This window comes from Enterococcus sp. DJ147D b (assembly GCF_058216655.1).
The window spans coordinates 1903159-2018501 of record NZ_CM177104.1; the positions used below are offsets into that span (position 1 = coordinate 1903159).

Here is a 115343-nt window from a genome sequence, read left to right on the forward strand (position 1 = left end):
AACACCCAAGTCATAAATTCGCACAGCTGTATCTGAACCTTGTGTAGGTTTGTCCACACTTACTTTTACATATCGTGCTTGTTCGACAGCAAAGGTATTGATACTATTTTTTTTCGTATTATTGATCGTTCGTGATACTTTCTTATACTCTTTTCCATCTTGACTTACTTCGATTGTATAAGCTTTTGTATTCATATCTGCACTCTCGCCACCCGCTTCGGCATGTGCGAATCGAACTTCACTAACTGTTTGGCTAGCACCAAGGTCGACAATGATTTCATGGGGAGGTGTTCCTGTTGCACACCATTTTGTTTTCAAGTTTCCATCAACTGCAAATTCAGGTGCTTCCGAATCATTGGTAAAGGAGGAAGCATCTGTTTTCGCATTTAACGATAACAACGCCAATTCGGCAGGGACCTTTTGACTAATCGTAATCAAGCCCTCTATCTCAACCGGTGTTTTTCCTTCTTCATTTTCTGCAGTCAGTTTTACTTTATATACACCTTCTTTTTCATAAGTAACCACTGGTGCATCATCCGTACTCGTTTCAATATCGCCACCTTCAAACACCCAAGTTACTTTGTCCGTATTAGAAGAAGATGTATTTGTAAACCTAATTTGTTCCCCAGGAGCCGCTAATGTTTTAGAAGCAGTAAAACTCGCTTTTGGTAATGTATTATCTGGCCATTCAAACGAAATCGGATCTGATGCCTTTCCTTGATTTCCAAGAGCATCAACGGGGACGATTTCCAAGTTTGTTTGCTGCGTGTTCTTTTGTCTTTCTAATCCGTTGATGTAATGGGTCGTTGCAGGCGTAGCACCTAAGAAAGAGCGAGTATCGTCTTTATTTATTCGATAAATTTCATAATGATCCGCTTGACTTTCTTTGCTATCCCACACTAAACGAATTCCCGCATAATTACTTTCTTCTTCATCAAACACGACGTCTTCTACTTCAGCATTTGCAACAATCAATTTTTCTGTGGAAGGTGAGTCAGTCATTGCAAGCTGCCCTAAATGTAATTCATAAGTATCATTTGTTTTTTCTGAAGTTATTTTATAGGAAAGGGAAGTGATGGTTTTTCCTGCAAATTTTTCTAATGAATAGTTCAAAGTAGTCCACTCATTTCCTACTTTTTCACTTGGTTCAATCGTTTCTGTACTTCCGTCTTCAAATGCCAAAACAACAGCTAGGTTGGTCGTATCTGATGCTTTCGCAGTTGTAGTTATTTCTGAATCTTTCGTGACTGTTGTTTCCATTCGATAAAGTTTCACTTGACTAGTAGCATTTTTAGTCATATTTCCTCTAAATAGTAAGGAATTTCCTCCATTGAAAGCCTCAGCATAATCCATCCTAATTGATAAATCATTGTTCTTGTCATGTTCCATTATCCAACGATACGTCGGCATAATATCTTGCATGCTTCGATTATTCCAATCTAAACTTGATACCTTTTGGCCTTTAATGAAATAATTATACCCATTCCCTGTATTGAAATTCGTTACAAAAGGCAAAGAAGTGATAGCTGTTTGCTCCAACGCATACGTTGAAATTCCCGGCCAATCTTGCCCTTCTAACGCGCTAGTTTGAGTGGGATCTCCTTTGTCATTGACCCAAAAACGTTCTTCCCGATTTTGAAAATCATCTGGATCACTCGCAGAACTGTATGTCCAACTAGGAACATATAATCCTAAAGAAGTATATGGAACACCCTTATCATCCACAAATAAATCCCAATCAACTGGCGTAGCGTACCCTTTTTCTTGAACATCAATTCCTGCAAATAAATCATAAGGGTCGATCCCTAATTCATTTGCTTTTTCCTTAGATGCTTTCAAAAGTTCCTTACTTGCCAATTGCTCCGTATTCCACCAGAAATTCAGAAACATGCTATCCGCTACTGGATTCATGTTTGCATCTACTAAATAAGCTTGGTTTTGATCAGTCAAAGCATTTTGCCAATCCATTTTTCCTTCAGACGTCATCGAATCATACCACATGATAGCTAAATCAGCTTGTTTCTTCTTAAATTCTTTGATAAATTCTTGCATCAAATCGGCGTGTTCTTTGGTTAATCCGCCCGCATTATCTGCTGTTTGCTCCTTTTTATTTTCTTTAGCCTCATCAAAGCTAGTTACAACTGTATCTGTTTCTTGGTTAATGAACCAGCCATCAAACCCATAACTTTGAGCAACTTCAATCAGCTTGTCAACTAAAGGAAATGTACCATCGGCATCTTTTTTCAAGAAAGTATCTAGCCATTCGATTTTCCCACCATGCGCAGTTTGTGGAAAGAACACAGTTCCCAACACTGGCACACCATTTTTATGCGCTGCGTCAGTCACATCTGGGCTAGGAGGAACGATGATTCCTTCACCAGATGAACCACCCCAGTAAACAAGTTGGTCGATATATTGCCAGTTAGAAAAAACATTCGCGTCAAATGTGTTGATTCCTCGTGGTGCATTGCCGCTGGTACTACTGTTCATAATGGACAAAGCCACTACTTTCATCTCTGAATTTTGTGTGTTGTTTGAAGGAATCAATTTTGTTTTATCTACTCGTGTTGCCAATGGTACAGTACTAACATTGTATTTTGCATCCTCGTCTTTTGAAAAATCCCATTGCAATAATTCTTCTGGAAACCAATAAGAAGATTCTGGTTGATTCGTCATACCTCGATCAACTTTTGCTTCTTCCGTTTCCTGATAGTCAATCGAATTTGACTCTGCATTATTTTCGACACCGCACCCTGAGACACCAACTATCCCGAATACCAACAACAATCCTACTCCACTTTTAACCCAACAATTCACCCATGATTCCTCCTATCATTTTTTTATCCTTCTAAAATGATAGCGCTTACTTAAAAAGAAGTACATGAACAAACTATAGAAATATGAATACAAAATATAGATTCAACTCATTTTATCATTACAGTTTTTTATTTGTTTGCAACGAATCCATCCGACTATGTCAAACCAAGAATAAAAAATCTGTAAAAAAACAGACCCCACCCGAAGATGAGATCTGCCAAATATTGCGTAAACAATAATTTGATTATTCTGCAGCGTTTGCGTCTTTGAGACCGTATTTTTTGTTGAAACGGTCCACACGTCCGTCTGCTTGTGTGAATTTTTGACGTCCAGTGTAGAATGGATGTGAGTCAGAAGTTACTTCGACACGGATGACTGGGTATGTATTACCGTCTTCCCATTCAACTGTTTCTTGTGAAGTTTTTGTTGAACCTGACAAGAATTTAAAACCAGTTGTTGAATCCATGAATACTACTGGATGGTAATCTGGATGAATGTTTGCTTTCATAGTTTTTTCGCTCCTTTGCCCTGCTTCATTTGCTGAACCAGAGTTAATTTGTCGATTTACAACAGTAACATCTTATCATGTTTCATTCAAGGTTGCAATTATCTTTTTTGATTTCTTATTTGATTTTTCTTGCCAAAGGAAACATCTTGAAACTCCGCAAAAAACTGCTGGTTGTTTTTTGTTTTCCGCAAGAAACGAATCAATTGCTCCGTGTATTCTAAAGAATCACCAATCATATTTTTACGTAATTTCCAAATTTCTTCTAATTGTGTACTTGGAATTAGCAATTCTTCTTTACGCGTTCCTGATTTTTTGATGTCGATTGCTGGGAAGATTCTTCTTTCTGCTAATTCACGTGACAATTGAAGTTCAAGATTTCCCGTTCCTTTGAACTCTTCGTAGATGACATCATCCATTCGACTGCCCGTATCTACCAGAGCAGTTGCTAGGATTGTTAAGCTCCCACCTTCTTCGATATTACGTGCTGCCCCAAAAAATTTCTTTGGTTTATACAACGCAGCTGGGTCAATTCCTCCACTTAAGGTTCTACCACTTGGCGGAACCACTAAGTTATAGGCTCTAGCAAGTCGTGTGATACTGTCCATTAAAATAACAACGTCTCGTTTATCTTCAACCAACCGCATTGCACGTTCTAAGACTAATTCTGCGACACGTGTATGATTTTGTGGTTGCAAATCAAATGTTGAAGATACCACATCTCCTTTTACGCTACGTTCTAAGTCAGTCACTTCTTCCGGTCGTTCATCAATTAATAAAACAATCAATTCAACATCAGGATAGTTCTCCGTGATGCCATTAGCAATTTCTTTTAAGACCGTTGTTTTTCCTGCTTTTGGTGGCGCAACGATTAGCCCACGTTGGCCAAAACCGACAGGAGAAAAAATATCAATCATTCGTGTGGATAATCGATTAGTGGTTGTTTCTAATGTTAACTGTTCTTGTGGGTAAAGAGGTGTTAATGCCGGAAAATGAGGTCGTTCTTTTGCTTCTTCTGGATCTTTTCCATTGACACTTTCGACATGCATCAATCCATAATAACGTTCTGATTCTTTTGGTGGGCGGGCTTTTCCAGCAACTTTATCCCCATTTCGCAAACCGAAACGGCGTATCTGTGAAGCGGAAATATAGATGTCTTCTACACTTGGACCATAATTGATTGGACGTAAAAATCCATACCCATCTTGTCCTACGATATCTAAAATTCCTTCCATATAATAGAACCCTTGCTTTTCTGCTTGCGCACGAATCACAGAGAGAGAGAGTTCCTTTTTATTCATTTTACTGTAATAAGGAATTTTAAAATCCTTGGCATAGCTATAAATTTCTTTTAATGTTTTATTTTCTAGCTCCGCCATTGTCAAATAGTCGCTCATTCAGCCTCCACTTCCTCAATCATTTCAATTGATGCACCTAACGCGGTTAGTTTTTCGATAATGTGATCATATCCACGTAGAATATATTCGATATTATAGATTGTTGTCGTTCCTTCTGCTAGCAATCCAGCAATAACTAAACAAGCCCCTGCACGAAGATCCGATGCTACGACTTCTGCACCATGTAACTTACTTGGACCATTGACAATGATCATGTTTCCTTCAACTGAAATATCTGCACCCATTCGCGCTAACTCTGGTACGTGATTGACGCGTTTCGCATAAATCGTGTCGATAATTTCTGCAGTGCCAGATGTCATTAATAACAATGGAGTCAAAGGTTGTTGCAAGTCTGTCGCAAAACCTGGATATGGATAAGTCATCACATTCACTGCTTTCAAATCAGTCGATGGATAAACTTCGATTTCATCTTCGCTGATTTTCATTTTGACACCAATTTCTTGTAACTTAGCAATGAAGCTTTCGAGATGTTCAAAAATAACGTTTTTTACTTTTATTCCATTCCCAGCAGCTGCTGCAAGAGCTAAGTATGTTCCCGCTTCGATTCGGTCAGGAATCATGAAATGACGACAACCATGTAATTCTTCGACACCATCAATACGGATAATGTCCGTACCCGCGCCGCGTACTTTTGCTCCCATGTTGTTCAATAACGTCGCAACATCAATAATTTCTGGTTCACGAGCCGCATTTTCAATGATTGTTTGCCCTTTTGCTTTTACTGCCGCAAGCATGATATTGATTGTTGCGCCTACGGAGACTACATCCATGAAAATTCGATTTCCTTGCATTTGGTCATTTTTAGTTCGCAAATACATCGCGCCATGCTCATTCGTAACTTGTACACCGAGCGCCTCGAATCCTTTAACATGTAAATCAATTGGTCGTGGGCCTAAATAACAGCCACCAGGTAAACCAACTACAGCTTCACCAAATTTTCCTAATAATGTTCCCATAAAATAGTACGATGCACGTAAACTATTGATTTTTCCATTTGGCATTGGCACAGATACGATTTCTGTTGGATCAATTTCTAATACGTTATTTGAAAAAGTAATCTTTGCACCCATAATTTCTAAAATTTCAATTAACGAATGAACATCCTGAATATCAGGGACACCTTCTAAAATCACTGGGGAATTTGCTAAAATAGCTGCTGGAATCAATGCCACTGCACTATTTTTTGCCCCACTAATCGTTACTTCACCTGTTAGTGAACGGCCACCATTGATAACGATTTTCTTCATAAAATCCACCTATTCTTAATTTATTCATACTCGTTAATTTTACCATAGACTGTCATTTTTCAAAAGCTTGGGACTGTACCAGTACATAAACAACTTTTTTTGTCCTTTTCAACCGCTTTTTTCACAAAAAAAAAGACTGAAAAATAAGTTTTCAGTCTGCTTTCTATTTGGCAATTTAAACTACTATTCTCGAACATTCTTTAAATAGCCAAAGACTTGATTCATTTTGTCACTTGACGATGGATTTGATAAACAGCCCCGATCATGCCTGCATCATTTTTTAATTTGGCTGGGCGAACAGCAGCAATCGTTTTATCTTTAAGGTAATGAATTGATTGATGTCGATCCATCAGTTCTTCCAAACGTTTTTGAAAGCGCTGATTAAATTGCTCATTTGAACTGATTCCTCCACCGAATAAAATCAGTTCTGGATCAAAGCAGCTAATTAGATTCAACATTCCCACAGCCAAATCTGTTAAAAATTGTTCTACTGTGTTGATTGCTAATGCTTCACCTTCTGCCTCTCTTTGGAAAATTTCTCGAGCATCTAAAAGCATCGGTGCAGCTACATCTGATTTTTTTTGGCTCAAATTATATTGATAGCAAAGTCCGCCAACAGTTGCTGCTCGCTTGTTCCATGAAACTTCTTCAATATCGCCTTCTGCTGGTAATTGATCAATGATACTCCAGCCAAATTCACCGGCCATGCCGTGAGCGCCTCGAAAAACTTCCCCATTGAGTACGATTCCGCCACCAATACCGGTTCCCAAAACAATACATAAATAATTTTCCAAGCCTTGTGCATTCCCAATCCAATGTTCGGCAATCGCTGCAGCATTAGCATCATTTTCGACAGAAACGGGTAAACCAGTCAGTCGTTCTAGTTCCAGTTTGATATTAGCCCCATAAAAAGGTCTAATTGCACCAGCTGTAAGCATGAATCCATCTTTTTGGATAATTCCTGGTGCACTAATGCCAATTCCCTCAATTTTTTCATATCGTTTCTGAGCATCTTTCACGATTCCATCTAGCTCAACCAAAAAATCTGCCAACTGATAATTTGTCGGAATGACTGATTTTTCTAAAATAGTTCCAGTTTCATCTAGAACACCATATTTCACAGTTGTTCCACCAATATCAAATCCTACATACATATGATCAACTTCCCTCTTCTAAATTCTCGTACGAATGAAAAACGTTCAATAATAACTTTGCTTTGATAAAAATGACTGTACCGATTCCCAAAAAGAGCCATACAAATAATAAACTTGGCAAATAAAGAGGAACCAGTATCCCTCCACCAATTGTTATAAAAAATAATAGGATACTAACCGGTAAATGTTTTAGTGATAAGACGAACGCATTGATCGCTGTTCCTGATAAATTATTTTCAAAACGAGCGATTAACGGAAACAAATATAGTCCCATCAGAACAAGCAATGTGATCAATGACATTACTAAATAATAGGCGATTTTATTTCCAAGCAATAAAGGTTGGATAAAAGGTAGCAGGAAAAAACTCCCCCCACTTACGCCCAGAATCAGCATCCACATTTTCGTTGCCAAAACAAAATTTTGTTTAAACTGATGACCATATTCTTTATACAAAACGCCTTCTTTATGATCAACCATTTTGTAAGCAGTTCCATAAGCGCTAGCTATTGCCGCACCAATTGTGATTACCGGTAAACAGGAAAGTAAAAAAATAATCGTTAGTAATAGCACTTGATAAATTCGTTGCATTCCTTCGTAAATTTTACCTTCCGTACTAAAAATCTTTTGCATTTTTTTACCTCCTAAATGATCCTGTTCACACAAATGAAAAAGGTTGTCTCAACTAGAAACCTTTTTCATTGCTCCAATTTTAGCTTTTCGCCACAAGCTAATTCAGTCATTTTGCTTCCACTAAAAATCATTACACTCATTTTGATTTTTTGAACGTTTTTAGCCGTCATTCACCTAGCTTACCTCAAACTATTTGAACAATCTCTGCTAGTTTCGTAGGTGTTCGCAGATACATTTTTTCAAAAAGAAGTTGAACTTCTCGAAAATTTGATGAATCTATTTTTGAGAAGTTCTTTTTTACTTAAGTCTTCTTTTTTGGTTTAGAGATTACATAGCTAATTTTTCTTTATTCTCTTGAATTTTCTCATTACGAACTTTATTCACATCATCGATTTTATTTTCTTCCTGGAATGTTTTGTACTTAGCTAATAAATCATCTAATTCTTTTTCATCTTTGGCACGTAGCATACCAACTAGTGTTGTACTCCAGTTCGTTTGGATAGCACTTAAGGCACGTGCTTCTTGACTACCTGCATCTGGTCCAATGTTTTCCGTTAAGAATTGAGAAGTTAATTTGCCTTCTCCCCATTGCTGCATTTGTTTTACAGCATCAACGTAAGAATCATCGTTCATAGCTTTAAAACGGTCATGACCAAATTGAATGAATTCACCCATTCGATAGTCCAATTGCCATTTTTCTGGATCTTCTTGTTGAATTTTTCGTGCTTCATCTGTCCATTGCACTTTATCGCCATCTTTTGTATACGTTTCGCCCTCGACCCCAAAGTTCGTTAACATTTGTCCTTCATCACTTAGCAAATAAGTAAATAATTGAATTGCTTTTGCAGGATCTTGGCAATTTTTACCAATATAGTTGATCATCCAACCAGAGATACCCGCTTGTGTTAACGTTGGATCATTCCCTTTGGTGCTTTGAATTCCGTCAACTGCAATGTACTCCGAATCAGGATTAGCCGCTTTGAAGGTTTGGAGCGGGATACCTTGATTAACAAATGAACCGATCATCACAGCACCATATTTGCCAGTTTGTAACTTTTCTTTGAATTTATCACCATCATCTGTAAACGTATCATCTGAAATATTTCCATCTTCATGAACTTGACGAAATGCTTTGACCCATTTGATGTAATCTTCATCTAAATTACGATCATAGTAATCATCCCCATCCGTATAAGGAACACCTAACATATCTTGAACCACACTATCCATTGAACCATTTGACGAACCATCTTTGGCAAAGTCATTGAACCCAAATGGGATCAGTTCAGGAAACTGTTCTTTGATTTTCTTCATTCCAGCAACAAAACCATCTGGTGTAGTGAAATCTGGTTTGCCAATTGCTTCATAGACATCTTTTCGAATAATGAATGCATCCCGGGCAAAGATGTCGCCATTGTCAAAATCTTTTTGAACATTTGAATAGTCTGGATAACCATAGGATTTTCCATCTGAAAGTTTATACCAGTTTAATGTTTCTTGACGTGCCACCTGATTGAAATACGGATCATACGTTTCTGCTAAGTCTTGTAATGGAAGCGCCCAAGAATTGGCTTTTCTAGCTACTTGTGAATTTGAATCAAAGACAGTCACGATATCTGGCATGTCTCCACCAGCAAAATAAGTATTTAATTTTGTATCATCACCTGTGATGAATTTAATATCAATATTCAAGTCTTCTTTTACTTTTTTCGTTACCATATCTTTTCCAAATTCAGTGTTCCACCAATCGGCATTAACATACCAAGTTAATTTTGTTGTTTCTTCTTTTTTATCTAATTTCCAAGCAGGTGTATCTTTCTCTGGTGTATAACGATCTTCAATTGATGGAAGCTCCACTTTTTTATTTGCTGATGCTTCTTCTTTGCTATTGCCACAAGCACCTAAAGCTAGTAACACCGTACTCGTTAATACCAACATACCAACAACTTTTTTCTTTGAGACTCCAAACATTAATTATTCCTCCTATTCTTTGACTGCCCCAAGCATCATGCCTGAGATAAAATGTTTTTGTAGCAATGGATAGATGATTAAAATTGGAACGGTCGTAACAACGATCGTTGCCAACTGTACTCCTTTAGATGTGGTACTGATTTCAACAGCAGCATTTAAGCCTTGTTGCGAAGCTGCCTGAGATTGCGTAATGATTTCATAAAGCTTCATTTGTAGTGGATACAGTGCTTTGTCCGTCACATACAGTTTTGCTGTCATGAAATCATTCCATTGCCAGACACCGTGAAAGAGTGCAATTGTTGCAAGTGCTGGCTTTGATAATGGCACAAATATTTTTAAGAAAACACCCCAATCACTTGCACCATCAATTTTTGCTGACTCTTCTAGTGAAGTTGGCACATCACGGAAAAAATTCATTAGAATAATAACATCGTAGTAAGATAACAATGCTGGGATAATATAAACCCAAAAAGTATTCAACAAGCCTAAAGATTTAATCAATAAATAGGTTGGGATCATCCCCCCAGAGAAAAACATCGTAATAATTCCCATTGTCGAATAAAGATTACGACCTTTTAAATTACGTTTAGACAAAGCATAGGCCATAATTGCACAAAAAGCCGTATGTGCTAATACACCAAGAACCGTCTTTCCAATTGAGATAATCAATGCCTGCCACATGGAAGAATCACCAAGGACTTTGCGATAGTTATCCATCGAGATCTCCGAAGGCCAAAAGACAAAATCTCCTTTTGCCAAAGCATCACTTGAAGCAAAAGAGGAAGCAACAATGTTCCAAACGGGGACGATAATCATGATTGTGAAAACTAGTAAAAGTAACACATTAACAAAATTAAAGATTTTACTGTCTTTGTCTTGTACGACATTACTCTTGGGTTTTGATAAGGATAATTTTCTTTTTTCCAACATTTTTACTCCTTTCTTATAAAACTGACTGATTATCGTTTAATTTCTTAGTAACGATATTCGTTGCAACTAGCAAAATAACTGAAATGATTGAAATCCCTAATCCAACAGCCGTTGCGTAAGAAAAATCCCCCTGCATCAAACCAACGCGATAAACATACGAATTGATTACTTCTGCTTTAGGTTGGTTTTGTGAGTTCATTAAAACCAATGTCTGGTCTAAATTCGAATTAAATAAACCGCTTACACTAAGGATCAAGTTTAACGAAATAATATTTCGGATCATTGGAATCGTAATACTCCATATTTGACGCATTCGAGTGGCGCCATCCATTTTTGCTGCTTCATAATATGTGGGATCAATTCGTGACATCGTCGCAAGGTACAAAATCGTTCCCCACCCGGCTTCTTTCCAAACATCAGATAAAGAAGCGATCCACCAGTATTTTCCCGCATCTAACATATGGTTTTGTTTCGCTTGGATACCAATAAAATTCAAAAGCTCATTGATCATTCCGTTGGAAGAAAACCAAGTAATCAACATTCCTCCGAGTATGATCCAAGAAAGAAAGTGTGGTAAGTAAGAAATCGTTTGGATCGTCCGTTTAAAGACGCTATCTCTTAATTCATAAATCATCACTGCTATAATAATCGGTAAGACAAAACCAAAAGCTAGTTTTAAGCCACTGATTCCTAACGTATTGACTACTGATTGCCAGAAATATTTATCTGCCATAATAATTTTAAAGTTTTCAAGACCCACCCATTGTGCACTTTCAATCGTATCAATCACTGTATAATTTTTAAAAGCAATCACTAATCCGTAGATGGGAATAAAGCTGAATATAATCATGTAGACAATACCTGGAATCGCCATCGATTGTAGTTGCCACTGACGGCCAAAATTTCGAAACCATTTCTTAATACGAACGCCCAGTGCTGGTTTTATTTTTGCTTCCAACTGATTTTCCTCCTCATTGTTTTTCCTTTTCAATTTATTACGCTAACTTTTGCATTTTTTACGCAACTCCTTCGCTGTTTCTCTGGGAATCAACTGGCAGTCTAGGCTTTTATTCTCACCAGTTTTTTGGTTATCAATCAAATGTAGTAGTTCAATAACTGCTTGACGTCCCTGCTCACGAATGGGATTTTGAATCGTCGATATCTTTGGGTTGAAATAGCGGAGTAATTCGATATCATCGAACCCAATCACACTAAAATCTTCTGGAACTGACATCGCTAAACTTTCAATTGCTTTGATCACGCCGATTGCACTCAAATCATTCCCAGCAATCCATGCTGTGGGCCAGCTATTTTTTTCTTGCGTGTTTAAGTACTGTGTCATATTGTTAAAGCTAGCTTTTTCTTCAAATAAACCCGGGATGATCCATTGTTCGTTAATCACCAAGCCAGCTTCATTCATTGTCTCTTCAAAGCCTAAATAACGTTCGTCACTATCATAGACACCTGGATGTCCAGGTAAAAAACCAATTTTTTGATGTCCTTTTTCAATTAAATGCTGTGTCGCTAATTTCCCAGCCTTTCGAGAAGAAAAGACCACACTACTGATACTTTGGTCCTCAATTTCTCGATCCATAAAAACTGCTTTGATCCCTTCTGACTGAATCGTACCTAGTGCTTCATCATCAATCAGGTCTTCAAATCCGATAAACCCATCAACCATATTTCCTAACAGATGCGAACTGAGCACTTTTTTGTCAGAAGAAATGATCACATTCACACCATACTGATATTTTTCTGCTTCCTTCACGATTGCTTCAATCAATGTACTAAAGTAAGGACCGATAATCGTATGCGTATAAAAACCGATCATATTCGTGTGCTTCGCTTTTAGATTTTTGCCAAATAAGTTCGGTGTATAATGCAGTTTTTTAGCCGCAGTCAGGACTTTTTCTTTTGTTTTTGGCGTTACCACGTCCACATTATTCAATGCTTTTGAAACAGTCGCAATCGAGACATTTGCTTCTTGAGCAACTTCACGAATAGTTATTCGTTCTTTCATAACTCCCTCCAAATAAAAACGTTTTTATTTTTCTTAAATAAGTAAAGAAGTCTTTTTTACATTCACATCATAAATAAAAACGTTTTCAAAAACAATAACTTGTCCAATTGATGGTTTTCGTTTCTCTCTTTTGAAAAAAAAGTCATAGTGGTACAAGCTGTACCACTATGAAAATTAGGTTAAGAAAAATCGACTTTCTGCCACAATATTTGCTACACTTTCCCCTAAAAATAAACGAAATCCTCCTGATTCAATCGTTCTCTTTAAATCTACATGGCTATAGGCCAATTCAACTGGTGAAACTACAAACTCAACTTTCTTTGTTTCACCTGCAGCTAGTTCGATTTTTTTCCACTTCAAAAGTTCGATTTTTGGTCGAATAACTTCGGTAACCTCATCTTGAAAGTAAAGTTGTGGTAATGCCCACCCTTTGATCTGAGAAATGTTCATAACTTCAAAACTTACTGTCAGTTCTTCCTCTTTCGCCAACGTGTCATTTGAAAGGATAAAATTCTTATATTGAAACTCACTATAAGACAGCCCATGACCGAAACAGTACAGTGGCTGATTCTCTTCATCCACGTAGCGTGAAATATATTTTTCCTGATAATTTTCCTTTGTTTGAGGTCGTCCAGTCGACATTTCTTGATAAGAATAAGGTAGTTGCCCGACACTACGAGGAAAACTCATTGGTAGATGTGCTGTAAAATTTTCTGCTCCACTGAGAAGCATCGCCAATGCCTCTCCTGTTTGGTTACCTAAAAACCAAGCAGAAACAACTGCATCTACTTTTTCAACAACGTCCGTCAAAACCAATGGTCGTCCACTAAAAGTCACTAAAATCTTATCAATCTCATATGTCGCTAATAAATCGATCAGTTCGAGTTCTATCGCTTTTAATTTTAAATCGGCACGACTTGCAGCCTCACCTGATTCTTCGCTCTTCTCCCCAACTGCGATGATCACTTTATCAGTCGTTCGAATTGCTTGCTCGATTGCTTTTTTGTCAAGCTGGTCAGTCACTGAAATATGCTGGAGTTCCGAAAATTGCTGTTTGACCCCATCAGCAAACGAAAGGGCATTTTTTGAATCACCAATCCATGACCATGCACCAAGCACATCTTGTGTTGTTGCTTTCGTGCCGATCAATAAAATTTTTTCTGTTTTTTCTAAAGGTAGGACGCCATTATTTTTCAAAAGAACAGCAGAATTAATAGCTGCTTGATAACTTAATTTTTTTAATTCAGATAAATTAATGGTAACATCCAACCCGCGGTATGGATTTTCAAATAAGCCTAACTCGTTCTTCAATGTCAAGATACGCCAAACTGCTTCATCTAAATTTTTTAATTGCTCGTTTGTTTCAATCATTTCCGCAAGCTCATTTAAATAACAACCCGTCATCATATCTATATCGACGGTTGCCTCAAAGGCTTTCTTTGCTGCTTCATGTAGATTTTCAGCTACACGATGATTCTTCAACTCAGCAATTGCTGCCCAATCTGAAATTACGACACCATCAAACCCCAATTCATCTCGCAAAACTCCTTTGATCAGTTCTCGATTTCCCGTTACAGGTACCCCATGTAAGCTATTGAATGATGTCATAACCATTTTTACACCATTCGTAATGGCTCCTTCAAAAGCAGGCAGATAGTTTTGATGCAACTCAACATCAGAAAAATCTACAGTGTTATAATCCCGACCACCTTCAGCAGCGCCGTAGCCGATGAAATGCTTCACACAAGCCGCTATATGATATGGTTCTGTTGCCAAATCTGTTCCTTGGTACCCTTTGACATAAGCTTTTGTTAACGTGCGAGAAAGTCTCGGATCTTCACCATTACTTTCTAACACGCGTCCCCAACGGGGATCTTTGACATAATCTGCCATTGGAGAAAAAGTGACGTGAATGCCTTCACTGGCTGCTTCTGCGGCGGATGCTTTTGCTACTTTTTCAATTAATTCAGGATCAAAACTACTAGCTAATGCTAACGGAATCGGAAAAATCGTTTCATAACCATGAATAACATCTGCCATAAACAATAAAGGAATCTGATGTGGACTATGTGCTAAATAATCTTCTTGAATTTTTCTAACTTCTGTTCCTCGATGGGTACCTAAAATAGACCCTACTTGATAAAGCTGGTCTGTCCCCATTGACCACTCCACCATTGGACCAGTAATTTCTCCTTGATTCCCAAAGAAATTAGGTGTTATTTGAACCAACTGACCAATTTTTTCAGCTAAACTTAACTTGTCCATTACTTTTCTTAGTTCGTTAGTGTCCATGACATACTCCTTCTATTGATGTTCTTGAATCAATTTTTGATACCAAGCAAAAGAATCTTTTTTCAAACGAGTTAAACGCCCATTGCCTTCATTGTCTTTGTCCACATAAATCATACCGTAGCGTTTTTCCATTTCACCAGAACCAAAGCTGACTAAGTCAATGATTCCCCAAGGTGTATACCCAAGTAAATCCACCCCATCGACATGTACAGCCAGATTCATTTGGTCAATGTGTTTTTGCAAATAGTCAATCCGATACGTATCATGGACTTGCCCATCCTCTAATTGGTCGTAGGCCCCGAAACCATTTTCAACAATGAAAAGAGGTAAATTATAACGTTCGTATACAACATTCAAAATATAACGCAACCCAACTGGATCAATTTGCCAACCCCAATCACTTGCCTGAACATAAGGATTTCGAACTATTTTTGCTTCTGGAAAATCAGTAATGTTTTCTCCATCAATTTCTGGTAAAGTCGTTACTGCACCAGACATATAATAGCTAAAGCCAATATAATCAACTGTTCCTTCTTTCAACGCTTGTAATTCCTCATCGGTAATTTCGATTTGATACCCTTTTTCTTCCCAATATTTTTTGGCATAAGTAGGAATAATACCACGAGCATGAATATCAGAATAAAAGAAGCGACGCTCCATTACTTTGACGGACGCCATTAAATCTTCTGGATTGCAAGAGTATGGATAAACAGGAACGTAAGCCATCATACAGCCAATTTGAAACTCTGGATTAATTTTATGTCCTAATTGAACCACTTTGGCACTGGCAATCAATTCATTTAAACCAGCTTGAAAAGTTAATTCTTCTTTATTTTCATCCACTTGAAAAAGCATGGCAGAATTGGTCCAAGTGTGTAGCTCATGTTGCCCGTCTGCCTGATTATTGATTTCGTTAAAGGTCATCCAATACTTCACTTTTTTCTGGTAACGCGTCATGACTGTTTCCGCATAATGAACAAAAAAATCAATTAACTTTTTGTTTTTGAATCCACCATATACTTCATGTAAATGATAAGGAATTTCAAAATGTGATAAAGTAATCACCGGTTCAATCCCATTTCTCAATAATTCATCAAACAAATCATCATAAAATTGTAACCCTGCTTCATTAGGTTCTTCCTCATCTCCATTCGGAAAAATTCTTGTCCAATTGATCGATGTCCGAAACACGTTTAATCCTAATTCTTTAAACAAAGAAATATCTTCTTTGTAACGATGATAAAAGTCAATTGCTTCATGATTGGGATAATTCTTACCAAGTTTCACACCCTTCGTAATTTCTCGTGCAATACCATTGGCGCCAGCTGTCATCACATCAGCAATACTGATCCCTTTACCGTCAACGTTCCAAGCACCTTCGATTTGATGAGCTGCTACTGCGCCACCCCATAAAAAATCTTTTGGAAATTTATTTGTCATTATTGGTCACCTCAATTATTTAATGCCCTCAGTATAATTAGGAAGTCAGCCTTACTCAATGCTTATACGGAATTCCGGCATAAAATCCAATAAATAGAAAAAAACACCATCATGGTACGCTATGTACCAAAACAGTGTTTCCTAAAACGCCATGTACCTAAAAATAGTGAAATTTTTTAGTCAAATTGTTGAAGACGATCTGCAAGTTGTTCAATCAAAAAAATACAAGGTATCTGACTGGTCAAATCTTCATGTTTTTTTACTCGACGAACATCCACGTGATAATCCAGCACATAATCAGACATTCGACTCAAGGTCGAATTGATATCTGAAGTAATCGCAATCGTCAAACAATCATCTTGATTCCGGAAGCCATTCACTACTTCCACTACTTCATTTGTCATTCCTGAAACAGATAAGGTCACTAGCACATTGTCACTCGTATTTTGCAGTTTTGATTTAATTGGATAAGTTGGGTCAATCAATGGGTAACTGTTGTACCCCATCAAAGCAAAACGGCGGGCTGCGTATTCACAAATCGAACCCGATGCGCCCATACCAAAAAAAATAATATTCTCACAATATTGGATTTTCTCCACAACTTGATTTAATTTACTTTCAATATCTTTGCGAAAACTATCACGGCTCAAAATTGTCAAAGCTGCATTAAAGTCCTCTCCTTCTATCACACTTGTGCTAAACTGACTGCGGAATTCAGTATAACTTTCATACCCCAGCTTACGAATCAAACGCATTACCGAAGATGCTGAAGTATGCGATTCTTGCGCAATATCTCGTACGCGCATATACGGAACTTTATCCACATTGCTACTCATATAATGATAAATTGCTTGATCAGTATCAGACAAAGCATTAAAATCAATATTCCCAAAAAAACTCATTTGTTCTCCCCCTAGTTGCAGCTCAATTCAAATTTGCCCACTTATTTCTATTTTTATCAAAAAAGCGGTTACAAAACTTATTCTAGAACAAAATAACTCATAATAGCTAGCAAATCAAGTAAGGGATTTTTTCAAATGATCGACAACAAAACTCTCCAGTTCTTTTGCTAAGCAAGTCAAAAAAAGCTGAGACCTTTTAGATGAATCTAGCTTTAGCTTTTAATCAATTGAAAAACTTTCTCTGACATCAGCTCTTCATTGTCAAATCTGGAGAAACAAACATTTTTAGCAGACAAAAAAAGGGTGAGACAAAACAAATCTGTTTTGTCTCACCCTTTTCATCAGTCAACAAAGGAAGTAATTAAGCTTTGTTTGCTGAACCGAACCAGTCAATATGAGATTCTGCATCTTTAACGATTGCAGCTTTACCTGGTGCTAATAATTTACGAGGGTCAAATCCTTTACCTTCGCGGTCTTTACCAGCTTCGATATATTCACGAGTAGCAGCAGCAAATGATAATTGGAATTCAGTATTAACATTCACTTTTGAGATACCCATTGAGATAGCTTTTTCGATTTGGTCTTGAGGAATACCTGATCCGCCGTGTAATACTAAAGGCATATCTGGACCTACAGCATCAGCGATTGCTTGTAAGTGATCAAATGCTAATCCGTTCCAGTTTTCTGGGTATTGACCGTGGATGTTACCGATACCACATGCTAAGTAGTCGATACCTGTAGCAACCATTTGTTTACATTCTTCAATGTCAGCTAATTCGCCGTTACCGATGATTCCGTCTTCTTCTCCGCCGATTGAACCAACTTCACATTCTACAGAGATTCCTTTAGCGTGAGCTCTTTCAACAACGTCTTTAGCTAATTTCAAGTTTTCTTCGAATGGTAAATGAGAACCATCGAACATAACTGAAGTATAGCCGATTTCGATACATTCTAAAGCTGCATCGTAGTCACCATGGTCTAAATGGATAGCAACTGGAACAGTGATGTTCATTGCTTCAACTAAATCAGTGATTAAATCTTTACATACTTTGTAACCACCCATGTATTTAGCTGCACCCATTGAAGTTTGGATAAGTACTGGTGCTTGTTTAGCTTCAGCTGCTTCAAGAATAGCTTGAGTCCATTCTAAGTTGTTTGTGTTGAATCCGCCGACAGCGTAACCGCCTTTACGAGCAGCTTTTAAAAATTCAGCTCCTGATACTACTGGCATAATAAAATTCCTCCTAAGTTTTGTAAAAACTAAATTTGTTAAGACAATTCTTAACCAACGACCTTATTTTACCAAACATTGTGGTACTTTTCTACTAAAATCACCGAAAATGAAAATTTTCAACAAGTTTTTTGTAAAAAAGAAACACAATCACAGATCATAACTAGACAAAAATACCGTTTTATTATGTTTTTCTTCCCCATTTAATAACAAAAGAACAAATAGAAAAAATCATTCTTTTTTCATAAATCCTCATTTGCTTCACTTAATCCCTACTTCCGACTCTTTCCGCAAAAAAACAGAGTAGTTTATAAAAGCTACTCTGTTTGATCTGTTTTTTATTTTGATTCGCGATCAGTTAACGCAGCACCAACAAATGCTTTAATAAGTTTTTGTGGACGATTTGGTCGTGAAATCAACTCTGGATGGAATTGGCAACCAACAAAGAATTTCTTCTCAGGAATTTCAACGATTTCAACCAAGCGATTGTCTGGTGAAACACCAGAGAAGACCAATCCTTGTTCTTCAAACATTTCACGGTATTGGTTGTTGAATTCATAACGGTGACGGTGACGTTCTTGAACGACATCTGCCTCTTCATACGCTGTTGCTGTTTTCGTTCCTTTTTTGATTTTACATGGATATAAGCCCAAACGAAGTGTTCCACCAAGGTTCTCAACGTTTTCTTGATCAGCCATCAAATCAATGATGTTGTTTTGTGCATCAGGATTTGTTTCAGCTGAAGCCGCGTCAGGAAGACCGACGACGTTACGTGCAAATTCAACGCAAGCCATTTGCATCCCCAAGCAAATACCTAAAAATGGAATATCATTTTCTCTGGCAAAACGGATTGCTTCAATTTTCCCTTCAACACCGCGGTCACCAAATCCACCAGGAACTAAGATTCCGTCAGCATCTTTCAAGCGTTCTGCAACATTTTCTTCTGTTAATTCTTGTGCCTTGATCCAATCCAATTCAATATCCGCATCATAAGCAAATCCTGAATGTTTCAATGCTTCTACCACTGAGATATAAGCATCAGGTAGCTCAACATATTTACCAACTAAAGCAATACGCACTTTTTTCTTCAAGTTCAAGACACGTTCTTCTAGTTCTTTCCATTCCGTCATGTTTGCTTCTGGTGTTTCAAGTTTCAAGTGTTCGCAAACAATTCGATCCATTCCTTGTTTTTGTAACAATAATGGAATGGAATATAAAGTGTCTACATCAGGTGATTCAATCACTGCTTCTGGTTCAACGTCACAAAATTGTGCTAATTTATTTTTTACGCTTTGTGAAACAGGTTGCTCCGTACGAACAACTAAAATATTTGGTTGGATTCCCAAACCACGTAATTCTTTCACACTGTGCTGTGTTGGTTTTGTTTTCATTTCACCGGCAGCTTTTAAATAAGGAATCAATGTTGTATGCACATACATTACGTTGTCTGCACCAACATCTGCTTTCATTTGGCGCAAAGCTTCCAAAAATGGTAATGATTCGATATCGCCCACTGTTCCGCCAACTTCAGTGATGATCACATCAGAGTCCGTTAATTTTGCGGCACGCATGATTTTTTCTTTGATTTCGTTTGTGATATGTGGAATCACTTGGACAGTTGCCCCTAGGTACTCCCCTTTACGTTCTTTACGCAATACTTCAGAATAGATTTTTCCTGTGGTAACGTTGGAGTATTTGTTCAAATTGATATCGATAAAACGTTCATAGTGACCTAAGTCTAAGTCTGTTTCCGCACCATCATCTGTTACAAATACTTCTCCATGTTGATAAGGACTCATTGTTCCTGGATCAACATTGATGTACGGGTCAAATTTTTGGATAGTTACCTTTAGGCCACGATTTTTCAACAAGCGACCCAATGAAGCTGCTACGATTCCTTTACCAATCGAAGATACAACGCCGCCAGTTACAAAAATGTATTTTGTCATAAATTCAAAAACTCCTTCTTGTTTTATCTGCAGGAAAAGTCCCAGAAAAAAATAAAGAAAGCTCCCTATTCTTCTAACAAGAATAGGGAGCTGAAATTTCTGTAAACTTCTGACCCTTTAAAAGGGTGCCCAAGGAGTATAATACAAGCTCCAGAATCGAAAGTCAAGACATCAATTTGATGATTGCGATTTCAAAAAAATTGTTGGTGCTGGATGCATTCTAGACAATATAGCAAAACTTCAGTTAGAATATTTCAACAATTTTTTTCTTAATTTGTCCTAGAAAAATAAACTTGCGGGAAGCAAAAAACAAGGAGTAAAGAAAAAACACAGAAGACAAAAGAATGTCTTCTGTGTTTGCTGCTTTTTCGAATTAATAAAGTTCTAAATATTGTTCTCTTTCCCACTCAGAAACTGTTTGACGGAAAGCTGCCCATTCCAAGCGTTTCGCTTCAACAAAGTTTGAGAAGATGTGTTGACCTAGTGCATCAATCATTACTTCGTCTTTACGTAATTCTTTAATTGCATTGTGGATTGTTGAAGGTAAATCTTGGATTTGTGCGGCTTCACGTTCTTCTTCATTCATCACATAGATATTACGGTCAACTGCGTCTGGTGGTGTCAATTCATGACGGATACCGTCTAATCCAGCCTGTAATAATACAGCCATTGCCAAGTAAGGATTTGCAGATGGATCAACTGAACGTAATTCTAAACGAGTGGATACACCACGCGATTCAGGAACTCGAACTAATGGTGAACGATTATGTCCACTCCATGCAACGTAAACAGGTGCTTCATATCCAGGAACTAGGCGTTTGTATGAGTTCACTGTTGGGTTACAAACAGCTGTGTAAGCACGCGCATGATGCAACAATCCACCTAAAAAGTGATAAGCTGTTTGGCTTAATTCTAATTCACCATCTTTATCATAAAAAGCGTTGCCGTCCTCATTGAACAAGGACATATTACAATGCATCCCTGAACCATTGATTCCATATAATGGTTTTGGCATGAAGGTTGCGTGTAGGCCATGTTTTCTAGCAATTGTTTTGACAACTAGTTTGAATGTTTGAATATTGTCACAAGCATCTACGACATCTGCATATTTAAAGTCAATCTCATGTTGTCCTGGCGCAACTTCATGGTGAGAAGCTTCGACTTCAAACCCTAAACTTTCCAGTTCCAAAACGATATCACGACGACAATTTTCACCTAAATCCGTTGGGGCAAAATCAAAGTAACCACCTTTATCATTTAATGTCGTAGTAATTCCGCCATCTTCATCAAGTTTGAATAAGAAAAATTCAGGTTCTGGACCTAAATTGAAAGAGGTAAAACCAAGTTCTTTCATATCTGACAACGCACGTTTTAAGTTTCCACGAGGGTCGCCAGCAAATGGTGTTCCATCTGGATTGTAAATATCACAAATTAAACGTGCAACTTTTCCATGCGCACTTTCCCATGGGAAAATCATCCAAGTTGAAAGATCTGGATACAAATACATATCGCTTTCTTCAATTCGAACAAATCCTTCAATCGAAGAACCATCAAACATCATTTTATTTTCTAAGACCTTGTCGATTTGACTTACTGGAACTTCAACATTTTTGATTGTTCCTAAAATATCTGTGAACATTAGACGTAAAAAGCGTACGTTTTCTTCCTCAATAATTCGTTTGATTTCTTCGCCAGTGATTTGTTTCTTTACCATGGTATCCCTCTTTCTCTTTCATTTTTGTTTTTTATTTTATTCAGTCATAGAATTGATGTTGCATTCCTTGCGACTGATAGTGCCCCGTTTTACTTAGTCCACCTTGTGACAGCATTTCATCACGAAAGATTTGACGGACATCATGATCGGTCAATGGTCGTTTTTTCTTGGCTTCTTTTTTCTTCGCCTGCGCCATTTCATATACCCGCTTGATTCCTGCCATATTCAGACCATCCGAAAGATAATCTTTGATTTCCAACAATGTATCAATATCATTTAACGAATACATACGACGATTTCCTTCGCTACGTTCAGGATGAACAAGTTCTTGCTCTTCGTAATAACGAATCTGTCTCGCAGTTAAATCAGTCAATTTCATAACTGTACCAATTGGAAAAACTGACATTGAGCGCCGTAATTCCTTTTCTCCCATCAGACGTCTCCTTTCGTTTTCTAAGTTGAGAAAAGTGTACCAATTTATTTTTTACTTGTCAACGATTCATGTAAGGTTTTCTAACATGAAAGATAAAATTTTTTTCTGTACAAAAAAAATGAGCTCTTTCTTTGCTAGAAAAAGCGCATCATTTGATTATTTATTGATGATAAACAGCATTCACCGCGTGAGAAACTGCAATTTTTACGTGTTCAAAGGTCAATCCACCTTGAATATACAGAGCATAAGGTTCTCTCAAAGGACCATCAGCACTTAATTCGATACTCGCACCTTGGACAAAAGTACCTGCTGCCATAATAATATCATCTTCATATCCAGCCATGTATGAGGGGATCGGTGCAACAAATGAATCGATTGGTGAAAATTTTTGGATTGCTTGGCAAAAGGTGACCATGGCTTTTGCATTTTCCATTTCAACTAATTGGATCAAATCCGTTCGTGGCTCGTCCCAACGTGGTGTCGAACGCAGTTGATAACTTTCCAATAAAGCGGCTGTAAAGACTGCACCTTGAATCGCTTGACTAACTACGTGTGGTGCTAGGAAAAAACCTTGTAACATATCGTAAACATTTCCCAACATTGCGCCACCTTCTGCACCAACACCTGGTGTAGTCAAACGATAAGCTGCACGTTCAACAAACTCTTTTTTTCCAGCAATATAACCACCTGTTTTTGCAATTCCACCACCAGGATTCTTGATCAATGACCCAGCAATGAGATCCGCACCAATTTGAGTTGGCTCCATTAATTCAGCAAATTCTCCATAACAATTATCGACAAAAATAACCACATTTGGATCAATTTCATGTACAAAAGTGCACATCTCTTTGATCTTTTCAATCGTAAAAGATGGACGCGTAGCATATCCTCGCGAACGTTGAATCGCAACCACTTTTGTTTTGCTTGTCATTTTTTTTCGCACTTGTTCAAAGTCTACTTCTCCATTTGCTTGCAAGTCAACATGGTCATATCCAATTCCGTATTCTTTAAACGAACCAATCCCGTTGCCGGCAACACCGATGACTTCCAACAAAGTATCATAAGGAGTTCCTGTAATATAAAGTAAATCATCACCTGGACGTAGCACCCCAAAAAGCGCTGTCGCAATTGCGTGTGTGCCTGAAACGATTTGGGGACGAACAAGCGCTGCTTCTGCTCCAAACACTTGAGCATACACAGCTTCCAGAACATCGCGACCTAAATCATCATTTCCATAACCAGTTGATGGCAAGAAATGTGTCTCTGATACTTGTTGGTCTCGAAATGCTGCTAACACTTTTGCCTGATTCGTTAATGCTACTTCTCGAACCTCAGCTAATCGCTTAGCAACCTTTTGATCCACTTCATCTATTTTTTCAACTAATTCAGGCGCTAACTCAGCTGTCCAACTCATCTGTCATTCTCCTTATCCATTTCGAAGTACTCTTTGCAAATCCTCTGACTTCATAGCTATTCTTTTCTTCAATAAATTCTTCACTTAACACCAAGGTTTGTCGCTTGATTTCACTTAGCTGTTGTCCTGCATCACTTGGCAACAAAAGTGTATAGGGAGTCAATAGTTCCATGATTTCTCGTTTGATTGCTTCTGTCAATTCTTGTTTTCCCGACTGACTTTTGGCTGATATCAAACGATTGGGGAACAATGTGGGTGTAAAGGTCCCACGATTAACTTGGTCTGCTTTATTATAAATGGTCAAGATTGGTATGTCTTTCATCTTAAGTTCATCCATTAATTTCAGAACCGTTTGTTCCTGTAAAATTCGTTCAGGTGCACTAGCATCCACGACATGTAGAAGTAAATCCATATTTTGACTTTCTTCTAAAGTTGAATGAAATGCATCAATCAGCTGGGTTGGCAAATCTTGAATAAAACCAACAGTATCTGTCATTGTCACTTCAAATCCTTCAGGAAAATGCCATTTTTTCGTCAATGGATCAAGTGTTGCAAATAACTGATCCTTTGAATACGTATCTGCTTGGGTCAATAGATTTAAAATCGTTGATTTTCCAGCATTCGTGTAACCAATCAGACCAATTTGAAAAATCTCATTATTTTTTCGCTGTTGCCGATTACGCTCGCGATGTGCTTCAACTTCTTTCAGTTCACGTTTGACTGCATAGATTTTGTTGCGAATATGGCGACGATCCGTTTCCAGTTTTGTTTCACCAGGCCCTCTTGTTCCAATTCCCCCGCCTAAACGAGACAAAGTCTTCCCTTGCCCCACCAATCGTGGCAACAAATATTCAAGCTGTGCCAGCTCTACTTGCAGTTTGCCTTCTCTTGAACGTGCGCGCATCGCAAAAATATCTAAAATCAATTGTACTCGGTCGATAACCGGTAATCCTACGGTATCCGAAATGATTTGACTTTGTCGTGGCGTTAGCTCATGGTTAAAAATGATTAAATCTGCTTCATAAGCAGTTGCTTGCTGGACTAATTCTTCTAATTTTCCTTTACCAATCAATGTTTGGCGATCAACTTGCGGTCTTTTTTGTGTAAGCGAAAAAACCACTTCTCCTGCTGCAGTTTTCGTCAGTTGAATCAATTCTTTCATTGATTCTGCAAAATAATGTTGATTTTTTTCCGTTTCAACCCCGACAACCACCACTTTTTCTTTCTCTTCAATCATTGTGATTCCTCCAGCCATTTTTGAATTTCCGTTTCAATTACTTGTTGTTCCTCAGGCTGCTCTATTAAATCAAACCACTGAGCAGTTAGTCGATTTCTAAACCAAGTAAGTTGTCGTTTTGCATAACGTCTGGAATTTTGTTTAATTTGTTCTACGACTTCTGCTAAAGAACCCTGTCCGTTAAAATAAGGAAAAAATTCTTTGTACCCAATTCCTTGACTTGCTTGTGTATCACCTAATTGATAAACAAAATGTGCCTCATCCTCCAAACCAGCTTTTAGCATCAGATCCACTCGTAAATTGATTCGTTCATAAAGCTTCTCCCGGTTGGTATCCAAGCCAATCATGTAATAATCGTATAATTGTTTTGGTTGTTCTTTTGGGGCAGTAATGCTGAATCCAGTTGTTTCTAAAACTTCCAGCGCCCGGACAACTTTTCGCTGATTGTTCCAATGAATTTTTTCTGCAGCTTCTGGATCTTTTTCTTTAAGCATCCTCCACAAAGCCTCTTTTCCATATTCATCAGCAAATGTTTCGTATTTTTGGCGAACTAGTTTGGTTTCATCTTGTTGCTTATCTGCAGCACCCAATTGATAATCATAAAGTAAAGACTGAATATACAATCCTGTGCCCCCTGCAATAATTGGCAAATGACCTCTAGCCGTGATTTCAGTAATCAATTGTCTAGCAGACTGCTGAAAATCAGCAACTGAGTAACGTTGCGTCGGCTCGATCACATCAATCAAATGATGTGGTACGCCAGCCATTTCTTTTTTGGTGACCTTCGCTGTTCCAATGTCTAGTTTTTGGTACACTTGCAAGGAATCACCACTAATGATTTCCCCATTAAATTTTTTTGCTAATTCAATGCTCAAAGCTGTTTTACCAACAGCCGTTGGGCCAACAATTACTAATACTTTTTTCATAAGCATCCTACTTTTTCATAAATTGTTTCAGGCGAATGGCTCTCTCAGGATAATCAGTAATGATTCCTGTCACTCCAAGTCCATAGCACCAATTGATTTCTTCTTCTGTATTGATTGTCCATGGTCGAATAGGTTTATCAAACATTCCTACTTGTCCAGATTGTTCTTGCAACCAAGTCTTTTTGGGATGAACACCTTCGATAAATTCGTTTTCCTTTGCGTACATGATTTTATTTTTTGAAGTCCCTGTTAAAACATCTAATTGAACACCGGGTTCTAGTTTCGCCATGCGCTCTAGAGAAGCAAGGTTGAAACTGCAATACCCATGTTCAAACGGCCAAGACTGTTGCAACAAGGCAGAAACTTTATCCTCAATTTGAGGATATTCATACTTATCTGTCTTTAATTCGATCATTAATACACCGCGGTAGTTTTTTTGGAGCAAAAGGTTCAGTACCTCTTTTAAAGTTGGCACTTTTGCCGCAGAAAAATCTTTGCTAAACCAACTACCGGCGTTCAACTTTTTGATTTCTTCCAACGTTTTTTCGCGAAGTAATCCTTTACCATTTGTTGTTCGATCCACTTCTTCATCATGCATCACAACTATTTGGCCATCTGCACTAAGATGAACGTCTAACTCGATTCCATCTGAACCAACACGAACTGCTTCGGCAAATGCTGGCAATGTATTTTCAGGATGTGTTCCGCTACTCCCGCGATGTGCGTAAATCTGTACCATATTCATTCACTCCAATCGAGTACTATTGTAACATATGGAAGAAGTTCTAGCTCAAGCACTGACCCTAGCTGAACAAGGAACAAGTACTTCAAAGAACTCTCGCTGTTTATATATAGCTACGCATTTTTTCGATTTTTTACTTTAAAAAGCTCATAAATAAATTTGTTGCTAAACGCATCCATCATACCAAGCTGAACCAATCTTTTAAGAAAGATTTTCTATCTGCAACAAAAAAGAACCCTGACTCTCGTCAAGGTTCTGCTGCTCATTGATTTTCTAGTTAGCTCCACACGTCATCTTTTGAAAAAAAACCGATTGGTTGTTTCGTCAGATTTTTTAATTGTAGTTTTTTCTCGTTGATCATCTCAGTCAAATTATCACTAAAGTTTTCTAAAATGACACGACCACCTTTATACGCATATCCACCTACTTTCATTGTTTCATCAGGTGAAAGAATTACTTTTCGATGGGCAATTGTTTTGAACAATTCATCTAAAATATAGTTAGGTAAATAAAAATTATTTTGTGTCGCATATGATTGCAAATAAGCAAAATCGTCAATCGTGATGTAGCAGTCATCAAATGCGTCAAAGCTGACATACTCTTCCATTAGAGTGGAACGTTTTTGCAAAATCTCATTGATTTTCTTATTCAATTGATTCAACGTTTCAATTTCTTTGACCTTTAGTTCTAATTCACGTCGACGTGTTTCTTTATTTTCTAAATGGCGCATCTGGATTGCCATGCCAAGATAGACAACCACTGCACCCAAAAGAACGCCGATAAAACCTATGATTCCCACTTCCAAATCTATTGCTCCTCCTTGTTTCTGTTCTCTTTTTATCATAACATAAAGAAGTCTTTCTTCGACCAATTTGTCGAAGTTTTTTCATTTGACCTTTGTTGACCAAAAAGGTATACTTCTTCTTAGGTATTTAAGAACACTTTGTGTTACACTAACTTTGAAAGAATTTTAAGGAGGAAATTTAGAATGAATTTAATTCCTACAGTTATCGAACAATCATCTCGTGGTGAAAGAGCCTACGATATTTATTCTCGTCTATTAAAAGACCGTATCATCATGTTGAGTGGACAAGTAACAGATGATCTTGCAAATTCGATCATTGCACAATTGCTTTTCCTTGATGCTCAAGACTCTGAAAAAGATATTTATCTTTATATCAACTCTCCAGGTGGATCTGTGACAGCAGGTATGGCCATTTATGACACAATGAACTTTGTCAAAGCAGATGTCCAAACAATCGTTATGGGGATGGCTGCTTCAATGGGTAGCTTCTTACTAACCGCTGGTACAAAAGGCAAACGTTTTGCTTTGCCAAATGCAGAAATCATGATTCACCAACCACTTGGTGGCGCACAAGGTCAAGCAACTGAAATTGAAATTGCTGCACGCCACATTTTACAAACTCGTGAACGCTTAAACAAAATCTTAGCTGAACGTACAGGTCAACCACTTGAAGTCATCGAAAAAGATACTGATCGTGACAATTATATGACTGCTCAGCAAGCAAAAGATTATGGCTTGATCGATGAAGTAATGGAAAACAACTCTGCTTTGAAATAAACGGCTAATAGACCAGCACGATTTAACTTTGATCAGTGATAGAATTTCTTATAATTGAAAAGACACAAAAAGAACCAGCCTTATCGTTAATAAGGCTGGTTCTTTTTTAGATAAATTTTTTCCTAAACACTTGATCTGAAGTGATATTTCTCTTGCTCCGTATTTTTCGGGCTACTTTTCTTTATATAAGAGCGTTTCGGTGACATTCGTTATTAACAGTCTGGCAAGAAAATGATTCACTCACACATTGCATGCTCACTCAAAAAGCTGCCATGGCATTTGCTACGATCGTTTTCGCCATTTCTTCACTTTGAACAGACGCATTTAATGTTCGCAAGCCATAATAACTCGTTAGAAACATCGTTGTTAATTCTGTTGCAGTTTTAGCTGTGTTTAATTCCTTCTCATCTATACTACGTTGAATTTCCAGCTGGATTTTTTGCCCTAATACATCCACATGTTTTTTGGTCCAGTGAACAACGGCTTCATCCGTTTTTCCCCGTTCTATAGCTGCATTGATCAGGTAGCATCCTTGTCTTTGATCACCAAAATCCACTGCTACTGCCCAATTCAATAAATTTTCTAACCGTTGCTTGAGCGCGATTGGCTGCGACAAGAGCGCAATTTGTTCTTCCAACCAAAGTTCATGGTAATATTTCAGCGTTTCAACATATAGTGCATGTTTAGTTTCAAACGCGTTGTAAAAACTACCTTTACCGACTCCGATCTTCCGACACAAATGATCAGTGGAACATGCCTCATACCCACGTGCCCAAAATTCATTCATCGCCTTTTCAATTAATTCTTCTTTGCTACATTTTCTTGGTCTTCCTGTCATAAAAAGAGTCACCTACCATTTCTGATCAAAATTTATTTTTTAGCCATGCCTTGTTGATTTAGGAAAGGTTTCGTTTCCGTTCTTGGTAATCTTTTTAGACTACTTAAGACACTTTCAGCCCAAGAATGTTTCTTAGCACCACTTGTTCGATGGGCATAATAATTTTTTGTTTGTTCTTCATATTCATCCACGACTCGGTCTGTCTCATTATTGTATTTATTGACATGATAAATACCTGTAATCGGCATTCTAGGCTTCAAGTCATTTCGTACTTTAGGATAACCGATAACTAATCCAAAGATCGGGAAAACATATTCTGGTAATTCCAGCATTTCAGAAATTTCTACGATGGCGTCACGGATTCCCCCAATGTAACATACGCCCATCCCCATTGATTCTGCTGCTATTGTCATGTTTTGGGCAGCTAAGCTCGCATCTACCGTCCCTACTAAAGTAGCATCTATTCCTTCGAGTGTCAGTTGAATATCAACATTCCTTTTTTTAGCTAATTTATTTAGTCTTTGCATATCTGCGCAAAAGATAAAAAAGTGACTGCCTTCAGCAATAAATGGTTGGTTGCCCGCTAATCGAGCAATTTTTCTTTTGAGCTCTTCCTCTTCGATTCCGATAATCGAATATGCTTGCAAAAAACTGGATGAGGAAGCTGCTTGAGCAGAAAGAATCAATTCTTTCACTTGCGCCTCTGACATTTTTTTATCTGAAAATTGTCGAACAGAAACATGCTTTTGTAATAAATCAATGGTTTCATTCATACTAATTCGTTCCTTTCATTCCGTACTATTTTTTTAGTTTATCATTTTTGTACCAATCAGTCAAAAATCATTTTTTCAAAAGTTAGTAAATAAATTTAGGAACTCTAAATCGATACGCCGTTTTCTTTTTGCTATCCAGGCTATTCTTATGGCTTTATTCATTACAAAAAACAGTCAGAACTAAGTCCTGACTGTTTTGTTTTAACTTACTCATGATGCTTTTTTGTTTTGGGCTTCAATAACTTTCTTTTGCTCTAAATCAGCTTTTATTTGCGGATAAATTGTATCTAAATGATAAAATAGCATGGTTACTATCGAACAAATAATCAAGAATATTGGGACATAAAGATACATTGCTTGGATGGCAAAAATTGTTCGTTCAGTTTGCACAGCTGCTCCGGGCTGATACATTCCCCAAGCTAACAAGCCACTTGCTAGTCCACCAGAAATTGCCTGTGCTACTTTTCCTAAAAAGCCATTGATCGCTGAAAGAGAACCAGAGACATTGATCCCTGTCTTCCATTCCCCAAAATCAACTGAATCTGCTTGCATAGAAAAATAAATACTTTCTTTCACGCCATAACCAATTGCTGAAATAAAAGCCCCTACTAGAATGCCTGGTATACGACTAGCTGCAAACATGATCACGATTAAACCAACTAACTGGATACCCGAAGACAAAAGATACAAGTTTCGCTTGCCAAATAATTTAGCAAGCAGCGGGACGAAAAAGTTCGCAAACATTGGGACAATCGACATAATCGTTGCTACCGTAACTGACAGTGATTTGCTGCCGACGACAACAGAAAAATAATAAACTAACGCACTTGATTGAATAAAGAAACTAGTCCACATAAAAAGAATATTGACGGCAAAGACCAACCAAGGTTTATTCTGTTTTAACGAAGTCAAAACTGTCTTAAGTGAGGGATTTTTCACCCCATGGACTGGTAATTCTCGAACATTGAAGAACGTAAAAAAGAATAAAAGACAACTAATAATTCCGAAGATCCCCATGACAATTTTGAAGCCAATTTGTTCATTTCCATGTCCAAAAAAGGCCACCAAAGCGAATGCGCAAGAGCTGACGATCGTTGCACCAAGAAAGGCAAAAAATTTTCGTGAAGTTGATAACGCTGTTCTTTCTTCTGTATCACTTGTTAAACTAGGTAAAATTGAAGCCATTGGTACGTTGACCAAAGTGTATGCTAGCGATAACCCAAAGTAGGTGATATACGCATACACTAATTTCCCTGAGGCAGAAAAATCAGGGACACTGAAACATAAAAAAGCAAAGAGCGCAAAAGGAATCGTTCCGAAAAGAAAATAAGGCCGTGATTTTCCCCAACGCGTATTGGTATGATCGATCAAATAGCCCACCAATAAATCGGTGATCCCGTCTACAAAGCGCGTAACAACAAACATCAAACTGATTGCTGCGGCATTTAAATGCATGACATCTGTATAAAAGTACAGAAGATAAAGTGAAATCATTTGCCAAATAAGGTTACAGGCTAAATCAGAAACACCGTAGCCAATCCGTTGTCGCCAAATGTTGAATTGGTTTCTTTTCAATTGATTCATTTGTGTCGTTTCCATAATAAAACTCCTTTAAAATGATCTACCAGCAATTACAACCGCTTTCACCACATGATTAATCTATGGATCATCCTGTAGAAATATACAGAATGATCCATGATTTTTAGCAAGACTAATTTTCCACTAGATATTTTCCAATCAAATACGCCGGTGTGCAACTCCACGCGTGACAATAGCTATTTAATATTGGGCTGCCGTAAGGAGAAAAGTCTAAATCTTCTGGTTTAAAGGCTTCCCAAAAAGTATCCGCACCTAAGTCCATCATTTTTCCCCAATAGTCTTTCATCAATTGAATCGCTTCTTCGCGGCAATTCGCCAGAAATAATGCTTCCACCACATGATGGTACATATAAGGCGTAGCAATTCCTCTTATCGGAAAATGATTTTTCACCGTTGTCTGCATAATTGCTTGATTTGTTGGCGTGTCGAATACTTCAGCCAACACCATCCACACTTGACTTGCAATGTTTACTTCGTTTGTCCTTTCAATTATGAATTGCTTTTGCTTTGGGTCAAATAAATGTTGTGTTGAGAATTGGATCATTTTTTCCAAAACTTCTTCGTAATGTGGCTTTTCTCTTTCATTTGAACGTTCAGCTAATTTCAAGAATCGTTTCAATACGTAGATCATGATTGCTTGTCCAGCAGTTGCTTTATCGAAATCATTCGACCAGTCAACAAAGACAGGACAGTCTTCCGTTAATACTAAACGACCAGCATCGTCAACTTGTGTCAGTGCCAAATCAACAGCATTTTTGGCCACGAAATAAAGATCTTCTAAAACGCTCTTATCATTCGTGTGTTCAACATAATCATATAGTGAAGCAATAAAGAAAAGACTGTAATCAAATAAAAACGTATCATCTGGTGTCAAACGAGGTTCCGTAAAGACATTTGCGGGAATCTTTCCTTCCACTGTTCGCATGCCACCAAAAAGATACAAGCAACGTTTTACTAACGACAAATCATCAAACGTATAGTAGTTAGCTAACGCTTGTAAGCGCAAATCCCCTAACCATAATCTTCGATCTCGTTTAGGACCATCTTCAAAAACTGTCTGCATACAGTCAAAAAGGGTCTTAACTGAAATATTGTACATTTCCTTTAATGTATCATCTTCAATTGTTCTTGCTGGCAATTGTTCCATTGATACCGAACTTTTTGCAAGAAATCGCGGATGACGAAAACTTGCCTGCCATTTTGGTGACGTGTCGATTACAGTTAATTCGACATAACGACAGCTATAACGTCGTGGTAATTTTAGAGTAGCAGGCAATACATCAAGATGGACGAACTCTTCTTGAATCCATGAGCGTGATAACCAACCATCATAGTCTTCTGAATTGGCATACAATTCAGAAGGTACTTCCGCAAATTTCAAACGCAAATACAAAGGTGCATCCATCGGCGAACCAACTGAGTCGATATCAATACGAAATTGTCCGACATAATGATCGCCTAAATCCAAGATGATCGACTCCTCTCTTCCCAATGTGTACTTTTCTAATGCTAAGATATCTTTTTGACTTTCTAGTAGTGAAAAGTCATTTGAACGCTGGTTTGCAGGAATTTTTTCAACGATCCTAACCGGCTTAATTTCTGTCTCCATTAATTCTGGGATATTTTCTTCTGCTTTTGTCAAAAGTTTTTGATCGTATTCCCAAACGACATCGTTGTTTATTTGAAAAGTAAAAGCCATGTTCATTCTCCTCACTTATTTTTTATCAAACAGTAACATTTGTATCTTGAAGAGTAGTTTCGTGATTTTCTGATGTTCCATATTTTTTTTGCAATCGCATCATAATAATCCCAGCAATTGTCGCCAATAAGACGATTCCAGCAAAACCAATCATTGAAGACTGAATCCGTTCTGGCATCACTAGGTAAGGTGTAACGAAGGCGAAAAGCCCACAACATAAACGGGAGAAGCCGTTAATGAATCCTTGCAAAGAAGCTCTGGTTTCTGCCGGAAACGATTCTTGTGTCCATACCTTGTAGATTGCTTCGCCTGCTAAAGGATTTCCAAAATTATAAAAGGCGATCGTAATAGCCAAAGCGATGAAGCCCGCACCACCACCAAGCAAAGCCATACCGACCATTGCTGCAAATTGAACGAAGGCACCAACAAAGAAAGCTTTGTTACGATATTTTCCACCAGCAATTGAAGTGAAAACAATCGTTGTTGCTAAAGAAACAACGTTCAAGACAATTCCTAGACCAGTAGCTTGTGTTTGACTCGCACCAGCATTTGTTAACGCATATGTTTGAAATTGTCCCCACGTATTGGCTAATAAATTCCAACAGATATAAAAAGTAAGAATAGTGAAAAAGAAGCCGAGATATTTGCGTTTGTTTTCACCAAAAAGAACCGTTTTGAATGAGACTTCTTGTCCTTCTTGTGTGATGGCTTTATTGACTGCTTGTCGAGCATTTCCTTCTTCATGGAAACGTTTGAATTTAGCTGAAAATGTACGCCATAGCCATGTGATAATTGCAAAACCAAACAAAATAGCAAACACGATCCGTGCACCCAATACACCCTCGATGCCAGAAAGCAAGAAAGAACAAATATAAGAAATAAATACACCAATTTGCCAAAAAATCTGAGTAGAAGAAACTAATTGCGCAGACGTTGTTTCATCAGGCGCATCATGTGAGACAACCGTCAAACTAATTGGTAAATCGGCACCAGATGACAGGCCCATGACAATCACACCAGCTAACAACATCAAAAAATTCGTCGAAAACAAGCAGATGGCTGCACCAATCGCATAAAAAAGATTAAGCCAGTTAAAGGAACGAATTAATCCAAATCCTTTTGTAATATTTCCGGCAAACATTGAGCCAAAAGCAATCGCAAACGTTAATCCTCCAGAAAGAATCCCTACTTGACCAGTTGTTAGTTCTAATCCTTTTTGCCAAACTGGAATCGTTGCGGACAATCCAACGATACAGCCGGATCCAAGCATGGATCCAATTCCTGCAGCCGTAGCTAAAGGAGAATATTCTTTGACGACTGAATTACTTTTTTTATTCAACACAAACACTCCATTTCTTTTTTTAGCTGATCAGCTTACGAGGTAATTGTAAGCGCATCACGGCTTTTCAACCATGGTCTAATTCCAGATATTTTTAGCCAAACTACAGAAAAGACTTTCCTGCAAAAGCAGGAAAGTCTTTTCACTTCTTCAACTGATTTCGTATTTGTTTTGGTGTTTTATCTGTGAATCTAGCAAATAATTTATAAAGAGAAGGCAACGAATGAAAACCAACCTCATAAGCGATTTCTTCCATACTTTGATCTGTTTCTTTCATCAGTTCTAATGCCGTTTGATACTTAGCAGAATTGATCAACTCCTGAAATGTACGTCCAGTGTCTTTTTTTAATTTATTGCCCATATAATTTGCATTGTAACCAAATTTATTTGCTAACTCTTTCAAGCTGAGGTACCTAAAATTGGTTTCAATATATCGCATGATCTGAATGATTTCTTCATCCTTTTGCTGGTAATGATCTAAACGTTCTTCTTCAATCACACGAGTTAACTCGATCAACAAAAGGGAAAGCAACAGATTAGCTTCTCGCATATAGTATCTTTTCTTTTGCACATATTCGCCAATTAATTTGTGGAGAATGTTTTGAACTTCTTCATTTTTTCCACAATGAAAATGGATGAAAGCATCATGTTTCCCTGCTTTATTTGAAGCATTCATCAAAAACTCGTTCACCAATCCTGTTGATTTGACCATATTAATGATGATATCGGTAGTAATCGACTCATCTTTTAATAAAATATTGATCAATAAATCGTGTGTGGTTAAAGGGTCGATTCGTTGCACGATCTCTTTATCTAACAAAATAATTTCGCCTTCATTCAACACTACTTTTTTTTCATTCACATACTGGGTACAGCTACCAGAAAGCATGTAATTAAATTCGACAAATTCATGTGTATGATTCGGCATAGCAGAATAACGATGATGCTTATTGATAAAAATATTCCCTTCTTTAAAAAAATTAGTGCTCGGCATTTTAGGAATGTCCACCTTTTCAAACGGAAGATTTTGATCGTTCACATTATAGCCTTTTGTGCGCTGAATAATTTCAATTTCATTTTCTTGCAGAAACAATTCTTTCAATGCTTCATCTTTCATTTGAGTTCCTCCTGCTAAATTAAAGTAATGATTAGATGTGGTAAAGAAATTTTTCATTAGTAGAATAACATAACAAATAGTTTTCGCCCATCACACTTTCTCAGCGGTTTTATCTAGCGCAGATTCTTTATCGGTACCTTGACATACGCAAAAAAAACAGCGCTACGGTATTCGTGATGAATTCCTTGCGCTAGTTTTTTCTTTAGGCTTTGCTTCATGGATTATACCATTATGCTTTGATTGAAATGTTTCCTGCTAAATAGTCTTTGCCTAACTCAATATAGTGCTGAATATTTGCCTGATTTTTTTGGATTTCTTCCTCCGTTAACGGACGGATCACTTTGGCTGGTCGCCCAAATGCCAACACATTTGGCGGGATCACTTTGCCTTCCGTTACCAAAGATCCTGCGCCAATCAGACTATTTTCGCCGATCTGCGCATGATTCAAAATCGTTGAGCCCATCCCAATCAGTGCACCTTTTTCAATTTTACATCCGTGAAGCAAGCATTGATGACCGACCGTTACATTTTCTGCAATCTCTGTTGGTGCATCGTGATCTACATGGATAATCGTTCCATCTTGAATATTGCTTCCTTTTCCTATCTTGATCCAATTACTATCTCCTCGCAAAACAGCTTGGTACCAAATCGTAACATCTTTGGCTAAAGTAACATCACCAACTACTGTTGCATTTGGCGCAATAAATATTTTCTCCATTTGCCTCCCACTTTCACTCATTCTTTGTTCAAAGTATAGCAATACTTTTCTGTGAATACTAGAAAAGAATCAATGAAAAAAGGTTGCAACAAAAGTCTACAGACTTCCTGTTACAACCTTACACTTGAGTTGAATCCTATAGTTGTTCTAAGACAACTTCATAAGCTTCAACTTGTGCGAGTAAACGCTCGATTTGCACTTCGTTTTCGATAAAATTGATTGAATTACCTAATTCTTCTTGTCGGCGTGTTGTTAAACGGTCGATTTCTTTTTTAGCTTCAGCGATTTGTTTATTTAGAAATTGTTCCATGTTTTCCATCTCCGTTTCTTCTTGATACTTTAACTGTATCACCAAGTTTTTGGAAAAACAAAAATTTCGCATTGAAGAATAATTTCCCGATTAACCAGTTAACTGTTACTCGACTTCTTCAGCAAATTGGCTGTTGTAAAGTTTCTCATAAAAACCACCTTGTGCAAGTAAACTTTCATGCGTTCCTTTTTCAATAATCGATCCTTGATCCATTACTAAAATCAAATCTGCCTCACGAATCGTCGATAATCGGTGCGCGATCACAAAACTTGTGCGCCCTTCCATGACACGATCCATTGCCTTTTGAATCAGAGCTTCAAGACGTGTATCAACTGAACTTGTTGCCTCATCCAAAATCAAAATTTTAGGATCAGAAATCACTGCGCGGGCAATCGTTAATAACTGCTTTTGACCAAGAGAAACATTGTCACCTTCAGCATTGATTTCCATATCGTATCCGTCTGGCATCGTGCGAATAAAGTGATCGACGTTCGCTGTCTTTGCCGCGTCGACGACTTCATAATCAGTGGCATCTAACTTCCCAAAACGAATGTTGTCTGCAATAGTTCCTTCGTACAACCAAGCATCTTGTAATACCATGCCAAATAGCGAACGAACATCGCTTCGACTTAAGGATTTGGTGTCAATGCCATCAATTTTGATTGCACCACTATTGACATCATAAAAACGCATCAATAAATTGATCAAAGTCGTTTTCCCTGCACCAGTTGGCCCAACTACAGCCACCATTTGTCCTGCTTGGACTTCAAAATTCAAGTCTTGGATCAACGGTTTACTTGGATCGTAAGCAAAGTCAACATGTTCAAACGTGACCGCACCTTCAACAATTTCAGGTAAAGTCGCATCGACTTCATTCAATGGTTCTTCTGGCTCATCAAGAATTTCAAATACTCGTTTTGTTGCTGCAGAAGCACTCTGTAGCACAGAAGAAAGTTGTGTGATATTTCCCATCGGCTGACTGATTTGCCAAATGTATTGAATAAACGCTTGAAGTTGCCCTACAACGATCACACCAGTGATAACATAAAAACTTCCCATGACAGCCATGCCAATATACGTTGCATAAGCAGTCAATTGAACTAATGGCATCATTAAACCAGAAATAAATGCCGCTTTAAAACCAAAGTACTTTAATTGATGGTTAACAGCTTTAAAACCGTCTAGCGTTTGTTGTTCACGTCCATAAACTTTTAAAACAGTAAATCCTGTCATATTTTCTTGGACATATCCATTCAAATCACCAAGTGAATTTTGCATATTTTGGAAATCTTTTTGCGATACATTCACAATTTTTTTAGAAATCCAAATAGAAGCTGGAATCATGATCATCGAGATGAGTGCCATGATTGGTTGAATGTAAAACATCATTACTGCAGCCATTGCAATTGCAAGTATGGCATTAACAATGCCAATAAACGCTTGTTGTAATGCGCCACTCACAGCATCCACATCATTTGTTACCCGAGATAAAATATTTCCTTGTTGATTTTTATCAAAATAAGATACTGGCAAACGATTGATCTTTTCTTCAATATCACGACGCAAATCTTGCATTGCACTTTGCACCACATTCGTCATCAGCACCCCTGACAACAATTGTGAAACACAGTAACCGATTCCGACAATCGTGATCCAAATCAAGCATTGGATAATATAAGAAAAGTTGATTGGTTCATTATTTGCTAAATTTCGACTGATTTCCGTTGTTGGCAACCCTGTCACGTAAGGAAGGGCTGCATTGAAAGCAACCGTTAAGACAGTAAATAAAAGGACCAAAATAAAAGTTGTTTTATACGGATTAATATAATGTGCCAGTCTTTTTAAAGAAGAAAATGTCTGTTTCATGCTAATTCCTCCTTCGATAGTTGAGAGGCGGCAATATCGTAATAGATTGGGCAAGTTTCCAGTAATTCACGGTGCGTACCCATTCCCACAACTTCCCCTTCGTTCAGCACAACGATTTTGTCTGCGTGCATAATCGTTCCAACACGTTGTGCCACAATCAAAACAGTTGATTCCGTTGTTTCTTTCTTCAAGCGAGCACGAAGTTTTGCATCTGTTTGGTAATCCAAAGCAGAGAAACTATCGTCAAAAATATAAATTTCTGGTCGGCGGATAATTGCGCGGGCAATGGCTAACCGTTGCTTTTGACCACCAGAAAAGTTTGAACCCCCTTCTGAAAGATGTTCATTAAATCCATCTGGTTTACGAGAAATAAAGTCAGTCGCTTGTGCAATATCTGCTGCTGCTTTCATTTCTTCATCTGTCGCATCTTCTTTTCCGTAACGAAGATTTTCTGCAATAGTTCCAGTGAATAGTAATGCTTTTTGCGGAATAAAACCGATTTTGTCACGTAAAGCACTTAAACGATAGTCGCGTACATCTACACCATCAATCAAAATTTCCCCTTCACTCACGTCATAAAAACGCGGGATCAATTGGATCAAAGTTGACTTACCACTCCCCGTACTTCCGATAAATGCAACCGTCTCACCGGGTGATGCGGTAAAACTTACATTGCGAATGACTGGTTCTTGTGCATGACCAGGATAAGCAAATGTTACATCCTTAAACTCAACAAATCCTTTTGTTTTTGTTTCTGAAACCCCGTCAGGATTTTCTGAGATCTCAGGCTGTGCATCTAAGGCTTCTTGGATACGTGAAGCCGAAACAGCTGCTCTTGGATACATCATAAAGACACTTGCAAAAAGCATAAATGAGAAGAGTGCATGAAAAATATATTCGATAAATGCAATCAAGTCCCCGACTTTTAATGCTCCGGCATCAATTTGTAGTGTCCCACTCCAAATAATCAAAACCATGACAATATTAAATAAGAAATAAAAACCTGGTTGCGCGACTGCCATCAAACGAAATAAACTTTTTGAGCTTGAAGCATAATTTTCATTAACTTCGCCAAAGCGTTTTTCTTCAAATTTTTCATTCACAAAAGCGCGAATGACACGCAGGCCAGATAAATTTTCTCTTAATATGCTGTTGATTTTATCTAAGTTTTTTTGTTGCTTTTTGGATAATGGTTCAGAAACTTTTGCAATTGCTATCACAGCAAGTAGTAAGAAAGGGAGCGCACCAACTACATAAAGCCCTAATCTTGCACTTGTCCGAACAACCATATATAAACTAACTGCAAACATCATCGGTGTCATAAAACCAATTCGTAAAATATTTTGTAAAAACAGCATGATTTGATACGCATCATTCGTTGTACGCGTAATCAAAGAAGAAACACCTAAATTTTCATACTCTTGATGCGAATAACTTTGAATTTTTTCAAATAAGTCATCGCGAATATCCGCAACGATATTTGTCGTGATTCTTGAGCCAAAATAGCCTAAAAGAATATTTAAAATAATTCCGATGACGGTAATCACGATCATGACGATTCCTTGTTGTTTAACGTAATCAAAATCATCTTGTAATATCCCAAAGTCGATCATTCGTGCCAAAATTGTTGGTAAACCTAATTCAATGAGGATAAATCCAAATACACAAATAAAATTGAAAAGTAAAAATTTCTTATACCTCATTGTGTAGTGCCACATTAACTTCACTTTCTCATCTCCCTTTTAAAAATTTCATTTTTTTGCCATTAAAACCCATGATAGCACACTAAAATCCTTATTAGAACACTTCTCGTTCAAAAAAATATTGGAAATAAATCCCCAACATTTTTTTAAGACTCTGTTGTTGATTTCTATACTTATTCCCCAATTTGTGCTAGAATAACAAGTAATTATTGTATAATTTTTTATACAAAGGTACGGTTGAAAAAAATTCCGAACAGAACAAGCAAAGCGAGGCTTGTCTCTTTGATCCAAATAATTAATTTGAGTCAAAGCATATCAAAATTCAGGTGGCTTGCCCACTCGTTTTGTGTTGTCTAAAAAATCAACTAGCTAAATTCCTGCATATGCAGATAAAGGAGACAAAATAAATGATTTACAAAGTTTACTATCAAGAATCAAAAATCCGTAACCCAAAACGGGAAGAAACACAAGTTCTTTACATTGATGCGAAAGATGATGTCGAAGCACGTCAACGCGTCGAAGAAAATACCCCATACAATATTGAGTTCGTTCAACTTCTAGAAGGAAATCACCTAGAATACGAAAAAGAGAACGTTCAATTTACTTTAGTGGAGTTTTAAGATGAAACTTTCCATCAAAAATAATGAGACAGGCGTCTTTGCAATTGGTGGATTAGGTGAAATCGGGAAAAACACGTATGGGGTACAATTTCAAGATGAAATCATCCTTATTGATGCTGGAATTAAATTCCCAGAAGATGATTTACTTGGAATTGACTATGTGATTCCTGACTACAGCTACATCGTTCAAAACATACACAAAGTAAAGGCCCTTGTGATCACTCACGGACATGAAGATCATATCGGTGGTATTCCTTATCTTTTGAAGCAAGTAAATATTCCTATTTACGCTGGGCCTCTTGCATTAGCTTTGATCACAAATAAATTGGATGAACATGGCTTGCTTCGTGATGCTGAGCTTCACGAAATCAATGAAGATACGGTTATCCGTTTTAGAAAAACATCCGTTAGCTTTTTCCGTACAACCCATAGTATTCCAGATGCTTTAGGTGTTGTGGTTAAAACACCATCAGGAAATATCGTTGCAACAGGTGACTTCAAATTTGATTTTACCCCCGTTGGCGAACCAGCTAACTTGCACAAGATGGCACGTATTGGTGAAGAAGGCGTTCTATGTTTACTATCTGATAGTACAAATGCTGAAATACCAACTTTTACGAAGTCAGAAAAAACGATTGGCATGTCAATTTTAAAAATCTTTGAGAAAATTGAAGGACGTATTATTTTTGCCAGCTTTGCTTCAAATATCTTTCGTTTACAACAAGCCGCAGATGCCGCAGTTGCAACTGGACGAAAAATTGCGGTCTTTGGTCGTAGTATGGAAAATGCAATCGTTAATGGCCAACGTCTAGGCTACATCAACGTTCCTGAGGGTACATTTGTCGATGCGCATGAGATCAATCGTTTACCTGCAAACGAAACAATGATTTTATGTACTGGTTCTCAAGGTGAACCAATGGCTGCTCTTAGTCGTATCGCGAATGGAACTCACCGTCAGATTCAAATCCAACCAGATGATACCGTGATTTTTTCAAGCTCACCAATTCCAGGAAATACAACAAGTGTCAATCACTTGATCAATTTACTGTCCGAAGCTGGTGCTGAAGTTATTCACGGAAAAATCAACAACATCCACACTTCTGGTCATGGTGGCCAAGAAGAACAAAAATTGATGTTGCGTTTAATCAAGCCAAAATATTTCATTCCCGTTCATGGTGAATTTCGAATGTTAAAAATCCATGCTTCCTTAGCACAAGATGTAGGTGTTCCTGCTGAAAACTGTTTTATTATGGAAAATGGTGATGTCTTAGCATTGACTGCAGACTCTGCTCGACCAGCTGGACACTTTATTTCTGGCGATGTCTATATTGACGGTAGCGGAATCGGTGATATCGGTAATGTTGTCTTGCGTGATCGCCACACCTTATCTCAAGAAGGACTTGTATTAGCTGTTGCTACAGTTGATATCAAGAAAAAAGAAATTTTGGCTGGTCCAGATATCTTATCACGTGGCTTCGTTTATATGCGGGAATCTGGTGAGATGATCAACGAAGCACAACGAATTTTATTCCACGCCTTAAGAGAATGCTTGAACGCACCTGATTGCTCAGAGCATAAACTAAAAGAAGCAATGACTAGTGCATTACAACCTTTCTTGTTTGATCGTACAGAAAGACATCCAATGATTTTACCGATGATTATGACTCCTGATGTGGATGAATAATCTTTGGACTATTCCCACAAAATAAATAAGAACAAAACACCGCTGTTGCTGCATTTGATAATGAGGTAACACGGTGTTTTTTTGTTTTCAAAATGACTCAACTATCAGAAAGATCAGAAATTAGTTTGTGACTTTCAAATTGTTTAGCTATTTCTGAATATATCTATTTATAATTATTCTTTTGTTTCATTAGGAGTTTTTCTCTTAATAAAAGACGCTCTTGTCTTCCGTAGTGATTCCCTATTAAGTATAGATAAAAAAGACAGTAACCACATCAAGTGCAGTTACTGCCTTTTGGATATTGAGTAAATTAAGCTTTCTCAACGTTTGTAGCTTGAGGTCCGCGATCTGAATCTTCTACATCAAAAGTGACAGCTTGACCTTCTTCTAATGTTTTGAATCCGTCGCCTTGGATTGCTGAGAAGTGAACAAATACGTCGCTTCCGTCTTCACGTGAAATGAAGCCAAATCCTTTTTCAGCATTAAACCATTTAACTGTTCCATGTTCCATTATATAATAGCCTCCTCGTGCATAAGAGCACTTATTATTTTGTAACATTGCTCGTGTACGATAGAGGTGAACAAATGTCTAACTTCTATTCCCAAACAAAATTACACTATAATTGTACACTTGCTCTGTTTTTTTTGCAAGAATGTCACTTACTCTTCTTCAAGTAAGCCTTCTTCTCTCAAACTCAAATATTGTTTCGTACCAATAATCAAATGATCTAATACTTCGATCCCCATCAACTCTCCGCACTCTCTCATTCGTTTAGTAAAATGTAAATCTTGCTTAGATGGGATAACATTGCCAGATGGGTGATTATGCGCCAAGATAATTTTTGCTGCCGAAACTCTTACGGCAAAATGAAAAATTTCTCGTGGATGAGCAATTGACTGATTCAAAGAACCAATAAACAACGTTTTCTTCAAAATAATTTGATTCTGGGTATCCAAGTAAATACAGACTAAATGTTCTTGTTGAAAATCACGCATTTCCATAATCAACTGTTGCGCAAGTTCATAACTTGAGCGTACGAGTGTACTTGCTGGACGGGCCTCTGCTTGGATTCGTTGACCCAACTCGATCAATGCACAAATTTCTAATGCTTTCACTCGACCGATTCCTCGAATCTCCCGCAACTCAGTTAAAGAAGCTTGACGTAAAGCAGTTAAATTAGCAAACTTCTTCAAAACCTCACCTGCAATATCCATTACATTATAAGGATGTTGTCCTGTGCGCAACAAAATCGCTAGTAATTCTTGATCCGATAATGCCTCTACACCGTAAGACTCCATTCGTTCTCTTGGAAGTGATGTTGTTGGTACTTCTTTCATCAACCGTTTCCCCATAAAAAAACCTCCTATTCCGTTCACTATAAGCTACGAAAAAAGAGGCATTTTCTATTAAATAAATGTTGGAATTTCATGTAACGAAGAGACTACAGCAACTGTTTTGTCTGCAAGTTCAGCAGATGGCTCCAGTAAATCAGGTACCATAATGACAGGTATTTCTGCTGCTTCTGCTGCTAAAATCCCATTTTGTGAATCTTCTAAAATCAACGTATTTTCTTTAGCGGTTCCTAACTTTTGTTGTGCTAATAAAAAGATTTCTGGATCTGGCTTTGCGCGTTTCACATTTTCAGCAGAAACGATCGTATCAAAGCGAGTCAATAAATTATTTTTTTCTAACAAGAGTTCGATCACTTTTCGCTGATTGCTAGAAGCAACTACTTTAGGAATTTCCTGTTCATCCAAGAAATCCAGTAGCTCCATTACACCCGGTTTTAGTTGAACGTTGCCTGAGGCAAAACGAGTGAGTGTTTCTTGGAAAGACTCGTCAATAAATCGCTGAACTGTTTCTCGTCCATACTCAGCAAAAATCTCATGATAATTTGCCCAGACTTCTTCATCTGAAACACCCAAAAACCGTAAATAAAACTCTTTATCATACGGGAACCCCATTTGATCGGCTACCATTTGAGTTGCCTCATAATAAACCATTTCTGTATCAAACAACAAGCCATCCATGTCAAAAATCACTGCATTAACCTTCATCATTTCCTCCTAATTCAACTAATAGTTTACGAACTTCTGAAATAAAGTAAAGAGAACCTGTTACTAACAATACATCTTCGTCTGTCATTTTTTCTAAAATTTCAGCTAATCCAAATTGCCAAAGTGAAACGATCGATACTTTTTGATTGGCTAAATCTGCTACTTGATCTAATTCGATTGCTTTCGGATACTCAAATGTAGTGAGATAAATATGGGCGTTAGGGATTTCCTGTAATTGCTGTAACATACTATTTACATTTTTCGTAGTCAATGCCGAAAACAAAATGTTGATTCGATAGCCAGAAAACTCTTTTTTCATATTTTGAACTAATCGTTTCATTGCATGCGTATTATGTGCGCCATCTAAAATAACTAATGGTTCTTTGCTTAATCGTTCCATTCTGCCAGGCCAGTACGCTTGTTTCAATCCATTTTTGACTTCTTTTTCGCGAAATGGTAACTTTTCCATTTGGCAATAAAGAGCATACAATTCAATAGCAACACCTGCGTTTTCTACTTGATGCTGCCCCAACATACTTGTGCTTAGACCGACCATTTTCCCAGTTTCATTATAAAAGTCAAAAATCTCACCCCAATTTTTAGCTGGATGTTGATAAGACACTTGATAGTCTTCATCAAATAAATAATGTTTTGCATTTTTATTTTTGGCTATCTTATTAATTACTTCCAGTGCATTTGATTCGATTTTTCCTGTTACAACAGGCACACCTTGCTTAATGATTCCTGCTTTTTGTGCTGCAATTTCTTCTAGTGTTTTGCCAAGAATCTCGGTGTGATCCAGTCCAATCGTCGTGATTGCTGTCAATATTGGCTCAACAACATTGGTTGAATCCAGTAAGCCGCCCAAGCCGACTTCAATAATTGCAATATCCACTTGTTTTTCTAAAAAATAATCAAATGCCATTGCCGTCAAAGTCTCAAATTCCGTAATGCCAGCAACTACTTCAAATTTATCAAGATGTTCAACCAAGGGCTGATATTTTTCCACTAATTGGATCAATTCTTCATCAGGAATTTCTTTGCCATTGATCGAAATTCGTTCATTAAATGTTTCAATATAAGGCGAGGTAAAGGTTCCTACTGTTAATCCCGCTTCTTCTAACAAACAACGCAAGTACGTTACAGTTGAACCCTTGCCATTGGTCCCAGCAATATGAATTGTTTTGATTTTTTTTTCTGGGTGATCAACGACTTCCAATAATGCGTTTACGCGATCTAAACCTGGACGTGAGCCAAAAGGTAATCGACTATGGATCCAAGCAATTGCTTCTTCAATTGTCATCAACAATGCCCCCATTTCTCTTTCATTATAGCAAAAAGAAAGAATGAAAGAAGAGTTCCACTTAAAGAAAACTGAAAAATCATTCAAAATCATTTTCTTCCTTCTATTATAGGAGCTTCTGATAAAAAGTTAAAAAATTTCTTGGTTATCCTTCAAAAAAAGAAGACCAAAAATTTCTGGTCTTCTCTCTTCTTGAATCTTCATTTTTAACATCATTCTTTTTCACCGTTTAGCCAATCGTACGCAAACTTTCAATACGATCCTTCACAGCTGCTTGTTTTTCTAAATAATCTTTTTCTTTGGCACGTTCTGCCTCAACAACATCATCTGGTGCATTAGATACAAAACGTTCATTGCTAAGTTTTCCTTGAACTCGTTTTACCTCACCTGTCCATTTAGCTAATTCTTTTTCAAGACGTTTGATTTCTTCTTCAATATTGATCAATCCAGCCAATGGTAAGAAAATTTCAGCCCCTGTTAAGACGGCCGACATTGCTAAATCTGGTGCAGTAATCTCACTGGAAATAACTAATTCTTCCGGATTACAGAAACGTTCAATATAATTGGTATTTTCAACCAAGAATTGATCAATTTTTGGATCAGTCGTCTTAATCAATAAAGTGATTGGTTTTGATAACGGTGTATTCACTTCTGAACGAATATTACGTACTGCACGAATCAACTCTTTTAGGACTTCCATTCCTTTTGAAGCTGTTTCATCATCAAATTCTGGACGAACAACAGGATATTCCGCCACAACTAATGAAGTCCCTTCATGTGGGATATGTTGCCAAATTTCTTCCGTTACAAATGGCATGATTGGATGTAACAGACGTAAAATTTGATCTAGTGTGTGGATTAAGATACTACGAGTCGTTTGTTTTGAATCCACATCATCGCCGTAAAGAACTTCTTTACTCATTTCAATATACCAATCACAAAAATCATCCCAAATGAAGTTATACAATTGGCGACCTGCTTCACCAAACTCAAAGTGGTCAAATAAATCTGTTACTTTAGCAACTGTTTCATTTAGACGTGTCAAGATCCAACGATCAGCAACTGATTTTTCACCAGTTAGATCAATGTCTTTAACTGTCATGCCTTCCACATTCATGATAACAAAACGTGAAGCATTCCAAATTTTATTGATAAAGTTCCAAGCTGCGTCCATTTTTTCATAACTGAAACGCATATCTTGTCCTGGTGCAGAACCATTTGATAAGAACCAGCGAAGTGCGTCAGCACCATATTTTTCAATTACTTCCATTGGATCAATTCCGTTACCCAACGATTTACTCATCTTACGACCATCTTCTGCACGGATCAATCCATGAATCAAGACGTTATCAAATGGTCGTTCCCCAGTGAATTCGAGACTTTGGAAAATCATTCGACTAACCCAGAAGAAAATAATATCGTAGCCAGTCACCAATGTGCTTGTTGGAAAATAACGTTTATAATCTTCGCTGTCTGTATCCGGCCAGCCCATTGTTGAAAACGGCCATAATGCAGAACTGAACCATGTATCTAAAACATCTGGATCTTGCACCCAGTTTTCGCTATCTGCAGGAGCTTCCATTCCAACATACATTTCGCCAGTTTCTTTATGATACCAAGCAGGAATTTGATGTCCCCACCATAATTGACGAGAGATAACCCAGTCGTGCACATTGTCCATCCAACGCAAGAAAGTTTGGTCAAAACGTGGTGGGAAAAATTCCACCGCGTTATCTGTTTCTTGATTTTCTATTGCTTTTTGAGCAAGTGGTTGCATTTTAACAAACCATTGGGTGGATAAGCGAGGTTCAACAACAACTCCTGTACGTTCAGAATGACCGACACTATGCGTCATAGTATCGATTTTGATTAAACGACCGATTTCTTTTAAGTCATCGACAACTGCTTTTCTTGCTTCAAAACGGTCCATACCAGCATATTTTCCAGCTAATTCATTCATTGTTCCGTCTTCATTCATTACATTGACGCGAGGTAAGTCATGACGATTACCAACCTCGAAGTCATTTGGGTCATGTGCTGGCGTAATTTTAACAACACCTGTTCCAAATTCCATATCAACATACGTATCTGCAACAACTGGAATTTCTTTGTTGACTAATGGTAAGATAACTTTTTTGCCAATCAAATCTTGATAACGTTCGTCATCTGGGTGAACAGCCACTGCGGTATCCCCAAGCATTGTTTCTGGACGTGTCGTTGCAATCTCAACGATGCCAGAACCATCTGCTAGTTCATAGCTCATATGGTAAAATGCACCTTCGATGTCCTTGTGGATTACTTCAATATCGGATAATGCTGTTCGAGCTTGTGGATCCCAGTTGATGATGTACTCACCACGATAAATCAGATTTTTTTCATATAAAGTCACAAAAACTTTACGGACAGCTTCTGATAACCCATCATCTAAAGTAAAACGTTCACGGCTATAGTCTAAAGACAAGCCCATTGTTGCCCATTGTTCACGAATATGGCTAGCATATTCTTCTTTCCAATCCCAAACTTGGTCGATAAATTTTTCACGACCTAAATCATAACGAGAAATTCCTTGTTCACGAAGTTTTTCTTCTACTTTTGCTTGAGTGGCAATACCTGCATGGTCCATTCCTGGTAACCATAATGTATCGAAACCTTGCATTCTCTTTTGGCGAATCAACATATCTTGTAATGTTGTGTCCCAAGCATGACCTAAATGTAATTTACCAGTTACATTTGGTGGTGGGATAACAATTGAGTAGGGTTTCGCTTTCTTGTCGCCACTTGGTTTGAATAAATCTTGATCCAACCAGTTTTGATAGCGGCCAGCTTCAACTTCTTGCGGATTATATTTTGTTGATAAATTTTTTTCTTCCGTCATCCTGTTTCCTCCTTTAAAATAAAAAAAGTCCTAAAATACTTTCGTATTTTAGGACGTATAATTTACGCGGTACCACCTAATTTGTACTAGCAAGTTTTGCTACTACCTCTCAAGTGAGTTAACGATCACGACTCGTTTATCCCTACTCCTTCATTGACTAACACAATGAGCTTCAAGACAAAGACTTCCAAGCTACCTTCACCAGCTATTATTAAGAACGTTTCAGCTACTCGCTCTCTCTCTAAAAATAAATCACTAGTTACTCCTCTTGTTCAACGTCATGATTCATTCTACATTCCTTTTTTTTATGTGTCAACTACACTTTATTTTTAGTCAACGTTTAAGAGAAAACAGTCGAATAATTTTCGTCAAAATAAATCAGTGTTTGCAGTTCTGTCGTTAAATCAATGTACTGAACATTGACATGCTCTGGCACAATCACTCGGTCAGGTGCAAAGTTTAAGATAGCTGTAACTTCACTTTTGACAATTTCATCAACAGCTGACTGTGAATACTTGCTAGGTACGGTAGAGATCGCTACGCTGACTTGCATTTCTTTTGAGATTTCAGCAAAACGTTCAATTGGATAGATCGTCAAGCCATCTATTTCTCTGCCAATCAGTTCAGGATCATTATCAAACACACAAACAATATTTAAATTATCATTTCGGCGAAAATTGTTATGTCGTAAAGCTTTACCTAAATTTCCATAACCCACTAACGCGATTCTTTTTTCTTCCCGGGTATTTAAAATACTATTAAAAACTTCGATCAGGAAAGGAACATCATACCCATAACCACTTCTTCCCAACTCACCAAGATGTGAAAAATCTCTTCGAATCGTTGCAGGCGGTACTTGCGTAATCTCACTAAATTCTTTTGATTTGATGCGAACAATTCCTGAATCATCCAACATCTTTAAGTAACGTAAGTATAACGGTAAACGTTTTGCTGTTGCTTTTGGTAACGTTTCAGATTTTTTCAACTCTCGCATGTTCAAAGCTCCTTGTTCATATTTTCACATATTTAGTGTATCATGTTTGAAACGTTGGAACAAGCATTCATGTCAATGAAAAAAGCAAAGAACAATAAAAATTATCCTTTGCTTTTCTAGCTAATTCAATTAATTATTTGGTACTTTGGCATTTCTCAAACAGCTTCTTCGGCAATAAGTTCTCTTTTCATAAAACTATGAGAAGCCTATTTTTAGAAAAGCATTCTTATTGCTTGAAGCTAACCGCTTAGAGCCACAACCTTGTCTACAGTGTTCTCAAAACAACTCCTCCATATAGCTTTCAGTCATCTCAAAATATGAAAAGTTATTTCGAATACCTACCCGCTATTTTATCAGAGCTGAACACTTCTTTCACAACCTTTTACAACAAATCAGCAAATTCCTCTTCTTGTTCCTGAATAGCATCTACACGAATTGCTTCGATTTTCAGCCCTACCAACGCACGCTCAATCATTTCATCAATCGCTAAGCGTTCTTCATACTGATGAACTTTATCCAAGTTTGGTCGCGTTTTTGGCTGTGGTGGTGCAAATATAGTACAGCAGTCTTCAAATGGTTGAATAGATAACTCAAATGTATCGATTTTTTCAGCAACTTCAATAATTTCTAGTTTGTCCATTGTTGCCACAGGACGAATAATCGGTGTATTCGTCACTTCATTGATTGCAACCATACTTTGCAATGTTTGAGAAGCCACTTGGCCTAATGATTCACCATTTAAAATAACCAATCCATGACGAATACGACGAATTTCATCTGTTAATCGTAACATCATCCGGCGGGTAATTGTCATCCAGTATCCTTGTGGGACTGATTTTTTAATTTCTTCTTGTATTTCTGTAAATGGTACTTCAATAAACTGAATCGTTCCCACATATGGTGCTAACTTGGCAGTTAAATCTTTGGCTTTTTGTAATGCTTGCTCGCTTGTATAAGGCGGACTAGCAAAATGGACAGCTTCAATTTCAACACCACGTTTCATCGCATAATAGCCTGCAACAGGTGAATCAATCCCACCAGATAACATCAACATCCCTTTTCCACTCGTGCCAACAGGTAAGCCACCCGCACCTTTGATTGTCTCATAAGAAAGGTAGGCACCATCGCGACGAATTTCCACACGTAATGGAATATCTGGCTTTTTCATTTGAACGTTGATTTCTGGAAAAATATCAAATACAGCATTCCCCAGTGTTTGGTTCAATTCATTACTAGTTAATTCAAAATCATGATCACTACGTTTGGCAATAATTTTAAATGTTTGCTCCCCCGTATAAACTTCTTTCATGATTGCTTGAACACTATCTTTTAAGACTTGAACATCTTTTTCTACACGAATACTTGGTGAAAAATTTTGAATACCAAAAATTTTTGCCAATTTTGGTATAACCAAATGCCCATCTGCACCATTTAACAATAAATGCATACGATCACGGTCTGCATGAATTTTGATTTCTGGGAACTCTTTTAACGTTTGACGTACATTTTGTGCTAATTGCATAATAAACGTTTTGCGATTTTTTCCTTTCGTCGATAGCTCGCCGTAGCGAACCATAATTTCACTATATTTCACCGAAACACTCCTTCATTTAATTAATAGCTGAGAACTTTTGATACAGTTGTTTAAAAATAATCATAAACTGTTCTACTTCAGCCATTGAATTACTTTCATCTAAACTAATCCGAACAGCAGATGTCGCTAAGTCATGAGGCACATGCATCGCATGTAACGTACTGCTAGCCATGTGTTTACGAGAAGAACAAGCACTCGTTGTTGAAATAAAGATTTGTTTTTCTTCCAACGCATGTACGAGCACTTCACCACGAATTCCTTTTAATGAAAAACATAAAATATGCGGTGCATAATTTTCTCCTTCAGAAAAAATCGTCACCTTATCGTATGTTTTCAACGCGCCGATCAATGCCGTTTTAAGATTTTTTGTATGCTCAGGTTTTCTTGCTTTTGTATCTAAAGAAAGGCGTAATGCTTTTGCCATTGCGACAATTGCAGGAACATTCTCCGTTCCACTTCGTTGATTGTTTTCTTGCCCTCCACCAGTTAGTAAAGGTGCTAAACGACGACCTTTTTTCCAGTAGATGAAACCAATTCCACGAGGTCCATGAAATTTATGCGCAGAAAATGTTGCAAAATCAACACGTTCGGTCAGCCATTGGTCAGTTGGAACCTTTCCAATTGCTTGCACGGCATCAACATGAAAATGGATTTTTGGATAGTCTGCTAAAAATTCACTGATTTCTTGAATTGGTTGAATAGAACCAACTTCATTATTAACACCCATAATTGAAATCAAAATGGTTTCTTTGCGAACTAATTTCTTCAGCTCTTCTACAATCACGAAACCATTTTTATCCACAGGTGCAATACTGACTTCCATCCCTAGTTCTTTTAGTTGTTCGGCGGTTTCGCTCACTGCAGGATGTTCGATTCCAGAAATAATCAAATGATTACCGTATTCACGTTTCTCAATCACTGTACCTTTCAAGATCCAATTATCGCCTTCTGTCCCACCAGAGGTAAAATAAATTTCTTCTGCAGTTGCGCCAATAAGCTCAGCAATCTGCTTTCTTGCCTGTTGTAATAAACGATTGGCTTGGTTGCCCAAGTCATGTAAACTTGATGGATTCCCAATAATCCGCTGACTTGTCTTTACATAGGCATCTAAACTTTGCGGAAAAATTGGGGTTGTCGCGCTATTGTCAAAATATATCATAAGAAACCCCTCTTTTTTGAAATTCTTTTCTATTATAACGGTTGTCCTATATGCTTTCAACAATTCTTTTTTGTAAGTTGATGTGGCTCTAAACGGTTAGCTTCAAGCAATAAAAATGCTTTTCTAAAAATAGCTGCTCATATTTTTAGAAAAAGAGAACTTATTGCCGAAAAAGCTGCTTAGGGAACACCGTAGACAAGGTTGTGACCCTAAGCGGTCAACTCCGAAAAATAATGAAAAAATCGACTAAATGTAGTTGTTTCGCAGAAAAATTTCAAAGATCCTGTTCTTCCACAAAATAGACAAAAAAAGAAAGTGGGATCACTTTCCCACTTTCTTTTCTTTATTCATTGTTGATTCTGCAAATCAAGCATCAACTGACTAAACTAAGTCAGGATTATTGAAGTAAAAATCTTCAATTCGCTTAAATGCTCCTGGTTCCACGCGTTCGAGTGCTGTGCCGATTTCATCCAAAGCTTCTTGATATTGATTTTCTTTATTGAATAAATAAAGACTCTTATCAATCGCTTCTTTGATTTCTGCATGAGTATGACGGTAACGATTTGCATATTGCAACATTTGTTCAGTCAATGCAGCAGCATCTACTAAGTCATGGGTTTTCTTATCTAGTAATTCCAAATCTTCTTCACAAAGATCAACTAAACGATTGACTTCTTCCATGTTGATTCTGATTTTATTCAACACAACACTTAATTCTTCAATTCGGTCAGTTGCTACATAGAAAAACTCTAGATAATCTTTTGGTAAGCCTGGCAAACGTTGTTTTTCAACGAAACGTTTCAAACTACGCAATTTAAATTCAAAGACATCAATTTTTTCTTGCGCAATCTTTTCACCTTTTCGTAATTCATGTAATGAGTCATCGATTTCAATTTGTTGACTTTCGATATCTTCCAATACTTTGAAAACATTCTTATAAAAAGTCCGTACTTCAGAATATGGAATCTCATGGTTCTCAATTTGTGGTGTCATCTGCGCATTTTGACGCTCGATTTCTTCCACTTCAGATTGGAAACCACGTACTCGACCAATTTCGTTATGATTTAGTGCATAGCTTTGAGAAGTATGATCCAATTCAATCAATAATTGACGATTGTTTTTTGTCGCATGTGTGATATATTCATCAATTGTTGCTTGGTTTTTCATCACATATGCTTTTGCTTCCATTTCTCTTTCTAATACATCATATAACGAATCGATCAAATCAGCTGTTTCACGATTTTCGATTTCAACCGTTTCAACCTCTGTTTTTTCGAGATTCGCAAGTGAACTTTCAATTCGTTTGTTCACACGCGCAATATCGTTCGCAAAATCTTCTTCTGGGAAAACATACTCTTCCTTCAAAAGCTTTGTATAAGTGTCGTTGATCTCTTCGATTTGTTCTGGGAAAGTTGTGTTCAAGTCTTCGAATAAAGGTGGCACTTTTTTCATCCAAGCTTCAACTTCATACGTTCGCTTCTCAGCGTTATCCAAAACTTCACGGGCTTCGACAGGATCACCAGATGTATTTAACGTTACAAATTTAGTGAATTCATCTTCAATTGTCTTAATTTGTTTACGCAACTCAGCGATTGCCGGGCCGTACTCGGTTTCGTCCTCATTGACTTTTTTCTTCAATTCTTCATAGACATCTAAAGCTTGTTGTACAGCTAGAGAGTTCCGTTCTTCCGTTTCACGTAATTCTTTTAGACCATCACGGATTTCAGTAACTTCTTTTTCCATTTTATCCATAGTAGTTTCAGCAACTAGGACAGCTTTCTTGCCTTTTAAAAATCGGAAACTTTCATTGAGGTTCTCAACTTCAAAAATTTGGCTTTCTAACTCAGCAAATGAAGAGGTAGATATGTCGTTCCATTTTTGACTCCATTCACGAAAAGTATTTTGGCTTTGCCCAACCAGATGCATCTTCTTTACATCATCAACTTCTTCTATCACAGGCAAGTCGAATAATTCTTCCTTGCGTTTTTCCAAAGCATTCAACCGGTCTTGATTTTTTTTCTTTAGCAAATAACCAACCAGAAAAACGACGATGGCTACAATAATAATTGCAGTGACGATTCCGATGATAACATTACTTCCCATTTAAGGTTCCTCCGTTTTCAATGTGCATCTCTTTACGCACGAAATAACATTCTTTCACGCATAAAAACCAATAGTAATTTTTCGTGTAAAAAGACATCTATCTTAGATTATAGCACACTCTTTTCGAGCATTCACTAACTTAGAAAAAAATCTTTCATTTTTGTCTAAGGAAAACATAACACAATTTTGGTTATTTAATTTCCGTTCTGAATTGAATTTAATCAGAAACAAGTTCCTTTTTCTCGATGTTTTTTTGTTGTGCTTGCGCAATTTGCTTTGTGATTTCTTGTTTGATTCGCGGCTCAGGCGCAAAATCTTTCGCCCAATTTTCAGGTTTCAGTACTTTATTGGTCACTGGATGGTAATGCGGTTTGTGGTCTGGAAAAAGTTTCCCCATATTTGCTTGATGCACGATATCGAAGATGTTCGTTGGATCAACACCCAAAAGTGAAAATGACCCGTAAGTAAAGTACAAGATATCTGTTAGTGCGTCGACCTGTTCAATTAGTGGTTGCTGACCCCAGTGTTCTTTTTTCAACATTTTTTGTTCTGCTTGGTCGATCGCTTCATGGAGCTTTTGGACAGCCTGATGGAGCTGTTCCTTTTGCCCGTTGGATGTTGCAGCAATCAGTTCAACTAATTCTTCTGCTTTGAATCCTGCACGATAAATCGCTTCTTGTTCTGAAAATGGTGTAGGTTGCTTTGGTTTTCTTGGATCAAATATTGCATGAAATTCTTCGACTTGTTCAAAAGGCGTTTTTTTTGACATATTGGTTCTCTCCTTACACGAATCATAAACTGGTTATTTTGACGTTTCGATTCCAAAGTATTGAAGTGCTGTGAAGATGCCATCTTGATCGTTTGTTTGCGTGACATAATCTGCGACTGCTTTTACACTTGGTTGCCCATTTCCCATTGCGACACCAATACCAACACCTTTTAACATCTCCACATCGTTAAAATGATCACCAAAAGCCATGATTTCTGACATTTCGATGCCTTTTGCTTTGGCAAATGCTCGAATACCTAACAATTTGGAACCGCCCTTAGGAATCATATCAACTGTGTAAGTATTGGAACGTTGAAACGTACACTCTGGGAAAACTTTACTTAATTTTTGTTGTTCCGACTCTGCACTCAATAAAATACATTGATAAACTGGTTCCTTCAGAATTGGCAAAGCCTCGTAACGTTCTTTTTGCCGATGAGGGCTAAAAAGTTGTAATAATTTTTTTAATAAACGGACTGGAAATTTTTTTGGTAATAAAGCAACTAACCGTTTGATATTCATTGATTGAGCAAGAAGCATCGTTGATGATCCTTCTAATCGACTTCTTCCTCCAAATAAAATTTGTCGATGGTTTTCATCTGAAAAAGTAACGATTTTTTGCAAAACAGCTGGCGTAAACGGTTGACTGACAATCGTTTCTCTTGCTGTAAAAACGAGTTGTCCATTGTAGACCACATACATATCAAGGTCCAATCCATCCAACATTTCTTCTAATCGTACTGGGCTTCGTCCCGTAGCTACTCCACATAAAATTCCTTGCTTTTGAGCCTCTTGGATTGCCTTTTTTGTTGACGCAAGCACTTTTGAATGACTATTGACAAGTGTCCCATCGATATCAAAAAAGATTGCTTTAATCATTTGTCTTAGACTCCTTCTTAGAATAAGTCAATCTGGGTTGGGTTTAGACCCTCTGGTTCAAGTCCCAAAATATGTTGTAACATCAACGCATTTTCAGCCGCATCTCCGCCAGAATTATTATTGAAAATAATCCCAATTTCCTGCGTCTCATCCTTTAAACTAATGATTTCTTGCGCTAATTCTTCTAGCTCTTTATCAGAATAACGATAAAGTGTTCTCTTTTTTCGCCAATCTGCGTCGTTTGCTTGCCACCCTTGCACATTCCGACCGTGAAAACGAAACAAAGTAAATGTCTCGTTCGTGACAAACAAATCTCTAGGAACCGTTGCATTCAATAGTTGTGGTTCATCAATGATTGCTAATGAAAATTGTGCACGTCGCATAAATTCATGGGTTCGTTCTAAATAGTTTTCGCTATACCAAGAATAGTCACGCAATTCGATTGCGACAGGCAAATCTTTGAACCAAGCATGCAGCTTACGTAAATACGCCACACTTTCTTTTGAACATTTAAATGAAGCAGGAAATTGGATCAAAAAGCAAAATAATTTACCAGCATCAACCATCGGCTTCATTACATCTAAAAATTTATCAATCATTTCTTCTTCAGACTGATAATAATCTTGCCAGTTTCCTTGACCACTAATGCCTTGATAAGCTTTTACAACAAAACGAAAAGAATCAGGCACTTCTTGAATCCATTTTTCAACAGATGTTTTTCTTGGAATTCCATAATAAGCAGTGTCTAATTCAACAAGAGGTAAGAAAGCTGCATACTCAAACAAGGTATTATTTTTTTTACCAGTTAATTTGTCATGTTCTTTAAACGAGGTCAGACCTATACGGATCATCTACTTCCCTCCTAATTTGTTTTAACAAAAAAGTTTTCTAAAAATGAAAAACTCAACTGCATTTTCCTGCTAAAATAGCAGAAAATAAGTTGAGTTATCTAACACTACCGTAAGCACAGTCTTTTATTTGTCTTTTTATCAACAGAATCAACCAAATCTCACTTGTTTTCATAGATAGCAAAACTCTTTTATATAGTATACAATAAGCTTGAAACTCTATGCAAAATTATTGGTAAGGAAGTCGTCGAATGAAAAAAATTCTTGTACTACACACTGGCGGAACAATCGCCATGAAAGAAAATGTTTTAACCGGTGGCGTCAGTCCCGATGTTGCCAATCCATTAATGGATGCGGAAATCGAAATCCCTGAAAATGTGGAGTTATTAGTTGAAGATATCTTTAATCTTCCCTCTCCACACATCATGCCAAATCATATGCTGATGTTGAAAAATCGGATTCAAGAAGCAATCAAAACTGGAGTAACAGGTGTTGTCATCACTCATGGAACAGATACATTAGAAGAAACAGCTTTCTTTTTAGATACAACGATTGGTGAACAACTTCCAATTGTCTTAACAGGTGCGATGCGCTCTAGTAATGAACTTGGTAGTGACGGCTTATATAATTTTGAAAGTGCGATACGAGTGGCTAGTTGTGCTGAAGCAAAAGATAAAGGCGTCCTGATTGTGATGAATGATGAGATTCATTCCGCACGCTACGTCACTAAAACACATACCACGAACGTAGCCACTTTTCGAACACCAACCTTAGGCCCAATTGGTTTAGTTACTAAGAATCGAATTCTTTTTATGCAAGAACTCTTACCTACTCATCACTTAGATATTGACTCAGTTGATGGTGTGATCCCTATTGTAAAGGCCTATGCAGGAATGCATGGAGAATTGATTGAAGCATTGGCTCACACCAAAGTCGATGGCTTGGTCATTGAAGCTCTTGGTGCAGGAAATCTTCCACCACAAACACTTGCTGCATTAAAAAAGCTACTTATTCAAAAAATTCCAGTAGTTCTTGTTTCAAGATGTTTTAATGGAATTGCTGAACCAGTCTATGATTACTCTGGTGGTGGCAAGGAACTGGAAGAGATGGGCGTGATTTTCTGTGATAGCATCAATAGTCAAAAAGCACGATTAAAATTATTAATTGCACTTAACTATGGTCTTTCCGGAAAAGAACTAGTTACATTTATTCATAATTAAAGAAATCAAACTAAAAAGAGGTTGGGAAGTACAAAACATACAGATACCCCAGCCTCTTTTTCATTATTTATTTTCCCATATGATATTCGCTTCGCAGTAAATTTGATCCTGCATTCGAATCTCATGTCTCGTTTTAACCCCATTTTCCACAGAAACTTGTTCAAAATGACTTTCGATTTCGTGACCATACTCAACCTCTTTATCAAAACGAACCACAACACTTTTTGGTACATGTGTTGTTAAGAAATCACGTCCCAAAACATCAATCATCCAGTTAAAATACATTGCATTATTCACATGCTGATTGCTATCAATGTCATAAAATCGAACGCGATAAGGCAACATGAAACCTGCCTCAATTTTTTCGATTTTAGGTTGTCTTTTGATTTTTTTGATTTTTTCACTTTCAAAAGGTGCGATGATTTCTTCATTAACACTACTCATCTTTCGGTTCACAAAGTCCATCAAAACAAACACAGAATCAATCTTTACTAATTCATTTCCTGCCTCATCATGGATCCAGAAATTTCGATAACAAAAATATTTATTATACTCCATTGCTTGAGTTGTCACATTGACAATTTCACCTACTCGTGGAAGTCGTGTAATTTCCATCGAATAATTAGTGATTACCCATGTCAACCCAAATTTTTTGATAAAGTCACTACTTCTCCCCAATGAATCACTTTGATCCTCTGATGTTTTGATAACGATCCCTAGCATAGCAGGAAAAGTCATCGTTTGATTAATATCACATTCGTAATATGCTACTTCATGTTTTCTGGAATATTTCTTTGCCAAAAAATTATCCTCCTCTTACTTCCAAACTAATAATTGATCAACTTGCGCGCCATAACTTTCGCCAAACATATTCAAGTGAGCAAGTAAATAATATAACTGATAGACGGGTAAACGTTTCTTCCAGCCTTTATCCAGGGGATTTAGTTCTTGATAGCCTGCTAAAAATTCAGGGCGGAGCCCTCCAAATAACTGACTCATTGCTATATCCTGCTCGCGATTACCATATGAAACAGCTGGGTCAATCAACACCGGATGTCCTTGTTGGTCAAAGAAAACATTACCACTCCATAGGTCGCCATGCAAGAGGCTTGGGATAATCTTTTGCTCCCCAACATCACGTAAAAAAGATTCTTTGAATCGGAAAAATTTTTCTTGTCGCCAGTGATTCCAATGATTATTCGTTTCTGCAATCGTGAGTTGTTTTTCTAGGCGATTCTTAAAGAAAAAAGTCCACCAATTTTCTTCAAAAGTATTCGTTTGTTCCAAAATACCTAAATAATTATCTTCATAAAAACCAAATTGTGGTGCCGTTGCTTGATGAATTGTTGCCAAGGCACGTCCTAAATCTGCCTGATTCCCACTTCCAGGCTCGATCCATTCCATTAGTAAGTAAGCTCCATCGAATGTTTCCCCTAATAAATAAGTTTCAGGAACTCGGACATAAGGTGCCAATTCTTTCAGTCCATTCACTTCTACTTCAAAAAAACGACGTTTGACTTTTGGATGAATCTTCAGAAAATAAGTTCTCGTTTGTTCTTCAATTCGATATGCCTGATTGACATCACCACCAGCAATTGGTACAACTTTCCCAGTCAAATTTAATTCTTTTAGCACGGATTGAATTTCCATCTTATTTTCCCCCTAAATAACTCAGCCCTTTCACTTCCCAGTTGCCAACAGCACTCGTTTAATCTTTCTGTTATTAAAAATTATAGCATAGCTGATTAAAAAAACGTTGTTCATCGATTGAAAAGCAAATCAAAACAACCCCGTTCAGAGCAAATCAAATAAATGATTTATCTAAACGGGATTATTTGAGTCCTTGATAACTGAGTATTCAGGTTGTATATTTATTGGATTAAGCTAAAGCGCCCATTGGATCCCAAGGTGCTAAAACAATTGGTTCTGCATTGAATGCTTCAAGTTGTTCTTTCGTTAATAAATCTTTTCGAACAACGATTTGATAAGTATACTCATCCATCCATTCATCACTCATTACAAAGAAACCTTTTGTTCCAACTTTTTCTCCCCAACTATTCTCAACTTTCCATTTAGTTGATTTGTCGTCTACTAGATCAACGCCAGTTAAGACCATTGCATGGGTCATCAAACTCTCACCAAAATCTAAACGTTCTGCTTTAGTCATTGTAAAATCAACATCGAATAAATCATTCATATCATACGCATCTAACGCCATGATCCCACTATCTCTAGTTGAAGATTGACCTACATCGCAGCCAAACCAAACAGATTCTCCTTGTTCTAATTGTGCAATCGCTAATTTTTTAAATGTCGGCATATCCACATTTAGATATTTAACTTCTTTTCCACCAACGACATTACCTAACATTTCAACTGTATATGAACGATCAAAAGGCTTGTCTTCAGTTGGTGCATTAATGATACTGACATAGTCATCCAAATTCACGCCCACATATTTATCATAAAAAGTTTTCGGTGTTAGGTTTTGGTCGATATGGTAATTTTTTTCTTCATCACGGTATTCAAAATCAAAAGATTCTGGTGGTGTACCTAATGAAATCGCCAAAAATTGATAGACTTCTTTAAGCATTGCTTCTTTCTTAGCTTGTATTTCTGCTTCAGGTGATCCTTTAGCAACTAATTCACGCAAAGTAACTGCATCTTTACGCAGCATTTTATTCAAATAATTATTTAAGTCGCGAGAATTAGAACTATTTGCGCTTTCTGGCATAACAGACTTAGGTACTACTCCATATTTTTGGAATAAAGAAACAATCATATCCCATTGCCCGCCATCTTGTTGTGGTGTTGCTAACAAGAAAGCCACTTTACGACTTGTTAAGTCTTCTTTACCAGTTGCAATAACATTTTCATAGAAATAATTTGCTTTTTCATATTTATCCCAGAAAAAAGTATAATTCTGTGATAATTCAAAATCCTTTAGTTGAAATTGTGTAAGCATTTTATGACGGAACGTATTCAATGCTGCAAACATCCAGCAGCGTCCAGATTGCTTTTGATTCGCAACATTCCCTGTTGCTAGATCAATTGAAAATACGGGTGTATTCGCAACGTGAGCAGAAATATTCTCTGCAGATGCAGAAATTCCATTTTTCACAACCGTACGTTGTAACGCCTGTTGTTTATTATTTTCTAGAAACTGTTCCTCAAACTTTTTTGTCATCTCAGGTGTAATAGCTGACATCCAATCATCCTTTCCAAATCCATGATATAATCACCATTCTACTCTTCTGCTCTAATAATTACAATCTGCCAAACAGACTTTCCTAGCAATCCTCTATTCAAAGGAAAATAAAAAAACACAACTCCAAAAAGTTGTGTTTTTTTATTCTTACTCCGGCAGTAGGACTCGAACCTACGACATCATGATTAACAGTCATGCGCTACTACCAACTGAGCTATGCCGGAATTAAGTACAAGAATATAATAGCAATTTATTCTACCACGTGCAATACTTTTTTTGTTTTTTTTTTATTTTTAGCTAAAAAAATTATCGCTCTTTCCATTATTTTTAAATAAACCAATCTCTTTTATTCTTCATAAAGCACTACTGAAAATACAACTCTCACTGACGTATTTTAATTTATTACGTCCACTTTTCACCATAAATAGGATTGACAAATTTCATTATTTTCGCTATTCTATTAGTTGTGAAAATATTCATGCCGCTTTAGCTCAGCTGGTAGAGCACCACCATGGTAAGGTGGGGGTCGACGGTTCAAGCCCGTCAAGTGGCTTCCTTAAATAGCACAATACGTTGTTAAAACAGCGTATCTGTGCTGTTTTTTTATTAAGAAAGAAAGAAACTTCAGTTGTCAATACAGATTTCAAAGATGAAAAACTATTAACAGGTAGCTTATGACCACATTTTTTAACTGTTATTCTTTTGGCTAATGACAATCCATTAATATCGGAATTTATATTCCATTATCTAGTTGATATTCTTTCATTGATTTAATAAGAACTATTCTTATATTTATGATTGCTACTTGGTGTTATCTAATTTTAAATTAGCCAATCTTTCTTTTATAAAAGAGGAACTCCAGTGACATCAAGTATTTCTCATGCCAGTCCTCCTTTTTGGACTAGGAACCTACATTCTTATCAGTAGTGGCGCTGAACTAAAAAACTCTCTTGTGTATACAATTTTTATACACAAGAGAGTTTTTCTTATTTAATTAACGAGTTACACAATTTTATTAGGACGAAGATCTACTAATTGAACATGGCTATCTAGCATACCACTGGGCCCCGATAACTTGAATACACCTAGTCGTGTATCAAGCGACAACGTCATCGCCTCTTCCATATACATCTTGGAGTAGTCTTTCACATAAAGCTCGCCAACATCACTATCCAAAACTAATTGATAGTCTTCTTTTTTTTGTGCTTTATCTAAAACTAATAGACGAAAACTAGTGTCTAATGAACAAACACCCATTTTAGAATACGCACCTACACCATCATCGAGATCAAGAATCACGACTGCCTCTTCATCTAAATATTTTTGTAATCGTTCTTGTGCTTCAGTAGAAATTTTTAAATACATTATTTAAAACCTCCTTATTCTTCCAAAAAAATGCTAACACATATCAATAAATATAGCGAGTCACTTGCTTCATCAGCTAATACAACAAAAAAGAAGGAAGAAATCGTAATGATTTCTTCCTTCTTTTTAATACTCCGGCAGTAGGACTCGAACCTACGACATCATGATTAACAGTCATGCGCTACTACCAACTGAGCTATGCCGGAATAACACCAGCGTGGCGACGTCCTACTCTCACAAGGGGCAACCCCTCACTACAATCGGCGCTAAGAAGCTTAACTTCTGTGTTCGGCATGGTTACAGGTGTATCCTTCTCGCTATCGCCACCACACTGTGGTGTTATCTTATTGAGTTTGCTTTTGCTCACTCAAAACTGGATTTGAAGTAATCTCAAACTCTTCCGAGTTTTTTCTTTTACCATTCTTGGTTAAGTCCTCGATCGATTAGTATCAGTCCGCTCCATACATCACTGTACTTCCACTTCTGACCTATCTACCTGATCATCTCTCAGGGATCTTACTTTCTTAAAGAAATGGGAAATCTCATCTTGAGGTGGGCTTCACACTTAGATGCTTTCAGCGTTTATCCCTTCCCTACATAGCTACCCAGCAATGCCCTTGGCAGAACAACTGGTACACCAGCGGTAAGTCCATCCCGGTCCTCTCGTACTAAGGACAGCTCCTCTCAAATTTCCAACGCCCGCGACGGATAGGGACCGAACTGTCTCACGACGTTCTGAACCCAGCTCGCGTGCCGCTTTAATGGGCGAACAGCCCAACCCTTGGGACCGACTACAGCCCCAGGATGCGACGAGCCGACATCGAGGTGCCAAACCTCCCCGTCGATGTGGACTCTTGGGGGAGATAAGCCTGTTATCCCCAGGGTAGCTTTTATCCGTTGAGCGATGGCCCTTCCATGCGGAACCACCGGATCACTAAGCCCGACTTTCGTCCCTGCTCGACTTGTTGGTCTCGCAGTCAAGCTCCCTTCTGCCTTTACACTCTTCGAATGATTTCCAACCATTCTGAGGGAACCTTTGGGCGCCTCCGTTACCTTTTAGGAGGCGACCGCCCCAGTCAAACTGCCCATCTGACACTGTCTCCCACCACGATTAGTGGTGCGGGTTAGAGTGGCCATAACGCAGGGGTAGTATCCCACCAGCGCCTCCATCGAAACTAGCGTTCCGATTTCTACGGCTCCTACCTATCCTGTACATGCGGTACAGACACTCAATATCAAACTACAGTAAAGCTCCATGGGGTCTTTCCGTCCTGTCGCGGGTAACCTGCATCTTCACAGGTACTAAAATTTCACCGAGTCTCTCGTTGAGACAGTGCCCAAATCGTTACGCCTTTCGTGCGGGTCGGAACTTACCCGACAAGGAATTTCGCTACCTTAGGACCGTTATAGTTACGGCCGCCGTTTACTGGGGCTTCAATTCGTACCTTCGCTTACGCTAAGCACTCCTCTTAACCTTCCAGCACCGGGCAGGCGTCAGCCCCTATACTTCATCTTACGATTTTGCAGAGACCTGTGTTTTTGATAAACAGTCGCTTGGGCCTATTCACTGCGGCTGATCTGACGATCAGCACCCCTTCTCCCGAAGTTACGGGGTCATTTTGCCGAGTTCCTTAACGAGAGTTCTCTCGCTCACCTTAGGATTCTCTCCTCGACTACCTGTGTCGGTTTGCGGTACGGGCCATTGTTTTCTCACTAGAAGCTTTTCTTGGCAGTGTGACATCAGGAACTTCGGTACTATTATTTCCCTCCCCATCACAGCTTGTCCTTAAAAGATTAAGCATTTGACTCAACCTAAGACTTACTGCTTGGACAGACATTTCCAATCGTCTGCTTTCCTTAGCCTCCTGCGTCCCTCCATTGCTCAAACAAAAACAACGGGTACAGGAATATCAACCTGTTATCCATCGCCTACGCCTTTCGGCCTCGGCTTAGGTCCCGACTAACCCTGGGCGGACGAGCCTTCCCCAGGAAACCTTAGTCATTCGGTGGACAGGATTCTCACCTGTCTTTCGCTACTCATACCGGCATTCTCACTTCTAAGCGCTCCAGTAGTCCTCACGATCTACCTTCAACGCCCTTAGAACGCTCTCCTACCATAACACCATAGGTGTTATCCACAGCTTCGGTAATATGTTTAGCCCCGGTACATTTTCGGCGCAGGGTCACTCGACTAGTGAGCTATTACGCACTCTTTAAATGGTGGCTGCTTCTGAGCCAACATCCTAGTTGTCTGTGCAACCCCACATCCTTTTCCACTTAACATATATTTTGGGACCTTAGCTGGTGGTCTGGGCTGTTTCCCTTTCGACTATGGATCTTATCACTCACAGTCTGACTCCCGGATATGAATGAATGGCATTCGGAGTTTATCTGAATTCGGTAACCCGAGATGGGCCCCTAGTCCAAACAGTGCTCTACCTCCATCATTCTCAATTCCGAGGCTAGCCCTAAAGCTATTTCGGAGAGAACCAGCTATCTCCAAGTTCGTTTGGAATTTCTCCGCTACCCACACCTCATCCCCGCACTTTTCAACGTACGTGGGTTCGGTCCTCCAGTGCGTTTTACCGCACCTTCAACCTGGACATGGGTAGATCACATGGTTTCGGGTCTACGACTACATACTCAAACGCCCTATTCAGACTCGCTTTCGCTACGGCTCCGTCTCTTCGACTTAACCTCGCATGCAATCGTAACTCGCCGGTTCATTCTACAAAAGGCACGCCATCACCCATTAACGGGCTTTGACTTGTTGTAGGCACACGGTTTCAGGTTCTATTTCACTCCCCTTCCGGGGTGCTTTTCACCTTTCCCTCACGGTACTGGTTCACTATCGGTCACTAGGGAGTATTTAGCCTTGGGAGATGGTCCTCCCGGATTCCGACGGAATTCCTCGTGTTCCGCCGTACTCAGGATCCTCCTAGGTGCTTTCCAAATTTCATCTACGGGGTTTTTACCCTCTTTGACTGACTTTTCCAAGTCATTCGATTATCTGAAAAAACTACCATATCGGAGTCCTACAACCCCAACAAGCAAGCTTGTTGGTTTGGGCTTTTCCCGTTTCGCTCGCCGCTACTCAGGGAATCGAATTTTCTTTCTCTTCCTGCAGGTACTTAGATGTTTCAGTTCTCTGCGTCTACCTCAAATATGCTATGTATTCACATATTTGTAACATCCTATAAAAGATGCTGGGTTCCCCCATTCGGAAATCTCTGGATCATAGCTTACGTACAGCTCCCCAAAGCATATCGGTGTTAGTCCCGTCCTTCATCGGCTCCTAGTGCCAAGGCATCCACCGTGCGCCCTTATTCACTTAACCTTATCAACCTTACGGTTGGGTTTTGACTTCATTTCTAGCGATAGAAACGTGTCAAGAAAAATAAGCAATTGAACTTATTAAAAAACTCATTCAACGCGGTGTTCTCGGTTTGTTTTGATCTTACTTCAAATATCCAGTTTTCAATGAACAAAATGTTTTGAGAGTAAACCTCTCAAAACTGAACAAAGTAATAATGACAAACCTGTGTAGTCTCCGTAATATTCCTTAGAAAGGAGGTGATCCAGCCGCACCTTCCGATACGGCTACCTTGTTACGACTTCACCCCAATCATCTATCCCACCTTAGGCGGCTGGCTCCAAAAGGTTACCTCACCGACTTCGGGTGTTACAAACTTTCGTGGTGTGACGGGCGGTGTGTACAAGGCCCGGGAACGTATTCACCGCGGCGTGCTGATCCGCGATTACTAGCGATTCCGGCTTCATGTAGGCGAGTTGCAGCCTACAATCCGAACTGAGAGAAGCTTTAAGAGATTAGCTTAGCCTCGCGACTTCGCGACTCGTTGTACTTCCCATTGTAGCACGTGTGTAGCCCAGGTCATAAGGGGCATGATGATTTGACGTCATCCCCACCTTCCTCCGGTTTGTCACCGGCAGTCTTGCTAGAGTGCCCAACTTAATGATGGCAACTAACAATAAGGGTTGCGCTCGTTGCGGGACTTAACCCAACATCTCACGACACGAGCTGACGACAACCATGCACCACCTGTCACTTTGCCCCCGAAGGGGAAGCTCTATCTCTAGAGTGGTCAAAGGATGTCAAGACCTGGTAAGGTTCTTCGCGTTGCTTCGAATTAAACCACATGCTCCACCGCTTGTGCGGGCCCCCGTCAATTCCTTTGAGTTTCAACCTTGCGGTCGTACTCCCCAGGCGGAGTGCTTAATGCGTTAGCTGCAGCACTGAAGGGCGGAAACCCTCCAACACTTAGCACTCATCGTTTACGGCGTGGACTACCAGGGTATCTAATCCTGTTTGCTCCCCACGCTTTCGAGCCTCAGCGTCAGTTACAGACCAGAGAGTCGCCTTCGCCACTGGTGTTCCTCCATATATCTACGCATTTCACCGCTACACATGGAATTCCACTCTCCTCTTCTGCACTCAAGTCTCCCAGTTTCCAATGACCCTCCCCGGTTGAGCCGGGGGCTTTCACATCAGACTTAAGAAACCGCCTGCGCTCGCTTTACGCCCAATAAATCCGGACAACGCTTGCCACCTACGTATTACCGCGGCTGCTGGCACGTAGTTAGCCGTGGCTTTCTGGTTAGATACCGTCAAGGGATGAACAGTTACTCTCATCCTTGTTCTTCTCTAACAACAGAGTTTTACGATCCGAAAACCTTCTTCACTCACGCGGCGTTGCTCGGTCAGACTTTCGTCCATTGCCGAAGATTCCCTACTGCTGCCTCCCGTAGGAGTTTGGGCCGTGTCTCAGTCCCAATGTGGCCGATCACCCTCTCAGGTCGGCTATGCATCGTGGCCTTGGTGAGCCGTTACCTCACCAACTAGCTAATGCACCGCGGGTCCATCCATCAGCGACACCCGAAAGCGCCTTTCAAATCAAAACCATGCGGTTTCGATTGTTATACGGTATTAGCACCTGTTTCCAAGTGTTATCCCCTTCTGATGGGCAGGTTACCCACGTGTTACTCACCCGTTCGCCACTCCTTTTCTTTCGGTGGAGCAAGCTCCGGTGAAAGAAAAAGCGTACGACTTGCATGTATTAGGCACGCCGCCAGCGTTCGTCCTGAGCCAGGATCAAACTCTCATAATAAAAGTTAGAACAATCTTTCGATTGTTAAGCTCAATTTGTTTGCTAGCATATTGCTTGCTGTTTAAAAATGTTTGTTGTCTTGAATTGAATCAAGACGCCCTACACATTTGGTTTGTCTTACTTTGTTCAGTTTTCAAAGGTCTACTTGAATTGCCGTAGCAACTTTTATATCATATCAGAGCGACGTTTGAATGTCAACTCTTTTTTGAAAAAGTTTTTTTCGATTTCGTTTAAGAAATCTTTCAGCAACTCGTTTATCATATCGCATCATTTGTTATTTGTCAAGAACTTTTTTGAAGTTTTTCTTGATGAAATCAAGCTTCATAAGAGGTTCTTTTTAAACGACTCAGTTATCTTATCATGTGATAACTCACAAGTCAACAACTATTTTTCATGTTATTTACGAAAGTTTCATGAATGTTACTTTCGCTTCAACGTTGTCTAATTTATCATTCTTTTTTTGATTGGTCAACTGCAATTTTGATCATTTTTAAACTATCTATTATTTGTTTTTCTCCTAATTTTCGTGTTTTTCTTATCAAGTATTGGATTAAACAGCAAAAAATGTGTATAAAACTCATAAAACGGAACATTTCACTTGTTTGTTGGGTCAAAACAGCAAAAAAAGAAGATTGAAAAAAATTCAATCTTCTTTTTATTTTGTAGTTTCTAATTAGAAAAGAGGGACACCCTCTACTTCGTAAGTCCCAAGAACAGCTCGCATCTGCCCTGATTCTTCCCAAAGATAGCCTTCTGCTAGTTCACCATCCTGATTCTTCTGCTCTGTTTCAAAAACAAACAAGGGAACATTTTCATGTCCAATATGAGTGTTAGTCAACTCCATCAAGTTTATTTGACTCACATCGATATGAACGATCTCCTTTAAAAAATTAAGCATATTGGCTAGACCAGTCTTCCCTTCAGAAAGATCTGCTAACGCAAATTCTAGCGTATCATCAATTGAATGAACCAGAAACCTCTTTGATCCATCCTCCAAATGCAACATAATTGTACCAGCGACTCTTTTGCTTGCCAAAATCTCCACCTCGATCAACTCGTTCTTGTTCTATGGCTTACAAAAAAATTTTAGCATATTTTCAGAAAAAATACACTTTTTATTTCTTGTTTTCTTTTTTCTCCAATTCAATCAATGCTTCTTTGATCCAAATGGGCAGTTGTTCTTCGATCGTTTTAAAACCAATTTTTCTATTTTTATTTGTAAAGTACCTTTTTCTGCGGTGTGCAACTACTGGACTTTTGTTCTCTAACGTCCTTAGAGATAAACTGATTTTTTGAGAGTACTCATCAATATCAATAATTTGTACTCTGATTGGTTGCCCAATTGTCAACAACGTATGAATATTTTTTGTATAACCTGATTGTACTTCTGAAACATGGATCAATCCTTGCGTTTCTTCGTCAAGAGAAACAAACGCACCATAGGGTTGTATCCCAGTTACTTTTCCTTCAATTATTTGTCCAATTTTATAAGTCATTTACTTCCCTCTCTTCGCATCTTTCATTATACTGTATATGATTTAAAAAAAGAAGTTTTGAAAATAAACAAGTTAAATCGGGGGCCTTGAAATGGTAGAATTTGATCAGCAAATAACGAGAAAAAATACGCATAGCGTAAAGTGGGATGGTATCACTGAAACATATCACGCATCTGATTTATTACCTCTTTGGGTAGCAGACATGGATTTTCTTTCTCCTAAAAGCGTTACTCAAGCTTTAAGTAGCTACGTACAAAAGGGTTTATTTGGTTATTCAACGATCCCTAATGAATTATACAACTCTATTATTCAATGGGAAAAAGAGCAACATCAAGTTGATTTAAAAAAGGAAGAGATTGTCTTCTCGAGCGGTGTTTTATCCAGTTTAGCGGTTGGTATTCAAACTTTTACCGAAATAGGTGATTCAATCATGATCCATGATCCTGTTTATCCACCCTTTTCTTCTATAGTAGAAAACAATCAGCGAAAGTTGATTCGAAGTCCTTTAATAGAAAAAAACAATCATTTCGAAATGGACTTTGCAGATATGGAGCAAAAGATACAACAACACAATGTCAAAGCGCTAATTTTATGTAATCCCCATAATCCAGGGGGGCGTGTGTGGTCAAAAGCTGAATTAACTCAGCTAGCAGAATTGTGTTTAAACTATCAAGTTTTTATATTCAGTGATGAAATCCACCATGACCTCATCTTATTTGGTAATCAGTTTACATCAATGTTGACAATCAATTCGAAGCTACGCAACCAAATGATTATTTTTACATCTGCTACAAAAACATTTAATTTAGCTGCAATCAAACATTCGATGGTGTTTATCAAAGATCAAAAACTTAAAGCAGCTTTTGAGCAACGTCTCCTCACTAATCAGCAACAAGAAATTAATACGTTTGGCTTAATTGGGACTCAGGCGGCTTACGAAACTGGTGAAACTTGGCTTTCCGAGTTGCTTCCTTATTTAGAAGAAAATATTTCACTTGTTTGTTCCTTTTTCCAAGAAGAAATGCCGGCTGTGCGTGTCATGAAACCTGAAGGTACTTACTTAATGTGGTTAGACTTTTCCGCATACGAAACAAATGACCAAGAATTGCAAGATTGTTTGATTAAAAAAGGAAAAGTTGTCTTGAATCCAGGAATTTCTTTTGGTCCAGCAGGACACTGTCATATGCGTTTGAATATTGCTTGCCCAAAAACAACTTTATTAGAAGGATTACAACGAATCAAACAATCTTTTGAAAAGTAATCTTTCTATCAAAAAAACAAAAAGGGACTGAGACAACGTTTTTGTCTCAGTCCCTTTTATACGAATAAACGGTGTTATCAACGCAACTTCTTCGGTAATAAGCCGAAATTTCACAAAAGTTTGAGTAACCATTTTCGAGAATTTCTTCTTATTGCTTGAAGCCTTGGACCACAACCTCTTTTACATTACTAGCATATTGACTGATAGTTATTCTGAAATTTCAATTGTTTCGATTACTACATCATGAACTGGTCGATCTTGTGGTCCACGTTGTACATTTGCAATCTCATCGACAACATTCATCCCCTCAACAACATGGCCGAAGACTGTGTGACGGAAATCTAACCAAGGTGTTCCTCCGCCTTTATAAGCTTCGATAACTTCCGCAGGGAACCCAGCCCCTTCAAGTTGTCCGAGCATATTAGCAGGAACATTTTCATTGTTTACGATAAAAAATTGGCTACCATTGGTATTTGGACCAGCATTCGCCATTGATAAAGCACCACGCAAGTTAAATAATTCACGACTAAATTCATCTTCAAAACTTTCACCGTAGATACTTTCTCCTCCCATACCAGTTCCAGTTGGATCGCCACCTTGGATCATGAAATCAGGAATGACACGGTGGAAAATGACACCATCATAGTATCCTTTTTTAGCTAATTCAATAAAGTTTTGAACTGTCTTAGGTGCTAGTTCAGGAAACAATTGCACTGTGATGTCTCCGCGATTTGTTTTGATTGTTGCTTTTGGACCTTTTTCATTTGCTAAATCTAATTGTGGAAATGCCATGTTTGGTTCCTCCTAATGTTTTCTTACTATCAAATAATAACATAATACCGAATGTCTATTCAAAAAACTAGATTAGATTCCTAAAAAGAAAGGTTAAACTCCAAGTAAAATTTATTTATTTGAGAAGCATTCTCAGTTAAATTCTGCTATAGTGTGTCTGGAGGAGGAGTTTTTATGGACATTTATGATATTACCATTATCGGTGCTGGACCCGTTGGCATGTTTGCCGCATTTTACGCAGGACTGCGACAAGCAAAAACAAAGATTATTGACAGTTTGCCTCAACTTGGCGGCCAGTTAGCCACTTTGTATCCAGAAAAATATATTTATGATATCCCAGGTTATCCTGCAATTAAAGCAAACGAATTGGTCGGCAATCTTGAAAAACAATTGACGACTTTTAATCATACATTTCATTTAGAAGAAGAAGTTCTTTCCATTACACGCGAAGACGATGTGATCGAAATCATTACCAATAAGGGGATCCATTATTCAAAAGCAGTAATTTTAGCATTAGGAAATGGTTCGTTTCAACCAAGAAAATTAGCCATCGAAGGCGCCGATGAATTTGAGAACAACGGTTTAGATTATTATGTCAATGATTTAATGAAATATGCCGGAAAAAAAGTAGCAATTGCCGGTGGTGGAGATTCTGCTATTGATTGGGCATTGATGCTTGAACCAATTGCGAGCGAAGTCTATCTGATCCATCGTCGAAGCGAATTTCGTGGACATGAGCACAGCGTTGCCCAATTAAAAAATTCATCGGTTCATTTGTTAACACCTTATTTGATTGAAGACTTAGCCGGTGAAACAAATCAGTTAACCGATCTTCGTTTAAAAAAGGTAAAAAGTGATGAAACGATTGATTTAAGCATTGATTCTTTGATTGTCAATTATGGTTTCACTTCTAATTTAGGACAAATTGCCTCTTGGGGGCTGGAAAGTTCTCGTCAAGCAATCATGGTAAATTCCGATATGTCAACCTCGATTCCCGGAATTTATGCTGCGGGTGATATTTGTTCTTATGATGGCAAAGTAAAATTAATTGCTACAGGATTTGGTGAAGCTCCGACTGCTGTCAACAATGCTTTACATTACATCAATCCTAAAGAGCGAGCACAACCGGGACATAGTACCAGTTTATATGATAAACGTCTTCGTCCTGAAAGATAACCATCATTCACTTGCGATAGACCTCAGGTGCAAAGGTATCCTCCTTGCTTTTTTTCTTGATTAAGCTAACATAAAGTTATAGATTGTTTGAAGGAGGAATACCATGGTTATCAAAAAGGAAACATTAGAAGAAAAAGCACGAGCTCTTTTACTTGAACGTGGGGTAACAATTGAAGATATTGCAGAATTAGTCATGTTTTTGCAAAAAGATTATATCACCGACTTGACCTTAGAAGACTGTGCGGAAAGCGTTGATTCAGTCCTAACAAAACGAGAAGTCCACAATGCGATCATCACTGGCATTCAGTTAGATATCTTAGCGGAACAAAAACAGTTGATGGATCCTTTGCAACACATTATCGAAGACGATGAAGGCTTGTACGGAATTGATGAGATTCTTGCATTATCGATTGTGAATGTTTACGGAACGATTGGATTTACCAACTACGGCTATATTGACAAAGTGAAACCAGGAATTTTAAAACAATTGAATCGTCATGATGGTGACCATGTCCACACATTTTTAGATGATATCGTCGGCGCGATTGCCGCATCTGCAGCAAGTCGTTTGGCCCATGCTGAACCTGAAAAACGCAGTCGTTTGACACAATAAATAAAAGTTGTGGCGTAAAATGTTTAGCTCTGACAGCATAGTAAGCAGTCACGCAAAATACCTTTTCTTATTTTGAAGTGAATGCAAGCTATATCGAGGAGTTACTTGGAGAACACCGTGAATGAGGTTGTGGCTCCAAGCGACCAGCTTCGAAAAAATAATGAGAAACTGACAAAAATAGCTTTTCATATTTTGGGACAGTTGAGAATTATTTTGAGAAGTTGCTTGGAGAACACCGTTTATTCTTAAAAGGAGGTATGACAAGACTTTTGTCGCACCTCCTTTTATTAAGATCAAAAGAAACACCCTCAAAGGTAAACCAGATTTGGCTTATCTTTGAGGGTGTTTCTTGCTGAATAGTTATCTTTTCTTCCTTAACTCATGTTTTCCAAGGAATAGGAAAAAAGCGAAAAAGAGCTCAAGTAAAATAAAAAAGAGAACAAAACTATGCATAAAAAATGCTTCTGGTAACACATTGATAATTGGATCCGTTCGCGGATCAAACAACCAGTCGTCATTATTGAAAAATGTTTCGTGAAAAACAATAAAAAATCGATCAAAACCGATTAACATAAAAAATCCAATAACTACTGGCGCAAGCATCCCAAATTGAAACGGACGTATCAATCGCCAGAAACGTTTATTTTTCCATAACGAAAAAACAAACAAGCTACTTGGTATCAACGTGACTAGTAACACAGCATAATCAATGAAAAAAAGAGCACGTACTTCACGAAAATGATGTGCGCCACTGGCCGAAACAGGAAAATCTGGCAAACTCAGTACAGATTGAAATGGATTATTCAAATATTTCATCAATTCATCGAAATTTTGAAGTAACGTTTGCTGATCAAGAGACGTGTACCGCAAAATATGCAAATAATCGATATCAAATACATAGAGCGGTCGAAAGTTGATAGTCAAGGCAATCGCTAAACTGATCAAGGTCAAAAATAAGCTAGTCAACCCTAAAAATTCAAGCCATTGTCCTTTACGCTTGCCCATTTAGAACTGCCACTCATCTAAAGAATTTTTGATAAACGTAGGTGGAACTGGTAAATGAGGTACATCTTCAGCTTTGGTAAACCCTGATAGAACTAACAATGTATCAATGCCATTTTGGATACCTGCTTGGATATCTGTTTCATAGTTGTCACCCACCATGATTACTTCCTCTTTTTGGAGTCCCAAGATTTTTACTGCTTTATCCATGATGATTGCTTCTGGCTTACCAATATAAATTGGCGTTGTTTGCGTAGCTGTTTCGACGAAGGAGACCACTGAACCTGCCCCTGGCAGCAATCCACGTTCTGTAGGAATATTTTTGTCTGGGTTTGTTCCAATAAAAGTTGCCCCTTTTTGAATTGCAAGGGTTGCTGTCACCACTTTTTCGTAAGTCAAATAATTATCTAACCCCACAACAACATAATCTGGGGTTTCTTCTTCCCATTCAAATCCAGCTTCCAATATCAAGTCAATCAATCCTGATTCTCCGATAACGAAAACCTTCTTACCCTTTCCATCGGTTAACATAAAATCAATCGTCGCTAAGCTTGCTGTATATACAGTTTCAGCTGCGACATGAATATCGAATTCATCTGCTAGCCGTTTGGCAACTGTAGCAGGGGTTTTCGTTGTATTATTCGTAACGAATAAAAAGGGTAACTCACGTTGTTGTAATTCCTCGACAAAACGTTTTCCTGCCGGAATTGGTTCTGTTCCGCGATAAATCGTTCCGTCTAAATCAATCAAATATCCTTTATAACTCATACTCACGACTCTTTTCTTTTTCTTATCGTAAAGTTCGCTTTTTCATTTGCTGGCTGCTGGACTGATTCTTTCGCAGCAGTCGCTTTTTTTGGTGCTTCTTTACGTTTTTTAATGACAGGTTTTTTATGACTAGAAGATACTGGACCTTTCTTTTCATCAATATACGCTGTCTGATTGTAATTTTTTTTCTTTTTACGACGTTGTGTTGGCTTTTCCTTTTTGTCTCCCCCACCTATGCGTTCGATAACAAAATAGGCACAACCAAAATTGCAGTATTCATAAAGATAATCCTCTAATGAATCAATCCGTTGATCCGGATGGGCACGTCGATTGTCTGCACGGAAAAATCCTTTCAGGCGAAGCTGTTCATAGCCCCAGTCCCCAACGATATAATCATAACGAGATAACACATCACTGTATCGCTCGCCAAGTTTTTGTGCGTCAAATCCTTCACGGTGATTGGCTACTAGACGAAATTGTCGATCACCAACTAAAAAATTACTATCATCTAAAGGTGTCACAAGCTCCCCTTTGATTTTTTCTGCTTTAGGCTTTTCTTCAACGATTTCTTCTAAAGCATTCGTTAGTTCATCTGTGACAAGATTTGTTGCTTCACTTTCAGCTGTTGCTACAGGTGTTTCTTTCATTTCTTTACTTGCAACTGGCTGCTGTTTCTTTTCTTTTGATTTTGCAGACATACTTTCACCACCTATTCCTAGTCATTATACCTTGTTTTTATTTGATTGGGTAGTGAGCTTTCAAGTAATCACCCACGACACTACGAATAAATTCTGGAAACAGAAATTCATTTTCGCCGGCAATTTCAATCGTTGGGAAAAACGGCACAAACATGAAATGGTCAACGGTTGTAAACGTATAGCGCTCTTTTTCATTGATTGGTTGATTTTGAAACAGCACCTGGTGATTTACTTCATCGTAGGTAATGCCATTATAAACGATTTGTCCAAATATTTTGCCTCGAAAACCCATCCCATTCATAGGAAAGTTACGTAAAAAATTGCGATTTTTTTCCATTTCCAAAATTAATCGAATCAAATCTGATCCTTTAACTGTTACATTTAATAAGTGCATTGGATGTGGCAACGCAGTGTGCAGCTCATCTTGGTCGACAATTCCAGCTGGTATATCCGTTAAAAACAAGCCACTATTCAAAATTGCCGCCTTCGTCTTTCCACGTTCTTTGATTGCTTCTAATGCTAATTGAATAAAGGGTTCTTCACCAAAAACTTCCATCGTTAGGGGAAATGGTAGATCAGCGACTTTTTTAGCTTTCAAAAGAGCATGCCCTTCTGCCAAATAACTAGCAATTTCTTGCGCATCTTCAGGAAAAACTGTCAACGACTCAGTTGGAATTGCTTGTGCAGAATGCTTCACAATTTTTTTATTCTCATCTAACGTCAATTGGACTTCTCCTACATACTGACCATAACGACCAGCCGCGGCTAATTGAACGCCGTTGACCACTTTCCCATTAGGAAAGAGATGATGTGTATGGGAACCTAAGATAACATCTATTGCTGGTAACTCTCTTGCAATTTGGCTATCATCTTGAATACCCAGATGACTCATCAACACTAAAACATCGACTTTTGGTCGTAATTCTTCCACCATTTCAGGTAAAATATCATAGGGGTTTCGGATATCCCAGCCGTTTGGACTATATGTTAAAGGAAAAGGTGCTGTGAATGCCATCAGACCGATTTTTGTCTGTTGCTTCGTTTCAATAATCTTGTATGGCTTCGCCCATGCTGGCGGTTGCAATGTTTGTTTGTCAAATAAATTTGCTAATAAAACATCAAAATTAGCTTCATCATATAGATGATTCAACTCCTGTTTTGAATGACCAACACCTTCATTATTGCCAATCGTTGCGGCATCGTAACCAATTTCATTCATCAGCAAAACATTGGCTTGACCGTTCGTTGCTTCCGATAACGGATGCCACCGATCAACAAAATCTCCTAAATCCACGGTAATAGTCGTTGTCTGTACTTTCTTTTCACTTTCTCGTTTCCGTTGCTCTAAAAAGCGTCTGATTCTGGGCCAGTTTTCCAGATGTGAATGGAGATCATTCGTGTGTAATAACATTATTTTTTCCATCTTCTCGCCTCTCTTCCCGATCATCATACCACAGAGCTATTTTTTTCTTCCAATAAGTACTATTTACTTCAGAAAAATGGAATAAAAAAGCGTTTATGGTTTCTTTAAGCTAACCTAGTTATTATTAAGTCATTCCCAAAACATTCATTTTTTCATTCTTTACCTCCAACCTTGCCAGCCTCATTCTTTCTATTGAGGCTGGTCTTTTTTGATAAAAAAATAAAAAAGCGTGCCTTTGACTTCAAAAGAAGCAGTTGGCACACGTTTATCTCTATCATTTAGTTGGTCCACTTATTTTTTGGACAAAAAAAAACAGGCATCGCATCCCTGTTCATCAATCAGCTATTTTTATTCAGACACATGGTGGAGCCTACTTAGTGCTGCTTCCTTCCGGATCTGACACGCTTCATAAGCCCACCATTGTCCTAGCCTTTCGGCAAGAAATAGTATACCGCATTTTTTTCATTCTGACTAGCTTTTTTTCAATTTCTTTTTTTTCTCACGCAACTGACGGAAGAATGTTGACAAAACTTCTCCACATTCCTCTTCCATAATACCGCCTTCTACTACTGCTTGATGATTGAAGCGTTCATCCGTCAATAAATTCATCAACGTTCCGGCCGTTCCACCCTTTGGATCATAAGCCCCAAAATAAACTTCCTTGACACGTGATAAGATCATTGCACCACTACACATTGGACAAGGCTCCAGTGTTACAAATAGCTGTGCTTTTTCCAAACGCCAACTACCCACAGTTGCGCACGCTTCTTTGATTGCAAGCATCTCTGCATGAGTTGTGGCGTCTTGCGTTGTTTCTCGTAAATTATGCCCGCGACCAATTACTTGATTATCTAAAACCACCACTGCACCGATTGGAACCTCCGCTAACTGTTCCGCTTTCTTGGCTTCTTCAAGGGCGAGGCGCATCCATTTTTCTTTTTCTTGTTGTGATAGCTGTTCTTCGTTCAACGAATTCCCTCACTTTTTCTTTCATTATTTTCTTCAGCATAACTTTACCATATTAAAAAAAACTTGTAACTAGTTGCTCCCTTTCGTCAACGTTTTTTATGGTAAAATAGCGATGAGGTGAAGTAAATGAACCAAGCACAATTATTGGAGTTATATCCAACTGCCCAACTAAAAGAATTTCCTTCCGCATCACCAAGCATTCTTTCTTTGGCTACTGGAGATGCCTTTCTTTGGTTTGAAAAAAAATCGTTATCTCCATCTGAAATCAGTCTTTTGAAAGCGTTATTCCCGATGGCAACTAATCCAAAAAATCATCCTTGGTACCATTATTTATTTGAACAACAAGTGCTCACACTGGATCGTTCCTATCGAATCATCCAATTACATGTTTCAGCAAATGATGATTTTTTGCAACAAGAATGGCAAGAAACACTATTAGCCATGTTTTATGAACCTGCAGATTTCTTTTTTTATAGCGAGCAAGACGCACTACTGATTGAGCCTAAAGGAAAAAATTTTCTCCCTGCCTCTGAGCTCAATGGTATTTTTCAAACATTAGATATTGACTTTGAGATTACAACAAATGTTTTTGTCGGCGCTTTTCATGAGCCTTCACAAGATTTTAGAACATTATTTGCCGAAGAAAGGAAAATTTTTCTTACAGAAAAACGTTCCCCACAAAATAGCCAAGCGGTGTTTTCCTTACAAGATGTTGCTCTTCATTACTTTACAACAGAAGGAATCAAAGATCACTTACTTGTCCAAACTTATCAGCGTTTGCTTGAGGAAATGGATATGGAAGAAATTATCCTCGCATTGTGGAACCATTTAGGAAATATTAGTTCTGCTGCTAAAAATCTTTTTCTTCACCGCAATACGTTGAAATATCGGATAGAAAAATTTCAAGAAGCAACTGGCTTCAATTTAAAGCAAGCAAATGATCTCCTTTTTTGTTATCTTCTAATCATTCAAAAACGTCCTATACAGAAAAAAAATTAAAAAAAGTGAGCATTGTAACTGACCAAATCAGCCCAATGCTCACTTTTTTATTATACTTTTTTAACGCAAAAAATTACATGATCTTGTCAACTAAAGTCATCAAACGTTCGCGTAGATCATCTGTTGAATCTTTCAGTGTATCGCCATAAACAGAGATTTTTTTACGACCTTTTTTGATTTTTTCTAAAACACCCATCAAAGAGTCCAAATCACTATCAGATAAGTCGTCAACTAAACCTAACAGTTTTTCGTTTCCGTCAAACTTATCATTAACAAATTTTTTGACTTTGCAACGATTAGACATATGACGAATTTTTTCCACCACTTTACCTGACACAACTGCTGTAGTTGCTACGCCGGCAGCTGCCATAATACCTAAACCAATTGTTACTTTTGTTGATGTTTTCATAAGTCTTCAGCTCCTTTTTATCTACTTCTATCATAGCATAGACAAAAAAATAAACGAACTATTACACTCGACTCATGAATCACCATTACTTAGCTGCAACTAAACGAATATCCGTTAAAACTTCTGGTAAATCATCATCTAGTTCGGCTAACTTACTCCAGATGGTTGTCATTGTTTCATAAAACTCACGAGAATTTTCGTCAGAATTTAAACTTCCTAAAATATTCAACCATAAAAGCTCAACTAAATAAACCTCATTAACCCTAGTATGCTCCTTGAGATGGTTTTTAAAACTTGTTTTGAATAAAGCAGCTAAGTCTAAATCAGATTGGAAAACGATTCCACGAACACTTTCGTTCACTGCAAAAAATTCTTTCAACAAGTGAACAATACTAAAAAAATCAGTCATCTGATAAGTGTCTAAATATTTTTCAAAGCTTTTCTTGATCTCGTCGATAATCGTTTCTTTTAATACGCCAATAGAATCAAAATGTGCATAAATCGGATATGTTGAACAGCCACAATACGCAGCTAATTTTCTAGCAGTAATCGAATGCAAACCAAATTCTTCTGCATAGACCATACTTTTAAATAGCAAATATTCTTTACTAAAATTGGTTACTCTACCCATTTCTTTCACCCTTTTCATTTGATTTTATTCTTCACAGTAATATTTTCTCTAACGATTCTTTGTCAATATCCTGCGTAACTTTATGTAGGGGGAAAGCGTATAGAAAAAGTCGCTATCTTTTATGATAAATATAACATCAATCATCCAATAAAATAGTAGCTGTCATCTCACGTAATAGACCTGTGACTAGGATGATTCGGTAGAACATAGCCAATAAACCATTCATATCAAGCTTGACTATAGTGTTATATTTCATACGTCTAAAAGAAATTTCATTACTTTTTTCTAACTTGACAAAACGCGCTTGGACATAAACAATAGAATAAACAACTAAACAATAACCTTAAAATAACAAGTTATATTATCACGGTCTAATACCCTGTGAGAATAACATAGTATAAAAACACTTACCACTCACACTTTATGGCCTATCCTGTACATATTTAGGAGAAAGGAGTTTCTAATGTTAGTTGATGCAAAAAAAAAGGAGCTACTCGTTCTTTATGAAATTATCCAAAGTGATACATGTTCCTTACAAGATCTTTCAAATAAACTCGTGATCCCCAAACGCACAGTGAAAGATTTGATACGAAAACTTAACCAAGCAATTAGTCAGTTATTTGAATTTCATACGTTTATTTACTCGAATCATAAAGGAGAGATTCAAATCAGTGAAGACTACGAAGAAACAAAAATGGAAGTATTTTATCGCTTGAAATTAGTCTTTTTACGTGAATCACAACGGTTTAATTACTTATTACTTTTGATGGACAGCCCTGATGTTTCCGTCGCCAAGGAAGAGTTGAGCCAAAAATTATATATTTCTTCTTCTTACTTAGAAAAATTAACTACTCGAATCAATAAGGACTTAAAAAAATTTCACCTACAAATTATTTCCTCAAATAATTGTTACACTTTATCTGGGGATGAACAATTGATCCGAATCTACCTATACATATTTCTATCTGATGCTTTTCAAGGAACTGAATGGCCGTTTACGACGATTGATTTAGCCGCTATGAAGCAGGAAATCACTTTGTCAGATGCGTTCCAGCTTTCCACTCATTCTGAAACGGAGCAAAAAAATATTTATTTGCTCTATGCGGTGTTCAAACTTAGAATCAAGCAAGCTTCTTTCTTAGAAGCCCCCACAAGCGATATTCAAAAGTTACTGAGGCTACTCTTTCACACATATGATTTTTCTGGTTCGTTTAAAAACATGACAATGGAACAATCTGAAAAACATGCTGAGAACGAATTACTCGTGTTCAATTTCATGGTTCTTTGTTTCTTCCCCAGCTGGATACCTGTGCAACAAAAACTACTCATCGGTAAATATTTCAGACAAGTGGACCATCCTTTTTGTCAATTCGCACAAAAATTAACTATTCGATTAACTAAGTATTTCCCGACAATTGAGACGACTGAAAAACTCACCTTCTATCACTATTTCATCACCCTTGCGCTTACACTTGTTTCATTATTAGGAGAATCAATCATTGAATTTCACACACTTTATTTCCCTGTTGTGACAGAACCGATATCAGAAGATGATGTCCAATTCCAATCGATTCTCAAAGAAATCAGTGCTCTTTGTCCAACGAGGTTGCGTTCAGCTCACGTTATTCATTACTTGAGTTCGCTGATTTATCAATTGGTTTGCTCTGAGACAGATACACAACTTTTGATCTATTTAAAAATGACGAAGACTCTAACTGGCAACTATCATCTAAAAAATCGTTTGGAAAAATTGTTCAATCATGAAACAATTCTTCTCACCTTTTCGCCAGAAAACGCGGACTTGATCGTTACTGATTGGTTTGAAGCAGCACAGCAAACCACGCCTTCTTTTTACTGGGATCTAACAAATGAAGAAATCAGCTGGCAAAAACTTGTCCTATTTATCCAGACACTCTATGAAAAAAAAAACACAACGCAATTCAAAGCAAACATTGCTACCTGTGGCACATAAGCAAAAAGAAGCACCGACTTTTATCCATTGACAAAAGCGGTGCTTCTTTTTTATTTTTATCTATTGCTTTGCTAGTTAGCCTTTAGTCTCGACGGTTATTTCCGCCAAACAACAGAATCAAGCGGAGTAACTGTAAGAAGGTTGCCAGCGCTGCAGCGACATAAGTCAATGCTGCCGCAAACAAAACGTGACGCGCCATTGGCACTTCGTCTTCAGTCAATAAGCCACCCTCACTTAATATCTGTAACGCACGTCTTGACGCATTGAATTCAACTGGCAAGGTCACTAATTGGAATAACAACGCCAATGAAAAAGCGAAAATCCCGATATTGATTAACGTATAATTCCAACTAAACAAAACGCCAACCATAATCAATGGCAACGAAATTGCAGAGCCAAAATTAGCTACTGGAACCAATGCTGCACGAATTTTTAAGGGTGCATACCCAACAGCATCTTGGACTGCGTGACCGCATTCATGGGCAGCTACACCAATTGCAGCAACTGAAGTCGATTGCGCTGTTGCTTGTGATAAGCTTAGCATTTTATTCCCTGAATTATAATTATCTGTTAAATTCCCAGCGATTGGTTGAACGCCAACGTTTTGGATGTTTTGACTGCTCAAAATGTATTGTGCAGCTTGTGTTCCTGTTACATTATTTTTGCTACGGATTTTATCATATTTCTTGAATGTGCTGTTGACATATGCCGAAGCGATTCCTGAAATGGCTAACCCGATGATGACTAAGATAAACGTTGGATCAAAAAAATTGTAGAACCCATACATTTAAGCTCACTCCTTTTCATTTTCTTTATTCTACCATGAGAAGAGAGAAAAAAATGTGAAGAGACTTTGAAGCTTTTAGTTTTTCTTAACGAACTCAGACTTTAACTTCATTGGACCAAAGCCATCAACTTTGCAATCAATATTATGGTCGCCTTCAACTAAACGAATATTTTTGACTTTTGTTCCTTGCTTAATTGCGCCAGAAGCACCTTTGACTTTTAAATCTTTGATGACTGTGACACTGTCACCTTCTGTCAAAGGATTTCCGTTTGCGTCAAGCACAACAAGTCCTTCTTCCACGTTTTCTATTTGTTCGGCGCTCCATTCATGGCCACATTCTGGACAAATAAATAATCCTCTGTCTTCATAAGTATACTCAGACCCACAAGTTGGGCAATTTGGTAATGTCATCTTCTTTCTCCTTTAAAATCTATTATTGAGCATCATTGTAACGAAAAAAAGAGCCTTTGAAAAGAGTGCTTGTGAATTTTGTACAAAAAAAGAGTAAAGAAAGTTGACTGATGTGCTGTTCTTCTTCCAAAAGTCGCTTTTCTTTACCCCTTTAATGTCTTTTTTGATTATTTTTGTTGGTACTCTCGACACAAAGATTGGATTTCTTGATAGATTTCTTCTACCTCACGTAGATCTTTTGCATTTGCACCACTTGCTAATGGATGTCCGCCCCCGTGATGACGCTTTGCTAGCTCATTGATTACTGGCCCCTTTGAACGCAAACGAACACGGTAATGTCCTTCCGGTTGTTGAACAAAGATTCCCCAAGCCAATACTTCATCGACAACACCGGGCAAAGCAACGATTGCTGCAGTTTCAGAATCATCGATTCCGTAGTCAGTCAACAATTCCATCGACAAAAGCACTCGACCAGCACCGTTATGATCGACCTCAAGATGTTGGTATAAATACCCTGAAAGTTTAGCAACTTTCATTGGCATTTGTTCTAATTCACGATTTAATTGCCCTGCATCAAATGGATAGCTCATTAAGACAGCTGCAATTTCTAATGTTCGTGGCGTTGTTGCTGGGTATAAAAATCTTCCGGTGTCACCTACAATCCCTCCATAGAGTAAACGAGCTGCAGTTGCATTGATCGTTAGTTCATCTGGAAACATCAAAGCAAATGAAGCAATCATTTCACTACAACTGCTTGCCGTCGTATCTACCCAAACGAGATCTCCGTAAGGCTCATCATTGGGATGGTGGTCGATCTTGATTAACTGATCACCTAGTGGATAACGGTCATCACTGATTCGTGGCGAATTCGCTGTGTCCGTCACGATAACTAATGCGCCTTGATACAATGCATCATCAATTGTTTGCATCTCTGCTAAAAAACGAAGTCCCTCAACAGTTTCGCCTACTTGATAAATTTCTTTTGTTGGAAAGCTTTCCCGTAAAATTTCTGCTAAGCCAACCTGCGAACCGATTGCATCTGGGTCAGGACGTTGGTGACGATGAATGATGATTCGTTCTGCTGCCTGAATCGCTGTTAAAATTTCTTGTTGAATCGTTGGTTCTGCTGTGTTTCTCATGTCTTCCCTGCTTTCTAAGAACGTTCCATTACTTGGCAAACAACAATTGCTTTTGCCACAATAATATTTTCAATATACACTTCAATATCTAGTTTTGCTGAACGGCGCCCAATTTCTAGCACACGTGGTTGGATATCTAATTCACTCTCTAATTGAATTAAACGTAAATAATGGAGGTTCATTTGTTCAATCAAGATATTCCGTCGTTGGTTCAGTAACATCGTTTTTTGAGCAACATCTGAAATAATCTCACTCAATACCCCAAATGAAATCGTTCCTACGCCGTTAACCATTTGTGGTGTTACCGTAAATTTGAATTTAGGATTTTCTAGACGATTTCCTTCACGATCTGTTTCAATCGTTTGGATATCACCTGAAATTTGATCAGAAATCGTATCGGCAATTTGTGGTTGTCGCTGAACAAGCTGCATAGCTTTCATCACATCTTGACGCGTAATTACGCCTTCCAACGTCAAATCATCCGAGACCACAGGCATCACTTCAAGTCCATCCCAAATCATTTGATGACTTACTGAAGCAACACTCATCGTTTTCTTGACACTAATTGGTTCTTTCGTCATTACCCGTTCAATGAGTTGACTTTCAGATTTTCCCAAAATGTCCTTGGCTGTCACGATGCCCATCAACCGTTGGTGGCGATTGACAACTGGGAAACGTGAATGTTGCGTTTCTTCTGACAATCGTTGAAAATCAGCGACGGTTTCCGTCGGCAAAAGATGGTACGTTTTTTCTGCCGGCATATAAATATCACTAACTAACATAATATCTTTTTTGATCAATTGATCGCTCAATGCACGATTGATCATGGTCGCAACCGTAAATGTATCATAAGTTGTTCGTAAAATGGGCATTGCTAATTCATCTGCCAATTGAGAGATTTCTGGCGTTGTTTCAAATCCCCCAGTAATCAAGACAGCTGCACCATCTTCTAATGCGAGCTTTTGGACATCCGTTCGATTCCCCACGATCATTAGCGAACCGGGAGTGATATAGCGTTCCATCGCATGCTTCGTCATTGCACCAATCACAAACTTATTGAGATCTTTGTCTAGACCTGCTGCGCCTCCTAATATATCCCCTTCAATGATTCGGACAACTTCACCAAAGGTCAAACGTTCAATATGTTTCTTTAATTTCCGCTCGATCCGAATCGTTCCGACACGTTGGATAGTTGATACTAAACCAATGTTTTCGGCATCTTTGATTGCTCGGTAAGCTGTCCCCTCACTGACATTCAGTTCTTTTGCAATGCTCCGAACAGAAATTCGATTGCCTACTGGTAAACTTTCGATATATTCTAAAATCAAATCATGTTTTGTCGCCATTTTTCCCCTACACTTCCAGCGTATCTGATACGCTCATTATTTTTCCGACATTTGCTGGTAATAAGTCAAGAAACGCTTGTGGATCTTGCTCGATTACCGGAAAAGTATTGTAATGAATCGGTACAACTCGCTTTGCACCAATTCGTTTGGCTGCGCGCGCTGCATCTTCTGGTCCCATCGTGTAGTTATCGCCAATCGGTAAGAAAGCAACATCAATCGCAAATTGTTCTGCCAGCAAAGCTAAGTCACTAAAATCCGCTGTATCTCCCGCATGGTAAATTGTTTTTCCTTCTGCTTGAAGAATGATCCCACTGGCTTCTCCCATATATTGAACGATTCCATTGACCTCATAACTTGAACTATGCAGTGCGGGAACAAGTTTTACTTCACCAAATGGAAACGCATGTTTACCGCCAAGATTCATCCCAAATGCGTTCACACCTCTTGTTTGGGCATAGTCGGCAATTTCAACGATACTAATAATTGTTGCTTGGTTCTTTTGTGCAATTGGAATCATATCTCCAATATGGTCGCTATGACCGTGAGTTACTAAAATCCAATCTGTTTGGACTTCATCGACTGTTAAATCCGTTAATTTGTTTCCAGTAATAAAAGGATCAATCAACAAGCGTTGCTTGTTTTTCATCTCAATTGAAAGACAAGAATGACCATGATAAGTAATTTTCATTTCTTCACTCCTCACAGATTTTTGGTTTGTGTACCTAAAATAAATAAAACGATTTCAATCTCATTGTTTCAATGAAACAAACCGCTTCCTCCACTTGTTTTTTTTGAAATTTTAGTACAGTATGTTCTTTTTTATTGTAACAGATAACACAGAATTCACCAAGCAGACCTCTTCTTATTTTTTCAGATAAAAATAGAATTTATCGAATCAAATCTTAAGAATCCCTCCTGCTTTTTCTCACATAAATAGCGTTTCATTCCGATAAACACTCATAGTGAAAAAGAAGGAGGAATGACAAGCTATTTGTCATTCCTCCTGTTTCCGAATAGCCAATATTTTCCAAGCAGCGCCTTCGATAATAAAATTTTTTTCATAAAACGATGATTAACTATTTTGTTCATCCTTGAAGTTTACGAGTCTTTGATCAGATCGGCGTAGATTGGTTGGACAATTGCCTCTAAGTCTGTTCGTGATAATAAGATACCGCGTCCTAATTCTCCACTAGAAATCAAAAGTTTTGATTGTTTTTTTAGAGAATGATCAAATACAAAAAGATCTTCAGGGTGCTGGCGTTTGATTCCCACTGGGGTATTTGCACCGTGTACATACCCTGTGTGCGCAAAAACAACATCCATATCAGGTAGTCCAACTTTATGATTTTCTGTTACTTCTCGCGTTTTTTTATAATCAAGACGTGCAGTCAGTGGTATTAAGGCAATAATAAAACCTGTTTTATCTCCTTTTAATACTAGATTTTTACAAACAAGGTCAGCAGATAAGCCTTTTGCTGCTAGCGCAGATAAAAAGTCTACTTCCTCGACACCTACTAGGTCAATAATTTCAAAAGAAATTGCTTTTTCTTCTAAATATTGTTCTACTTTAGTTTTAGTCATCCATCATCAATCCCTTCCTTGATTCTCTATGCGTACAGATTCATTCTCCTACATAATAAAAAAGTAGAAGACCACCAAACAGGGGAAATCTTCTACCTTTTTTGATTTTTTAGAACAAAAATCTCTAGTAATTACTTTTTGCCACGTCGTTGTGTTGCTTCCATAATGACTGGTAAAATCACTGGACGACGTTTTGTTTGTTCAAATAAGTAACGACCCAATTGATCGCGGATATCTTGTTTTAATTTACTCCACTCAAAGTCATCACTTTCTAAATGTTTATTGACGATCTCTTCAATCATTCCTGTGCATTCTTTCATCAAATCACGACTGGCTTTGACATAAACAAATCCACGTGAAGTGATTTGTGGTTTTGAAACGATTTTCTTTTCTCGACGACTGATTGTAACGACTGCCACAAAAATCCCATCTTCCGATAAAATTTTGCGGTCGCGTAACACGATATTCCCAATGTCACCAACACCAAGTCCATCGATCATCACGTTTTCGGCACTAGTTGTACCAGCAACGCTCATTCGTTTATTCTTATATTCTAAAATATCTCCACGACCGGTGATGTAGATATTTTTGTATGGCATTCCAACGGCATGTGCCAAATCCGCATGTGCTGCTAATTCACGATATTCTCCTTGAACAGGAATAAAGTAAGTTGGACGCATGAAGTTTAACATTAGTTGCAAGTCGTTCGGATTTGCATGACCCGAAACACGCATGTTTTCTGAAATCAATTTCACTGTTCCGCCCGCACGATAAATCATATCTTCCGTTTTAGCAACCATTGTCTCCATTGCTGTGCTTGGCGTAGTTGTGATATAGACTAAGTCACCGTCTTCGATTTTCAGATTGCGGTGTGTGCCATTTGCCATTTTTTGTAATGACTTAATTGGTTCACCCATTCGACCTGTCTCAAGAATAATTAATTCTTCTGGTTCATAATTTTTCATTTCTTTTAAGGTAACCAATAAGTCTTCACTTGGTAATTGAACCTTTTCTAAACGCATTGCCGTCCGAATAATTCGTTCAAAATCTTGTCCTGTTAAGACCACTTTACGGTTAGCTTTTGCTGCAGCATCTAGCACTTGCTGTACTCGTTGTAAATTACTTGCCACGCAAGCAACAATGATACGACCTTCCCAATATTCGATTGTATCAAAAACTTCATCAGCAATTTGCAATTCAGAAGCAACGGGTGCTGGATTCTCAGCGTTCGCAGACTCACTGAGAAGTGCTAGTACGCCTTCTTTACCAATTTCTGTCAAACGTGCATAATCTGTTTGATACATTGGAATCGCTGTTTGATCAAATTTAAAATCGCCTGTATAAACAATATTTCCTTCTGGTGTTTTTAAATTGATTCCCACAGAATCTGGAATCGAATGTGTTGTGCGGAAGAAACTGACGATTGTTTCACCAAAATCAATCTCAGTATGTTCATCCACAACATGGAAATCTTTGAATCCTTTTGAATCTTCATTGCGACTAACACTTATTTTAGCTAATTCGATCGTTAACTCCGTTCCAAAAACTGGAACAGCTAATTTAGATAAGAAATAAGGCAAAGCGCCAATTGCATCTGCATGTCCGTGTGTTAAAAACACGCCAGCCACTCGATCTATATTTTCTTCTAAATATGTGAAGTCAGGAATGACAACATCGATTCCCAAAAGTTCATTTTCTGGATATTTCAATCCACAGTCTAATACAAAAATATCTTCTCCAACTTCTGCGACATACATATTTTTTCCATTTTCGCGGACACCGCCTAATGGAATGATTTTAATGGTACTCACAAATTTCACCTCTTCTATGGCATCACTTTCAAATGATGTCCATTCTCTACTTATATTGATTACTAATCTATTTAACTACTAATTGATTAACGAATTACTTTATTGCCAACTACTCCATTGTAGTAAATAACTAAAAAATTGTTTTTTGGTTGCTTATACAAAAGTCAACGAGACTCTAAAGGCAATCCTTACATAGAACTGGTGCTTTCCTATCTATTCTTTTGCCATTGTTCATCTTGTCGTTTTTGGATAAGTGTTTCTCGCTCTACAATGAATCTTCTTTACGCAATAACTGATTGCATCCAAGCCAAATAATTTAGCTGTCGCTATCATTATACAACAAAATCAGCAAATCGCTAGCATCTACAATCGTTTCCTACGGCCTTCTAAAAAAAGTACCGGACCTTTTCTTTTCATTGCACATAACCAAAGACAGGAAAGACTTCACTAGACCTATACCCACATTTTTCTTACACTTCTTGCTTTTACTGATTTTTTGCCACTTGCTCGAAACATACTTGTTACATTCTAGCACATTTCGAACGATAACTATAGCTTGTTTTTATTCCTATTCGTTGATTTCCTTTGGTGCTCTTCATCATTAAGGTTCATTTAAGTTAGACCTTTTACAATTTGGCAATGCAACACTATAGGAGGGATTGAAAACAATGAACTTTATCAAACGCGCACTAAAAAGTACCAAAGTGAAATGGGGCCGCTCGCTCCTCTTATTCGCTGTTTTTACAGCGATTTTAGTCTTTGTTCTCGCGGGTCTAACTATTCGTAGTGCAGCCGAGCAAGCTGCCAGCGAAGCACAAAAAGAAGTTGGCGCAACCGTTACGTTAAGCGCTAATCGCGAGGCAAGTTTCCAAAAACCAGATGAAACAGCAACTAGCGGAACAGATTCAGATGACACAACCCAAGAAAGAATTGACCCGGGAAGCTTTTCATTAACACCAGTTTCATTAGAAGATGCACAAAAGATTGCTGATTTAGCAGATGTTAAGAGCTACTCTTTTGAAAGTTCCGCTTCTGCATTAGCAAGCGATGGAATCACAGCTATTTCAAGTTCTGATTCAACAGATAGTTCTACTGAAACAACCGATGCAAATCAGCCAATGGGAGGCGGAATGCCTGGTGGTGGTCAAATGACACAAGCCGACTTTCAAGTTACTGGTGTGTTAGCCTCCGCGCAAAATAGTACTTTTTCAAGTGGAACAGCAACAATTACTGATGGTGAAGGAATTGATGAAAGCGACAAAGATACGAACCATGTTCTTATTGAAGAAACATTAGCAACTGCCAATGATTTAGCAGTTGGAGATACATTTACGATTACTAGTTCTGAGGACGAAGAAACAACTTATGAACTGACTGTGAAAGGCATTTATAAATCTAGCGAAAGTAGTAATAGTATGGGAATGCAATTCAGTATGATGAACCCTTCCAATACTTTGTACACTTCCTACACATTAGCCAATGAATTAAATGGAACAGCCGAGGACAATACCGTTGATTCTGCCATCTATACACTCGCAGACCCAGAAAACATGGATGAATTTGTAGCAGAAGCTGAGAAACTTATTGACACAGATACTTTCAGCTTACAATCAAATGATGCAGCTTATCAATCAATGCTCGAACCTTTGAACAATGTAGCCAGTTTTTCCAAAAATGTCGTCTTGTTAGTTGCCGTTGCTGGCATTATTATCTTGACATTGATCATCATGATCACTATTCGTGAACGTCGCCATGAACTTGGTGTCTTACTTTCATTAGGCGAATCTCGAATCAAAATTATTTTACAATTATTTACTGAAGTAGCTTTATGTATGATTTTAGCACTAGGCGTGGCAGCAGTTAGCGGAAACGTAGTGGCAAATGTGGTGGGACAACAGCTGATAGAGCAACAAACAAGCACTGATCAAAACACACAAACAAACGATGAAGGAACCCAACGACCAAACGGAGAAAATCCTGGTGGACGTGGTCAAATGGGCACACCGGGTGGCAACAATAATCCGTTCACCGTTTCTAATGAAGTCAGCGAACTTTCAATCAATGTAACACCAACGCAAATCGGTTTTCTTGCCTTGGTTGCTTTAGGAATCAGTTTGCTTTCTGTTTGCTTAGCTTCCATTGGCATCTTGCGTTTGAATCCACGAAAAATTTTATTAAATTAAAGGAGGTACACATATGTTACGAACAGAAAACTTAGGATTTTGGTATCAAAATCCAGAAGATGCACTTTACCAAGAAGTCTCTTTAACTTTTGAAACAGGCAAAATATACGCGATTTTAGGTGCCAGTGGTTCTGGTAAAACGACCTTTCTCTCACTGATCTCTGGTTTGGATAATCCTAGAGAAGGAACCGTGTATTATGAAGATCGTCCCTTAGCAAAAATCGGTCTGAGAAATTATCGTAAGAATAGCGTTTCGATTATTTTCCAAGCATATAACTTACTTCCTTATCTTTCTGCAGTTGACAATGTCGTTGCAGCCATGGAAATTTCTCAAACCAAACAAAAAAATCGACGTCAAATCGCACTTGAACACTTAGCACGGGTCGGCATTGATGAACAAATGGCCCAAAAGAAAGTAACATTACTTTCCGGTGGTCAACAACAACGAGTAGCTATCGTTCGTGCAATCTGTTGTGATCACCAATTGATTGTCGCGGATGAGCCAACTGGAAATCTGGATGAAACAACGTCTCAAGAAATTGTTCAGTTATTCCAAGAAATCGCACATGAACAAGATCGTTGTATCATCCTTGTTACTCATGAACTAGACGTTGCCAAAAAATGTGATGAAGTTTATGAGTTAAAAAACAAAGAATTCACTCGTAAAATGCTCGCTTTACCCAACGATGACTAAAAGAAAGAAGGCTGTGACAAAAGTATTGTCGCGGCCTTCTTTGCTGAATAAATGGTCTACACTATTTTGCGTTATAACCATAGCCACGGTGCTCACCAAGCTGCTTCGCAAAATAATTTACAACTGTCGAAAAATATGAAAAGCTATTTTCAGAAAAAAACTCCTTATTACTTGAAGCTAAGGATTTGGAGTCACAACCTTTTTTTAAATTTCCCTAAATCCGCCTCTAGTCCCAAGTTTTCTCAAGTACCTTGTAGTAAACTAAGTAAAATCATTGAATTAATTATTCAAATAATTTTCTACAACTTTTGGAGGTCAACATGAAAAAAAATCAACCAAAAACATGGACACTACTTGCTACGACTTTAATCGCAAGCCAAGTTCTATTAAGTACACCCTTAGCATTTGCTCAAGATTCAGCAACAAGTGAAACCGTTGCGACCACTTCAACAACGAACCAAGAAACAAGTCAGTCTACAAACCAAGCAGAAAAAATTCAAGTTAATGCTGTTGCACTCGGTAACGCACTAACTAAAGAACAACAAGACTATACGTTAAACAAATTAGGAATCAAAGGCGAAACACCGATTTATACAACAAATGGAACAGACCTAATGAACTATATTCCTGATGGGGGCTTCAACCAAGAATGGGCAGTCTACAGTTCCGTCCGTATGCAAACTTTGGCAGAAGGAAAAGGAATCAACGTTGATATTGCTACACCCGAAAATATTACGAAAATTACCGCAGCGCAATATCAAAACGCTGCTTTGACTGCTGGGATCACGGATGCCCAATTAACGATTGCTTCTGCCGTTCCAATTGATGGCTCTGGTGCACTAGCAGGTGTTTACAAAATCGTTGAAGAATCTGGCGGAATCATCAATAAAGACCGCGTAGAAGTCGCGCAAGATGAGATGAACGTCCTTTCTTCAATCACAGAAGAAAACAAAGACAAAGAAGGTTACTCTGATGAGGCTTTGAATGCCGCACAAGAGCAAGCAAAAGCTGAACTAGCAACCAAAACGAAAGACGGTCAGAAATTAACTAAAGAAGAAATCCAGCAAACTGTCGAAACAGCTTTAAAAGATCACGGACTTGCTGATATCATGACGACGGATCAAGTCAGTGAACTAACTTCACTCATGAGCGATATGAAAGATAAAAATATCTTTGAAGACTTCGTGAATGAACTAGACTTAACAGAAACTAAAAAACAAATTGAAGAAAAATCTAAAGGACTATGGGCGCAAATCAAAAACTTTTTCAGTGGTCTTTGGGATTCAATTACAAGTATGTTTGAATGATCAACAGCAAAAAGGGTGGAACAAAACGTCATTTCGTTTTGTTCCACCCTTTATTTTTTAGTCCAGGTAAGTAAAAATTATTTATCTTTTTTTGAAAATTTATCTTTGATATCTTCAAAGCCTTCTTTGATGTCATCACCAAGATCACGCGCTTTTTCTTTGATGTCTGCGCCTAAAGATTGTGCTTTTCCTTCAACCTCTTTTGATTTATCATCAGTTGCTTTACCATAAGCTTCTTTACCTTCACCGACTACTTTGTCCTTCAAGTCTTCTGAACGTCCTTTTAAATCTGCCATGATTCTTCCTCCTTGATAAATAATGATTATTTTTAATCTACTTATAGAGTAACATCAACCAATTATTCAGACAAATAGAACACCTCAGACGCTTATTTTTTCATTAACGCAATTGTTCAAATGTCCCCCAAACCTTGACTTCTTTTCCTTGAACCATCACTTTCCCTTTGGCAATCACTGTATCAATTGCCAGTGTATCTGCATCCAATAAACACAAATCAGCATCATTTCCGACTTTTATTTGGCCCTTTTTAGCTAGTTTCAATACACGTGCTGGATTAGATGTGATTGCTCTTAGTGCGATTTCCAATGGAATATTTTCTCTTTCAACAGCTTCTTTGATTCCAACTAATAATGCTTTAGCACTTCCGATACCCATTCCTAAGAAATGATTATTTTCATCAAAATAAGGTAAACTCCCCTGCCCATCAGAAGTCATTGTAAAGTTGTCTAGAGAAACGCCTTCTTCAATCACTCGTTTTAGCGCTTGGCTGAAACGAATTTCACCATCAGTTTTTTCCCAAAAATCGGGATCTTCACTTGCGGTAAAATCAATGGTTCCCCCTTCTTTAGCAAAGGCTAAACAAGATTCAAATAAATCGGCTGTTCGATTCGCATGGGTTGGCCAAAATTGGGTAATGGGAATTTCAGTTTCTTCCACAACACGTGTTAACAATTCTAATTTTCTTGCCCCACCACCTAAATGAACATTCGTGATTCCTGCCTTGCCAGATAACATACCGCCAACTCGAGCGTCTGCAACTGCTCGAGAAAATTCTTCAAATGTTGGTTGGGAAGAACGATGATCAGAAACCGCAATTTCTCCAATCCCAATTACTTTATCAATCACTAAGAAATCTTTGATCAATGAATCTGTCACTGTTTTGACTGGTAAACGATAGGAACCTTCATACACGTAAGTCGTGATTCCCTCTGCTTCTAGTCCACGTGCTTTACTAATGAGTGCAGTCATATCTCGCCCTTGTCCATCTGTTCCTAAACACCCAACGACTGTCGTCACACCCGCACTGGTCAACTGACTAAGCGTCACTTCCGGAGTTCGGTTTTGGAAGCCACCCTCACCTCCACCACCTAAAATATGAAAGTGACCATCAATAAAACCTGGAGTCAAGATTTTCCCTCGTCCATCGATTTCTTCCAATGTCACTTCCGCAAAATCACTAGTCAATTGTTCTTTCATGGCAATGATTTCGTTTCCTGAAAGTAAAACATCCATCACACCTAAATAATCTGGTGCATAAACTTGTGCTTGTCGAATGATCTTCATGAATTTCCCTCATTTCTTTTCAAAAAAGGATGAACGAAGATCAGTTCACTGACCTGTCCATCCTCCGCTTTATTTTCTATTGTAACCCAATTGCAATCGCAATCATAATAAAAATCGTTCCCAAAATAAATAAGAATCCTTGCATCTTGATTTGGAATTTCGCCCATTTTGCCCATTCGATCCGAGCAACACCTAGTACACCAATCAAACTAGCCGAAACTGGCGTGAAAGCATCCATAAATCCAGAACCAAGCTGATAAGCCAAGACAGCAACTTGTCTTGAAACACCTACCAAGTCAGCAAGTGGTGCCATGATTGGCATCGTTAATGCTGCTTGACCGGAGTTCGATGTGACCACTAAATTGAACAAACTTTGGAACAAGTACATTGCCCATGCACCAATCACAGCCGGTACACCTGTTAAGACTGTTCCAATACTGTGTAATATCGTATTCAGCGCGGAAGGAACGGAAGCATCTGAACCACCCAATACAAGTAAGATCCCTTTTGCCATACCAACAACAATCGCTGTTCCAGCTAAATCAGCTGCACCTGATTGGAAAGAAGAAGCAACATCATTGATCTTCATATCATTTAGATTAAAGATTACTGCAATGATCCCTGCAGCTAATCCCATGACAAAGAATTGCGAAGCAATTTCTGGAATATAATATCCTTTTTGTGTGACTCCCCAAATAATCCAGACTAAAACAATCAACATTTCGGCTAGAATCAATTTATGTCCAAGTGTGAAAGCTTTTTTCTCGTCTGTTGTTTTTTCAAGATGATCACGGAAGTAAGCATCTGACTTGTAGGTCACAGAACTTGCTGGATTTTTACGAATTCGTTCTGCATAAATCATTAAGTAAATCGCTGATAAACCAGTCACAATCACCCACATGATCAAACGGAAAGTTGCCCCAGACAACACTGGGATTCCAGCAATTCCCTGCGCGACAGCAACACTAAACGGACTCATCCAAGATGTCGCATTCCCAATCTGCGAAGCAACATAAGTGACCGTCACTGCGACAATCGAGTCATACCCTAGCGCAATAACGAAAGGTACCATCACCATTGAGAATGGAATAACTTCTTCAGCCATTCCAAACGTCGCACCTCCAAAAGAAAAAGCAAAAAATAATAGCGGCAAGGCTAAACGTTCAAGTCCTTTTGTTCTACTAATAATCGCATAGATTCCTGCATCAATTGCGCCCGTACGCATAATAATCCCAAAAGCACCACCGACAACCAAAATCAGTGCCGCAATCCCAACTGCAGAACCATATTTGTCACCAGAAACTAACCCTTCAAACACGAAGTTCAGGAAGCCAAATCCACCAAAATCGTCTGTTCCCCAAACTTTTGCTGTTTTGTGTAGTTTTTTCGACGTGTCATAGATATTATCTCCATACTCGTCATAAAGTACATCATCTGTTAAAGCAATCTCATCTAGTTTTTCTTGTGTTAACTGTTTTTCACCAGCGGCAAGCACGTCTTCTAGCCCGGCTTCTGGAACATCCAATTTCTCACGTTCCGCTGGATTATCTTGTAATTTCTCTAATTGATCAAAAACATACCCTTTATCAAGTGCATAGGCATAACGGAAAGAGTCTTGGCGAAGTATTGTTCGTGTACTTGTTTCTCCGTTTGCGTCTTGATATTCGATTTCCTGTGTACTAAAGCGACCAGCTGGTACCAAAAACGTTAAGATCCAAGCAAAGATTACTACACCAAAAATAATCACGTACGTGTGTGGCGTCGTTAGCTTGGTGAGGTCTCGCTTGTTTTTTTCCGAAGAAGGATTTTTCTTCAAGTAATTTCTTCCTTTCTGTTCACAATGATATTGTGATGAATAAAAAATGGATAATCAAAAAGATTATACAGGAAAACCCCTTCACTCACATGAATAATTTATTAGAAAACAATAAGTGAATCTTACAACATAAATCGTTGATTTTATTACATTAATCTGATGATTCATTAGAAAATATTTTATGACCAAGTAGATTTAAGTCAAAATTCCCACACATTTCTCATACCGTTTCATTAAAAATAAACGAATATTCTTAACATTTCTTTTTTATAACCAATAAAAATAACGATCATTATCTATAAAGCCTTGAGCTATAAACTTTTTCATTACAAAAGGTAAACTTCGTTGCATAATTGATAACAAATGTATTATAATCATGGTGTAAAGAGTTTTGGGGAAGACTCTTTCATCAACGTGTATAAAGAGAGAAGAAAGAATTGTTAACAATTCTTTCTTCTCTCTTTTCCTTTTATTTTTCGCTAAAACAAGATCGTTTCGATTGTTTCAATATACTTTGCACCTAATGGATGCGCGTACAGTGTCACACCCTCTTTGACTGAAAGATCCAACTCACTTAAGCGATGCATCATTTCCTGAACTTCTTCTGCTGTCAATGAATTGGACGCAATTACAGGATTGACTCTTTGATTTTTCCCTTCACTATCTGAAAAGATCAACTGTAGTTTTTTCATTTTCTCTTCTCCTTTAACTCTTTCGATAACTCGTTGCTTCCGTTTTCAAAACAGACGCAACTTGCACTTCTTTTGGTGCCAATAATTGAAAAACGTCACCTAATGCCAATACTTTTTCATCTTCTGGATTAGGAATAATCGATCCAATCGTTTGTCGATATTCTTCTTCTGTTTCCAAATTGGCAAAATAAATCGTTAATTTTGTACTTTCTAATTTTTTCTCCATAAGTTTCTCCCTTCTTGATTTATAAGTAAATGAAACCACGCCTGCACCGGTTCATTCGTCATTCACTTACTCACACTACTAGTAACGTGTTCAGAACACACAATGTCAAAATTTTAATTGATTTTTTCATCCTGCCATCGTTTTTTTAGTTTCTTTCGCCAATTCGCTATTGTTTGTCTACTTGCTGGTGCTAGGTAATCACTACTTCGAGCTTTTTCCAAACGATACGCTAAAAAACATTGTTCCTTCGCCGATAATTTGTGCCAAAGAAAGCAGAGCATCAGTCTCTGATCAGCGTATTCATGCGAAACATCAGACGATCCAGTAATAAGACTACTCATTGATTGTCGTTCTTGTTCCTCATTTACCGCTACTAAAATGTCTCGTTGACGCCAGATTTTTCGTTGGTATGTTTTTATTTTCCAGACAATTTTTTGAAATAAATAGCCTATAGGATAAGCTTCTTCAAATTTTTTTGACGTTGCAAAATCCCTTGCCACTTCAAAGAAAGCAATCCGCGCTAATTGAACATATTCCTCGTATTCCTGATTGTTTTGATAAACTCCACATTTCTTTACCACTTTGTGATACAGCTTTTCATATTTCTGACATAAATCTTCTAATTCTTTTTGTTCCATCCTTTTCTGCCTTTTTCTTTTTTCCGGCCGGTACTTGTAGCTTAAGGAAAAATATAGCCACTGTAAAAAAGAAAAAGAGTTTTTTTGGGTCAAAAAAAGTTCCATGCCCATATGCTAAACTTTAGCTACACGAGGAATTATGACATTATTCTTGGAGGTAGTTTATGATTGAAACCAGCAAAAATCGTTTTACCATCAATGATTTAACGACTATTTATTGTGAATCGTCATTTGTTTCTTCTATAAAAAAAGAATCCCTTTTTAAATCTGAACAGCTTTATTTTTTATACCAAATTCCTTTAGATATCGAAATTTATGCACTGCTTCCAGACACAACCACAGAATTCACTCGTTGTTGGATCGTTTTTCAGCATGAGTGTATGTTGGTCGCAAGCTCGGCGCAAGAGATCATTACTTATCTACTAGACAGCCATCACCAGTTAAAATTAAGCTGGTATCTCAAAACAATGCGTACACTTCTTCCTGTCAACCACTACAAATTACCAGCAGCGATTCGAACACAGAGTTTACTACCGCTGGAATCTGCAAAAAAGGTAACTACCATTTGGTTCAATCCATTACAGGTGCAGTTGGTTGAAGAACACTCCTTTCAAACAACGATCCAGTTAACAAATCAGCTTCGTTTTCTTTCTCCAATCAAGAAACGAAATTTAACAAAAAGAATTCGCCTCGCGTTTTCTTGTCATTTAATGATCCACACAGATTTTTCACCACTTTATAGTCCAATCTTTTTTCCATTCTTTCCACAAGCAAAATGGTTGGCTCGTCCTTTTCAACAAGTTTTGGCACATCAGCAGCATTATCACCGTGGCACTTTTTTTCGTCAGTATCAACAAATTATTTTTCAGGAAGGGCAACAAGATTTTGAACAGGGGCCATGTTAAATCATTTACGAATTTTGTTATAAATTTATTTAAGAAATTGCCAGTAACTCGTAACTTCTATGTCAACATGCTATACTATTGCTAAGAACTTGAAGGAGTGAGAGTTATGTTATTACTATTACTAATTACTGTTTTATTGATTATTGTAAGTTCTTATATTCTAAGTTCTGAAGCATTTATTGATGCCAAAACGATCGTACGAGATCCACGGAAAATCATGTCTTTTACAAAAGCATTTTTCTTGGCTGCTTTTGCTTTATTTTTTGGTCTAATCTAACAGTAAATAAAATTTTAGGATTCGGTAAAAGAAGACAGTCTTTCAACCGATCCTTATTTTTTTCTTTATCAGCGTATCAGTGTATCGCTAAAAAAACTCAGAGCAACCATTTGCACGGTTGCTCTGAGTTTTTTGTTAGGTATTTTTTCTTTGCACTATTTTAATTGTTCTTTTAGTTCTTTTTGGATTCGAGCGAGTTCGTCACTACTTGCTCGTTGATAAGAAATGCCATTTTCTCCAGTTGTACCGTCACCAGTAAATGAATCTCCTGCTAGTTGTTCTGAACGAATCGTTGAAAAGGCATCACGGTAATTAGTTGCTAAAACTTTGATTGTATCCCATGAAACATCCGTTGCTGCATTGTTGCCCAAAGCGTCCAATAAATTTGTATAGTTCGTCAATGTATCCACTGACTTTGTTTTGTTGATAATTCCAGAAATCACCTGACGTTGACGATCTTGACGTCCATAATCTCCTTTTGGATCATCGTATCGCATCCGTGCATATTTCACGGCCTCTGAACCATTTAACGTTTGTTTGCCGATTGGGAAATCAGTTCCATCGTAGCTAAATGTCAATTTATTATTTACATCAACACCACCAACTGCGTCAACCAACTCTTGCATTCCTTTCATATTGATTTCCGCGTAGTGGTCAATGGGAATATCTAACATGTTTTCAACTGTCGCAATAGACATTGCCACACCTCCAAACGCATAGGCGTGATTGATCTTATCACTCGTTCCATGCCCAACAATCTCTGTGTAGGTATCACGAGGAATACTTACTAAAGTCGTTTTCTTCTTTTGTGGATTAACCGTTGCAACCATAATTGAATCTGAGCGACCTTGATCTGTGCGACCAAAATCTCCTGTATCCACACCTAGTAGTAAAATTGAAAATGGATCGCCAGCATCATAATTGATTGCTTTGTCCCGTTTTGATTCAGTGATCCGATCGACCGTTGCATAAGTCTTGTCTGCTGTGGACTTCACATCAAAATAAATTTTTCCTGCATAAACAGCAATCCCCGCAATAATAATCAACAAAATACTTAAAATCCATAAAAAAACTTTTCGTCCCGTGCTCATTCGTTTTTTCTCAGCTCTTCTCATCTTTTTTTCCCACTTATCCTTTAATTTTTCTCAACAGTTATTAAGATAACAAGTTGATCTCGTTTATCTTTCTTAGATAACGATACCAAAATGATTCTAACTTTTCAATGAGATTTCAAACAATTAAAGGTTTGCTTTAAAGTCTGTAAAAATGAGTTAATTTTTTATTGATATTTCTTTCACCTAATCATTTCTCTCCATCAATAATTGGGGCGACTGTTATCCACATTTCTCTGTGAAACACCTATATAAATAACTAACAAAATAGAAACAAATATTATTATGAAAAACTATTAAATCATAAAAAATAACTATCAAACCATTCTTCATCAATAATTATCGACTAAGAAAATCGTTTTCTTTTCATAAAACTGTTTCTGTAGCTGTGGAACACAAGCTTTTTTTCTTTTATACAGTTGATTACTGTGGAAAACTCTCTGAATAGTGGGCTTTAATCAGAAGACACTTCTTTTTTAAGTAAAAACTGAGCAATAAAATAGAGCATTTGCTGAAGTAAAAACATGGTAGAAACAGAGGCTGTTCCACAAATTGATGGATCCAATTCAGGTATAGTCAATACCGCGTCATGCAATTTTGCATGATTATCTAAAACCAAATCTGCAATTTCAAATAACCGTAAGCCACTACTATGCTGCGATTTTATACTTCTAGATAAATCAAAACCCGTCACGATGATTACTGGATACTCATGCTCTTTGATCCACTGCGCGAGTTCAATAATAGCCGGGTTACGTCCTTCATTTGATAACAGTAAAAAAATATCTTGAGGGTTTGTCTCTATCTGTTCAATAATTGCTTGACCGGTTCCCTCTAATCTCTCATAAATACCATCAGCTGGATTTTTGATCAATTTCCCAGGGACGATATCTGGAAGCTGTTCCCAAAATTCAAAAGCCACACCGCTTAACGTTCGGCTAGCGAAAATCTGTAACCGACCTCCGGCAGCTATTCGTTGAGCAATCCAAGTTCCTGCTTGAATCATTAATGGTTCTTCTACACGTAGTTTTTCTTCCAGCTGTTGATAATAATCAAAATAACGTAAACTCATAAGTCTCCCCCACGAATCAAAATCAATAGAAACAGCTGCCTAATAAAGCGAAAACAACAAAACGGCAGTTGCCAACTTACTTTGTACTCGTCGTTATTTTTCCCCAACAAAAAAAGGTATTGAGCGTCTAGCCCAATACCTTAACATAGCAAATAAACAAGCGGGCAACCTTCATAAAAATCTACATAGGGGTAGAAATTTCACCTTAGATTAGGTACAATAAAAAGGTCGATGCACTGCATTGACTATGGCAAAATGATTGGTCAGCGCGTACTGACAAGTCATTCCCTGTTTCTTAGCGCCAACTAAGAAACAGGGAGCCTTTTTTTATTCAGCTGTTTCTATCTGTTCTCATTGTAAGGAAACTATTTGCTGAGTGCAAGAGGTGAATCATCAAAAAACAAGAGTACGACATCTTTTCATAATTATAATCTTGTTATTATATTCTAACTTTCCCCACTTCTTAGCTATTCTAAACAACTTATCATAACGTTTTTTCAAATAACAAGCAGTCAAAATTTAATTAAATAAATTTTGTACACATATATTCTCAAATAAAATTCTAAGAAAAAGGCTGGATAGCTGTAGTCAACCAAAAATCCTGATTTTTGGTTGACTACAGCTATCCAGCCTCTTTTTTATTCTTTTACTGAACGATATGGAGCCGCATGCTTTCCTTTTTTGATCAAGTGCATTCGATGACCCAAATAGCGAATATAAATCACCACATACAACCCTATCAATACAGCTGCAAAAATTAATGCGGTTTGTGCATCAACTGCAATTTGTAACATCAAACTGCCAATCGCAATCGTTGCTAAATACCAAATTAAAATCAATCCTTTTTCTTTGCGCTTTACCATCTGATACATGACATAAAAACTGACACAAATGAAAGGTAATAAGATTAACCAATTGCTTCCTTCCAGTAACCACTTCAATCCATCAAGCAATGATTGAGCAATTGCTATTATTTTTTCCATGAAATCCACACCTTCTATTTAAATTCCGTTTGACAAAAACTCTTCATCATTTTACTACTAATTCAAAAAAAAATGTTGATTTTTCTTCTTTTATCTTATGCTATTTTTGTACACTTAAGTAAAAATTAAAGCTTCTTTTAGGTATACAATCGGTGCAAGACTTAAACGAATCGATTCTTTTTTTCTAATATTAGCTGCTTTTGGACGCGAGAGAAATCAGTAATAGTATCTAGCACTTCATAAAAACCTAAAATTTCATCGATTTCTTGTTCACTCAAACCATCCACAGCTTTATGCCCAGCTTGAACCAATGCCCTTTGTTCTCGCCAAAAATCGCTGATAGTCTGTACCGAGTCTTCTATGAGATCATATATACGCCATTGGTCAGCCAAAGTCTGAATCAATAGCTGTTTCTTTTTCACGATGGCTGAACTCCTTAATTTATCATATCCATATTCCTCTTTCCACAAAATATAACTTTGTTTCGTTGGAAATAATATCTCTTGTACTTCTTTATTGTTAAAACCCAAAAAATGAAGTAATAAAAAATAGCGAGGATTGATTACCGTCTCTTTTTTTGTACTATGTTTTGGTATTTTCTGCTTATCTACTAAAAGTGTGGCTAACTGTTTCACTCTTTGAGGTGTTTCTTTTTGAGAATGATACCAGTCAGGATTTTCATTCAAGAGTTCAAGCAACTGTATTCTAGCAGCTTTTTTTAAATCTTTATCTTGTTTAGTCATCTCAATCGGCCATTGAAATTCTAAGCCGCTGACACTTCCCTCCACTTGTTTTTAGCAACAAAATTATGCACTCTATTTATTTTATAGTAAACCACGCAAGTGTCAAATAGAAAGAGGATGTCAACGACATGTTGACATCCAATAAATAAGGATAAATTATCAGAAAGCACTTAAGCAATTCATCTAAACACAAAAAAGTAGAGCCCAAAATGACTTAGTCTCTACTTCAAATCATTACAAGATCAATTAATTTAATTTTTTTCCTAGTTCAATCAGATATTCTCTTAATGTTTCACCAATTTCTGGATGTTGCAATCCATACTCGATACTCGTCTTCATGTAACCAAACTTATCGCCAACATCATAGCGTGTTCCTTTAAATTCATGTGCAAACACACGTTGACTTTTATTCAGTTCATCAATCGCATCAGTTAGCTGAATTTCATTTCCCGCACCAGGTTTTTGTGTTTCCAAAATAGTAAAGATTTCTGGATTTAATAAATAACGGCCAATAATAGCCAGATCACTTGGTGCGTCAGTTGGATCTGGTTTCTCTACAAAATTTTTCACACTATAAACGTCATCTGAAACTAATTCACCAGGATTGATAATGCCATATTTCGACGTATCTTCATGCGGAACACTCATAACAGCAATTGTCGAAGAGGTTGTTTGCTCGTAATCGTTCATCAATTGTTTTGTCAAAGGAATGTCATCCACCATCAAATCATCACCCAGCATCACAATAAAAGGTTCATCTCCTACGAAAGCTTTTGCCTGTAACACGGCATGCCCTAACCCTTTTGGATGAGATTGACGAATAAAGTGTAAATTGACGTTAGTCGTTTCTTCCACTAATTTCAATAATTCATTTTTTTCTTTTTCACGTAAGTTTGTTTCCAATTCAACATTTGAATCAAAATGATCTTCAATTGGTCGTTTTGCTTTTCCTGTAACAATTAAAATATCTTCGATTCCTGAAGCCAAAGCCTCTTCAACAATAAATTGAATCGTTGGCTTGTCAACAATTGGTAACATTTCCTTTGCCATTGCTTTTGTTGCAGGTAAAAAACGTGTTCCCAATCCTGCTGCTGGAATCACAGCTTTTCTAACTTTTGTCATGATCTGTTCGTTCCTTTCTCACAATCATTCATTTAAAATAATATTACTCATTGAACTATTATAGCAGAGGTAAAATAGGAAACCTACTTTCTTTCTGTTTTATGCTCCACAAAAAAGTAGAACAAAACGATTATCGTTTTGTTCTACTTTTTAATATTTACATAAATTCATTTTCCGTCTTGCCATCACGCAACATGATATCTTTTGCAGCTTGCTTGATATCTTTATCTTCATATAACACACTATAGATGGTCTCTGTGATTGGCATCTCCACATTTAATTGCTTAGCTAGTTCAACAGCGGCTTTTGTCGTTGAAACACCTTCAACAACCATCCCCATATTTTCTAGAACCTCAGCCAATTTATGTCCTTGACCCAATAAGTTTCCTGCACGCCAATTACGAGAATGAACACTCGTACACGTAACAATCAAATCGCCCACACCGCTTAATCCAATAAATGTCAGTGGGTTAGCCCCCATAGCCACTCCTAGACGACTGATTTCAGCTAAACCTCGAGTCATGATAGCCGCTTTTGCGTCATCACCAAATCCTAGTCCATGAATAGCGCCAGCGCCGATTGCAATAATATTTTTTAATGCAGCACCTGTTTCCACGCCAATTACATCGTTATTTGTATAGATTCGGAAATAATCATTCATAAATAAATCTTGAACAAATTCTGCTGCATTTTGATCAATACTTGCAGCCGTAATCGTCGTGATGTCGTGAACGGCAACTTCCTCTGCATGACTTGGACCAGAAAGAACAACGATTGCTTGGCGTTTTTCTTCTGGAAGTTCTTCTGCAATCACTTCTGAAATGCGTTTGTGTGTGCCTTGTTCTAATCCCTTACTTGCATGAATGATGATTGGTTTTGTATTCATTTTTTCTAACAATTCTTGCGCAACTGAACGAATAGCTTTTGTTGGGACAACGAATAATACAGCATCAACACCATCAACAGCCTCCGCTAATTCTTTATATCCTACAATTGATTCAGGAATTTGCAAATCTGGCAAAAAATGTTTATTGGTATGATATTCATTGATCTCATCAATTTGTTCAGGAACATTTCCCCAAATTCGAACATCATGCCCATTTTCTGCTAAGGTTTGTGCTAAGGCAGTCCCCCAAGAACCTGGACCTAAAACTGCGATTTTTTTCATTAAATTTCTTCCTTTCAATTGTGAATCTGAAAATTACTTAATCCAAAATGTTAACATTTTACCTTACTGTTGCTCATATTTCATGTAATAGTAAGAATCATTGTCAGGAGCATTCTCACGAATCAATTCCTTACCTTTCAGGTAGAATTTATAACTCTTGATTTCCGAATTAATATGGAATGTTTTTGAAATATAATAAGTATCTTTGCTGTTGACCAAATCCGGAATATTTTTATTATCTAATTTTTCAAAAGAGGCTTGGTCTTCTTTTTTCAGCTTTGAATTATAATACTCATCAGAAACAATGAAGCTTTCTTGTTTCAAACCTAGATAATTATCTTTTTGCTTAATTGTAGCCAAGATACTTCCTGTATTTACTTTATTCTTTTCATAGACACCAATAAAAATACGAGATTTATCAATTGGTGAAAAGCTCAATTTCTTTTCTGGATTTTCCCATTTTACATCATCGAATGATGTTAATTCTTCACCACGATATTTTCCATCAGACAAATAAAACTTTCCACTTACAGTTGAAAAATCAGCCACTGGTGATAGTTTAGAATGAATATTTTGGTAATACCATAAACCACCACCACCAACTAGTACTATCAATATTAACACAATACCAGCAATGATCCACCCTTTGGATTTTTCTTTTTTAGTTCTTTTAGTCATAACTATGCCCCTTTTTTAATATGATTTTTTATTGTTCAGTCATAAGTCGTAATATTTCTGCTTTTGTTTCAGAAAAATTATTTCTTGGAAGATCCAATTTTGTTAATCTCTTCCCACCAACTTTAAATAACTCTCCTACTTCTCGCGTAACTCCAGTAAACGTTAGATTCGTATCTATGGACTTTTTTAACTGATTAAATTTTTTGACTAACGAAATGGGGTTCTTTTTTTCCAGAATTTTTTGCTTATATAAGCGTATCACGTGCTCTTGTCTTGAAAAAACAGTAAAACGTTCAGAACTATCCGGATAACATGAAAAAAATATTTCTAACTCTTCAAATGTTACTTTCTGCTTACCACGTTTAAAATCAACTCCCTCTTGACTAAATTCAGAAGGATTTGAGATAGTAATTACTCCATTTTGCGATAATTCTTCCATAATGATTTTTAACAGGTTTTCTTTAGTAACAACAATATAATTTTTCACTGGTAAATTGAACTCTTTCGCAAACCATAGCATGAACTCTGATTTATCAAGTAAAGTAAACTGTTCACTCAAGTATACTTTATTTTCTGTGACTGTTTCTGGAAGAAATCGCATTAAAATATATTTTTTACCAGTCGAACAATAATAATAAAAAGTACTATTTTGATTATCATCAATAATCAGTAAAGTTCCCATTTAAATTTCCTCCTAAATATAGTCAACAAATTTTGCTCGGAATTTCAAATGGATGTGCGATCCAATAATCAAAAAGATAAGTGTGATACACCAGAATATTAAACCATATGTCCCTTTATTCCAAAACCACTCTCTTGATAAGAATGTATCTCTAAAACCGTCAATTAAATAATATAACGGATTGATTTCTAAAATATTTACTAGTCCTTTTGGCAAATTTCTTGTTTGAAAATTCCAAATAGCTCCAGAAATATAAAACAATAAACGGAAAATTGACTGAAGCATAACGTGATAATCACGAACCAATGTTGTGATCGTCGCATTAAAGATACCAAATGCGTACAGAAATACAATCATAGAAAAAAAATAATAGATGTACTGTAACCAATGCAATGTTGGATAAACTCCGTTAAATAATAATGCAACGATAACAATCATCATATACCAAAAATAATTCGTAAGCTGACCTGCTATAGAAATTGAAGGTAATACACTAACCGGAAACTTCATTTTAGAAACTAAACCAACTTGTTTATAGATACTATTTGATGCTTGCATAATCGATGGTGATATAAAAAACCAAGCAGAAATTCCTATAATCATCCAAAGAATATACGGAATCCCGTTAATCGTTCTTCCACCATGAACACCTAGTCCAAAAACCATATAATAAATCCCTACTTGAATTAATGGATTTAGTATTTGCCATAGCAGTCCTAGATAGTTATTCTGGTAAGTCGCTTTTTCTTCATATTTTGACATTCTAAAAATAATTCCTAGGTTTGATAGTTGCTCTTTAATAATAATCGCCACTTCATTCATTACTCACTCACACCTCCAATTGAGCTATCTTGTTGGATTTGTGAAGTAGGAATAGTGATTTCTACGCCTGCATTGATGACTTCATTATCCAGATTATTAATTTTCATTAATTCTTCTACCGAAACACCATATTGTTGTGCAATTCCTAGAAGTGTTTCCCCAGGAACAACGGTGTGCATGATCCTATCGTTTGATTCGCTCGAAATAGTACTATTTGATTCTTCACTGCTTGTTGCAGACGTAGACGTTTGACTGCTTTCTTTTGAAGATTTACTTGAAGTATTTTTCTCAGATGTTTTTTCATTACCTAACCAGTGAGTTCTTACAAATTCCACTGGGTTATTAAAAAAATAGGTTAATGAACGACCACTGAAACTAATAGTTGATAAAGTAATCATTATAAAGAACAGGCTAATAATCAAAATCTTAGTTGATAGTTTCATTTGAGTTCCGATTTGATTTCTTTCCATTTGTTTCTTTAACTGTTTTAGTTCTACCCGCGTCATTAGATGATCCCTTTGTAATTTTTTCATTGTACTTTGATACATATTATCTAACGAAAAATCTTGCTGTGCTTTTTTTTGTGACTTCTGATAATTGTTTTGTTTTTCTTTGGGTAAATCTTTAAACCACTTGGTAAACTTTTTATATTCGTTAATTATTTCTTTAGTAGGTCCAAATCCAGCTACTTCACCGTAATGCAACCATAAAGTTTTATCACACATTTTTTTTACCTGCCCTAATGAATGGCTAACAAAAAAAATAGTTTTTCCTTCTTTTTTAAATCCATTAATCTTATCAATACATTTTTGTGCAAATGTATCATCCCCAACAGATAATGCTTCATCAATAATTAAAATATCTGGATTTTGATGGATTGCCACAGAAAATCCTAATCTTGATTTCATTCCACTAGAGTAATTTTTAACTGGTTGATCAATAAATTCTCCTAAATCAGCAAAATTGATTATGTCATCAAGTTTTTCATCAATTTCTTTATTACTCATTCCTGACATTGAACATTTTAATTTGATGTTTTCTCTACCTGTTAAGGCAGTTTTTAAGCCCGCACCAATTGCAACAATTGAGGTCTCCCCATTAATTTCTAGTTCTCCAGAAGTTGGAGGAATAATTCCACCTAGAATTTTTGAAAGGGTTGATTTTCCAGAGCCATTAATTCCAATTATTCCAATAGTTTCTCCAGACATTACTTCAAATGAAACACCTCGAAGTGCCCAAAAATTTGGAATACCAGTAGCAGTTGCCTTAAATAACGATTTTAGTTTATCAGATTTCTTTTTTAATAGTTCATATTCTTTAGTTAAATACTTAGCTCTTACCTTTACTGTTTTTTCAATCATATCTATTGCCCATTCCAATCCTTTTTCAAAGACTATTTTTTTATTAGCTATTTTTTTACGTTTATCAAAGATTTATCTTATATTAAAAATGATTGAATCTTTTCTTTAATTATTGGTAAATCAAATATTTGATAGTGCTTTTTGTTTTGTATCCCTAATAAAAAAGGATCTAGTGATGATTTCAAAATAATAGATAACATTTCTAATGGCAGTGTAACCTCAAATAAAAATTTTCCATTTTCATATATTCCCTTATACACTAGCGGAATCATTTTTTCTGGAGTATTTACATGAATATAGCATATTGGAATAGTTTTTGTAGTTGTTAATTTTAGTTGTACCACAAGATTTATTTGAAGTTCAGTATCAGTTTTTATAATAGAATGAACTGATTGATTTAGTGACTGAACAACTACTGGAAGTTCATCTTGATAGTCATCAAGATAGTCAAATACACCTAATAATTTCTCACGAATCTTATTTTTAGAATATTGTTCAACAACTTTCCCAGTATTTTGAGATAATTCAATCAGGTAATCCGGTTTTTTTATTAGCTCAACAATTGCTCTGCTTAATGCAGAAACATTTCCATTGGGAACAATTCGTCCATTTAGACCGTCCTTGATTAAATCTTTGGGTCCGTAATTGTAGTCAAAAGCAACAACTGGAGTATTTACACTAAGACTTTCTAAAATCGAAATACCGAATCCTTCCGATTTTGAAGTCATTAAACTAAAACCACTACGCTGAAACTCTCCAATTGCATCTTGTGTATAGCCATGAACATGTATATTTTTTTCTACACCTAATTTTTTTATAAGTAGTTCGTAACTCCTTTTCTCATCACCTTGTCCAAAAATATCTAATTGTGCATCAGGAACTTCCTTTATCGCTTCGGCAAATGCTTCAATAGCTAAATTAATTCTTTTTCCTTTATTAAATTTTGAAATGATTACACCACGACTCAAATTCTTAGATTCCGTCGTTTTTGTTTTATTTATAAGAAATGGATGTCCAATGACAAACAAATTATCTCTTTCCCCAAATTGGCTTATAATATGTTTTTTCATTTCATCAGTAAGAAGAATCACTGCACCAAATTTATCTAAATTTTCCAATGTTCCTTTTGTATATGCCCTTAATGGACTACCGAATGAACCATCTTTACCATAAATATTTCCATGGATAGTTGCAACTGAATTTATTTTATTTGTGAAGCTATTTTCTATGACACAGGTATCCAAGCGATGATCTTCCACAAAAAAATAGGGTTTATTGGACATTTCATTCAATTGAAATATCCAATAATCTTTCAATTGTTTTTCATTATCAAATTGATTTATCTTACCATTCTTTGGAAAATGTAAAATATATGACATTTGTGCTTCTTCATTATACTTACTTGTTAGATATTTTCTCCCCTCGCTAGAAAAAAAATCACTTTGAGCCAGGAGTCCCTCACTGTTAAAATAATTTGTCCTTAACAAGACACCATCACTTCTGAAGATATCTCTTTTTGTTCTTGTTTTATTTTCAAAATAATCAATCATAGCAATCGATTGATCTGGATTCAATTTTATTCTTTTTAATAATTCTTTATTTTCTTTATACTCAAATACTTGTTCGTTTTTTGCATTCTGCACAAACTTTTTTTTTGCTTCATATTCATCAAAAGTTACCACGTTATCACTATAAAAAAGAGTTTCATCCTCTGCAAAAAATTCGTAAATATTCATAAAAAAAACATTATCGGGTAGTTTCTTTACCTCATGGATATTATTAAAAATGTTTCTATATTGCGGGCGAAAATTAAATGTACAAATGTGTGTAGCAAGAACATCGTCTTTCCATGTTTTACTTCTCAAAAACATAGACTGTACACGTCCACCTGAATCTACGCTAACAGAATCATTGAGAAAAAATATTTCTCTTTGCTCTCGATTGGCATTCATTAATCAATCACTCCTATTTTACTATTTTTTTTAACAAGTTTTTTTTAGTTATAGGCTTAATACCACCATTTTTTTTCGATTGAACATTAGAATCAATGATTGCATCATAAATCCGCTTCGAATTGTCATGATCCATCAATGAGAAATAATCCTTACGCATATTCGCATAAACTTCTTTTTCTACAAAACCATTTTCTATCGTTTCTTGGATAAGCATGATCAACTTATCTGATGTGTAAGCTACATCCCCAAATAAATCTTTTTTCGGATCCATGTAGAGTCCTTCATATTGTAAATATTTTTCTATATCAAATTGGAAAAAGACACAAGGTTTCTTTAAGTAATACATTTCCCAGATCACACTTGAATAATCTGAAATCATCATCGAACTCTTCATAATTAACTCGTCCATTGGAACCTCTAAAAATTCATATTTATCGATTATTTCTGGGTCAATTTCAAATAGATCAATATATTCTTTGAACTTTGGATGTAAGAAAAAAGCGATTCTTACATTATTCGCTACAAGTAATTCTTTTAATTCCTTCGAAGCTAAAAATTGACTATATTCTTTAAAATAATCCGTTTGAATAAATTTTTCTTTAGGTAGACCGTCCATCCAAGTCCGCCAAGTTGGCATTACAAAAATTTGACGATACGGAATTTCACTTGTCCTATCCCGCATGACATCCCAACGAGCCAATCCAGTTACAGCTACTTCTTCTTCCTCATATCCCCACTCATTGATTACTAAGCGTTTTTCATATTCTGAAGGTACAATTACTAAGTCAAATACATTTCTATTTTTATAGAAGTCAGGAACTTTCTTCAACCCATTCACACCATGTTGTAAGTAAGCTAACGGTTTTTCTGTTAAAACACGTCCCATATAGGTTTCTTTTTGCTTCAAATTATAAACATTACGCTTAGTGTCAGAAGAAATCAGTAAAGTTGAAGAAAACAAATACAAGAAATACTTAAATGACATAAAGTTCAATGTACGATCTTTCTTATCATCCAAGAATTTTGCTTCGGTTGCATGTTTATCAATCACATAATAAAACTGATCATGTTTTTTGTTTTCATAGCAATAATTAAAAAAGTGATAACCACTGTCGTGAGCTGAGGAAGCTAGTTTTTCAAAACCTATCCAAATATCTTTTTTAGCAAAATACGGTTTCATCAATCGAGCTAAATAGTAAGCAGATTGTTCCTTAAAGTTATTCCATTTGGTTTCATAGCTTTCTCTTTTTCGATAAGTAAAAGAAATATCCTCACTAATTGTAATATACGGGTACATTAAAAAATCGTCTTGCGTATGGTATTGATATTTAAGTGTGTTACTTCTAATATTTCGTTTAGCAGCTTTACTTGCTTTATTTATACGTACAAAATAGCGTTGTTCATTTACATTTATCTCAACATACAGATCCCAATATAATGGCTCAAAATCATACATTGACAAATCAATTGTTGTTTTGATTAAAAGATGATTTTTCTTTTGATCAATAGTAAAATCAGTTATTTTTATTCGTTCTAGCATATCCTTGTTACGTTTCACCAGTAAAACACTTTGAACAGATATGTCCTCTTTATTTTTTGTTTCTAGCTTACAAGTTAACCTTACTTCGGGTTTTTTATAAACAAAATCGGCTACTTGCGTTTTTATTTCATAGCGCTCTTTAGCTAAGTTAGATAAGTTATTTTTTACAAGTGACAAGGTATTGCTGTTAGTCAAATACAATTCAAAATGTTGAGAATACGCTGTTTTATGCTGACCATAAGTTATTACTCCAAAAAAACGATTCTTTTTATCTTTAGGTAATTTTTCTTTATTTGCTAAACGCATCAATTTATATTGACCTTCACTAAAAACATATAGGTAAAAATCGAAACGAGCTTTTTTTAATTCAGCTACCTCATCCTCCATGAAACTACGTAAATTACTGTGATAATAATCATCCTCATTATTCAAAGGAAGAGTATAATTTAATCCCTGTCCTCTTTTATTGATGATTAATTGTGCATTTTTAAACTGCCTTTCTAATTTGAAACTAAGCTGATAATCTACCAATTTCAAATTAGAAAACTTGATTTTACCATGTTTTTTTAATTCTTGATTTGTGAAATTAGTTGGAATTTCCGTTTTCTTCAACAAATACAGTTGATTATTTTCTATAAGTAGATCTTCGGCAAAATTATCTCCTTCTAGAAAGATTTTTTTGACTGAAGTAAGTAGTTGTTGATTTCCAAGATATAATTTTACTCTCCCACATAATTCAGGAAATAAGCTTCGATTAAAGGTGATTTGTCCATCTCTCACTTTACCAAATAGCCATCGTTTCCCTATTAAGAGAGAAGCTTCAACCATTGAGTGAGTAGCTGGTGCAGTCAGAACGATGGATTCATTCACTACATCTATATTAGTTACTTTCAGCTTTAAATTGTGATATTCTGTATGTTTCATTTTAGTATTTGCTAAAAATTTAACACCGTCAAATACAATTAATCGTCCACTGATGTGAGCAACATAATGTTGTGCAATAGATACCTCATAATTACGATCAACTAAAAAATCAATTGCACTGATATCTTCACCCAAACAGAAAAATATTTGAGGATTTTCATCAGTTCTATTTAGATTAATAGTCGCTAGTTCATTATCCTTTCTCCCAATTATAAGAGGCTCAGCCATTACTCCATTGAAATTTTTATTTCGATATGGCACAGTCTGAACACAAAATCCTACTTTCGTCTGTGAAATAACTCTATAGCTGTTGTTTTGTTCATCCGTTAAAAACAGTTTGCTGCCACCCTCTACAAGAAGAATTTCATTACCCACGTTATCGATAATTTTGAATTCACCTGTAATAAAATGTTCAATATTTAAACTATACGTATCCGTATTTTCTTTTCTAAAAGGAAATTTTTCCCCAGAGACTGAAATTAGTTCACAAGGGTTTTCCCATGTGATATAGAGTCTATCCTCAAAAATCCGCACACTATTCATTATTGATCCACTCTTTCTTTGACTATTGTTTCATAAATTCTTTGACTATTTCCACGGTCATGATAATTAAAATATTTTTCACGCAACACTTGATAAGGCTCTTCTAAAATAAAATTTTGAGAAATTGTTTGTTCAATTGTACTGATTAGTTGATCAACTGTTGTGGCACGTTTACCGAATAATTCCGTTTCCATGTCAATATAGCTTCCTTCATATTCATTATATTTTTCATAATCAAATTGGAAAAAGATAACTGGTTTTCCCATATAAAACATATCCCATGTAACAGATGAATAGTCACTAATCATTAATGAAGATGCCATAATCATTTCGTTTACCTTAATATCGCCAAAAGCATAAAGCTTGATTCGCTCACTCGGTGCACTAAATTCTGAAATGTAATTTTTGAATTTAGGATGTAAGAAAAAGATAATCTCTAAGTCATTCTCTTTTAGCATTGTCTCTAACTTACTTGAAGCTAAAAAGCCCATGTAGTTATTATAGTAATCTGTTTTGATAAACTCTTCTTTAGGCATATCTTCCATCCACGAACGCCAAGTTGGCATAACAAATATTTTTTTACGTTCTTGTTGACTCGAACGATCTTCCAATAAATCCCAACGAGAAAAACCAGTAACTGCAATCTCATCTTCATCGTACAGCCAATTTTCATGTAAAATTTCTTTCTCAAAGTCGGATGTTGCAACTAC

97 protein-coding genes, 3 tRNA genes, 3 rRNA genes, 1 other RNA gene, 1 pseudogene and 1 other annotated feature (2 of these 106 only partly in view) are annotated in these 115343 nt (G+C 37.3%); of the genes and pseudogenes, 15 read left to right on the forward strand and 90 right to left on the reverse strand.

What is annotated here, in order from left to right:
• The 22 genes from AC4BD1_RS08995 to AC4BD1_RS09100 all read right to left on the reverse strand — a co-directional run.
• Positions 1 to 2817: the 5' portion of an endo-beta-N-acetylglucosaminidase gene (locus AC4BD1_RS08995; protein ID WP_490485500.1), read on the reverse strand. Its footprint begins 27 nt before the window's first position; the window shows 2817 of its 2844 coding nt (coding positions 1–2817); its start codon is at positions 2815 to 2817; its stop codon lies off the left edge, out of view.
• Between the two features lie 244 nt (positions 2818 to 3061).
• The gene (locus tag AC4BD1_RS09000) at positions 3062 to 3325 is read right to left on the reverse strand and encodes a type B 50S ribosomal protein L31 (RefSeq protein ID WP_206899662.1); all 264 of its coding nucleotides are present in this window, start codon (positions 3323 to 3325) and stop codon (positions 3062 to 3064) included.
• A gap of 98 nt (positions 3326 to 3423) precedes the next feature.
• A complete protein-coding gene (rho, locus tag AC4BD1_RS09005; RefSeq protein ID WP_206907503.1) occupies positions 3424 to 4719 on the reverse strand; it encodes a transcription termination factor Rho in 1296 nt (431 codons plus the stop codon).
• Positions 4716 to 5987: a UDP-N-acetylglucosamine 1-carboxyvinyltransferase gene (murA, locus tag AC4BD1_RS09010; RefSeq protein ID WP_206907505.1), complete on the reverse strand. Its 1272-nt coding sequence runs from the start codon at positions 5985 to 5987 to the stop codon at positions 4716 to 4718. The genes rho and murA overlap by 4 nt, the downstream gene beginning before the upstream one ends.
• Before the next feature lie 221 nt (positions 5988 to 6208).
• Entirely contained in the window at positions 6209 to 7141 is a 933-nt protein-coding gene (locus tag AC4BD1_RS09015; protein WP_490485501.1) for an ROK family protein, read from the reverse strand.
• Between the two features lie 4 nt (positions 7142 to 7145).
• Positions 7146 to 7772 carry a DUF624 domain-containing protein gene (locus AC4BD1_RS09020; RefSeq protein ID WP_490485502.1) on the reverse strand — a complete coding sequence of 209 codons (627 nt, stop codon included), beginning with the start codon at positions 7770 to 7772 and terminating at the stop codon, positions 7146 to 7148.
• Positions 7773 to 8099: 327 nt separating this feature from the next.
• Positions 8100 to 9743: a type 2 periplasmic-binding domain-containing protein gene (locus AC4BD1_RS09025; protein WP_490485503.1), complete on the reverse strand. Its 1644-nt coding sequence runs from the start codon at positions 9741 to 9743 to the stop codon at positions 8100 to 8102.
• 12 nt (positions 9744 to 9755) lie between these two features.
• A complete protein-coding gene (locus AC4BD1_RS09030; protein WP_067480314.1) occupies positions 9756 to 10670 on the reverse strand; it encodes a carbohydrate ABC transporter permease in 915 nt (304 codons plus the stop codon).
• 16 nt (positions 10671 to 10686) lie between these two features.
• Positions 10687 to 11547, reverse strand: coding sequence for an ABC transporter permease (locus AC4BD1_RS09035; RefSeq protein ID WP_490486026.1), 861 nt, complete (start codon positions 11545 to 11547; stop codon positions 10687 to 10689).
• Positions 11548 to 11673: 126 nt separating this feature from the next.
• The gene (locus AC4BD1_RS09040; protein WP_490485504.1) at positions 11674 to 12693 is read right to left on the reverse strand and encodes a LacI family DNA-binding transcriptional regulator; all 1020 of its coding nucleotides are present in this window, start codon (positions 12691 to 12693) and stop codon (positions 11674 to 11676) included.
• 174 nt (positions 12694 to 12867) lie between these two features.
• Positions 12868 to 14985 carry a glycoside hydrolase family 3 N-terminal domain-containing protein gene (locus tag AC4BD1_RS09045; RefSeq protein WP_490485505.1) on the reverse strand — a complete coding sequence of 706 codons (2118 nt, stop codon included), beginning with the start codon at positions 14983 to 14985 and terminating at the stop codon, positions 12868 to 12870.
• A gap of 12 nt (positions 14986 to 14997) precedes the next feature.
• Entirely contained in the window at positions 14998 to 16425 is a 1428-nt protein-coding gene (locus tag AC4BD1_RS09050; protein WP_490485506.1) for a 6-phospho-beta-glucosidase, read from the reverse strand.
• 176 nt (positions 16426 to 16601) lie between these two features.
• Positions 16602 to 17327 (reverse strand): MurR/RpiR family transcriptional regulator, encoded by a 726-nt coding sequence (locus tag AC4BD1_RS09055; RefSeq protein WP_206907521.1) that lies wholly within the window; start codon positions 17325 to 17327, stop codon positions 16602 to 16604.
• Between the two features lie 361 nt (positions 17328 to 17688).
• Complete coding sequence (locus AC4BD1_RS09060) at positions 17689 to 18558, reverse strand: class II fructose-bisphosphate aldolase (protein WP_206899643.1); 870 nt, start codon at positions 18556 to 18558, stop codon at positions 17689 to 17691.
• 338 nt (positions 18559 to 18896) lie between these two features.
• Entirely contained in the window at positions 18897 to 20507 is a 1611-nt protein-coding gene (gene pyrG, locus AC4BD1_RS09065) for a CTP synthase (RefSeq protein WP_490466338.1), read from the reverse strand.
• A 373-nt stretch (positions 20508 to 20880) separates the two neighbouring features.
• Positions 20881 to 22221 carry a type I glutamate--ammonia ligase gene (glnA, locus tag AC4BD1_RS09070; protein ID WP_206907525.1) on the reverse strand — a complete coding sequence of 447 codons (1341 nt, stop codon included), beginning with the start codon at positions 22219 to 22221 and terminating at the stop codon, positions 20881 to 20883.
• A 40-nt stretch (positions 22222 to 22261) separates the two neighbouring features.
• Entirely contained in the window at positions 22262 to 22654 is a 393-nt protein-coding gene (locus tag AC4BD1_RS09075; protein ID WP_067480287.1) for a MerR family transcriptional regulator, read from the reverse strand.
• Positions 22655 to 22814: 160 nt separating this feature from the next.
• Positions 22815 to 24068 (reverse strand): methionine gamma-lyase family protein, encoded by a 1254-nt coding sequence (locus AC4BD1_RS09080; RefSeq protein WP_206907527.1) that lies wholly within the window; start codon positions 24066 to 24068, stop codon positions 22815 to 22817.
• Entirely contained in the window at positions 24052 to 25305 is a 1254-nt protein-coding gene (hflX, locus tag AC4BD1_RS09085; protein ID WP_490466340.1) for a GTPase HflX, read from the reverse strand. The genes AC4BD1_RS09080 and hflX overlap by 17 nt, the downstream gene beginning before the upstream one ends.
• Positions 25302 to 26231 carry a tRNA (adenosine(37)-N6)-dimethylallyltransferase MiaA gene (miaA, locus tag AC4BD1_RS09090; RefSeq protein ID WP_490466341.1) on the reverse strand — a complete coding sequence of 310 codons (930 nt, stop codon included), beginning with the start codon at positions 26229 to 26231 and terminating at the stop codon, positions 25302 to 25304. Before miaA ends, hflX begins: the two co-directional genes overlap by 4 nt.
• 7 nt (positions 26232 to 26238) lie before the next feature.
• Complete coding sequence (locus AC4BD1_RS09095) at positions 26239 to 26970, reverse strand: glycerophosphodiester phosphodiesterase (RefSeq protein ID WP_206907532.1); 732 nt, start codon at positions 26968 to 26970, stop codon at positions 26239 to 26241.
• Positions 26971 to 27250: 280 nt separating this feature from the next.
• Positions 27251 to 27778 carry a hypothetical protein gene (locus AC4BD1_RS09100; RefSeq protein ID WP_206899630.1) on the reverse strand — a complete coding sequence of 176 codons (528 nt, stop codon included), beginning with the start codon at positions 27776 to 27778 and terminating at the stop codon, positions 27251 to 27253.
• 183 nt (positions 27779 to 27961) lie between these two features.
• Between AC4BD1_RS09100 and clpP the strand changes: the two genes are divergently transcribed.
• Complete coding sequence (gene clpP, locus AC4BD1_RS09105; protein WP_067480270.1) at positions 27962 to 28555, forward strand: ATP-dependent Clp endopeptidase proteolytic subunit ClpP; 594 nt, start codon at positions 27962 to 27964, stop codon at positions 28553 to 28555.
• A gap of 259 nt (positions 28556 to 28814) precedes the next feature.
• Here clpP and AC4BD1_RS09110 read toward each other — a convergent pair whose 3' ends face one another.
• From AC4BD1_RS09110 to efrA, 10 genes are all read right to left on the reverse strand, one after another.
• Positions 28815 to 29393, reverse strand: a complete 579-nt coding sequence (locus AC4BD1_RS09110; protein ID WP_490485507.1) for a TetR/AcrR family transcriptional regulator — start codon at positions 29391 to 29393, stop codon at positions 28815 to 28817.
• 32 nt (positions 29394 to 29425) lie between these two features.
• Positions 29426 to 30166 carry an oxygen-insensitive NADPH nitroreductase gene (nfsA, locus tag AC4BD1_RS09115; protein WP_490485508.1) on the reverse strand — a complete coding sequence of 247 codons (741 nt, stop codon included), beginning with the start codon at positions 30164 to 30166 and terminating at the stop codon, positions 29426 to 29428.
• Positions 30167 to 30376: 210 nt separating this feature from the next.
• A complete protein-coding gene (locus AC4BD1_RS09120) occupies positions 30377 to 31765 on the reverse strand; it encodes an MFS transporter (RefSeq protein ID WP_490485509.1) in 1389 nt (462 codons plus the stop codon).
• Between the two features lie 112 nt (positions 31766 to 31877).
• Positions 31878 to 33464: an alpha-L-rhamnosidase-related protein gene (locus AC4BD1_RS09125; RefSeq protein WP_206907540.1), complete on the reverse strand. Its 1587-nt coding sequence runs from the start codon at positions 33462 to 33464 to the stop codon at positions 31878 to 31880.
• Positions 33465 to 33489: 25 nt separating this feature from the next.
• A complete protein-coding gene (locus tag AC4BD1_RS09130; protein WP_490466345.1) occupies positions 33490 to 34803 on the reverse strand; it encodes an MFS transporter in 1314 nt (437 codons plus the stop codon).
• A 142-nt stretch (positions 34804 to 34945) separates the two neighbouring features.
• Positions 34946 to 35920, reverse strand: a complete 975-nt coding sequence (locus AC4BD1_RS09135; RefSeq protein WP_206907545.1) for an AraC family transcriptional regulator — start codon at positions 35918 to 35920, stop codon at positions 34946 to 34948.
• A gap of 229 nt (positions 35921 to 36149) precedes the next feature.
• On the reverse strand, positions 36150 to 36638 hold the full coding sequence (locus AC4BD1_RS09140; RefSeq protein WP_206907547.1) for a gamma carbonic anhydrase family protein: 489 nt from the start codon (positions 36636 to 36638) through the stop codon (positions 36150 to 36152).
• A gap of 136 nt (positions 36639 to 36774) precedes the next feature.
• Complete coding sequence (locus tag AC4BD1_RS09145) at positions 36775 to 36948, reverse strand: hypothetical protein (protein WP_430733289.1); 174 nt, start codon at positions 36946 to 36948, stop codon at positions 36775 to 36777.
• A 105-nt stretch (positions 36949 to 37053) separates the two neighbouring features.
• Positions 37054 to 38814, reverse strand: coding sequence for a multidrug efflux ABC transporter subunit EfrB (gene efrB / locus AC4BD1_RS09150; RefSeq protein WP_490466346.1), 1761 nt, complete (start codon positions 38812 to 38814; stop codon positions 37054 to 37056).
• Positions 38811 to 40541, reverse strand: coding sequence for a multidrug efflux ABC transporter subunit EfrA (gene efrA / locus AC4BD1_RS09155; RefSeq protein WP_206907551.1), 1731 nt, complete (start codon positions 40539 to 40541; stop codon positions 38811 to 38813). Before efrA ends, efrB begins: the two co-directional genes overlap by 4 nt.
• Before the next feature lie 383 nt (positions 40542 to 40924).
• Between efrA and AC4BD1_RS09160 the strand changes: the two genes are divergently transcribed.
• The gene (locus AC4BD1_RS09160) at positions 40925 to 41137 is read left to right on the forward strand and encodes a DNA-directed RNA polymerase subunit epsilon (protein WP_067480254.1); all 213 of its coding nucleotides are present in this window, start codon (positions 40925 to 40927) and stop codon (positions 41135 to 41137) included.
• Position 41138: 1 nt separating this feature from the next.
• Positions 41139 to 42821, forward strand: a complete 1683-nt coding sequence (rnjA, locus tag AC4BD1_RS09165; RefSeq protein ID WP_206907553.1) for a ribonuclease J1 — start codon at positions 41139 to 41141, stop codon at positions 42819 to 42821.
• Positions 42822 to 43131: 310 nt separating this feature from the next.
• On the opposite strand, the gene AC4BD1_RS09170 is transcribed toward rnjA, so the two are convergent.
• The 12 genes from AC4BD1_RS09170 to AC4BD1_RS09225 form a co-directional block, all read right to left on the reverse strand.
• A complete protein-coding gene (locus tag AC4BD1_RS09170) occupies positions 43132 to 43332 on the reverse strand; it encodes a cold-shock protein (protein ID WP_067480248.1) in 201 nt (66 codons plus the stop codon).
• A 149-nt stretch (positions 43333 to 43481) separates the two neighbouring features.
• Positions 43482 to 44174, reverse strand: coding sequence for a RadC family protein (gene radC, locus AC4BD1_RS09175; RefSeq protein ID WP_206907555.1), 693 nt, complete (start codon positions 44172 to 44174; stop codon positions 43482 to 43484).
• A 54-nt stretch (positions 44175 to 44228) separates the two neighbouring features.
• Complete coding sequence (locus AC4BD1_RS09180) at positions 44229 to 44879, reverse strand: HAD family hydrolase (RefSeq protein WP_206907557.1); 651 nt, start codon at positions 44877 to 44879, stop codon at positions 44229 to 44231.
• Complete coding sequence (locus tag AC4BD1_RS09185) at positions 44869 to 46182, reverse strand: bifunctional folylpolyglutamate synthase/dihydrofolate synthase (RefSeq protein ID WP_206907593.1); 1314 nt, start codon at positions 46180 to 46182, stop codon at positions 44869 to 44871. The genes AC4BD1_RS09180 and AC4BD1_RS09185 overlap by 11 nt, the downstream gene beginning before the upstream one ends.
• Positions 46183 to 46411: 229 nt before the next feature.
• Positions 46412 to 49057, reverse strand: coding sequence for a valine--tRNA ligase (locus tag AC4BD1_RS09190; RefSeq protein WP_206907566.1), 2646 nt, complete (start codon positions 49055 to 49057; stop codon positions 46412 to 46414).
• Between the two features lie 46 nt (positions 49058 to 49103).
• Positions 49104 to 49342 (reverse strand) — a binding site (T-box leader).
• 55 nt (positions 49343 to 49397) lie between these two features.
• Positions 49398 to 50051 carry a redox-sensing transcriptional repressor Rex gene (locus tag AC4BD1_RS09195; protein ID WP_206899588.1) on the reverse strand — a complete coding sequence of 218 codons (654 nt, stop codon included), beginning with the start codon at positions 50049 to 50051 and terminating at the stop codon, positions 49398 to 49400.
• A 382-nt stretch (positions 50052 to 50433) separates the two neighbouring features.
• Positions 50434 to 51645, reverse strand: coding sequence for a tRNA uracil 4-sulfurtransferase ThiI (thiI, locus tag AC4BD1_RS09200; protein ID WP_490485510.1), 1212 nt, complete (start codon positions 51643 to 51645; stop codon positions 50434 to 50436).
• 16 nt (positions 51646 to 51661) lie between these two features.
• The gene (locus AC4BD1_RS09205) at positions 51662 to 52804 is read right to left on the reverse strand and encodes a cysteine desulfurase family protein (protein ID WP_490466347.1); all 1143 of its coding nucleotides are present in this window, start codon (positions 52802 to 52804) and stop codon (positions 51662 to 51664) included.
• 381 nt (positions 52805 to 53185) lie between these two features.
• Positions 53186 to 54907, reverse strand: coding sequence for a septation ring formation regulator EzrA (locus AC4BD1_RS09210; RefSeq protein ID WP_206907572.1), 1722 nt, complete (start codon positions 54905 to 54907; stop codon positions 53186 to 53188).
• A gap of 217 nt (positions 54908 to 55124) precedes the next feature.
• Positions 55125 to 55676, reverse strand: coding sequence for a pyrophosphohydrolase domain-containing protein (locus AC4BD1_RS09215; RefSeq protein ID WP_206907574.1), 552 nt, complete (start codon positions 55674 to 55676; stop codon positions 55125 to 55127).
• A gap of 33 nt (positions 55677 to 55709) precedes the next feature.
• The gene (locus AC4BD1_RS09220) at positions 55710 to 56555 is read right to left on the reverse strand and encodes a Cof-type HAD-IIB family hydrolase (protein ID WP_490485511.1); all 846 of its coding nucleotides are present in this window, start codon (positions 56553 to 56555) and stop codon (positions 55710 to 55712) included.
• A 17-nt stretch (positions 56556 to 56572) separates the two neighbouring features.
• Positions 56573 to 57406 (reverse strand): DUF72 domain-containing protein, encoded by an 834-nt coding sequence (locus AC4BD1_RS09225; protein ID WP_206907577.1) that lies wholly within the window; start codon positions 57404 to 57406, stop codon positions 56573 to 56575.
• 248 nt (positions 57407 to 57654) lie between these two features.
• On the opposite strand from AC4BD1_RS09225, the gene AC4BD1_RS09230 reads away from it, so the two are divergent.
• Positions 57655 to 58623, forward strand: coding sequence for an asparaginase (locus AC4BD1_RS09230; RefSeq protein WP_206907578.1), 969 nt, complete (start codon positions 57655 to 57657; stop codon positions 58621 to 58623).
• Positions 58624 to 58686: 63 nt separating this feature from the next.
• Here the strand turns inward: AC4BD1_RS09230 and AC4BD1_RS09235 are convergent, their stop codons facing one another.
• From AC4BD1_RS09235 to AC4BD1_RS09250, 4 genes are all read right to left on the reverse strand, one after another.
• Positions 58687 to 59424: an acyl-ACP thioesterase domain-containing protein gene (locus AC4BD1_RS09235; RefSeq protein ID WP_490466348.1), complete on the reverse strand. Its 738-nt coding sequence runs from the start codon at positions 59422 to 59424 to the stop codon at positions 58687 to 58689.
• Positions 59425 to 59439: 15 nt separating this feature from the next.
• The gene (locus AC4BD1_RS09240; protein WP_490485512.1) at positions 59440 to 60273 is read right to left on the reverse strand and encodes a fructosamine kinase family protein; all 834 of its coding nucleotides are present in this window, start codon (positions 60271 to 60273) and stop codon (positions 59440 to 59442) included.
• Between the two features lie 229 nt (positions 60274 to 60502).
• On the reverse strand, positions 60503 to 61831 hold the full coding sequence (locus tag AC4BD1_RS09245; RefSeq protein ID WP_490466350.1) for a C1 family peptidase: 1329 nt from the start codon (positions 61829 to 61831) through the stop codon (positions 60503 to 60505).
• A gap of 150 nt (positions 61832 to 61981) precedes the next feature.
• A tRNA-Asn gene (locus tag AC4BD1_RS09250) sits at positions 61982 to 62055 on the reverse strand.
• 256 nt (positions 62056 to 62311) lie between these two features.
• Between AC4BD1_RS09250 and AC4BD1_RS09255 the strand changes: the two genes are divergently transcribed.
• Positions 62312 to 62384, forward strand: a tRNA-Thr gene (locus AC4BD1_RS09255).
• A 449-nt stretch (positions 62385 to 62833) separates the two neighbouring features.
• On the opposite strand, the gene AC4BD1_RS09260 is transcribed toward AC4BD1_RS09255, so the two are convergent.
• From AC4BD1_RS09260 to AC4BD1_RS09290, 7 genes are all read right to left on the reverse strand, one after another.
• A complete protein-coding gene (locus AC4BD1_RS09260; RefSeq protein ID WP_490485513.1) occupies positions 62834 to 63196 on the reverse strand; it encodes an iron-sulfur cluster biosynthesis family protein in 363 nt (120 codons plus the stop codon).
• 132 nt (positions 63197 to 63328) lie between these two features.
• Positions 63329 to 63402: transfer RNA gene (locus tag AC4BD1_RS09265), tRNA-Asn, on the reverse strand.
• A 9-nt stretch (positions 63403 to 63411) separates the two neighbouring features.
• A 5S ribosomal RNA gene (gene rrf / locus AC4BD1_RS09270) occupies positions 63412 to 63527 on the reverse strand.
• A gap of 92 nt (positions 63528 to 63619) precedes the next feature.
• A 23S ribosomal RNA gene (locus AC4BD1_RS09275) occupies positions 63620 to 66533 on the reverse strand.
• Positions 66534 to 66762: 229 nt separating this feature from the next.
• Positions 66763 to 68322 (reverse strand): 16S ribosomal RNA (locus tag AC4BD1_RS09280).
• The 16S, 23S and 5S rRNA genes sit together here with 1 tRNA gene alongside, the layout of an rRNA operon.
• A gap of 673 nt (positions 68323 to 68995) precedes the next feature.
• A complete protein-coding gene (locus AC4BD1_RS09285) occupies positions 68996 to 69358 on the reverse strand; it encodes a hypothetical protein (RefSeq protein ID WP_206911051.1) in 363 nt (120 codons plus the stop codon).
• Positions 69359 to 69437: 79 nt separating this feature from the next.
• Positions 69438 to 69818 carry a CvfD/Ygs/GSP13 family RNA-binding post-transcriptional regulator gene (locus tag AC4BD1_RS09290; RefSeq protein ID WP_206911049.1) on the reverse strand — a complete coding sequence of 127 codons (381 nt, stop codon included), beginning with the start codon at positions 69816 to 69818 and terminating at the stop codon, positions 69438 to 69440.
• A gap of 91 nt (positions 69819 to 69909) precedes the next feature.
• On the opposite strand from AC4BD1_RS09290, the gene AC4BD1_RS09295 reads away from it, so the two are divergent.
• Entirely contained in the window at positions 69910 to 71079 is a 1170-nt protein-coding gene (locus AC4BD1_RS09295) for a MalY/PatB family protein (RefSeq protein WP_490485514.1), read from the forward strand.
• Between the two features lie 207 nt (positions 71080 to 71286).
• On the opposite strand, the gene AC4BD1_RS09300 is transcribed toward AC4BD1_RS09295, so the two are convergent.
• The gene (locus tag AC4BD1_RS09300; RefSeq protein ID WP_206911045.1) at positions 71287 to 71871 is read right to left on the reverse strand and encodes a peptidylprolyl isomerase; all 585 of its coding nucleotides are present in this window, start codon (positions 71869 to 71871) and stop codon (positions 71287 to 71289) included.
• Between the two features lie 174 nt (positions 71872 to 72045).
• Here AC4BD1_RS09300 and AC4BD1_RS09305 point away from each other — a divergent pair, with 174 nt between their 5' ends.
• Complete coding sequence (locus AC4BD1_RS09305; RefSeq protein ID WP_490485515.1) at positions 72046 to 73047, forward strand: NAD(P)/FAD-dependent oxidoreductase; 1002 nt, start codon at positions 72046 to 72048, stop codon at positions 73045 to 73047.
• 103 nt (positions 73048 to 73150) lie between these two features.
• Entirely contained in the window at positions 73151 to 73660 is a 510-nt protein-coding gene (locus AC4BD1_RS09310) for a phosphatidylglycerophosphatase A family protein (protein ID WP_206911043.1), read from the forward strand.
• Between the two features lie 360 nt (positions 73661 to 74020).
• Here the strand turns inward: AC4BD1_RS09310 and AC4BD1_RS09315 are convergent, their stop codons facing one another.
• From AC4BD1_RS09315 to tadA, 6 genes and pseudogenes are all read right to left on the reverse strand, one after another.
• Complete coding sequence (locus tag AC4BD1_RS09315) at positions 74021 to 74665, reverse strand: TIGR01906 family membrane protein (RefSeq protein WP_490466352.1); 645 nt, start codon at positions 74663 to 74665, stop codon at positions 74021 to 74023.
• On the reverse strand, positions 74666 to 75430 hold the full coding sequence (locus tag AC4BD1_RS09320; RefSeq protein WP_490485516.1) for a TIGR01457 family HAD-type hydrolase: 765 nt from the start codon (positions 75428 to 75430) through the stop codon (positions 74666 to 74668). It lies immediately after the preceding gene.
• 2 nt (positions 75431 to 75432) lie between these two features.
• Complete coding sequence (locus tag AC4BD1_RS09325) at positions 75433 to 76128, reverse strand: YutD family protein (protein WP_206909523.1); 696 nt, start codon at positions 76126 to 76128, stop codon at positions 75433 to 75435.
• Positions 76129 to 76165: 37 nt separating this feature from the next.
• Entirely contained in the window at positions 76166 to 77551 is a 1386-nt protein-coding gene (locus AC4BD1_RS09330; RefSeq protein ID WP_490485517.1) for a bifunctional metallophosphatase/5'-nucleotidase, read from the reverse strand.
• Between the two features lie 346 nt (positions 77552 to 77897).
• An RNA gene (gene ffs / locus AC4BD1_RS09335) (signal recognition particle sRNA small type) lies at positions 77898 to 77982 on the reverse strand.
• Positions 77977 to 78478 (reverse strand): annotated as a pseudogene (gene tadA / locus AC4BD1_RS09340) (tRNA adenosine(34) deaminase TadA). The gene ffs and the pseudogene tadA overlap by 6 nt, the downstream one beginning before the upstream one ends.
• A gap of 168 nt (positions 78479 to 78646) precedes the next feature.
• Here tadA and AC4BD1_RS09345 point away from each other — a divergent pair.
• On the forward strand, positions 78647 to 79519 hold the full coding sequence (locus AC4BD1_RS09345; RefSeq protein WP_206909520.1) for a helix-turn-helix domain-containing protein: 873 nt from the start codon (positions 78647 to 78649) through the stop codon (positions 79517 to 79519).
• A gap of 73 nt (positions 79520 to 79592) precedes the next feature.
• On the opposite strand, the gene AC4BD1_RS09350 is transcribed toward AC4BD1_RS09345, so the two are convergent.
• Positions 79593 to 79928, reverse strand: a complete 336-nt coding sequence (locus tag AC4BD1_RS09350) for a hypothetical protein (RefSeq protein WP_067482472.1) — start codon at positions 79926 to 79928, stop codon at positions 79593 to 79595.
• An 85-nt stretch (positions 79929 to 80013) separates the two neighbouring features.
• Positions 80014 to 80559 carry a TetR/AcrR family transcriptional regulator gene (locus AC4BD1_RS09355; protein ID WP_206909519.1) on the reverse strand — a complete coding sequence of 182 codons (546 nt, stop codon included), beginning with the start codon at positions 80557 to 80559 and terminating at the stop codon, positions 80014 to 80016.
• Between the two features lie 463 nt (positions 80560 to 81022).
• On the opposite strand from AC4BD1_RS09355, the gene AC4BD1_RS09360 reads away from it, so the two are divergent.
• The gene (locus tag AC4BD1_RS09360; RefSeq protein WP_490485518.1) at positions 81023 to 82531 is read left to right on the forward strand and encodes a helix-turn-helix domain-containing protein; all 1509 of its coding nucleotides are present in this window, start codon (positions 81023 to 81025) and stop codon (positions 82529 to 82531) included.
• Between the two features lie 82 nt (positions 82532 to 82613).
• Here the strand turns inward: AC4BD1_RS09360 and AC4BD1_RS09365 are convergent, their stop codons facing one another.
• The 7 genes from AC4BD1_RS09365 to AC4BD1_RS09395 form a co-directional block, all read right to left on the reverse strand.
• Entirely contained in the window at positions 82614 to 83318 is a 705-nt protein-coding gene (locus AC4BD1_RS09365) for a zinc metallopeptidase (RefSeq protein WP_490466355.1), read from the reverse strand.
• Between the two features lie 75 nt (positions 83319 to 83393).
• Positions 83394 to 83729, reverse strand: a complete 336-nt coding sequence (locus tag AC4BD1_RS09370) for a zinc ribbon domain-containing protein YjdM (protein WP_206909515.1) — start codon at positions 83727 to 83729, stop codon at positions 83394 to 83396.
• Between the two features lie 167 nt (positions 83730 to 83896).
• Entirely contained in the window at positions 83897 to 84868 is a 972-nt protein-coding gene (locus tag AC4BD1_RS09375) for a DHH family phosphoesterase (RefSeq protein WP_490485519.1), read from the reverse strand.
• A 14-nt stretch (positions 84869 to 84882) separates the two neighbouring features.
• Entirely contained in the window at positions 84883 to 86214 is a 1332-nt protein-coding gene (locus AC4BD1_RS09380; protein WP_490485520.1) for a DRTGG domain-containing protein, read from the reverse strand.
• Between the two features lie 7 nt (positions 86215 to 86221).
• Complete coding sequence (locus tag AC4BD1_RS09385; RefSeq protein ID WP_490485521.1) at positions 86222 to 86902, reverse strand: metal-dependent hydrolase; 681 nt, start codon at positions 86900 to 86902, stop codon at positions 86222 to 86224.
• Between the two features lie 410 nt (positions 86903 to 87312).
• A complete protein-coding gene (locus AC4BD1_RS09390; protein WP_490485522.1) occupies positions 87313 to 87795 on the reverse strand; it encodes a YbaK/EbsC family protein in 483 nt (160 codons plus the stop codon).
• 131 nt (positions 87796 to 87926) lie between these two features.
• Positions 87927 to 89606, reverse strand: a complete 1680-nt coding sequence (locus AC4BD1_RS09395; RefSeq protein WP_206898279.1) for an RNase J family beta-CASP ribonuclease — start codon at positions 89604 to 89606, stop codon at positions 87927 to 87929.
• A gap of 668 nt (positions 89607 to 90274) precedes the next feature.
• Here AC4BD1_RS09395 and AC4BD1_RS09400 point away from each other — a divergent pair.
• The 3 genes from AC4BD1_RS09400 (at position 90275) to AC4BD1_RS09410 (ending at position 93790) form a co-directional block, all read left to right on the forward strand.
• On the forward strand, positions 90275 to 91789 hold the full coding sequence (locus AC4BD1_RS09400; protein WP_490466357.1) for an ABC transporter permease: 1515 nt from the start codon (positions 90275 to 90277) through the stop codon (positions 91787 to 91789).
• A gap of 13 nt (positions 91790 to 91802) precedes the next feature.
• Positions 91803 to 92483 (forward strand): ABC transporter ATP-binding protein, encoded by a 681-nt coding sequence (locus AC4BD1_RS09405; RefSeq protein ID WP_206909506.1) that lies wholly within the window; start codon positions 91803 to 91805, stop codon positions 92481 to 92483.
• 320 nt (positions 92484 to 92803) lie between these two features.
• On the forward strand, positions 92804 to 93790 hold the full coding sequence (locus AC4BD1_RS09410; RefSeq protein WP_206909505.1) for a DUF1002 domain-containing protein: 987 nt from the start codon (positions 92804 to 92806) through the stop codon (positions 93788 to 93790).
• Positions 93791 to 93867: 77 nt separating this feature from the next.
• On the opposite strand, the gene AC4BD1_RS09415 is transcribed toward AC4BD1_RS09410, so the two are convergent.
• From AC4BD1_RS09415 to AC4BD1_RS09440, 6 genes are all read right to left on the reverse strand, one after another.
• Positions 93868 to 94086: a CsbD family protein gene (locus AC4BD1_RS09415; RefSeq protein ID WP_206898275.1), complete on the reverse strand. Its 219-nt coding sequence runs from the start codon at positions 94084 to 94086 to the stop codon at positions 93868 to 93870.
• 103 nt (positions 94087 to 94189) lie between these two features.
• Entirely contained in the window at positions 94190 to 95374 is a 1185-nt protein-coding gene (gene iadA, locus AC4BD1_RS09420) for a beta-aspartyl-peptidase (protein WP_490485523.1), read from the reverse strand.
• A 76-nt stretch (positions 95375 to 95450) separates the two neighbouring features.
• Positions 95451 to 97190 (reverse strand): putative basic amino acid antiporter YfcC, encoded by a 1740-nt coding sequence (yfcC, locus tag AC4BD1_RS09425; protein WP_490485524.1) that lies wholly within the window; start codon positions 97188 to 97190, stop codon positions 95451 to 95453.
• Between the two features lie 479 nt (positions 97191 to 97669).
• The gene (locus AC4BD1_RS09430; protein ID WP_206909499.1) at positions 97670 to 97882 is read right to left on the reverse strand and encodes a DUF2922 domain-containing protein; all 213 of its coding nucleotides are present in this window, start codon (positions 97880 to 97882) and stop codon (positions 97670 to 97672) included.
• Between the two features lie 13 nt (positions 97883 to 97895).
• On the reverse strand, positions 97896 to 98108 hold the full coding sequence (locus AC4BD1_RS09435) for a hypothetical protein (RefSeq protein ID WP_490466360.1): 213 nt from the start codon (positions 98106 to 98108) through the stop codon (positions 97896 to 97898).
• Between the two features lie 113 nt (positions 98109 to 98221).
• Complete coding sequence (locus AC4BD1_RS09440) at positions 98222 to 98746, reverse strand: hypothetical protein (RefSeq protein WP_490466361.1); 525 nt, start codon at positions 98744 to 98746, stop codon at positions 98222 to 98224.
• 164 nt (positions 98747 to 98910) lie between these two features.
• Here AC4BD1_RS09440 and AC4BD1_RS09445 point away from each other — a divergent pair, with 164 nt between their 5' ends.
• Positions 98911 to 99651, forward strand: coding sequence for a hypothetical protein (locus tag AC4BD1_RS09445; protein WP_490466362.1), 741 nt, complete (start codon positions 98911 to 98913; stop codon positions 99649 to 99651).
• 106 nt (positions 99652 to 99757) lie between these two features.
• Positions 99758 to 99928: a hypothetical protein gene (locus AC4BD1_RS09450; RefSeq protein ID WP_206909492.1), complete on the forward strand. Its 171-nt coding sequence runs from the start codon at positions 99758 to 99760 to the stop codon at positions 99926 to 99928.
• A gap of 155 nt (positions 99929 to 100083) precedes the next feature.
• On the opposite strand, the gene AC4BD1_RS09455 is transcribed toward AC4BD1_RS09450, so the two are convergent.
• From AC4BD1_RS09455 to AC4BD1_RS09515, 13 genes are all read right to left on the reverse strand, one after another.
• Positions 100084 to 101043 carry an LCP family glycopolymer transferase gene (locus AC4BD1_RS09455; RefSeq protein WP_242589935.1) on the reverse strand — a complete coding sequence of 320 codons (960 nt, stop codon included), beginning with the start codon at positions 101041 to 101043 and terminating at the stop codon, positions 100084 to 100086.
• Positions 101044 to 101494: 451 nt separating this feature from the next.
• Entirely contained in the window at positions 101495 to 102112 is a 618-nt protein-coding gene (locus AC4BD1_RS09460; protein ID WP_206909490.1) for an SIS domain-containing protein, read from the reverse strand.
• Between the two features lie 638 nt (positions 102113 to 102750).
• Positions 102751 to 103095: a hypothetical protein gene (locus AC4BD1_RS09465; RefSeq protein WP_490485525.1), complete on the reverse strand. Its 345-nt coding sequence runs from the start codon at positions 103093 to 103095 to the stop codon at positions 102751 to 102753.
• A gap of 161 nt (positions 103096 to 103256) precedes the next feature.
• Positions 103257 to 103838 (reverse strand): hypothetical protein, encoded by a 582-nt coding sequence (locus tag AC4BD1_RS09470; RefSeq protein ID WP_490466364.1) that lies wholly within the window; start codon positions 103836 to 103838, stop codon positions 103257 to 103259.
• A 246-nt stretch (positions 103839 to 104084) separates the two neighbouring features.
• Complete coding sequence (galU, locus tag AC4BD1_RS09475; RefSeq protein ID WP_206909487.1) at positions 104085 to 104960, reverse strand: UTP--glucose-1-phosphate uridylyltransferase GalU; 876 nt, start codon at positions 104958 to 104960, stop codon at positions 104085 to 104087.
• 157 nt (positions 104961 to 105117) lie between these two features.
• The gene (locus AC4BD1_RS09480; protein ID WP_206909486.1) at positions 105118 to 106128 is read right to left on the reverse strand and encodes an NAD(P)H-dependent glycerol-3-phosphate dehydrogenase; all 1011 of its coding nucleotides are present in this window, start codon (positions 106126 to 106128) and stop codon (positions 105118 to 105120) included.
• A 63-nt stretch (positions 106129 to 106191) separates the two neighbouring features.
• The gene (locus AC4BD1_RS09485) at positions 106192 to 106806 is read right to left on the reverse strand and encodes a hypothetical protein (protein WP_490466366.1); all 615 of its coding nucleotides are present in this window, start codon (positions 106804 to 106806) and stop codon (positions 106192 to 106194) included.
• 28 nt (positions 106807 to 106834) lie between these two features.
• The gene (locus tag AC4BD1_RS09490) at positions 106835 to 107488 is read right to left on the reverse strand and encodes an LCP family glycopolymer transferase (RefSeq protein ID WP_490466367.1); all 654 of its coding nucleotides are present in this window, start codon (positions 107486 to 107488) and stop codon (positions 106835 to 106837) included.
• A gap of 12 nt (positions 107489 to 107500) precedes the next feature.
• A complete protein-coding gene (locus tag AC4BD1_RS09495) occupies positions 107501 to 108310 on the reverse strand; it encodes an ABC transporter permease (RefSeq protein ID WP_490485526.1) in 810 nt (269 codons plus the stop codon).
• Entirely contained in the window at positions 108310 to 109671 is a 1362-nt protein-coding gene (locus AC4BD1_RS09500) for an ATP-binding cassette domain-containing protein (RefSeq protein WP_490466369.1), read from the reverse strand. The genes AC4BD1_RS09495 and AC4BD1_RS09500 overlap by 1 nt, the downstream gene beginning before the upstream one ends.
• A 77-nt stretch (positions 109672 to 109748) precedes the next feature.
• Positions 109749 to 111623, reverse strand: a complete 1875-nt coding sequence (locus AC4BD1_RS09505; RefSeq protein WP_490466370.1) for a glycosyltransferase — start codon at positions 111621 to 111623, stop codon at positions 109749 to 109751.
• 13 nt (positions 111624 to 111636) lie between these two features.
• Positions 111637 to 114633, reverse strand: coding sequence for a CDP-glycerol glycerophosphotransferase family protein (locus AC4BD1_RS09510; protein ID WP_490485527.1), 2997 nt, complete (start codon positions 114631 to 114633; stop codon positions 111637 to 111639).
• Positions 114633 to 115343 carry the final stretch of a CDP-glycerol glycerophosphotransferase family protein gene (locus tag AC4BD1_RS09515; protein WP_490485528.1) on the reverse strand. The gene runs 3057 nt beyond the window's last position, so 711 of the gene's 3768 nt are visible here — the last part of the coding sequence; the start codon falls outside the window, past its right edge; its stop codon occupies positions 114633 to 114635. The genes AC4BD1_RS09510 and AC4BD1_RS09515 overlap by 1 nt, the downstream gene beginning before the upstream one ends.

Bases quoted from the DNA above. Each gene is read 5' to 3' on its own strand.
- AC4BD1_RS09290 (WP_206911049.1), bottom strand. From the start codon at position 69,818: ATGACTTATAAAATTGGACAAATAATTGAAGGAAAAGTAACTGGGATA.
- galU (WP_206909487.1), bottom strand. From the start codon at position 104,960: ATGACAAAAGTTAGAAAAGCTGTGATTCCAGCAGCAGGATTGGGAACA.
- AC4BD1_RS09390 (WP_490485522.1), bottom strand. From the start codon at position 87,795: ATGACTAAAACTAAAGTAGAACAATATTTAGAAGAAAAAGCAATTTCT.
- AC4BD1_RS09060 (WP_206899643.1), bottom strand. From the start codon at position 18,558: ATGCCAGTAGTATCAGGAGCTGAATTTTTAAAAGCTGCTCGTAAAGGC.
- AC4BD1_RS09435 (WP_490466360.1), bottom strand. From the start codon at position 98,108: ATGGAGAAAAAATTAGAAAGTACAAAATTAACGATTTATTTTGCCAAT.
- AC4BD1_RS09330 (WP_490485517.1), bottom strand. From the start codon at position 77,551: ATGGAAAAAATAATGTTATTACACACGAATGATCTCCATTCACATCTG.
- clpP (WP_067480270.1), top strand. From the start codon at position 27,962: ATGAATTTAATTCCTACAGTTATCGAACAATCATCTCGTGGTGAAAGA.
- AC4BD1_RS09190 (WP_206907566.1), bottom strand. From the start codon at position 49,057: ATGACGGAAGAAAAAAATTTATCAACAAAATATAATCCGCAAGAAGTT.
- AC4BD1_RS09310 (WP_206911043.1), top strand. From the start codon at position 73,151: ATGGTTATCAAAAAGGAAACATTAGAAGAAAAAGCACGAGCTCTTTTA.
- AC4BD1_RS09020 (WP_490485502.1), bottom strand. From the start codon at position 7,772: ATGCAAAAGATTTTTAGTACGGAAGGTAAAATTTACGAAGGAATGCAA.
- AC4BD1_RS09380 (WP_490485520.1), bottom strand. From the start codon at position 86,214: ATGGCGACAAAACATGATTTGATTTTAGAATATATCGAAAGTTTACCA.
- AC4BD1_RS09240 (WP_490485512.1), bottom strand. From the start codon at position 60,273: ATGGAAATTCAATCCGTGCTAAAAGAATTAAATTTGACTGGGAAAGTT.
- AC4BD1_RS09015 (WP_490485501.1), bottom strand. From the start codon at position 7,141: ATGTATGTAGGATTTGATATTGGTGGAACAACTGTGAAATATGGTGTT.
- AC4BD1_RS09385 (WP_490485521.1), bottom strand. From the start codon at position 86,902: ATGAAAATTACTTATCATGGTCATTCTTGTCTTTCAATTGAGATGAAA.
- AC4BD1_RS09300 (WP_206911045.1), bottom strand. From the start codon at position 71,871: ATGGCATTTCCACAATTAGATTTAGCAAATGAAAAAGGTCCAAAAGCA.
- AC4BD1_RS09185 (WP_206907593.1), bottom strand. From the start codon at position 46,182: ATGACAATTGAAGAAGCAATTGCTTGGATCCATAGTCGATTACCTTTT.
- AC4BD1_RS09480 (WP_206909486.1), bottom strand. From the start codon at position 106,128: ATGAAAAAAATCGCAGTTTTAGGTCCAGGTTCTTGGGGGACTGCCTTA.
- nfsA (WP_490485508.1), bottom strand. From the start codon at position 30,166: ATGAATGAAACCATTGATTTATTACAAAAGCATGTTTCTGTTCGACAA.
- AC4BD1_RS09110 (WP_490485507.1), bottom strand. From the start codon at position 29,393: ATGACAGGAAGACCAAGAAAATGTAGCAAAGAAGAATTAATTGAAAAG.
- AC4BD1_RS09045 (WP_490485505.1), bottom strand. From the start codon at position 14,985: ATGGACACTAACGAACTAAGAAAAGTAATGGACAAGTTAAGTTTAGCT.
- AC4BD1_RS09055 (WP_206907521.1), bottom strand. From the start codon at position 17,327: ATGAGTTTTTTTGGGAATATTGATTTTAATGCTTTGTCTGATACTGAT.
- AC4BD1_RS09495 (WP_490485526.1), bottom strand. From the start codon at position 108,310: ATGAATGAAGTGGCGATTATTATTAAAGAGCAACTATCAAACCTAGGA.
- AC4BD1_RS09430 (WP_206909499.1), bottom strand. From the start codon at position 97,882: ATGAAAAAACTACAGTTGATCTTTTCAGATAGTGAAGGGAAAAATCAA.
- AC4BD1_RS09305 (WP_490485515.1), top strand. From the start codon at position 72,046: ATGGACATTTATGATATTACCATTATCGGTGCTGGACCCGTTGGCATG.
- AC4BD1_RS09410 (WP_206909505.1), top strand. From the start codon at position 92,804: ATGAAAAAAAATCAACCAAAAACATGGACACTACTTGCTACGACTTTA.
- efrB (WP_490466346.1), bottom strand. From the start codon at position 38,814: ATGAAACAGACATTTTCTTCTTTAAAAAGACTGGCACATTATATTAAT.
- AC4BD1_RS09230 (WP_206907578.1), top strand. From the start codon at position 57,655: ATGAAAAAAATTCTTGTACTACACACTGGCGGAACAATCGCCATGAAA.
- rnjA (WP_206907553.1), top strand. From the start codon at position 41,139: ATGAAACTTTCCATCAAAAATAATGAGACAGGCGTCTTTGCAATTGGT.
- AC4BD1_RS09345 (WP_206909520.1), top strand. From the start codon at position 78,647: ATGAACCAAGCACAATTATTGGAGTTATATCCAACTGCCCAACTAAAA.
- AC4BD1_RS09000 (WP_206899662.1), bottom strand. From the start codon at position 3,325: ATGAAAGCAAACATTCATCCAGATTACCATCCAGTAGTATTCATGGAT.
- AC4BD1_RS09325 (WP_206909523.1), bottom strand. From the start codon at position 76,128: ATGTCTGCAAAATCAAAAGAAAAGAAACAGCAGCCAGTTGCAAGTAAA.
- AC4BD1_RS09075 (WP_067480287.1), bottom strand. From the start codon at position 22,654: ATGGGAGAAAAGGAATTACGGCGCTCAATGTCAGTTTTTCCAATTGGT.
- AC4BD1_RS09450 (WP_206909492.1), top strand. From the start codon at position 99,758: ATGTTATTACTATTACTAATTACTGTTTTATTGATTATTGTAAGTTCT.
- AC4BD1_RS09500 (WP_490466369.1), bottom strand. From the start codon at position 109,671: ATGATTGAAAAAACAGTAAAGGTAAGAGCTAAGTATTTAACTAAAGAA.
- radC (WP_206907555.1), bottom strand. From the start codon at position 44,174: ATGGGGAAACGGTTGATGAAAGAAGTACCAACAACATCACTTCCAAGA.
- AC4BD1_RS09145 (WP_430733289.1), bottom strand. From the start codon at position 36,948: ATGGAACAATTTCTAAATAAACAAATCGCTGAAGCTAAAAAAGAAATC.
- AC4BD1_RS09460 (WP_206909490.1), bottom strand. From the start codon at position 102,112: ATGAGTTTACGTTATTTTGATTATTATCAACAGCTGGAAGAAAAACTA.
- AC4BD1_RS09295 (WP_490485514.1), top strand. From the start codon at position 69,910: ATGGTAGAATTTGATCAGCAAATAACGAGAAAAAATACGCATAGCGTA.
- AC4BD1_RS09485 (WP_490466366.1), bottom strand. From the start codon at position 106,806: ATGACTAAAAGAACTAAAAAAGAAAAATCCAAAGGGTGGATCATTGCT.
- glnA (WP_206907525.1), bottom strand. From the start codon at position 22,221: ATGGTAAAGAAACAAATCACTGGCGAAGAAATCAAACGAATTATTGAG.
- AC4BD1_RS09220 (WP_490485511.1), bottom strand. From the start codon at position 56,555: ATGATTAAAGCAATCTTTTTTGATATCGATGGGACACTTGTCAATAGT.
- murA (WP_206907505.1), bottom strand. From the start codon at position 5,987: ATGAAGAAAATCGTTATCAATGGTGGCCGTTCACTAACAGGTGAAGTA.
- iadA (WP_490485523.1), bottom strand. From the start codon at position 95,374: ATGAAGATCATTCGACAAGCACAAGTTTATGCACCAGATTATTTAGGT.
- AC4BD1_RS09120 (WP_490485509.1), bottom strand. From the start codon at position 31,765: ATGGAAACGACACAAATGAATCAATTGAAAAGAAACCAATTCAACATT.
- AC4BD1_RS09040 (WP_490485504.1), bottom strand. From the start codon at position 12,693: ATGAAAGAACGAATAACTATTCGTGAAGTTGCTCAAGAAGCAAATGTC.
- AC4BD1_RS09170 (WP_067480248.1), bottom strand. From the start codon at position 43,332: ATGGAACATGGAACAGTTAAATGGTTTAATGCTGAAAAAGGATTTGGC.
- AC4BD1_RS09050 (WP_490485506.1), bottom strand. From the start codon at position 16,425: ATGACAAATAAATTTCCAAAAGATTTTTTATGGGGTGGCGCAGTAGCA.
- AC4BD1_RS09505 (WP_490466370.1), bottom strand. From the start codon at position 111,623: ATGAATGCCAATCGAGAGCAAAGAGAAATATTTTTTCTCAATGATTCT.
- AC4BD1_RS09160 (WP_067480254.1), top strand. From the start codon at position 40,925: ATGATTTACAAAGTTTACTATCAAGAATCAAAAATCCGTAACCCAAAA.
- AC4BD1_RS09440 (WP_490466361.1), bottom strand. From the start codon at position 98,746: ATGGAACAAAAAGAATTAGAAGATTTATGTCAGAAATATGAAAAGCTG.
- AC4BD1_RS09490 (WP_490466367.1), bottom strand. From the start codon at position 107,488: ATGGGAACTTTACTGATTATTGATGATAATCAAAATAGTACTTTTTAT.
- AC4BD1_RS09415 (WP_206898275.1), bottom strand. From the start codon at position 94,086: ATGGCAGATTTAAAAGGACGTTCAGAAGACTTGAAGGACAAAGTAGTC.
- AC4BD1_RS09405 (WP_206909506.1), top strand. From the start codon at position 91,803: ATGTTACGAACAGAAAACTTAGGATTTTGGTATCAAAATCCAGAAGAT.
- AC4BD1_RS09360 (WP_490485518.1), top strand. From the start codon at position 81,023: ATGTTAGTTGATGCAAAAAAAAAGGAGCTACTCGTTCTTTATGAAATT.
- AC4BD1_RS09375 (WP_490485519.1), bottom strand. From the start codon at position 84,868: ATGAGAAACACAGCAGAACCAACGATTCAACAAGAAATTTTAACAGCG.
- miaA (WP_490466341.1), bottom strand. From the start codon at position 26,231: ATGAAAAAAGTATTAGTAATTGTTGGCCCAACGGCTGTTGGTAAAACA.
- AC4BD1_RS09245 (WP_490466350.1), bottom strand. From the start codon at position 61,831: ATGTCAGCTATTACACCTGAGATGACAAAAAAGTTTGAGGAACAGTTT.
- AC4BD1_RS09225 (WP_206907577.1), bottom strand. From the start codon at position 57,406: ATGATCCGTATAGGTCTGACCTCGTTTAAAGAACATGACAAATTAACT.
- AC4BD1_RS09210 (WP_206907572.1), bottom strand. From the start codon at position 54,907: ATGGGAAGTAATGTTATCATCGGAATCGTCACTGCAATTATTATTGTA.
- AC4BD1_RS09465 (WP_490485525.1), bottom strand. From the start codon at position 103,095: ATGGAAAAAATAATAGCAATTGCTCAATCATTGCTTGATGGATTGAAG.
- AC4BD1_RS09035 (WP_490486026.1), bottom strand. From the start codon at position 11,547: ATGGCGATTCCAGGTATTGTCTACATGATTATATTCAGCTTTATTCCC.
- AC4BD1_RS09400 (WP_490466357.1), top strand. From the start codon at position 90,275: ATGAACTTTATCAAACGCGCACTAAAAAGTACCAAAGTGAAATGGGGC.
- AC4BD1_RS09135 (WP_206907545.1), bottom strand. From the start codon at position 35,920: ATGAAAGATGAAGCATTGAAAGAATTGTTTCTGCAAGAAAATGAAATT.
- AC4BD1_RS09370 (WP_206909515.1), bottom strand. From the start codon at position 83,729: ATGACATTACCAAATTGCCCAACTTGTGGGTCTGAGTATACTTATGAA.
- AC4BD1_RS09355 (WP_206909519.1), bottom strand. From the start codon at position 80,559: ATGGGTAGAGTAACCAATTTTAGTAAAGAATATTTGCTATTTAAAAGT.
- AC4BD1_RS09510 (WP_490485527.1), bottom strand. From the start codon at position 114,633: ATGAATAGTGTGCGGATTTTTGAGGATAGACTCTATATCACATGGGAA.
- AC4BD1_RS09025 (WP_490485503.1), bottom strand. From the start codon at position 9,743: ATGTTTGGAGTCTCAAAGAAAAAAGTTGTTGGTATGTTGGTATTAACG.
- pyrG (WP_490466338.1), bottom strand. From the start codon at position 20,507: ATGACAAAATACATTTTTGTAACTGGCGGCGTTGTATCTTCGATTGGT.
- AC4BD1_RS09365 (WP_490466355.1), bottom strand. From the start codon at position 83,318: ATGTATGGGTTCTACAATTTTTTTGATCCAACGTTTATCTTAGTCATC.
- AC4BD1_RS09350 (WP_067482472.1), bottom strand. From the start codon at position 79,928: ATGAAAACATCAACAAAAGTAACAATTGGTTTAGGTATTATGGCAGCT.
- AC4BD1_RS09470 (WP_490466364.1), bottom strand. From the start codon at position 103,838: ATGACTAAACAAGATAAAGATTTAAAAAAAGCTGCTAGAATACAGTTG.
- AC4BD1_RS09215 (WP_206907574.1), bottom strand. From the start codon at position 55,676: ATGTCAAAAAAAACGCCTTTTGAACAAGTCGAAGAATTTCATGCAATA.
- AC4BD1_RS09140 (WP_206907547.1), bottom strand. From the start codon at position 36,638: ATGGAGAAAATATTTATTGCGCCAAATGCAACAGTAGTTGGTGATGTT.
- hflX (WP_490466340.1), bottom strand. From the start codon at position 25,305: ATGATTGAAGAGAAAGAAAAAGTGGTGGTTGTCGGGGTTGAAACGGAA.
- AC4BD1_RS09455 (WP_242589935.1), bottom strand. From the start codon at position 101,043: ATGAGAAGAGCTGAGAAAAAACGAATGAGCACGGGACGAAAAGTTTTT.
- AC4BD1_RS09180 (WP_206907557.1), bottom strand. From the start codon at position 44,879: ATGAAGGTTAATGCAGTGATTTTTGACATGGATGGCTTGTTGTTTGAT.
- AC4BD1_RS09315 (WP_490466352.1), bottom strand. From the start codon at position 74,665: ATGGGCAAGCGTAAAGGACAATGGCTTGAATTTTTAGGGTTGACTAGC.
- rho (WP_206907503.1), bottom strand. From the start codon at position 4,719: ATGAGCGACTATTTGACAATGGCGGAGCTAGAAAATAAAACATTAAAA.
- AC4BD1_RS09320 (WP_490485516.1), bottom strand. From the start codon at position 75,430: ATGAGTTATAAAGGATATTTGATTGATTTAGACGGAACGATTTATCGC.
- AC4BD1_RS09205 (WP_490466347.1), bottom strand. From the start codon at position 52,804: ATGATATATTTTGACAATAGCGCGACAACCCCAATTTTTCCGCAAAGT.
- AC4BD1_RS09260 (WP_490485513.1), bottom strand. From the start codon at position 63,196: ATGTATTTAAAAATTTCTACTGAAGCACAAGAACGATTACAAAAATAT.
- AC4BD1_RS09095 (WP_206907532.1), bottom strand. From the start codon at position 26,970: ATGGTACAGATTTACGCACATCGCGGGAGTAGCGGAACACATCCTGAA.
- AC4BD1_RS09445 (WP_490466362.1), top strand. From the start codon at position 98,911: ATGATTGAAACCAGCAAAAATCGTTTTACCATCAATGATTTAACGACT.
- AC4BD1_RS09080 (WP_206907527.1), bottom strand. From the start codon at position 24,068: ATGAGTTGGACAGCTGAGTTAGCGCCTGAATTAGTTGAAAAAATAGAT.
- AC4BD1_RS09195 (WP_206899588.1), bottom strand. From the start codon at position 50,051: ATGCGAGAGTTGAAAAAATCTGAAACGTTACCAAAAGCAACAGCAAAA.
- AC4BD1_RS09125 (WP_206907540.1), bottom strand. From the start codon at position 33,464: ATGGCTTTTACTTTTCAAATAAACAACGATGTCGTTTGGGAATACGAT.